Raw genomic sequence first — 112,580 nt, 5'->3', positions numbered from 1 at the left:
AGCACATGGTTGCCGCCCGCAAGCCCATTGCTGGACTGCAGCAAGCCCGAATGCGCCGGTGCGGCGTAATTGGTGCTGACAGCGTCGTAGGGCAGCCAGCAGGACGCGCCGGACAGGAGATCATCGGCCTGCAACCAGTTCTGCGCGCTGTCGAACAGCTGTTCCGGCGCCACAAAGCCGGCCAGGCCGGCCAGCGCGGCAACGGCTTCGTGCCGCGCCAGCATGCGCGCAGTCTCGCAGCGCAAGGGCAGCTTGATGTGCTCGGCATGCCAGCATTCAATCGCCTCCATCAGCGCCGACACCTTGGCACAGTCGGCGTCCAGCCCCTTGCCCTGCGCCGAGGACAGGCCGCGTGCATTGGGCCGCAACGCCGCCCAGACTGGCATGCCGATCACGTCGAGCCCGGTCAGATTGGCGAGTCGCGTGATGCCCAGCGGCCGCGCCAGCGGCCGCAAACGCGCCAGCGTCTCCTGCGGGCTGCAGCTTCGGTGCGTGCCGCGCTGATGTCCCTTGGGCTGGCTCCAATCCTGTCCAAACAGTCGCATGGTGAACTCCTCAACGGCCGCCGAGCGCGCAGGCCGGCGCCGGCATATCGACCAGTTCATGGGCATGTCCGTCGGCGCAACCGCAGGTCGGATCGCTGCCAAATCGCAAGGTTCGGAAGGCACCCGCCAGCGCGTCATAGCGCAGCGCGCGGCCGATCAGCGGCTCGCCGAGCCCCAGAATCAGTTTGATCGCCTCGGTCGCCTGCAACACGCCGATCACGCCAGGCAAAACGCCCAGCACGCCGGCCTCGGCGCAGGACGGTGCGAGCTCGGGCGGCGGCGGCTCCGGATGCAAGCAGCGATAGCAAGGCCCGCGCCCCGGATGGAAGACACTGACCTGGCCTTCGAAGCGAAACACCGAGCCATGGACCATGGGCTTGCGCTGCAGCACGCAGGCATCATTGAGCAAGTAGCGCGTGGCGAAGTTGTCCGAGCCGTCGACGACCAGGTCATAGCCCTCGAGCAGCTGCTGCGCATTGGCCGCGCTCAGGCGCTCGCAATGCTCGACGACATCGATGGCCGGGTTCAGGGCCAACAACGCGATGCGCGCGCTGGCCGTCTTGGCCATGCCGACGCGGTCCTGCGTGTGGAGAATCTGGCGCTGCAGATTTGACTCGTCGACCACATCGCTGTCGACCAGTCCGAGCCGGCCGATGCCGGCCGCGGCCAGGTAGAGCGCGGCCGGGCTGCCGAGTCCGCCGGCGCCGATGCACAGCACACGCGCCTCGCGCAGCTTCAGTTGGCCCGCTTCACCGACTTCGGGGATCGCGAGGTGGCGCAGATAGCGACGCCGCTCGGCCGCTGCCAGCGTCTGCGGCACGGCGATGGCGCCGCCCGCGTCCTTCCAGGCCTTGAGGCCTCCGTCCAGGCTGCTGACCCGGGTGTAGCCGAGCAAGCTCAATGCCTGGGCCGCGAACAGGGAACGCGAACCGCGCTCGCAGTAGACGACCAGGGGCGCATCGCGATCAGGCAATTCCGTCTCGACCTTGATTTCAAGGAAGCCGCGATCGATGTGGACCGCTCCCTGAAGATGACCCTGCGCCCATTCCTCGCTGCTGCGCACATCGAGCAGGCGCGGTGCGGGGCCGTCGGCCAGTTGCTGCTGCAGGGCCGCGACATCGAGCTGGGGCACGTTCTGCTGCAGATTGCGCAGCCAGTCCGGGTAGCTGATGCCGCCGGCAATGGCCGGCAGGATCTCGAGACGGTCGCGCTCGCCCAGCGGCGTCTGCAAACCGTCCAGGCCGCGCATGTCCTCGTCGTTGACGAACAGGTTGACGTAGCGGCGCAGGGCGCCCTGCCCGTCGAACAGTGCTTCGCGCAGGCCGGGACGACCTTCGACGAGGGCGAGCAAGGCCGACCGCACGTCGGCGCCGGCAACACTGAGTCGTGCCTGGCCCTCGACATGGCGGGCCAGCGGGGTGGGGATGTAGACAATCGCCATTTCAATCTCCGATCAGGGGCCGGTCGAACCAGCCATGGGGTGCAACGCCGTAGGCGCGGATCTCGGGTCCGCGGCCAATCGGCAGGCTCACGATCAGCTGCGCATAGCCGTCCCAGGGCGGACAGCCAGCCAGGTCGGCCGGGGACGGCCGCGCATCGCCGTCGGGGTGGCTGTGAAAGAAACCCTGGATCGCCTGGCCGCGGCGGCGTGCGCCCTGCCCGGCGCGCGCCAGATCGGCGGCGGCAATCTCGAAGCAGACGCCGGCGTCGCGGGCGCGATTGGGCAGCGCACACACGCTGTCGATAGACGCGTGCTCGCCAGCATCGGCCGGGGCGAGCAGCACGCCGCACACCTCGCGCGGATAGGCCTCGCGCGCAAGCGCCAGCAGCTGGCTCGACAGACCCGGCGCGAGGCGCAGGGGCTGAACGGTCTCAAGCATGAGCGGCCTCCGCAGCGGAGACAAAACGGCCTTTGTCGAGCGTGCGGCATTCGCCAGCGCGCTCGGCCGCGCGTGGATCGTGGGTGACCATCACGATGGTCTTGCCGAACTCCTCGTTGAGCAGCTGCAAGGTGTCGAGCACCTCGACCGAAGTCTGCCGGTCGAGGTTGCCGGTGGGCTCATCACAGACGATCAGCTCGCTGTCGGCCACGATTGCACGTGCGATGCCGACGCGCTGCTGCTGCCCGCCCGAGAGCTGCGCCGGCAGCCGCCGCTGGCAATGGGCGATGCCGACCAGCTGCAGCGCCAGATCGACGCGGCGCTGGCGCTCGGCGGCCGGCAGCCCGGTCAGCAGCAGGGGCAGCTCGACATTGCGCGCCACGCTCAGCATGGGCAGCAGGTTGTAGTGCTGAAACACGAAGCCAACATGGCGGGCGCGCCAGGCCGACAGCTGTGCCTCGCTGCAGCGGTCGATGCGCTGGTCGCCGAACCACAGCTCGCCGCTGTCGGGCCGGTCGACGCCGGCCAGCAGATTCAGCAAGGTGGTCTTGCCCGAGCCGGACGGGCCCATCACGGCGAGGAAGCTGCCACGCGCGATGTCCATGTCCAGACCATCAAAAATCTGCACGGCCTCGTGCTCGCGTCGGTAGGCCTTGCGCACGCCACGCAGGCGGAACAGAGCTTGATCATTCATGGGTGACTCCATGGCTGCTGTTTCAGAGAAAGGCGACCTTGACGGCCATATCGGGCAGGATCTGCGGATCGCGCGTGTCCAGGCGGATGCGCACCCGCACCGTCGCCTTGGCGCGGTCGGCGCTGGGCATGATGCGCAAGACCTGACCCTCCAGCCGCAAGCGCTGCGAATAGAGCTCGGCGGCGACACGCTGGCCCGGATGGACCTTGTGAATGTGCTGCTCGTTGACATCGACGACGATCTCAAGCGAGTCCATGTCGACGATGGTGAAGACGCCCGTGCGGGTGTAGCCACCGCCGGCGCTGCCGGGGGCGACGAACTCGCCGGTCTGGGCATTGCGCGCCTGCACGACGCCGTCGAAGGGCGCACGCACCAGCAGGTCCTCCAGCGCCTGCTGCAGGCGCTGGACCTGCAGTGCCGCCACCTGCTGCGCCGCACGCGCGCCGCCGAGCGCGGCCTGGGCCGTTTCGACCGCCGCCTGGGCGCTGCTCAGCCGCGCGGCGCTGCTGAACTGTTGCTCAAACAAGCCCTGCTCGCGTTGCAAGCTGCGCTGCACTTCGCGCAAAGCGGCTTCAGCGCTGTGGACATTGGCGGCCGCTGCGCCAAGCTGGGCCTGGCCCAGGGCAAAGTCGATGCGGGCCTGGCGGTCGTCGAGCCGAGCCAGCAGCTGGCCTCGCTGCACGCGTGCGCCCTCGTCGCTGAGCGTCTCGACCAGCTGACCCATGGTGCGCGGCGACACCGTGGCGACGCGAGCGGCGCTGATCGTTCCCGAGACTTCGAGCTTGATATCGCCGCCCAGCGGCGCCGCCACCGTTGCCGACGCGCTTGGCGCTGTGGGCGCGGCCAAAGGTGCGGCGGCCACGGCGGCCGGCACCAGGGCCGGCGCGCTGTCGCGCCAAGCCTGCAGGGCCAGGCCCGCAGCCGCCAAGAGCAGCAGGCTGCCGGAGGCCAGGGCCCAGCGCGGCACAGAGCGCGCGGACGCAGCCGGCGGCGTGCCGCCAAGGTTCTGGCCCAGTTGGCGCAGCAAGAGACGGCGCTCCTGCAGCCGGTCTTCGTGATCCTGAATCTGGCTCATGCGAGCGCTCCCTGTTTGATGTTGAGACTGCGCCAGGCGGGCACGGCGCCACCGAGCAGGCCGATCGCCAGCGCGAGGGCCAGGGCCTGCAGCGCGTTGCCGGCGTCGAGCTGCCATTCGTAGCGCATGCTGGTCATGCCGGCCGCCATGCCGGTGCCGTGCATGCCGTCGAACAGCAGCCAGCCCAGACCCAAGGCGAGCAGAGCGCCGGCCAGGGCCAGCAGCAGCGACTCGAACAGCACGCTGAAGAACACGGCCGGCGCGCCATAGCCGAGCTGATGCAAGGCGCGCAAGCTGCGGCGCCGCGCCTGCACGGCCATGGACATGGTCGTGAAGCAGCCGGCCACCGTGCCGATCGCCAGCACAGCGGACAAAGGCCAGGCCAGGTAGCCGATCAAGCGGCTCGTGCCCTCGGCCTGGCGCGCGAAGAACTCGCGCTCGGTCAGCGCGGTCAGCTGAAGCTCGGGGTCGGTGGCGAGCCGGGCGTTGAGCGCGTCGAGCGCGGCCGCCGTGTCGCTGCTGGGCAGCTGCACGCGCACCGACTGGAACTGGTTGTCACGGCCATAGCTGCCCTGCACCGCACCGAGTTCGGCCCAGAGCTCCCCCTCGAACACCGCGCCATCGAGTGCGAAATGGCCGACGACGGTCCAGTCGCGCCCCATCAGCCGCAGCGTCTCGCCGATCGCCACACCGCGCAGCTCCTCAGCGAGCCGGTGGCCGACGATCAGCTCGTTGCGGCCCGGCGCGAACAGGCGGCCGGCCACGAGGCGGAAACCCGGCCGCAGCTCCATCCCGGCGGCGGCCATGCCACGTAGATTGAGGCTCATGCGGCCGGCGTCCTGACGCGGCAGGCTGACGGTCAGCGCCAGTTCGGGCGACTGCCGGGCCGCCGTATCAATGCGCGCGATCGCCTCGATCTGCTCGCGGCTCAAGCGGCTGCCGGCCTCGGCCGTGGCCTCACGCGCCAGCACCAGCGCCACATCAGGCTGGCCGCGGCTGCTGAGCTGGCGCTCATAGCCGCTCGCCATGGCGAGAAAGGCCAGCAGCATCAGCACCGACAGCATCACGCAGCAGACGATCGCCGTGCTGCTCCAGGGGCTGTGGCGCACACTCGCGAGGCTGACCGGCGCGAGCGCGCGGCATTGGCGCAGCAGGTCGGTCCAGGTGGCTTGCTTCATGGGGGATCTCCTCAGGCCTGCTCGACGGTGAATGCCTCGACCGGGCGGATGCGCAGAGCCAGCAGCGCCGGCAGCGCGGTCGTGATCAGGGCCAGTAAGACGATCAGTCCGAGGCCCTGCAGCAGCACCGGCAGCGGCAAGAGCAGCTCGGGCAGAAATTGCGGCATGCGACTGGTCAGCTGCTGATTGGCCAGCGCCGACAGCGCCAGGCCGAGCAGTCCACCGAGCGCCAGCGGCGTGGCGGTCTGCAGCATCACCAGGCGCAGCACACGCGCCGGCCCATAGCCGAGCACCTTGAGCACGCCGATGTCACGTGTCGCCTGGCGCACGGCCAGCGCGGCCGTGCCCGAGATGACGATCACCAGCGAGACAAAGGCGGCGCCGATGATCAGCTGGATGGCTGCCGCGACATTGCCGAACTGGGCCAGGAACTCCAGCTGGAAGGCCTGGTCGGTGGTTGTCGAGGTCGGCGCCGTCGAGTTCAGAAAGTCAGCATCGATCTGCTGCGCCAGCGCCTGCAGGTCGGTGCCGGGCTTGGCCGTCACCATCAGCGTGCCGACGGTATCGCGCCACATCGGTCGCTGCGAATTGAGAAAGTCGTAATGGCCGATCAGGTAGTTGCGCGCACCATGCTCGTCGCTGCCACCGAAGATGCCGGCGACACGGAAGCGCCAGGCACGCTCGCCGGCCGGTGCCGGGTAGAGGATGCTGCCGAGCGGCACGATGTCGCCCACGGCCCAGCCGTACTTCTGAGCCAGGCCGCGACTGACCAGAATGCTGTCCTTCTGACTCAGGAAGGCCTGGCGCGCGGCCTCGTCAAGCAGCATCTCGGGATGCTGGCGCAGCCAGGCGGCCGGCTCGACCGCGAAAGCCGGCGGCATCTCACGCTCGCTGCGGTAGTAGGCGCCCAGCCAGGTCACATGGCCGACTGCATCGACGCCGGGCAGCGCCTGCACGCGCGCGGCATGAGCCAGGGGAAGTGACTCCATCAAGCCCGCCACATGCGACACCACCAGGCGCGCACCGGCCGGGTCGCGCGAGCCGCCCTCGAGCGAATGACGCAAGGCGCCCAGCACGCCGAAGACGAGGAAGGCCAGCGCCACGGTCAGCACCAGCATGAGGCTGCGCGCGCGCTGGCGCGGCAGCTGTTCCCAGGCCAAAAGCAGCTCGTTCACGACAGCAGCTCCGCGCCGGCGGCCGGTGCGAGCGCGCCAGCAGCAGCAGCAGCAGCAGCGGCGACCTGGCGCGCGAGCATCAATTCCTGGCCCGGCACCAGGCCCAGCCGGTTGTTGTGCATATGCATCTGCGAAGTCAGGATGCCGGTCAGGCTGGCCTGCAGCAGCTCGTGCCCGTCGATGACGCGGCCGTTGTAGGGGCAGATCAGCTGGCCCTCGGCGTGCAGCCGGCGCAGCCCGGCGACATGGCGCTGCAAGGCTTCGAGCAGACGCGCCGAGACGCTGTCCAGCTCGCCCGGAGCGGCGCCGAGGCTGACAAGCAGCTGCTCGGTCGGCACGGCCCGGACCGCGCTTTGGCCGAGCAGGTCCGCCAAGGCCCGCGTGCCGGCTGAGTAGGCCGCCCAGAACGTGGCGTAGTCGGCAAAGAAGCGGCGCGCGGCCCCCAGATCGTCGCCATGCAGAGCCCGCGCGTAGAGCGGCATCAGCTTGAGCGCTTGCGCCAGGCGCAAGGACAGTCGCGTCGCGCTCGCGCGCAAGAGAGCGCAGCTCAGCGTGCTGGTCTGCTCGAACATCTGCTCGGCCAGCACGAGCGCCTGCGGCCCGCCGTAGCGCTGGTACTCGGGCTCGTAGTCGACGACCCGCACCGTGCCCTCGTCAAACCATTCGAGCTTGGCGACGTCGACCGGCTGGCCGTCGAAGCCATGGGCACCGTAGAAAGACTCGCGCGTCGGCGGAGTCGGGGCGCGCCAGTCCGCGACGGCGCCGCGCACCTCGGCCAGCCATTGCTCGCGGCCCAAGGCGTCGAGACCGCGCACACGCACGCGCAGATGCGGGCCGCCATCCCAGTAGTTCAGATAGAACCAGCCGCCGATGCGGCCGGCCTCCTGCATCGCACGGACGCGCGGTTGCACCCACTCGCTGACGAAACGTGCGGCGAGCACGGGCTCGGACAGATGGATATGAAGCGCGTACCAGTCGGCGGCAACACGCGGGGCGTTCGATTCGTTCACAGCAGCTCCCATGAAAGATTGGTGCTGCGGTTGAGTCCGCAGAGCACCTGGTAAACCGGCAGGCCGGGCAGCGAGAGCCCGCGCTCGAGCACGGGCTCTCGCAACATGCGCATCGGCCGTGCGAACAAACCGAGCGAGGCCGCGGCCAGGCTCAGGTCCTGGGCCGCCGCGCCGGCAGCGAGATGCAGACGGCGCAGACCCGCTTCGCCATGGGCAGCGCGCGTGCGCACGGGGTCGACACAGAGGAAGAACGCCGCCTTGAACGGCGCCATCGACCAGCGCATGTCAGCGCGCGGCAGCGAGCGTTGCAGCAAGTCGTCGAGGCGGCCGGCCGGGGCCGGCAGCGGCTCGCCGGCCAGGTCATAAACGCCCGGCGCATCGGCATCGAGCCAGGCACAGACGGCGCTGAGCTCAGCCTCGCCGGCGACCCTGCCCCGGCGCGCCGTCAATGCGCGCCAGCGCGCCAGCAGCAAGGCACGGCTGCCGGTCGGCAGCGGACGCAACAAGGGCGCCATACCGACCGCATCGTTGCCCGAGTGGCGCGTGCGCATCAGTGCAAACAGATCGGCCGAGCCGGCCGAGACCGCTGCAGCTGCTGCGTCGGTCGCCAGTTCCGAGAACGGAACCGGCCCGGCATCGCCGGCCGGTGCGAACACCTCGCTCAGCGGCGCAAGACGTGGAAAGCGTTCCTCGAGGCCGGCACTCGGCCATTCGTCCGCGACGCGCAGCTCGCGCCGCGGCAGGCGCTCCAGGTCTTCGGCCACGCCGCCGGCGGCACCGCGCCAGCCATAGGCGCCGACTTCGTAGGCGCCGAGCACGGCCGCGCCGGGCAGCTCCGACTCCGGCAGCGCTGCGCCCTGCCAGCCCAGGGCCGAGCCCAGGTGCAAGAGCTGCGCCTGGGCCATGCCCGCCTCGAGCATGGTCGGGTAAGGTGCGAATTCGCCGTATTTGTCTGCCAGCGCCCAGAAGCGGGCGACACCGACCACGGCGAGCTCGTCGTCTCCGAGCGAAGCCTGCCAGGCGGGATGCAGGCCGAGGTCCTCAAGCGCATGGTGCTCGGGCAGATAGCGCCACAAGCGCGGCCCGCCGGCCGCCCGCGACAGCAGCATAAGCCGCAGCGGGTACTGGCAACGCGGCGAGGGCACGCCGCGATGCACACCGTAGACGTTCTGTGGCTCAAAGCGCAGCGGGCTGGCCAGGTGGCGCAGCAGCACCAGCAGGCGCTCGAGAGGCGTCGCCCGCACGGCCGCCACCGCGCCACCGGCCAGATGTTCACCGAGAGGAAGGGTCAGGCTCGGCCAGTCGGTGGCGAGCTCGGCAATCGAAGCCAGGCGCACACCGCGCAGCGGATGCAGCGCCGCCACGGCTTGGGGCGCGAGCCGGAACGCCGGAACCTCGAGCAGGTCAAGTCGGCGGTAGCTGCCGAGCATCCAGGCTTCACTGCTGTGCATGGTGGCGGCTCCGTCAGGGGAAGTTGTGGGGATCGGGATTCAGCTGGGCGGCCGTGAGCTCGGGCAGGCCCAGAGAACGTGCCGCGCCGTTGACACGATCGACGCTGACGCGGCGCGCCTGCTGGCCGAAGGTCACCGGGGTCAGGCCCGGCGCGATCACCTTGGCGCAGTCGAGGCCAAGCTCGGCGATGCCCTCATAGCCCTGGCGCACGACGAGCACATCCTTGGCGACTCGCAAAGTGGCGTCGACCAGGCGGCGCAGCTCCTCGCTCAGGTCCAGCTCGCTCGGCCGCGGCGGCAGCTCGCGCAGATCGACGGGCTCACCGCCGAACATAAAGCCCAGCTTGGCGAAGCTTTCGGGCGCGCTGTACATGATCACGTGGTCGTGCATTTCTTGCACCAGCTGCGGATCACGGCACAGCGACAGCGCCTTGTCGCGCAGCTTCGGCAGCGTGTGGCTGTAGACCGCCATCGCCGTTGTCACCTCGACGAGCGCGCCGAAAATCGCCTGCGTCCATTGCCCGGATGCGGCCGAGGCGCAGTAGCTCTTGACCGGCGCATCGGGACGCGGATCGACGATCATGGCCAGCGCCATGGGCAGGTCGATGTCGAGCCGCATGTCGAAGAGATGGACCTCATAGCCCTGCGCCGTTGAGCGCGCAAGCAGGGCCTGCACCTCGGCATCGCCGATCGATTCCAGCCGGATCGGCCGCGGGGTCAGACGCCCCCACCAGCGCGTCAGGTAGGCGTCGCGCTCGAGCGTCTCGTAGAGCCCATGCAGGATCGCTTCCTCGATGCAGCCGCCAAGCGCGCAGCCGCTCGAACTGTCGTAGACGAAGCGGTTGACCGGCCGGTCCTTGTGATGTGGCAGCCAGTAGTAGGCCAGCTGCTGCGGCATCAGCTTGCTGCGCTGCTCACGCAGCGAGAAGGCCCAGCACCAGTCGAATTCGAGCGCCGGGCTGTAAGGTTCCATCTCGAAGCCGGGCGCGTCATATTGCCAGGCCTCGTGCAAGACAAAGTCGAGCGGATTGACGACCTGCCCTGGGTGGCTGCGCTGCACCGCTTCGAAGGAACCGCGCACGACCGAGCGCTGCGCACGCGGGCTGTGGCCGCAGTAGCGTTCGAGCAGTTCCAGCATCGCGATCGTTTCCGACTTGGGCCGCGTCGCGGCACGGCCGAAGCCGCGCTCTATCGTGCTGCTGCCGCAGATCGGCATCTCGGCACCGAACATCGGCGACAAGGAGGACGTCAGGTCATGGAAGACGCGCTGGATCTGGCCGCTGCGGCGGTCGACGAAGCGCTCGCGCAGGGCCTCGCGCGACAAGCGCGGGTTGGCAATGCGGGCATCCTCGGCGCGCGCCTTGAGCCGCGGCTGCAGCTGCAGCTCGGCAGCCGCGGCGCTGTCGTCCGGCAACGCGGCGCAGACCCAGCATTCGGTATAGGGCGAGAAGCGGTGCTCGACGACCGTCAGCGCGTCCCAATCCAGGCGGCGGTAGCGGCCTGGGCGGCGGGTCGCGGTCGAAGCGATGCCCGCGGCCTCGAGCAGCCCGGCCAGCATGGCCTCGGCGATCGGCGGCCAGGGCGACTGGGCGAGCCGGCGAGCCGCGCCGGCCGGCGTGGTCGCCCAGTGGGTGGGCTCACGGTGGTTGTTGGCCGTCCAGACGCGCAGGCATTCCAGACAGCCTTCGTCGCGGCCGGGCAGCACCCAGGGGCCCAGGGTGACGCTACCCGGCTCGAAACCGAGCGTGTAGACGGCCGCACCGCGAGCGAGCAGGCGCTCTTGCCAGGCGACGGCCGCCTCGATGTGCAGCCAGTCGAAGGCGAGCACGACGGTGGCGTCCGCAGGCAGCGTGGCGGCCACGCTGGCATCGTTCCAGTCGAGCCGCGCACCAGCGGCCGGCAGCAGCGCCGCGATGCGTTCGAAGCCGGCCTCAGCACTGCCGTCGTGCAGCAAAAAAAGTGCGCCACTCATGCTTGCGACTCCAGCTCGACCAGGCCGAGGACCACACGCTCGGGCAGACCGCGCCAGCTCAGGCGCTGCCAGCGCGCCGGCGGTGGTGTCAGTGCCTCGCCATGCGACCAGGGCGGCAGCACGGCCTCGGTGACTGCGGTGTCGACGACCAGCGTCCCTTCTGCGCCGGTTTGCAAGCGGCTGCAGGCACTGCCCAGGGCCTCTCGAAGGGCCAGCAAGGGCGTGGCGGCGGCGGACTCGGCCAGCCATTCATGGCCGGCGCGAATCCACAGGCGCGCGGCCGCGAAGCCGGGGTGCCATTGCACCCGCACCGTGAGCGGCCGGTCGGTCAGGAAGCAGAGCAAGCGCTGCAGCAGATCGGCCGGGCCGTCGCCGGTCGGCAGCAGTGGCGCCTCGGCGCTGCGTGCGCCGGCCTGCCAGTGACTGGAGTCGAGCAGCGCGAGCGCCAGCGCCTGGCGGCGCCACTCGGCTTCGTCAAATGCGCAGACGAGCCGGTTCGCATGCTGCGGCTGGGCCTCGGCCGCGCGCTGCACAAGCACCTGGCCGAGCGCGCGTCGCCAGGCCTCGTTGGCGTCCAGGCCCCAGGCGACCAGGGCTTCGGCGCTGCGGGCGCGCAAGCGACAGGTCTCGTGATAGAGCGGCAGCTGCACCAGGGCCTCGTTTTCCACCGTCGCGAACGCGCCGCTCAGCGGATCGAACCAAGGCGCCAGCGCCAGGCGCAGGGCTTCGTCGGCACGGAGCGGGTCGGTAGCGGCGGCCGGCGTGGCCGGTTCGGCTGCGGCGGCGCCCTCAGGGCCAGCCGCCCAGTCCACCAGCGTTGCCGCGGCCGGCACCAGGGCATGGGCCTGCAATTCGAGATGGTCAGAGACGGCGAAAACGCGATGGCGCAGCGCGGCGTCACCGATGCTGAAGTGGCGGCGCAGCAGAGACTGCGCGGCCACGCTGCCGGCAATCGCCAGCGCGGCCGGGCTCGGTGCGGCGTCGGCACGCGGCTCGAGCGTGTCGAGCAGGTCAGCAAGCAGCGTCTGCGGCGCCGCGGCCTCGGACCATGCCAGGGTATGGCCGCGCAAGCGCACGGCGACGGCGGCGATCGCGTCGCCATCGAGGGCCGCCAGCTGTCCCTGCAGCGCTGCCTCACCGACCGCGTCGAGCTCGGCATCACTGACATGAAGAAGCAAGCCTGCAGCCGGTGCAAGAAGGCCTGCCGGCGCGATGACCGTGCTCGTGTCCGGCCAGGCGGCCGCCATGTGCTGCAGCTCCTCGGCGCCGACGCGCGAGGCGGCGCCCTCCAGCTGCAAGCTGATGCGGCCGATGCCAGTGGCCAGCAAGGCCTGTGCGGCCGCCTTCAGTGCATAGCCCTGGCCCCGCAGCACGGCGTGGGCCTGGCGCCACTGGGCGAGCCGCTCACGCCGGCCTTCGGCCGGCAGCTGGTCCTGCAGGTACTTGAGAAATTCGCGCACGCGCTCGCCGGCCGTCAGCTGGGCCAACCAGGCCTCGTCGGAGCTGTCGTCGATCAACATGCGATGCGTGCGCAGCGTGTCGACAAAGCCGTCGAACCAGGCCTGCAGACTCGCCGGCAGGCCGGCGCGGATCGCCGGCAATGCATGGCCGGCGTCCATCAGGGCCAACACGCGCTGGACCAGCGGGAAGATGCCGCGCCCTTTGAGTTCAAAGGCCATCGCACCGGCATCGAAGTGCACGCCCTGCTCGGTCGCGCGAAAGAACACTTGGTTGCGCAGGCGCTCGCGTGTACCTGCCGGCATCCCGGCGCTCGGGGCCGCGCTCGTGGCCGCGCTTGTAGTGGCAGACGGGGCGGCGATGTCCAGCGTCGTGCTCATGCCAGTTCCTCCTCGGTATGGCGCAGGCCGACGATCTCGCGCCAGCTGATGCCGCTGAGCCGCTCGGCGCTGTTCGCCACCAGATGGCACAGGCAGAACTTCTGGCTCGGCGAGACACCCAGCAGCGGCAGCAGGAAGTAAAAGAAATTGACCGTGTTGCGGTAGGCGATGAACTCCGGCGAGTTCTGCACCTTGAGGCCCTCGGACAGCTGGAACTGCACGCTGAGCTGGCTCGGCGTCGTCGTCTCGATGCGCTGGCGACTGCTGCCCGCAGGCAGGCCCTGCTGGACATCGCGGGCCAGGCGCGACAGCGTCTGGTCGGCCAGCAAGGCGTCGTAGTTGTCGCGCACGATGTTGCGGTGGCGCTCGGCCGTGGTCTGCAGCGTGCGTTGCCATTGCGCCAGCACGGCGCGCCATTCCGCGGCCAGCGGCAGGTCTTCGCTGCGGCCCTCGCGCACGCAAGCCAGCACCCCATCCAGGCGGGCGGCGAGGCGCTGGTCGAGCGCATCGAAGCGCTGGCGCAGGCGCTGGTCGCGGTCGTAGGCCGCGAAGCAGAACTCGGCATGCGAGCGGAAGGACACATAGCCACGGTCAAAGCCACCCGCGTCGTACGTCGTCGCCGCCATCCCGAGCATGGCCGCCAGCGTCAGGAAGAAGGAATCCGCGTCGCTGGTCTTGAGGGCCAGCAGGTCCAAGGTGGCTGGCAGGCTGTCGCAGAGGAAACGCTCCTTGGACTGCACGAGCTCCGCGAGCGGCAGCGCCCGGCTTTGCAGCGGTGGTGCCAAGGTCACGCTGTTGTTGGGCAAGAGCGGCAGGTAGGGGCCCGGCTCCAGCTCGGTCAGGCCGATCTGGCGCGACAGGGCCTCGTAGGCGACCGGGTCCAGTTCGATGAGGCTCGGGTGTGCGGCCAGCCAGGGTTCGAGGATGGCGCGCAGCGCCGGCAGCACCTGCTCATGCAACCGGGCCTCGGGGCAGCGGAACACCATATCGACATGGGAACCATGCTTCCAATGCGGTTGCAGCATCACATCGGCGATGCCGAAGTGGCCGCGCAGCAGCTCGACCCCGTCGCGCACCGGGCCGAGCAGCAGTGCGCGCTTGTCATCGTCGAAGTAAGCGATGCGCACGGCATGCCATTGACCGAGGCGCTGTTCGGCCTGCAGGCGCACAGGCACCGTGCTCAGCTCGAACTGCAGCTCGGCCACGTGGCGGCCGCCCTCCATCTCGACATGCTGGTCATCGAGGCGCGGCAGCACCTCCGACAGCGACAGCGGGAAGCGATTGCGCTTGAGCGCTCGCTGCATCAGGCGCACCAGGCGCGGGCTGTCGAGGTCGACATAGAGCGGCTTGATCGAGCGGAAGTCGAAGTCCTCCAAGCTGACATCGCTCGGTGCCGCGTCGCTGCCGCTGCCGACCAGCGGCAGCACACGCATGAAGAAGCGACGCGGAAGCTCGCGCTCGCGCTGCAGCGTCTGCATCGCTTCGAAGAAGGGCAGCGCATCGATCTCGGCGTCGGGCTGCAGATCGAGCGGCAGGATCCACTGGCGCCGCTCGACGACCACATCGCCCAGGCTCACGCGCGGCACGCGGGTGACCTGGCCGGCCTCGATCAGGCCCATCTTGACCATGGTGCCCAGGGTCAAGCTGGTCACACCCTCGGTCAGCGTCAGCGCCAGCACGCGGTGAATGCGCGGCAGCAGTGCGGGCATCAGAAAGCCCTGGTACCAGACGTCGAGGTCCTGACCCCGCTCGTTGCGGATGCGCACGCAATGCTCGGCGCGGTCGTAGACGAGGCGCATCTTGGCGATGTCGAGCTTGGTGCTTTCCTGCCAATTGGGCGCCGTCGGCGGAATGTAGAGCTCGTGGTCGGCCAGCTGCGGGTGGTAGTTGGCATTGAAGCCGAACACGCCCGCCAGCTCGGCGTAGTGACCCGAATCGCTGCCCTCGCGGAGGTAGTCGCGCACCTCGGCAAGGCTGGCCGGGTCGAGCACCTCCAGAAAGCGCGACATCAGCGCGCTGCGCCCGCCCAGGATCTGGTTCAGCACAAACTGCGTGCGCTCGCCCTTCAGTGCGAGCTGGCCGAGGAAGCACTGCGAGGTGCCGCGCTGGCGCACCGCCTCGGGCAGCAGGTCGACGATGCGGGCGAGCTCGGTGGCGTCCAGCTGGACGTCGGCGCGCTCGCGCAGCAGCGGCTCCAGATAGGCCTGGAAGGCGCTACGTGCCTTGCCATAGGCAGCGCTGACCGTCGAGCGCGGCGGCAGCTTGCTCGCGTCGATCTTGTGCATGGGCGCGCCGATGCCGTACACCTCATCGAAGGCATCGATGAAGGCCGGCACGTTGTCGCAGACACCGTCTTCGCCATGGCGCGCGACAAAGAAGTCGGCCATGCTGCAGCGGGCCTGCTGGGTGAAGCTCGTCAAAGGCGACAGCTGCATCAGCTGGCCCAACGCATCGGCGAAGGGCTCGATCACGGGCAGGCCCAGGCTCGGCGAGTCGGCGCCCAGGTAGCAGTTCTCGAAGAAGCTCGGGTGCTCCAGCGCCGCGTGGCGCTCCGCGCCGAGCGCATCGCGCAAGGTGGCGGCATGTTCGGCAATCGCTGCCGTCAGGGTGGCGCGTTGCGCAGGTGAGCCCTGGACAAAGGCCTTGAGTCCGCCGCGGATGCGTGCCATGGCCGCTCGGGCGGTCTCGCCGGCCTCGCCCTGCAGGCGCTGCAGCAAGCCATGGACCCATTCAAAGGCATCGGCCTGCGCATGGTCGTCGGTATCGGGCAGCAGCAGGTTCAGCTCGTACAGCCGCGCGACGAAGGCTTCGAGCGCCGCGCGCTCCAGCTTGGGCGAGAGCGCCTGCACGGCCGCGATCAGTTCGACCGCCGGCATCGAGGCCCAGCCACGTGCGGCGTAGACATGCTGGATGCAGCTGATGGCGCTGTTGACCTTGAGCTCGACCATGGACTCGCCGGTGCCCCAGGAGCGGCCTCCGGCCGTGTTGCCGGGGTTGATGCTGCGAAAACGCACGCGGCCGTCGGCGAACTGCGCGCTCTGGTTCAGGCTCAGCGGGAACAGCTGGCTGGCCAGGTCATAGTTGGCCAGCAGCGGCGCAACGATCTGCCGCAGCAGGGCGCCCTTGAAGCTGACGCGGCTGGACAGGCGCGGCGCAAAGTTCAGGTCCCAGCCGGTCTCGCGCGCCGACCAGCGGCCCACATGCATCACCGTGAAGGCCGACAGCGGGCTGGTCTTGGACGCGCAGCGGGCCAGATACTGGACAAAAGTTTCCTCGAGCTTGCGCCGCGGCTTGGCAGCCATGGTCGCGCCGGCGTCGGCGAGGCGCTCGAAGTTGCGATACAGCTCGGGCTGGGTGTAGCTGATCGCCTGCTGGAAGCGTGGCTGGGCCCACAGAGTCGGCAGGCGTTGGGCGCCGGCCGCCATCTCGCCTTCGAACACGGCCGCCGTCGAGGCCTCGAGTGCGGCGAGCTCGCGCAGCCCTTCGTTGTAGGCCGCCAGGTCAGCGCGCTCCGCATCGCCGAGCACAGCCTGCAGCAGCTCCGCCTGGTCCTCGCGCACTGCCTTCAGGTTGAAGACGGAACGCTTGGCGTTCAGCGCCGCGCGGCCGAGCGCCTTGTCGGTGCAGCCATGCACGACAGCCTCGAGCGGCGGCCGCAGCCGCTCCCCGAGCGTCTGCAGGCGCTCACCGAGGGCAGCACGCTCGGCGAGATGCCGGGCCGTGGCGCCGTCGGCCAGCTCGTTCAGCAGCGCCGCCGGCTCGCCGGCCACGCGCAGCACGTAGTTGGGATGCACAAGCAGCGGCCCGTGACTCGTTTGGAGTTTCATGGCTTTCATCGGATGTGACTGTGTTAGTCGAAGCGGGGCGTCGGCTTATTTGGCGGACCAGCGGAAGGTCTTGCGGGCGATCAGTGCGCAGCCGATGCCGAACAGCAGCAGCACAGCGGTCGGCTGGATGGCGGCGGCCGAGAACAGCTCCCCGACCCAGCACAAACGCAGCACCTCGACGGCATAGGTCATGGGCACCAGCTTGGACACCCATTGCGCGAAGGCCGGCAATTGTTCGAGCGGAATGCTCGCGCCCGACAAGAGCAGCATGGGCTGGAAGATCAGCATGCCGGCGTTGAACACCGCATTCGAGCTGCGGAAGAAGGAGCCGAGCATGAAGCCGAAGGAGAACAGCGAGAACGCGGTCAGCAGCATGCCGACGGCGAAGTCCAGCGCTGGGGCCGAGGGCACGCGATCGAACATCAGCCAGCCGATCACCAGCATCTGCACCAGGCCGAACAGGAACATCACGAAAGCGCGCGTGATGGACGAGAGCCAGACCACCGTCATGTCGAGCGGCGTCACCAGCAGGCGCCGGAAGAAGCCCATCTCCTTGTAGATGACCAGCATCGGCGCGACGCTCATCAGCGCCGTGTTGAGCAGGATCAGGCCGACGAAGCTGCTCGTGTACTGATCGTAGAAGCTGGCGCCATTGGGCCCATAGCTGGCCTGGCCGAACATCATGCCGAAGAAGGCGTACATGGCCGCCGGCATGACGAAGGTCAGCAGCATGGCGACACGTTCGCGGAAGATCAGATTGAAGTCGAACGCGATGTAGGCGCGTAGAGCGTGGGTCTGGTTCATGCGGCCTCCGGCAGCGCTTGGGTGGCGAAGTAGGCATACGCGTCGTCGAGCGTGCCCTGAGGGGATTCGGAGCGCGCGATGATCTGCTGCGGGCTGCCGGCCGCGACCAGCCGGCCGTGGGCAATCATCAGCACGTGGTCGGCCAGCGACTGCGCTTCATCCATGTAATGGGTCGTGAACAGCACCGTCTTGTTCTGGCTCCGCAGTTCACGGATCAGCGCCCAGAACTCGCGCCGCACGAGCGGATCGAGGCCGACGGTGGGCTCGTCGAGGATAACGAGCTCGGGGTCATTGATCAGCGCGAGCGCCAGCGCGACACGCTGACGCTGTCCGCCGGACAAGGCATCGATGCGCTTGTCGGCCATGCCGTCAAGCGCCATGCGCTTGAGCAACTGGGCGTGGTCCACGGAGCGCTCGAACAGGGCGGCGAAGAAACGCAGGTAGTCACCGACGCGCGCCTTGGCGAACAAGCGTGACTCTTGCAGTTGCACACCGATGCGCTGCACATGAGCGCGCGGGTTGGCGACGATGTCGTGGCCGAGCACACGAACGCTGCCGGCATCAGGTTGCCGCAGGCCCATGAGAATCTCGACGAGGCTGGATTTGCCGGCGCCGTTGGGGCCGATCAGCGCGATCGTCTGGCCGCGCTCGATGCGCAGATCGATGCCGCGCAGCGCTTGCGTCGTGCCGTAGGACTTGGTCACGCCGCGTACGTCGATGACGGGTTCGGACACAGTGCCGTGGGTCTTGGGGTCGCTCATGGGAATCCTTGGGCGTTATGAAAGGAACCGGAGATCCGGCACGTCCGGCGCGCCGGATGACAGCCTGCCCGCCCGAAAGCTGGGCAGCACTGTCGCCCGGTCCGGGACTTACTCGCTTACTTCTACGCCGCGGCTGCTGCTGCAGGTCGACGAGGAGCCGCAAGTCGAGGACGCGGTGGCGGAGCTGATGCCGCTGGAAGCGCCGGTTTCCGGCAAGGCCAGTGCGTCTTTCATGGTGACGACTTCCAGGCCTTCGATATCGAGGTTGCTCACGTCGATGTCGTCGAACTTGACGTCGTTGCTTTGTGCGGGGGTCATAGAATCTCCTAAGGGGTCAAGCCATCCACTACATGGACCGGCGCCGGATGGCGAAGCGCCAGTTCGGAAGATCGCTGGGTTCAGGCCGCGAGCGCGGTGAGACCGGATTCGGTCAGCGCGCTGGCCCAGGGGCTGGCCGTGGCGGGCAGTCGCCAGCCGGCCATGAGCGAGCCCGAGGACTCGCTGCGGAAGATCTGAATGTCGAGGGCGAACGCGGCGTCTGCGGCGTCGAAGCTCTGAGATTCGGTGGCGGTGTGGGTGTCGTTGCCTTGCATGGTTGCAGCTCCTGTCGATGGGATGCATGTTCGGCAAGGGCGCTCAAACGCGAAACTGTCAAAGCCTGCAATCGGTGCGGTGGCCACCTGTCAAAGTCTGCAAGTCCAAGATCTGGCCGCTGCTGCATTGAGGCACTGATGCGAGTGATTCGCGGCCCGACAAGGCGGGCTGGGTCGCCCAGAAAAGCCACCGGGTCTGCCACGCCCGCATGGGCGAACAGCGCGCATCTGCGGGTATTGCCGGTAGGGCCGGCCGCCCGCACCACTGGATACTGGTCCGCAGCATTTGCCGGGCTTACCCCCAGGCAAGTGCGAGCAGATCCAGGCTTAGGGCAAGACACTCCAGGCATGAACGCAACGCAACCGGCGACCGCCCCAGGCGCGGCCTCTCGCAAGACATCGCCCCGCCGCGCAGAAGCCGCGCGCGCCATCCAGTTCGACTCACACCAGGGCATCGAGCGCTATATCGCCGAGCTCAATGCCCGTGCGCCTATGGCGCATCGCGAGATCGCGTCCTGGGGTCGGGACCGGGCGCCGCGTCTGCAGTTGGAGCTGGTGCAAGCCCCCCGGCCCCAGGCCGAGAGCGCGGCGCCGCAGCTGTTCCTGACCGAATCACGCAACAGCTTTGTGCTCAATGTGCGCTCGCAGACCCGCCAGACGGCCGACAGCGACCATCTGCTGGTCGGCCTGGTGCTGTCCGGCTCCGTGCGCATGCAAATGAAGGCCGAGGGCGAATGCCTGGCGCGCGCAGGCGAAGGCCTGCTCTTCAACCCCACCGAGGTGGCGCAGGCCCAGTTCGCGGCCGACTCGCATTTCGTGGAAATCGCCCTGCCGCGCGAACCGCTGCTGCGCCTGAGCTCGACGCTGTGGACCGCAGCGGGCTCTGAGGCGCCGCCCTCGTTGCTGCGCCCCAAGCTCGCACCGGCGCTGGCGCAAAAGCTGCACTTCATGGCCCAGCAAGCCAGCGCCCTGCTGCAGCATGGCGATGAAACCTCGCCGCCGATCCTGATCGAGCGCTGGGTGGAAATGATGGGCCTGAGCTTGCTGCACGAACAAGCGATGGCCGCCCCGGGGCTCAAGTCCTGCCAGGGCCGGCCCGAGCCCATGATGCCGCGAAACCTGCGCCGTGCGCTGGACTACCTCGATGCCCATGCCCAGAGCGAGATCCTGTTGACGGACATTGCCGCAGCCGCCTGCGTCAGCGTCAGCAGCCTGCTGCGCCATTTCAACGAACACCTGGGCCTCACGCCCATGGCCTATTTGCGCCAGCTGCGCCTGGACCGCGCCCGCGCCGAGCTGCGCCAAGGCAAGGCCGGCCGCATCGGCGAGCTGGCGCAGCGCTGGGGTTTTCAGAGCGCCGGCAAGTTCAGCCAAGCCTATCTGCGCCGCTTTGGCGAGCGGCCGAGCGACAGCCGCTGACGCTGCGAAGTTCAGGCCCCTCACGGCGCTCCGAAGGGCCAATCCTTGGCCCGAAATCTCCAGGCTTGGCCCGCCATCGTCAATCTGCAGAGACCTGCGTCCAAACCCGCTGTCGCCGTCGAGGCGGCGCTGCTAAGGTGAAAACCGTCGCAGCCCATAACGCCGCACGATGGCGGCATTGGGCGCTCTTTCTTTTCATTCACCTTCCACGAGCACGCAGCAGAAAGAACCCCGCCGCATGAAGCCCCAACACAGCCGCAACTTCACTCGCACTCTCCTGATCCAGGCCCTGGCCTTGGGCGCCGCAGCCACCTTCGCCACCGGCGCCCACGCCGACGCGCCCAGCTACACCATCGTCGACCTCGGCGTCATCGGCAATGGCGAGTTCTCACAAGCCTTTGGCAACTCGCGCAACGGCAACTTTGTCGTCGGCCGTTCCTCCGACAGCCACGACCAGGCCTACCGCTGGAGCGCCCAGGGCGGCATGCAGGCGCTGGGCAATATCGACGGGCGCCAGTTCGCCACCGCCCACGGCGTCAACAATGCCGGCCTCACGGTCGGCGTGTCGGCCGCGACCTGGTTCGGCACCGCCCCCCTGCCCGTGATGTGGCACGCCAACGGCAGTGTCACTGCCCTGGCCCTGCCTGAGGGCTATGACTCGGGCGCCGCCTTTGCCGTCAATGCCTCGGGCCTGATCGCTGGTACTGCCACGTCTGCTGAGGGTGACCGCGCCGTGCTCTTCAACGCCGCCAATGGCAGCGGCAGCGTGATCAGCGCCACCACGACCAACGGCAGCTTCATGACCAATGCATTTGGCATCAACGACGCCGGCCTGGTGGTGGGCATCGGTACCGACCCCAGCGATCTCGCCCTCATCGTCGGCATGGTCTACAACAGCAACACCGGCGAGATGAGCAGCCTCGGCGCCCTGCCCGGCCACAACTCGGCCATCAACTTCGGCGTCAGCAACAATGGCTATGTGGTGGGCTCCAGCAGCATCTACAGCAGCGACGGCAGCCCCTTCATCTGGTCGGCCAGCCAAGGGATGAAAGCCATCAGCCTGCCCCCGAACACCTCCAATGGCTCGGGCAGCGGCGTCAACGACAAAGGCTGGGTGGTCGGCAACGCCGGCGGCGAGTTCTCCGTCCCATTCCTCTACGCCGACGGCGCCACCTACACCATCCAAAGCCTGCTGCCCGCCGGCAACGACTGGGACTTCAGCACCAACACCAGCGCCTCCGCCATGTCCATCGCCGACAACGGCAGCATCGTCGGCACGGCCGTCCATAACGGCCAAGTCCATGCCTACCAAATGACCCTGGTGTCCAGCGTGCCGGAGCCGAAGAGCTGGGTGCTGACTTTGGCGGGGCTGATGGGGGTGGGTGGGGTGGCGGCGAAGGGGCGGAAGGAGAAGGCGAAGCGCCTGGCAGCGGTTTGATCGCAGCCGCAGAGTCTGGCAAGTTGTGTTCTTGAGCTTGCTAGGCTCAGATGCCCTCTTCCGGCACCTCTTGCATCCAGGCCGGTATGTCTCGGTGGCCATGGAGCACGCGCCAGACATCAATGTGGTCGGAACGCTCCACGTAAAACACGAGGTAGGGGTACTTGCTCAGCGGCCAGCTACGCAGCCCCGGCACATTGAGTTCATGGGCATATCGAGGCGAGCCTGTCGCCGGATGGCGGCCGATGTGGTCAAAGGCCTTTTGCAGCGCGTCGATGAAGCCTGAGGCCGCCGCCTGGGCTTGCTCACCCAGGTAATACGCCAGTGCCTCGTCGATATCTTGAAGGGCCAGTTCGCGGGGCGCGACCGGCTTGAGCTTCACGATTTGCCGCGCCGTAGCTTGTTGGAACCCTTGGTCCCCGCTTGAACCCGCTCACGCAGCGCGTCGAAGAAAGCCTCATTCACCGGCGCACGAGGCTCCGACGCAGCGCCCGCCAACAACAAGCCCCGCAGCATCAGGCGATCTTGATCCTTGCGGATCAACTCGCGCACGTACTCGCTGCTGGTGCCGTAGCCACGTTGGCCGACCTGCTCGTCAACAAAATCCTTGAGCTGGTCGGGCAAAGAGATGTTCATGGTGCTCATGGGCGGAGCTTAGTGAGTTCGGCGGACTTTGGCAAATTTTGGCAAGAACTCACATTCAAACCGGCACACTCGATTCAACACCGCACCTGAACTTTGCTGCAAGACCTTCTGCAAGAGTCGCCAGGCAAAGGAAACAAGTCCGTACGAAAAATCAGTCAGTCCAGCGCGACCTATGGCGGCGAATCGCTTATGGAAACCCTAAAGCGATATGAATTTCAAGAATCCGGCGACGAGAAGGGCGCGAAGGAGCATCGCTGCGATTTCAAGCTAATTGATAAAACGCGCGGCACGGCGGCCGGCTACATCGCAAAGTACGTTGCGAAAAACATCGACTGCGAGCACGTCGGCGACGACCTCGAAGGCCGCCCAGCGACCGAAAGTGCCAAGCGTGTCGAAGCCTGGAGCAGTACATGGCGCATTCGGCAATTTCAACAGGTCGGAGGTCCGCCCGTGAGCGTATGGCGGGAGCTGCGACGCATCAAGCATCTTCCGGCCGACGCACCGTCACACCTTCAGCGCGCCCAACGCGCGGCCAACAAGCAGATTCAGAACGACGGCGACGAAACGGCAACCGTCGCATGGGATGCCTACTGCCGCGCCCAAGGCGGCGTCGCTTGCGGCCTCAGCGCTGCCATCAAGCTCACGACGCGCGAGACTGAGACGCTAGGTCGCTACGGCGATGCGACACAGCCGCGCGCCGCCGGAGTTGAAACCTGGGGGCACCATGACTTCGATGCAGACGGACTCGCGCAGCAACCAAGGCACTGGCAAATCGAGTCAGAGCGCCGCGTCTGGACGATTGAGCGCGCGGCCGTGCGCCGCCTGGACTGGAGGAGTTTTGATGCGGAGTCGGCGAAGCCGGCGCTGCCTCGGACTAGTGTCAATAACTGTACGAATCCTGCGTGTGAGGCCGCCCAGGCATGTGGTGCAGCCACACCATCTATACCGTGTGCGACACACGAGGGTGGCCGCCCTCGGTTCGTGAAAGATGCGAACTATGTCGAAGCAGTGAACCTTTGGACGCCGCGTGTACGCCGCGAGCCGAAGGCCGGTTGGGAACACAAGGTGCAACCCTTCTTGGATCACCTGGCCTACCTCGTGCCCGTTGAGCAAGAACGCACACGGCACATGCAATGGCTCGCGCACATCGAGCAGCGCCCCGCCGAGCTGCCGCACCATGGCTATCTGGAATACACACCCACGTTCGGCATTGGCCGGAGCTGGAAGGGGAAGTTGCTGGCGCAGGTGTGGCCGGGGGAGGTCGCGTTTGGCGTCGATGTTCAGGCGCTCTTCGAGAGCGAGTTCAACAGCGAGATTGCCGGCAAGCGACGGGTCATCCCCGAAGAAACGCACATCACGGTAATCCAAAGTGGGGGCGAGACGAAGTTCTGCTTGCTCTTGATCTGTACCTATCACTTGGTGGGGCGATCCCAGGACCAATCGACGAGCGTGTCGTCGCGTTGTCCAACTTGCTCCAGTCGCTTCCGATCCACGCTGGCTCGAAGAAGAACGATCGATTCCGCAACGCTGCCGGAGTCGCGTTCAAGCTTCAGAACATTCACCAGGTCGCCACCGGTAAAGGTCTGGATAACTACTCAGCAACAGACAAGGCGGTTTGGGTAGATTTCGGCAGCAAGCCCGAGTTGGTGCGCCATCTTGCTGCCCAGATCCGTGCTCTGGCTGACGACACGTACGTCGCCGTTGAGGCTGCGACCGTTGAGGACGACGAGGTCTTTGCGGAGGGTCGTGTTCTCACTGCTGCACACAAAGTCAGGGAGCGCAGTCCTGCACTTCGGCGCAAGGTGTTGACCGCACGGCGCGCGATTGGGCCGGTCGCCTGTGACTGTTGCGTCCGGCCGCCGCTCTCATCCGATCCAAGCATTGCTGAGTCGGAATTCGAGTGCCACCACAAGCTTCCGCTGGCTCAGACAACTTCGGGACGAAGCACATCCTGCACTCGAACGCGTCGAGCCTGGTCGATTGGCACGTCAGCGGCGAAGGCGAGAAGTCGCGTTTTGCATACGAGCCCGAAATCCTCGACCCGAACCTCGCGGCCGAGATCGGAAACATTGACCTATTCCTGGCGGGGCCGCCCTGCCAGGGCCACTCGAACCTCAACAACAAGACCCGCCGCGAAGACCCACGCAACCTGCTCTACGTCACGGCCGTGGCGTTGGGCGTGGGTCTGCGTGCGAAGTCCATCGTCATCGAGAACGTCCCCGAGGTCGTCAACGACAAAAGCGACGTGGTCAACATCGCCAAGGCGCTGTTGAAAGCGGCCGGCTATGCGTGGATCGACAGCGGCGTCTTGGCCGCCGACCACATGGGCGGAGCGCAGACCCGCAAGCGCTATTTCCTGGTAGCCTCGCGCGTCTCCGAGCCGGTGGCCGAGCTGTCGATCAAGGATGTGGCGAAGGGCTTGAAGCACGCCGCCCGTCCGCTGAGCTGGGCGATTGGCGACCTGCTCAGCGACCCGTCGCAGGAGCCGAAGACCGGGATCATGGACACGACCCCGATGCTGTCGGCCGACAACATGACGCGGATCCATCATCTCTTTGACAACGATCTCTACGATCTGCCCAACGAGGTGCGCCCAGACTGCCACAAGGACGGGCATACCTACCCGTCGGTCTATGGGCGGCTGTGGTGGGACAAGCCTTCTCAGACCATCACAACGGGCTTCTTGACGCCTGGCCGCGGTCGCTATGTCCATCCACTGCGGCCTCGAGTGATCACGCCACACGAGGCTGCTCGCATCCAGTCGTTCCCGGACACCTTCTCGTTTGTGGTCGACGCGGCCAACCCGCCTAGCCGCACAGGCCTTCAGAAGTGGATCGGCGATGCCGTGCCTCCGCTGCTCGGCTACGCCGCGACCTTGCCGCTAATGGTTCGGATGTAGCCCCCCCCCCTCGGGCATGGACACTCTCTCGCCCGAACGCCGGTCCGAGCTGATGAAGCGTGTGCGGCGTTCGGACACGAGCCCAGAGGTCCCGCTACGCAAGGCGCTCCACCGACTGGGCTTTCGATACCTCATCGGCGATAAGCGCCTTCCAGCCCCCCCCCAGATCTGGTTTTCCCAAAATACAAGGCCGCCGTGTTCGTACACGGCTGTTTTTGGCATGGCCACGACTGCAGGCAAGGCCGCACGCCGAGTACCAACGTGGGCTACTGGACGTCCAAAATTGAGGACAACCGCGCAAGTGACGCGCGCAAAGCGCAAGCGTTGCGCGACCTGGGGTGGCGAGTTTTCACCGTTTGGGAATGCGAGCTGAAGGCGAAATCACTGACAGCATCGGTCACCAACCTGTCTGCCGCATTGGCCAGGGCGCACTTCAAGCTCGCGAACTAACTCCGCCAGAGCGCCACCGAACCTACACGGGGTCCGATTCGGGGTCCGATCAGAACCGATTCCGCGCATCAATACGCACGTAAGCCATCGTCTTGAATGAAGAATTTTTGGTAGGCCGTGCAGGACTTGAACCTGCGACCAAAGGATTATGAGTCCTCTGCTCTAACCAACTGAGCTAACGGCCCCCGGGGACTTGCGACCCTTGGAGAACACGCCGGCATTGCACCGGCGAAGCCCACGATTGTATAGGTGGCGATGTAGATGAAGACTGGGCGCTGTGAATCGTGAGTCGTGAAACAGCCGGGCCTGCACTTGTTCACCCGTTCACCCTTTCACTCATTCACAGCGCACGCAGCGCCGCCCTCGCCCACTCCCTCACTTCTGCGACAACGCCTGACTCACCATCCTCGACGTGATGTCCACGATCTGGATCATGCGGTCGTAGGCCATGCGGGTGGGGCCGATGACGCCCAGGGTGCCGACGACCTGGCCGTTGACCTCGTAGGGCGAGGAGACGATGGACAGTTCTTCGAAGGGCACAACCTGGCTTTCGCCGCCGATGTAGATGCGCACGCCCTCGGCGCGGCTGGAGACATCGAGCAGGCGCATGAGCTGCGTCTTCTGCTCGAACATATCGAACAGGCGGCGCAGACTGCCCATATCGTTGGAGAAGTCTTGCACGGTGAGCAGATTACGCTCGCCGGAGATGATGACGCGCTCTTGCTCGTCGGCCATCGCCTCGGTGCCGGCCTGCACGGCCGCACTCATCAGGCCGGAGATTTCGCCGCGCAGCTGGTCCACTTCATTCTTGAGCCGCTCACGCACAGCCTCCAGGCTCAGGCCGGCATAGCTGGCGTTGAGGCGGTTGCTGGCCTCGGCCAGCTCGGACTGGCTGTGGTCTTGGGCGGTGAAGATGACGCGGTTCTGCACATCACCATCGGGCGAAACCATGATGACCAGCACCCGGCGTTCGCCCAGGCGCAGGAATTCGATGTGGTGGAAAACGCTGGGCTTGCGCGGCGCGGTGATCACGCCGACGAAATTGGACAGGCTGGACAGCAGGTGCGCAGCGCTGGCGATCACGCGCTGCGGCTGGTCGGGCTGGATCTGCGTCTCGATCGGCCGGTCGTCGGGCACCACCAGGCCGGGCTGGGCGGTCAGCATGGTGTCGACGAAAAGGCGGTAGCCGCGGGCAGTCGGGATGCGGCCAGCGCTGGTGTGGGGGCTGGCGATCAAGCCCAGCTCTTCCAGATCGGCCATCACATTGCGAATGGTAGCCGGGCTCAGCTCCAGACCGGAGGCTTTGGACAGCGTGCGGGAACCGACAGGTTGGCCGTCCGCGATATAGCGTTCGACCAGGGTTTTCAGAAGGGATTTGGATCGCTCGTCGAGCATGGCGCCATTGTAGGGACTGGCGCCGGCCTTCAGCGGACTGACATAGTGCTGTGGTGTAATTCTTCGCTATGGCCAAACGTTTCCAACATGTGGCAATCGTCGGCAAACACCAGGCCCGCGGCATTCGCCCGATTCTGGAGGAGATTGCCGATTTTCTGATGCGGCAAGGCCTCGATGTTTCCCTCGAAAGCGAGACCGCACTCAACACCGGCATGACGGCGTTTGAGTCCCTGACGACCGAGGAGTTGGGCACGCGCTGCGACCTGGCCATCGTCGTCGGCGGCGACGGCACCATGCTGGGCTTCGCCCGCGAGATGGCCCGCCATGGCACGCCCCTGGTCGGCATCAACCAGGGCCGCCTGGGCTTCATCACCGACATCTCGCTGGAAAAATTCCAGGAAGCGCTGGCGCCGATTCTGGACGGCGACTTCGAAACCGAGAAGCGCTCCATGCTGGAAGGCGCCGTCTGGCGCGACGGCGAAAGCATCTTTGAAGGCTTGGCCCTGAACGACGTGGTGGTCAGCCGCGGCGCCACCGCCAGCATGGTGGAGCTGCGCGTGGATGTGGGCGACGAGTTCGTGGCCAATATGCGGGCCGACGGCATCATCGTCGCCTCGCCCACCGGTTCTACCGCCTACGCGCTTTCGGCCGGCGGGCCCATCATGCACCCCAGCATCGGCGGCTGGCTGCTGGTGCCGATTGCTTCGCACACCTTGTCCAACCGACCCATCGTGCTGCCGGACACCGGCGAGGTGCGCATGGAGATCGTGGCCGGGCGCGACGCCAGCGTCAATTTCGATATGCAAAGCCTGGCCAGCCTGCTGCACGGCGACCGCATCACCGTGCGCCGCTCGGCCCACCAGGTCTGCTTCCTGCACCCCAAGGGCTGGAGCTATTACGCCACCCTGCGCCGCAAGCTGCGCTGGTACGAAGGGGTGAGCTGAACCATGTTGCGACGCCTGAGTCTGCGTGACTTCGTCATCGTGCCCGAGCTGGAGCTCGATTTCGGCGCCGGCTTCTCGGTGCTGACCGGCGAGACCGGGGCCGGCAAATCCATCTTGATCGACGCGCTGCAACTGGCCCTGGGCCAGCGCGGCGATGCCGGCGTGGTGCGCGAGGGCGCGGCGCGCGCCGAGATCTCGGCCGAGTTCGACTGCCCCGCCCATTTGACCGGCTGGCTGGACGAGGCCGGCTTTGAATCCGAAAGCGCCAGCCTGCTGCTGCGCCGTGTGATCGACAGCCAGGGCAAGAGCCGGGCCTGGATCAACGGCAGCGCCGCCACCATCAGCCAGCTGCGTGAGCTGGCCGACAGCCTGTTGGACATCCACGGCCAGCATGCCTGGCAAGGCCTGACCCGCCCGGCCTCGGTGCGCGCCCTGCTGGACAGTTATGCCGACTTGGACACCCGCCCCCTCGCCACTGCCTTCGCCGACTGGAAGCGCGCCAGCGAGGCGCTGGACGCCGCGCAGACGCGCCAGAGTGAGCTGCTCAGCGAGCGCGAGCGCCTGGCCTGGCAGATCGGCGAGATCGCCCGCCTGGCGCCCGGCGCCGATGAGTGGGAGGAGCTCAATGCCGAGCACCAGCGGCTTTCGCATGCGCAGTCCCTGCTCGACGCCGTGCGCGCCGCGCTGGAGCTGCTCAGCGAGGCCGAGGGCAGCACGGCCGAGTCGCTGACCGGCGAGGCGCTGGATCGGCTCGAGAACGTGCTCGACTACGACGCCCGCCTGGGCTCAGCCGTGGAAGCCCTGCGCGGCGCGCAGGCGCAGATCCAGGACGCCGGCCACAGCTTGAGCACCTATCTGCACGGCGCCGACAGCGAACCGGGCCGCATGGACGAGCTGGACGAGCGCGTCTCCGCCTGGTTGAACCTGGCTCGCCGCTACCGCCGCCCGCCGCAGGAGCTTCCAGCCCTGCATGCGCAGTGGAGCCAGGAGCTGGCCGCGCTGGACGCCGCCACCGACCTGGCCGCCCTGCAAACCAGCCTGGCCGCGGCCCGCAAGGCCTTTGATGCCGAGGCGCGCCGGGTCAGCGCCGCGCGCGCCCAAGCCGCTCCCGCCCTGGCCGGTGCCGTCACCGCCGCCATGCAGCTGCTGGGCATGAACGGCGGCCAGTTCGACATCGCCCTGCTGCCGCAAGAGCAGCCGCAGAGCTATGGCCTGGAGTCGGCCGAATTCCTGGTCGCCGGCCACGCCGGCAGCGCGCCGCGGCCGCTGGCCAAGGTGGCCTCGGGCGGCGAGCTCTCGCGCATCGCTCTGGCCATTGCCGTCACCACCTGCCAGAAGACCGGCACGGGCGTGAACGCGGGCGTGGGCACCTTGATCTTTGACGAAATCGACGCCGGCGTCGGCGGCGCCGTGGCTGAAACCGTGGGCCGGCTGATGAAGCAGCTGGGCCGCAGCAGCCAGGTGCTGGCCGTCACTCACCTGCCCCAAGTGGCCGCCTGTGCGGACCACCATCTGCTGGTGGCCAAGGCCTTGCGCGGCGGCCAGACCTGCAGCGATGTGCAGCCGGTGGTGGGCGAAGCGCGGGTGGCCGAGATTGCCCGCATGCTGGGTGGCGAGCGCTTGTCGTCCACCGCCCAGGCCCATGCCCAGGAAATGCTGGATCTGTCGGCCCTGGACGCTTCCGCATCCACACCTCCTTCCTCTTTATCTTCTTCTTCACTCACCTCCCCCGGCAGCAAGGCCAAGAAAGCACGATCATGACGACGACGACATCCCCCTACGATGCCGCCCAAGCCGAAGCCAGCACCGTGGTCCTGGTGACCGGCATGTCCGGCGGCGGCAAGTCGCTGGTCATGCATGCGCTGGAGGATGCTGAGTTTTTCTGCGTGGACAACCTGCCGGCCGAACTGCTGCTGGATTTCCTCAAACTGGAAGCGCAGCGCGGCGAGCGCCGCGTGGCGATCGCGGTCGATGTGCGCAGCGCCGGTTCACTGCCCCTGCTGCTGCCGCTGTTCAAGCAGCTGCGCGCCTCAGGCGTGGCCATCCGCTCAATCTTCCTGGACGCCAACACCGAGACACTGATGCGGCGCTTCTCCGAGACGCGCCGGCCGCACCCACTGCGCATCGACGAGACCAGCCAGTTTGGTGAGCTCGACGGTGCAGAGCCACACGCCCGTGGAGGCCAGGGCAGCTCGGACAATGGCCACCGCGCACTGCTGGAAGCGATCGAGCTGGAGCGCGAGATGCTCGCCGCCCTGCGCGTGGAATCCACCGTGTTGGACACCAGCCAGCTGCGCCCGGCCCAGCTGCGCGCCTGGGTGCGCGATCTGGTGCTGGCGCCCAGCAACAAGCTGACCCTGGTGTTTGAGTCCTTTGCCTTCAAGCATGGCGTGCCCAGCGATGCCGACTTTGTGTTCGATGTGCGCGTGCTGCCCAACCCCTATTACGACCGCGAACTGCGGCCGCTGACCGGGCGCGACAAGCCGGTGGCCGATTTCCTGCAGGCCCAGCCCGAGGTGCAAGTGATGTTCAAGCAGATCGGCGAGTTTCTGAACCGCTGGCTGCCCAACTTTGCCGCCGACCAACGCAGTTATCTGACGGTGGCCATCGGCTGCACCGGCGGCCAGCATCGCTCGGTCTATCTGGTTGAAACCTTGGCCCGCTTGTTCGGCAAGCATGGGCCGGTGCTCAAGCGGCACCGCGAGCTGGACGCGCGCTGAAGCCTAGCCCGGATGTTTCACGAGGGACGCGGGAACTGCATGCGTCCAGGCCGCAGCCAGTGGCGCCGAGACGGCCGCAGCCGATGCCCAGTGGCATCGGCGAGGAGTTGAGGCGTCAGAGGCAAGGTCTGGGCCGCGCAAGCACGCGTAGGCCCAGTGTCCAAGATGGATCGAAGGTCGAAGCGAGAGATCATCGTGCTCATCGGTGCTGCGGACCGACCAGGGCCGACCTCGTGAAACATCCGGGCTAGCGCTCAGCCCAGCAGCTTCTTCAGCGGCGCCGGCAGGCCGTAGCTGGCCAGCGCCTCACGCGCCACCCACTGCCCCTGCTGCCCGGCACGATGCGCCGCCTCGGGGCCGAGAACGGCACGACGCGGGTGCAGCACCCAGTCCAGATGGGTCAACGCATGCTCGATGCGCGGCAGCACATCGGGCGTGGCGCCCAAGGTTTGCGCATGGGACTGCAGCTGCGCCTCGTCTTCGAACAAGGGCAGGCTCCAGAGCCCGGCCCAGACGCCGGTGTCCGGCCGCTGCTGCAGCAAGACCTGACCCTCATGCTCCAGCCACAGCCACCAGTTCTCGCGCCGGCTGCGCTTGAGCTTGCGGGTCTTGATCGGGAACTGGGTGGGCTCGCCGGTCTTGCGGCCGGCGCACAGGCTCTCGGCCGGGCAGATCAGGCATTGCGGCGAGCGCGGCGTGCAGACGGTGGCGCCCAGATCCATCAAGCCCTGCGTGTAGGACTCGATGCCTTCAGCCGGCAGCAGGGCCTGTGCATGCTGCCAGAGCAGTTTTTCTTGCGCACTGCTGGCCAGGTCGCCCGGGAAGGCGAGCAGACGGCCCAGCACGCGTTTGACATTGCCGTCGAGGATGGCGATGCGCTCGCCGAAGCAGAAGGCCGCCACTGCCGCAGCGGTGGAACGGCCGATGCCGGGCAAGTCCTGCAGTTCGGCCGCCGTGGGCGGGAAACGCCCGTCGGGCCGCGCCGCCACGGCGCGTGCGCAGGCATGGAGATTGCGCGCGCGGCTGTAGTAGCCGAGGCCGGCCCAAAGCGCGAGCACCTCGTCCAACGAAGCAGCGCCCAGATCAGCCACGGTCGGGAAGCGCTCAAGAAAGCGCTGGTAATAGCCCAGCACTGTCGTCACCTGCGTCTGCTGCAACATGATCTCGGACAACCAGACGCGGTAGGGATCGCGGGTCTTCTGCCAGGGTAGCTCGTGCCGGCCATGGCGCTTTTGCCAAGCCACCAGGCGCTCGCCAAACTCCAGCGGCAGCGCGGCGCTGCCGCTGTCCTTGACCATCATCGCTTTTGACATTGGGAACAGAAAAAAGTGGAGCGTGCGCCCTGGACGATGCGGCGAATCGGCGTGCCGCAGACGAGGCAGGGCTGGCCTTCACGGCCATAGACCTGGGCCTGCATCTGGAAGCTGCCGGCCACACCGTGCGCGTCCTTGAAATCGCGCAAGGTCGTGCCACCGGCCTCCAGCGCCTGCGCCAGCACACCGCGCACGGCGGCGGCCAGGCGCGCGGCACGCGGGCGACTGAGCTTGTACGCCGCCAGGCGCGGGTCAATGCCGGCCAGGAACAGAGCCTCGCAAGCGTAGATATTGCCGGCGCCGACAACGATGTCGCCGGCCAGCAAGGCCTGCTTGACCGCCACACGCCGGCCGCTCAGGCCGGCATGCAGATGGGGGCCATCGAAGCGGGCATCAAAAGGCTCCAGCCCCAGGCCGGCCAGCAGCTTGGCAGCGGGGTCGGCCGTCAGGCCCGGTGACCAGACCACGGCGCCAAAGCGGCGCGGGTCGTTCAGGCGCAAGAGACCACGGTCGGTCTGCAAGTCAAAGTGATCATGCAAGCCGGCCGGCGCGCCCGGATCAGGGCTGAAGCCCAGGCTGCCCGACATGCCCAGATGCATCAGCAAACCTCCCGGGGCGAGCTGCGAACTCAGCGGTAACCACAAATATTTACCTCGCCGCGTGGTCGCGCCCACACGGGCACCGACCAGGCGCTGCGGCTCCAGGCCCAGTGGCCAGCGCAGCGGCTTGCCCAGGCGCACCGACTGCACCGTGGCTCCCTCAATGGCATCGGCAAAGCTGCGGCGGGTGACTTCGACTTCGGGGAGCTCGGGCATGGCGGCGATCATATCGGTGCAGAATGCCCTCAGCCCGAGCAAGCCAAGCCCGGGTCTTGTGATCACGCAGGAGCTTGTTGCATGCCCGAATCCTTACGCCGCCACCGCCCGAGCCCCAAGCTCAGGGCCCCAGTTCTTGCCCTCCTGGCGGCCGGCCTTTTCGGTGCGGGGGCCATGACGGCCAGCGCCGCCACCTCGCCCGAAGCGTCCAAGAGCGCGAGCGAGGCCAAGCCCAGCAACTCCGAACTCGACGCGCCTTTGTTCTACCAACTCCTGGTCGGTGAACTGGAGCTGAGCACCGGCCAAGCTGGTGTGGCTTACCAGGTGCTGCTTGACGCGGCACGCCGCACCAAGGACGAGGAGCTGTTCAAGCGCGTCGTCAACATCGCCCTGCAAGCGCGCGCGGGTGACCAAGCCCTGTCGGCCGCACGCGCCTGGCGCGAGAGCCTGCCGGCTTCGCTGCCGGCTCAGCAGATGACCATCCAACTGCTGGCCTTGCTGAATCGCCCGGCCGAAGCCGTGGAGCCGCTGCGTGCGCTGCTGGCATTGAACCCACCCGAGCAGCGCGGCTCCGTGCTGGCCGGCCTGCCTCGCCTGTTCCAGCGTGCCGCCGAACCTCAGCGGGTGCTGGCCAGCTTCGAGCCTCTGCTGCAAAGCGCCAGCCAGCAGCCAGAAACCCGGCTGGCGGCCCAGGTCGTGCTGGCCAGGCTGGCCATGGCAGCCGGCGACAAGGCGCGCGCGCTGAGCATCAGCCAGAACCTGGCGCGGCAATTCCCTGAGAGCGACGACAGCCTGCAACTGGCCCTGGAGCTCATGCCCGATCAGCCGGAAGCGGAGCGATTGATCGAAGCCCGCCTGAAAATTACCCCCGACGACCACAAGCTGCGCCTGGCCTATGGCCGCGCGCTGGCACGGGCCCAGCGACCCTCGGACGCTGCCCGCGAATTCCGGGCCGTGACCCTGAAGAACCCCGATCAGCTGACGGCCTGGTTCGCGCTGGGCACCTTGGAGCTGGAACTGCGCCAGCCCGAGGCGGCCGAATCAGCCCTGCTCGAATACCTGCGCCGCCTGGAAGCCAGCAGCGCCGAGGCCCAGGAAGAGCAGGCCGAGACCCACATGGAAGCGCGCCAGCAATCCTGGCTGATGCTGGCCCAGGCCGCCGAACAGCGCGGTGATCTGAAGGCGGCCGAAGCTTGGTTGATCAAGGTGGACAGTCCACAGCGGCGCTTCGAAGCCCAGTACCGCCGCGCTTCCTTGATGGCTCGCCAGGGCCGCCTGCCCGAAGCTCGCAAACTCCTGCAGGACTTGCCCGAGGACAGCCCCGAGGCCACCCGGGCCAAGCTGATGGCCGAATCGCAGCTGCTGCGCGACCGCCGTGAATGGCAGCTGGCCTACGAGGTGCTGGCCCGCGCCACGGCCCGCCTGCCCAATGAAACGGACCTGATCTACGAGCAATCGATGATGGCCGAGAAGCTGGGCCGCTTGGATGAGATGGAGACCTTGCTCAAGCGCGTGATCGCTCTCAAGGCCGACCACCACCATGCCTACAACGCGCTCGGCTATTCGCTGGCCGATCGCAATATCCGCCTGGAAGAAGCGCGCGGCCTGATCGCCAAGGCGCTGAGCCTGGTGCCCTCCGAGCCCTTCATCATGGACAGCATGGGCTGGGTCGAGTTCCGCCTGGGCAATAAGGAAGAAGCCCAGCGCCTGCTGCGCCTGGCCTTCGAGGCCCGCCCCGACGCCGAGATTGCCGCCCACCTGGGCGAGGTGCTCTGGGCCAGCGACAAGCAGGACGAAGCCCGCCGCGTCTGGGCCGAGGGCATGCGTCGTGACCCCAAGAACGAAGCATTGCTGGACACGCTCAAACGCCTGAAGGTCAAGCTGTGAGCCTGCGCCGCCTGGCGCCGGCATTGGCCGTCGCCGCATTGTTCCTGGGCGGCTGCGCCAGCTTGGCGCCGCAACAGGCGCCCGCCAGCTCCGTGTCGAGCGCAGCCGATGCAACGCGCATAACTGGACGACTCAGCGTGCAGACCACTGGCATCAACGGCCGGCCGAGCGGCGGCAATGTCAGTTTCGACCTCAGTGGCGGCCCCGCCGCCGGCCTGTTGGAGCTGAGCACGCCCCTGGGCAGCCTGGTGGCCCGCGCACGCTGGGACAGCGGCGAGGTCAGCCTGCGGACGCCCGAAGGCGAGCGCCGCTTCGACAACCTCGACGCGCTGACCCGCGAGATGCTGGGCGAGACCGTGCCGCTTGCTGCCCTGTTCGACTGGCTGCGTGGCCAGCCCTGGCCGCAGGCCACCCACGAAGCCTTGCCGGCCCCGCAGAGCGGCTTCGAGCAACTGGGCTGGCGTCTCGACTTGGCGCGCCGCGCCGAAGGTTTGATCGTTGCCAGCCGCAATGCCAGCCCGACCGTGATCCTGCGCGCGCGCCTGGACGCCAACTGAAGCGCCCGGCCTTTGTTTCTCGCCCCTTTCTGACCTTTGCCCGCCATGCAAGCGCTCTACGACGTTCCCGCCCCTGCCAAGCTCAACCTGTTCCTGCATGTGGTGGGCAAGCGGCCGGACGGCTATCACCTGCTGCAGTCCATCTTCGCCTTGATCGATTGGTCCGACACCCTGCACTTCGAGCGCCGTGGCGACGGCTTGCTGCAGCGCCATGACCAGGGCGACGCCCTGCCCGCCGACGACCTGTGCCTGCGCGCCGCTCGCGCGCTGCAGCAGCAAAGCGGCTGCACGCTGGGCGCGGACATCCATATCGAAAAGCGCTTGCCGGCCGGCGCCGGCATGGGCGGCGGATCGTCCGACGCCGCCTCGACCCTGCTCGCTTTGAACCGCCTCTGGGGCCTGAATTGGCCGCTGTCGCGCCTGCTGCCCCTGGGCCTGAGCCTGGGCGCCGATGTGCCGTTTTTCCTCGGCGGCAGCCATGCTTTCGTCGAAGGCATCGGTGAAATCCTGCATCCGATCGAGCTGCCGGAGATGAGCTTTGCCGTGGTGAAACCGGCCGCCAGCATCCCCACGCAGAAAATATTTTCGAGCCTCCTCTTGGCAAGATCAAATTCCGTGGCTATAGTAGCGGGCTTTCCTGCACACAACAGCAGCGACGACAAAACCAAGAAATTGGCGCTGTCTGAAGATGCTGGCGCCCTGACAAGCGCAGTGAGCTTGGACTCCGAAGGAGTGAAGAAACTCTTGAATGGCTTTGGTCGCAACGACCTGCAAAAGCCGGCCGAGGACTTCTGCCCCGAGGTGGTACAGGCACTCGAACTGCTGGAATCGCGATTCGGCAACAGCCGGATGACGGGTTCAGGCAGTGCGGTATTTGCAAGAGTCGACGCTTCCGAGTGCGCTCCAGAAAATACCCATGAGTACGGGAAAGACGGGATTGACTACCGTGAAAAAAATCAGCTGATTTCGGGTTTACCCACTCACTGGTCTGGTAGAATTTGCCGCAGTCTGAATCGCCACCCTTTGCAGGGTTGGACGAACAAAGACTGACACAAGTTATGGGGTGCTGCAGCTCTGCAGTGTCCTGTGTAGGGGAGTCGCCAAGTTGGTTAAGGCATCGGATTTTGATTCCGACATGCGAAGGTTCGAATCCTTCTTCCCCTGCCAAATTTCTTTCTCGTAGATACCCACCCGGACACGCTGGCTGGCCACGGGTCCTTGACCCAAAGGATGGCCCGTGCTGCTCAATACCGTCCTCTTCACCGGTAACGCCAATCCGGTGCTCTCCCAAGAAATCGCCACGCATCTGGGCCTCGAGCTCGGCAAGGCTGTGGTCGGTCGCTTCTCCGATGGTGAAGTCACGGTCGAGATCCAGCAAAACGTTCGCGCTCGCGACGTCTTCGTCATCCAGCCCACTTGCGCGCCGACGAACGAGAACCTGATGGAACTGCTGATCATGGTCGATGCCCTGAAGCGCGCCAGCGCTCGCCGCATCACCGCCGTGATCCCCTACTACGGTTACGCCCGCCAGGACCGCCGCCCCCGTTCGACCCGCGTGCCGATCTCGGCCAAGGTGGTGGCCAATTTGCTGGAAACCGTCGGTGTCGAGCGCGTCCTGACCATGGACTTGCACGCCGACCAGATCCAAGGCTTCTTCGACATCCCGGTTGACAACATCTACGCCTCGCCCGTGCTGCTGTCGGACCTGAAGGCCCGCAACTACAGCAATCTGGTGGTGGTCAGCCCTGACGTCGGCGGTGTGGTCCGCGCGCGCGCCCTGGCCAAGCAGCTGGGCTGCGATCTGGCCATCATCGACAAGCGCCGTCCGGCCGCCAATGTCTCGGAAGTGATGCACGTCATCGGTGAGATCGACGGCCGCAACTGCGTGATCATGGATGACATGATCGACACGGCAGGCACCCTGGTGAAGGCCGCTGAAGTGCTGAAGGACCGTGGCGCCAAGAGCGTGTTCGCCTACTGCACCCACCCCATTCTGTCGGGCCCCGCCATCGAGCGCATCTCCAAGTCGCACCTGGACGAAGTCGTCATCAGCAACACCATTCCGCTGAACGACGCCGCCAAGGCCTGCGGCAAGATCCGCCAGCTGTCGGTTGCCTTCCTGTTCGCCGAAACCATCCGCCGCATTTCGGACGGTGAGTCGGTCACCTCGCTGTTTAGCGAGCAGAACAACAATTTCTAAGCAAATTTTCGGGCGACGCAGCGTTCAGCCGCGGCGCCCGAATCACATGCAGTCGCAGTTCGGACTGCATTTCACTGAGCAGCCTGGTCGCGGGCGCTCAACACCATGAACACCGCTTGCGGTGTTCAGCCCTTTTGGAGTCACTATGAAATTCACCGCTTTTGAGCGCAATCTGCAGGGGACCGGAGCGAGCCGCCGCCTGCGCATTGCCGGCCGCGTTCCTGGTATCGTTTTCGGCGCTGGCGCTCCTGCCAACATCGAACTGGACCACAACGCCCTGTTCCACGCCCTGAAGAAGGAAGCCTTCCACAGCACCATCCTCGAGATGGAACTGAACGGCGCCGTCACGCAAGTTCTGCTGCGCGACTTCCAACTGCACCCCTACAAGCCGCAAGTCCTGCACTGCGACTTCCAGCGCGTGGACAGCAGCACCAAGATCACCAAGAAGATCCCGCTGCACTTCATCGGTGAAGACACTTCGCCTGCTGTGAAGACCGACCACTGCACGGTCAACCACATCATCACCGAGCTGCAGATCACCTGCCTGGCTCAGCAACTGCCCGCTTTCATCGAAGTGGACCTGAGCGGCCTGACCAAGGGTCACTCGGTGCACGTCAATGACCTGAAGATCCCCGCAGGTATCAAGGTCGTGACGCACGGCAAGCCGAACCCCGTGGTCGCCACGCCGGTGGAGCCCGTGGTTGAAGTCGTGGTGGCCGCAGCTGCCGCTCCGGCCGACGACGGCAAGAAGAAGAAGAAGAAGTAATTCTTCTTTTCTTCCCGCACTGCCCTGCCGATTTACCCTGCTCACGCGAGGCATCGGCATCAAGAAGAAGGCCCTGCTCTGCGGGGCCTTTTTTGTTTCATCTCAAGGCTTGAGGTCGGAGCCGCCACAGCTCCAAGACCGACAGCCACAAGGCCATAATCTTCCGCATGAGCATCCGACTCTTTGTTGGCCTGGGCAACCCGGGCGCCGAGTACGAAGACACGCGCCATAACGCCGGTTTCTGGTGGACCGATGCGCTGGCGCGCAAGCTGGGCACCACCCTGCAGCCCGAACGCAATTACTACGGCCTGTGCGCACGCGTGAACAACGCGCCCGGCAGCGACGGCCCGGTCTGGCTGCTGCAGCCCATGACCTATATGAACCTTTCGGGCAAGTCGGTGGCGGCGCTGGCCCGCTTCTTCAAGATCGAGCCCGAGCAGATCCTGGCGATTCACGACGAGCTCGATCTGCTGCCCGGAGAGATGAAGTTCAAGCAAGGCGGCGGCAACGGCGGCCACAACGGCTTGAAGGACATGCAGGCCCAGCTGGGCTCGGCCAATTTCTGGCGTCTGCGCCTGGGCATCGGTCACCCGGGCCACAAGGGCGAGGTGGCCGGCTATGTGCTGCGCAAGCCCCCGCTGTCGGAGCGCGAGCTGTTGCAGAACTGCATTGCCAAATCCATGGAGGCCGTGGAGCTGATGTTGAGCGGGCAGATGGACAAGGCCCTGGCCAAGATCCACGCCAAGCCGCCACGGCCCAAGCCGCCCAAGCCGGTCAACAAGCCAGACGCCGACACCGTGTCCAGCAATGCGCCCGCACCAACGGATCTGAAAGTGAGCTGATCATGCACAGCACCCCGCAGCCCCGCCCCTTCGGTCACCTCACCGCAGCGGCCCTGGCTGCGGTCCTGGCGCTGCCGCTCAGCGGCGTCGTCATGGCGCAGAGTCAGACACGCAGCACGACGATCTACCGCTGCGGCCCAGACGGGCGAGACCTGCGCGACGCCCCTTGCCCTGAGGCGGCTGACAAGGCGCCTCAATCCCTCAGCTTCGACCAGCCCAGTGCAGCCGACCGGCGCGCTGCCCAAGAACTCGCACAGCAGGACGCAAGGCGGGCCCGCGAGCTCGAAGTGCAGCGCCAGCAGCAAGAGGCCGAAGCCCGGCGCCGCGCGGCTCCTGCCATCGCCATCCATGGCCGAGGCCAGCCGCCCGCAGCCGCCGCCGCCCCCAGCAAGCAGGCACAGGCCCCGACGCCGCCCAAAACACCCAAAGACCCCAAGCCACCAAAGACACCCAAGGCGCCGAAGGTGACCCAGCCGGGCAAAGCCGCCAAGCCCGCCTCTGCAGCAAGCTAGAATCCCGCCGTTGGTGCTCGTGCAGGCATTCATGTCTGTGCAGTTAAACGGGAATCAGAAAGGCCGCGCTCCCACGGAGCCATGCCCAACCTGAGCTGTCCCCGCAACGGTAAGTGAACGAAGTTCGGTCGCGCCTTCCGGCGTGCGCTTGAACCTCAGCCTCTGTCAACAATCCACTGATGCCTGCCGGCATTGGGAAGGACACAGCAGGCCATGTTCACCAGCCCGGATACCGGCCAACAACGTGGTGCGCCGCGTGCCCTTGCCCGAACCGGGCTGGCGCCGCAGCACATCGTTCAACAGGCGCTCAGCGGGTGAGCTGGTGCCTGGCAGTCTTGCTTGTTTCTCGTTCACATGACCTCTTCTGTCCGGCCCCAGGCCCGCACTCAGGCGCGCGCGTCCCTGCCCGCTTCCATCCCCTCCTCCACGGTCCGCGCGCGTACGCTGCCCTTTGCCCTGGCCCTGATCGCAGTGGCCGTCCAGGGCGAAGCCCTGGCGCAGGGCCCTGGCCCGAACAAACTCGATTCGGTGGTGGTCACGGCCACCCGTTCGCCGATTCGCCTGAGCGAAGTCCTGGCTGACCTGACCGTGCTGAACCGCGCCGACATCGAGCGCCAGGCCTTCGGCGGCCTGGCCGATCTGCTGCGCAACAGCGGCTGCGTGGAGATGGTGCGCAATGGCGGCCCCGGCACCAGCACCTCGCTCTATCTGCGCGGCGCTGAAACCCGCCACACCGTGGTACTGGTGGACGGCGTGCGCGTCGATTCGCAGGCCAGCGGCGGCACGGCCTGGCAAGGCATCCCGCTGTCCCAGATTGAACGCGTGGAAGTGCTCAAGGGCCCGGCCAGCGCCATCTACGGCTCGGACGCCGTCGGCGGCGTGGTGCAGATCTTCACCCGCAAGGGCGGCCCGCGCCTGCAGGCCGAGTTGGGCGCCGGTCTGGGCAATCTGGGCACACGCAAGCTCGACGCCGGCCTCACCGGCAGCTCGGGCCTGCTGGACTTCGCCCTCAGCGCAGCGGGCGAACGCAGCGACGGCTTCAACAGCACCATCGACTCACCCAGCAGCTTCAGCTACATCGCCGACCGTGACGGCTGGAAGAACCACAACCTCAAGGCCCGTGTCGGCCTGCAGCTGAATCCGGCGCACCGTCTGGAAGCGCTGGCGCTCAGCAGCCACGCTGATGCTCAGTACGATGGTTCCAAGAGCACGCCCAACAACGACGACCACAGCATCCAGGACACCCGCGTTGCCCAGCTGAGCTGGAGCGCACAGTGGGTGCCGGCCCTGCAAACCCAGCTGAGCCTGGGCCAGTCGAACGAGCAGTACGAGACCAAACCCTCGATCTACCAGACCGAGACTCGGCTGCGCAATATCAGCCTCAACGGCAGCTACGAGATCAGCAAAGGTCAGCAGCTCAACTTCATCGTCGAGCGCCGCGAAGACCGTCTGGAGAATCCGAACCTGCTGACCGCAGACAAGATCGACAAGCGCCACCAGAATGCTTTGGCCCTGGGCTGGCTGTGGAGCCAGGACGCGCTGAGCCTGCAGCTGCATGGCCGCCATGACGACGACAGCCAGTTCGGTGGCGTCAACACCGGCACGGTCGCGGCCGGCTATGTGATCGCCCCGGGCCTGCGCCTGGTCAGCTCCATCGGCACCGCCTTCCGCGCGCCGACCTTGTTCCAGCGCGGCAGCATCTACGGCCCCGATCTGAGCAAGCCCGGCGTCAAGCCGCTCGATGCCGAACATGGTCGCAACTTCGAATTCGGACTGAAGTACGGCAATGAGCGCAGCGAGTTTTCGGTCACCGCCTACCGCAATCGCATCCGCGATCTGATCATCTACGGCGCGGCCGGCAGCTGCATCAACAAGGGCGGCTGCTACCAGAACGTGGCCTCGGCCCGTTTGCAAGGCCTGAGCCTGCAGGGCAGCACCGAGATCGCCGGTATTCGCCTCTCCAGCACCGTGGACCTGCAAGCTCCCAAGGACATGAGCACCAGCAAGCTGCTGGCCCGCCGTGCGCGCATGTATGGCACATTGCGTGCCGACACCACGGTGGCGAACTGGAAGTTGGGCGCGGCCGTGCAGAGCTCGGGTCAGCGCTATGACAACGCCGCCAACACCAAGCCGCTGGCGGGCTATGCCTTGCTCAACCTCGACGCCCAGTACAGCCTGACGCGCGAACTGCGCCTGCAGCTGAATCTGGACAATGCCTTCAACCGCAGCTACCAGACAGCAGGTGGCTACGCCCAGGCACCGCGCACGGTCTTCGTCGGGCTGCGCTACAGCCCGGCTGCGCTGTAAGGTCCACGCTGCCGGACGCAGGCCCATGACAGCGCAGCACCAGCTCATCGTCGGTGGCCAACGCAGCGGCAAGAGCCGCCACGCTGAAGAGCTGGCCCTGCGCTGGCAGGCGGCCTCGCCCGCCCATGAGGTCTGCGTGCTGGCCACGGCCTTGGCCTGGGACGAGGAGATGCGCCAGCGCATCGCCCGCCACCAGGCGGATCGCCCGGCCGGCTTTACCACGGTCGAGGTGCCAATGTCGCTGAGCCGGGCCCTGCGCGCCCAGAGCGCTCCGGGCCGGCTGCTGCTGGTGGACTGCCTGACCCTGTGGCTGACCAACTGGCTGATGCCCATGGACGGCCGGCCCGACCGCGCCGGCTGGGCCGCGGAACAGGCCGCGCTGCTCGACTGCCTGCCCGGTCTGGTTTCGCCGGTGATCTTCGTCTCCAACGAGGTCGGCTGGGGCATCTCGCCCTTGGGGCCTGAGGTGCGCGACTTCGTCGACGAATTGGGCCGACTCAACCAGGCCGTGGCACGCCGCTGTCAAGACCTGACCCTGATGGTCGCCGGTCAGGCCTGGACGCGGCCGGTCGAACAAGGAAGAAGTGGAGGAGAACCCGCATGAAGATCACGCAACCGCGCTTGCTGCCCGCTTTGCTACTGCTGCTACCGCTGCTTCTGCTATCGCTGATATCAGCCAGTGCCCAAGCCGCGCCGATCAAGCTCAGCGACGACGCCGGCAACACCTTGCAGCTCAGCGAACCGCCGCGCCGCATCATCAGCCTGCTGCCCTCCTTGACCGAGACCGTCTGCGCTCTGGGTGCCTGCGATCGCCTGGTCGGCGTGGACCGCTATTCCAACCACCCGGCCTCGGTGAACGCCCTGCCCAAGCTGGGCGGCCTCGATGACACACAGATCGAGACCATCGTCGCACTCAAGCCAGATGTGGTCATCCTGTCCGCATCCTCGCGGGTGCAGGACCGCCTGGCCAGCCTGGGCATCAAGCTGCTGGTGCTGGAGACACGCAGCCACGAGGATGTGCGCCGCGTGCTGGGCAAGATCGGCGAGCTGCTGGGCGTGGCGGAGCCGCAGAAGGTCTGGCAGCAGATCGACGCGGCCGTCCATCAGGCGGCGGCCAGCGTGCCGGCCTCGGTCAAAGGCCAGACCATTTACTACGAAATCGACAGTGCGCCCTACGCCGCTGGCGAGTCGTCCTTCATCGGCGAGACGCTGACGCGCTTGGGCGTGAAGAACATCGTCGGCAAGGAACTGGGGCCCTTCCCCAAGCTCAACCCCGAATTCATCGTACGGGCCGATCCGCAGATCATCATGGTGTCGCAGCGCAGCGGCGCCAGCCTGCCCGGCCGTCCGGGCTGGGCCGGTATCCGGGCCCTGCGCAACAAGCAGCTCTGCATCTTCCCCAAGGAGGAGACCGAGGTGATCAGCCGCCCCGGCCCGCGCATGGGCGAGGCCGCCGGATGGATGGCGCGCTGCCTGCGCAGCCTGGCGCCGGCAGCGAAGCCATGATGCTGATCCCGAGCCACCACAAGCCGCTGGTCCTGCTCTTGGCCCTGGCCCTGCTCAGCAGCCTGCTGGTGATGCTGGGTGTGGCGGTGGGCAGCACCGGTTTCAGCTGGAGCTGGCTGGACAGCAGCGAACCGGTGCAAGAGCAGATCCTCTGGCAGATCCGCCTGCCGCGCTCGATCGGTGCCTGGGTGGCCGGCGGCCTGCTGGGCTTGGCCGGCGCGGTGGCACAAGGCCTGTTCCGCAATGCCCTGGCCGACCCCTATTTGCTCGGCGCCTCCTCCGGCGCAGGCCTCGGTGTGGCCTTGCTGCTGGTGCTGGCCGGCACCTCGCCAGCGGCCGCCTCGCTGTGGCTGCGCATGGGCCTGACCGGCGCGGCTTTTCTGGGCGCTGTGGGCGCCGTGCTGCTGACTTTGATCCTGGCCCGTGGCGTCGAACAGACCATGCGCTTGCTGCTGGCCGGCGTCATCGTCGGCGTGGTCCTGGGCTCGGCGACCACGCTGATGATTCTGATGGCGCCCGACATCATGCGGCCCATGCAGGCCTTCGTCATGGGCTCGACTGGCTTTCTGGGCTGGAACAGCGTGCTCATCATGGCGCCGCTGCTGGCCGTCTGCCTGCTGACGGCCTTGGGCAGCAGCCGTGCGCTCGATGCCATGACGCTCGGTGAATCGACCGCCGCATCGCTGGGCGTGCGCTTGCCCACCATCCGCCTGATCCTGATTGCCGTGCTGGCCCTGGCCACCGGCGCGGCCGTGGCGCAAGCCGGGCTGATCGCCTTTGTCGGTCTGGTCGCGCCCCACCTGGTGCGCAGCCGGCTGCACTGCACCCACAGCTGGCTGCTCCTGCTCTCGGCCCTGACCGGCGGCGCCCTGCTGCTGGCGGCCGACATCCTGGCGCGCTGGCTGGTGGCGCCGCAAGAGCTTCCGGTCGGCGTGGTCACCACCGTGCTGGGCGGCGCCTACCTGCTCTGGCTGATGCATCGCAAACCCCTGCTGGAGAACCGGGCATGAAGTCAATAACGCCACATTCACCGGCACTCCAGACGCAAGTCCAAAGCCTGCAGCTGCAAGGGCAGACGATTCTTCATGAGCTGGGTCTGGCGCTGCAGCCGGGCCAATGGACCGCCATCGTCGGGCCCAACGGCGCCGGCAAGTCGACCTTGCTGCGCGCCATCGCAGGCCTGCTGCCGATGCAGGGCCAGTTGCAGTTGCTGGGCCGCGACTGGGCGGACTGGCCAGCCCGCGACCGCGCCCGCGCCCTGGCTTGGCTGGGTCAGAACGAAAGCAGCTCGGATGTGCTGACGGCCTACGAGGTGGTGATGCTGGGCCGCCTGCCTCACCAGGCCTGGCTGGCGCCGCCCAGCAGTGCTGACCATGCGGCCGTGCTGCAAGCCATGCAGCAGACCCAGAGCTGGGACTGGCGCGAACGCCCCTTGGGCCGCCTCTCGGGCGGCGAGCGCCAGCGCGTGTTGCTGGCTCGCGCGCTGGCGGTTCAGGCTCAGGTGTTGCTGATGGACGAACCGCTGGCCCATCTCGACCCGCCGCACCAGGCCGACTGGCTGGAACTGGTGCGCGGCCTGGCCGCCTCGGGCGTGGCCGTGGTCAGCGTCCTGCACGAGCTGAACATGGCCTTGCAAGCAGACAGCCTGGTCGTCATGCAGGCCGGCCGCATCCGCTGCCAGGGCTCGCCCGAGCGGGCCGACACCCGTGCGGCTCTGCAACAGGTCTTCGATGAACGACTGCATCTGGTCGAAGTGCAAGGTCAGTGGCTGGCCTTGCCGGCCGCGCCCTCGGCACGCCGGGCCACGACAGCCGCATCGGTCTCGCCCGCCAGCAATGTGCTGCCGCTGAAACGCAGCGCGGAATGAGCACAAGAAGCCGTTCGCCCATGCCAGCACGAGAACGTCTCTGCCCCGCCGTGCTGATCAGCGCCCCCTCCTCGGGTTCGGGCAAGACGAGCGTCACCGCGGCCATCGCCCGCTGGCACCGCCGCCAAGGCCAGCATGTGCGTGTGTTCAAGACCGGGCCGGACTACCTCGACCCCATGGTGCTGGAGCGCGCCAGCGGCCATCCGGTCTACCAACTGGATTTGTTCATGGGTGGCTTGACCCATTGCCGCGCCCTGCTGGCCCAAGCTGCGGCTGAAGCGGACCTGATCCTGGTCGAGGGTGTGATGGGCTTGTTCGACGGCGATCCCAGCAGCGCCGATCTGGCCGCCGCCTTCGGCCTGCCGGTGCTGGCCGTGATCGATGCCTCGGCCATGGCCCAGACCTTTGCCGCACTGGCCACCGGCTTGCAGCGCTACCGCAGCGACATCCAGCTCTGCGGCGTGGTGGCCAACCGCGTGGGCAGTCCCGGCCATGGCCAGATGGTGGCCCAAGGCCTGCCGGCCGATCTGCCCCTGGCCGCCGCCCTGCTGCGCAAGCCAGAGCTGAGTCTGCCCGAGCGCCACCTGGGCCTGGTCCAGGCCATGGAGCTGCCCGAGCTGGACAGCCAGCTGGACGCTTGGGGCCAGGCCTGGGGCGATGCCCTGCAGCCGGACTTCGAATGGCCACCGGTGCGCTTTGACCTGCAAGAACCGCTCTGGCCGGAGAACGAGGTAGCGCCGCAGGCCCTGGCCGGCCTCCGCATCGCCGTGGCACAGGACGCCTGCTTCTCCTTCATCTACCCGGCCAATCTCGACTGCCTGCGTGCGCTGGGCGCTGAGGTGATCAGCTTCTCGCCGCTGCAGGGGCAGGTCTTGCCGGACTGCGATGCGCTCTGGCTGCCCGGTGGCTACCCCGAGCTGCACGCGCCGGCACTGGCCGCCCACCCGAGCTTCTTCGCTTCGCTGCGCCAGCACCTGGCGAAGGCCAAACCCCTGCTGGCCGAATGTGGCGGCATGCTCTGTCTGCTGGACAGCCTGGCCGATGCCGAGGGCCAGGTGCATCCCATGGCCGGCCTGATGCCCGGGCAGGCACGCATGCAAAGGCGACTGGCCGCTCTGGGCCTGCAAGCCCTGGATTGGCCCGAGGGCCCGCTGCGCGGCCACAGTTTTCATCACTCGACGATGGACACCGCGCTGGCTCCAACAGCCATGGCCAGCAACCCCAATGCCAAGACCGGCAGCCGCACGGCCGAAGCCCTGTACGCACAAGGTTCGCTGCGCGCCAGCTATGTGCACCATTACTTCCCCTCCAACCCGGCGGCTGTGGCTGCCTTCTTCTCATCGGCCACCGGCCCACGCTGAGCATGGAAATCATTGCGCCCCCTGTTGACCGCGAACGCGTCATCCCCACGGCCGAGCGCCGCGGCCTGATCCTCGTCCACACCGGCGACGGCAAGGGCAAGAGCACGGCCGCCTTCGGCCTGGCCCTGCGCGCCCATGGCCGCGGCAAGGCGGTCAAGATCTACCAGTTCATGAAAGTGCCCAGCGCCCGCTTTGGCGAGCACCGCCTGTTCGAGCAGCTCGGTGTGCCCATCGAAGGCCTGGGCGATGGCTTCAGCTGGAAGAGTAAGGACCTGGAGCATAGTGCCCAGCTGGCCCGCGATGGCTGGGCGCGCGCCGCCGCAGCAATAGCCGCGGGCGAGCATTTCCTGGTCGTGCTGGACGAGATCATGTACCCGCTGCGCTACGGCTGGCTGCCGCTGGAGCCGGTGCTGCAAGCCCTGCGCGAACGGCCGGCCCATGTCCATGTGGTGCTGACCGGACGTAACGCGCCAGACGAGCTGATCGAACTGGCCGACACCGTGACCGAGATGACGCTGGTCAAGCACCACTTCAAGGCGGGTGTGCCGGCGCAAAGAGGCATCGAGGACTGAGGCAGGACCGAGGGCCAGCCCTGCGGCTGGACCGACGCCTGCCGAAGAGCGCCCCGCTTGCAAGCGGAGCGTCCAACCAGAAGGACAAAATGACCACCAACATGGCCTGGCTGCTGCCCCTGGCGTTTGCCTTCGCCCTGGCGATCGATCGCCTCTGCGGCGAGCCGCCGCTGTGGGCGCATCCGGTGGTGGCCATGGGCAAGTACCTGGGCCTGTTCACGGAAGTGCTGGCACGGCAGCCAGCGGGCCTGGCTTTTGTCGGCGGCGCCTTGGCCTGGTGCGTGGGCGCCGGGCTCTGCATCGCCCTGGCCATGCTGCTGGAAACGCAGCTGATCGCGCAGACCCAGGCCTGGCTCGGTGGGGCGCACCTGTTGCTGTGTGCGGCCCTGCTGGGTCTCTTGCTCAAGCCCTTGCTGGCCTGGCGCATGCTCCGCGAAGAGGTGGCGGCCGTCGAAGCGGCCCTGGCCGATTCGTTGCCGGCCGGGCGGGCGCGGCTGGCGCGATTGGTCAGCCGCGACACCACGCGCTTGAGCGAGGCCGAGGTGCGCGAGGCTGCGCTGGAGACCCTGGCCGAGAACCTCAATGACTCGGTGGTGGCGCCCCTGTTCTGGGCCATGATCGCCGGCCTGCCCGGCGCGGCGCTCTACCGTTTTGCCAACACGGCCGATGCCATGTGGGGCTACCACGACCGACGCGAATGGTCGGGCAAATGGGCGGCACGCGCCGACGACGCCCTGTCCTGGATTCCCGCCCGCCTGACGGCCCTGGGCCTGCTGCTCGGCCGGCCCAAACTGTGGCTGGCACTGTTCAGTCAGGCGCGCCGCACGCCCTCGCCCAACAGCGGTTGGCCCATGGCGGCCCTGGCCCTGCGCCTGGGCCTGAGCCTGGGCAAGCCCGGGGTCTACCGCCTCAACGAAGCAGGGCGCGCGCCGCAGTCCGGCGATCTGGCGCCAGCCCTGGGCCAGGCGCGCTGGAGCCTCATGCTCAACGCCGGCCTGCTGGCACTGAGCGCGGCCTGGCTGCGTGGCGGCTTGTCATGAGCGCCGCGGCCCCTTTCATCCCCGAGCATGGCGGCGCCGACAGCGGCCCGACGCCGCGTCATGATTTCTCCAGCAATGCCAGCCCTCTGGGACCGCCGCCGGCGCTCTGGCAGGCGGTGCTGGATGCCGACCGCAGCCGCTACCCCGACCCGCGGTACCGCGCCCTGAGCCAGCGCCTGGCTGCTGCGCACGGCCTGGAAGACGGCGAACGCGTGCTGCCGGCCTCGGGCGGGGCCGAGGCGATCCGGCGCCTGAGCCTGGCGACCCTGCGCGCCGGCCTGCGCCATGTCTGGCTGCCCAGCCCCGGCTTTGCCGACTACGAGGCCGCAGCCCTCGCTCTGGGTCTGCAGGTGCACCGTTATGCATCGAGCCAGGATTTGGTTCAGGGCCTGGGCCGGCAAGAAGACGGCTTGCCCTGCGCCGCACCGGCCCTGGTCTGGGTCTGCGACCCCTGCAACCCGACGGGCGCCAGCTTCAGCCTCGACGAGTGGATGGTGCTGGACCTGGCCTTGCAGGACAGCGATTCCATCCTGGCCGTGGACCAGGCGTACGAGCCCTTGCGCCTGGACGGCGCCTGCGCCCTGCCCGCCGACTTGGCCGAGCGCGCCTGGCGCCTGGTCTGCCCCAACAAGGCCTTGGGGCTTACGGGCGTGCGCGCGGCCTATCTGTTGGCACCCGCGGCCTGCCCGCTTCAAGCCCTGGCCCCGCAACTGGCGCCCAGCTGGGTGCTGGCCAGCGAGGGCTGCGCCCTGCTGCAGGCTTGGTGCCGGCCAGAGACCGAGCGCTATCTGAGCCAGGTCAGGGCCCAGCTGCGCGAATGGAGGCAGGATCAGCGTGCGCTGCTGGCCGAGCTGGGCTGGCAGCAAAGTGAGGCGAGCTGCAGCAATTTCTGGCTGACCCGGCCCACGCAGGACAGCGACAGCCTGCTGCGCGCGCTGCGCCAGCGCGGCATCAAGCTGCGCGATGCCCGCAGCTTCGGCCTGCCGGGCTGGCTGCGCGTCTCGACCCAGCCGCCCAGCGCCCAGGCCGCCCTGTACCAAGCGATCAAGGACCTCCCGCAATGACGCCCCAAAAAGAACAACAACAAAAAGCCGCCAAGGCGGTGATGGTGCTGGGCACCACCAGCGGCGCAGGCAAGAGCTGGCTGGCCACGGCCCTGTGCCGCTTCTACGCACGCCAGGGGCTCAAAGTTGCGCCCTACAAAGCCCAAAACATGAGCAACAACGCCCGGGTGGTGCCCGGCCTGAACGGTCGCCTGGGCGAGATCGGCAGCGCCCAGTACTTCCAGGCCCTGGCCGCGCGGCGCACGCCCGAGGTGCGCATGAACCCGGTGCTGCTCAAGCCGGAGGCGGACACGAAATCCCAGGTCATCGTGCTCGGCGAGGTGGACCCGGTGCTGAGCGAGTGGCCCTGGCGCGAGCGCAGCGAGCAGCTCTGGCTGCGCGCCCGGCCGCCCCTGCACGAGCTGATGGCCGAGAACGATGTGGTGGTGATCGAGGGCGCGGGCTCGCCGGCCGAGATCAATCTGCACAGCAGCGACTACGTGAACATGCGCACCGCGCTGGAGGTGAACGCCGCCTGCCTGCTGGTCACTGACATCGACCGCGGCGGCGCCTTTGCCCACCTCTACGGCACCCACCAACTGCTGCCCGCGCATGAAAGCGCGCTGATCCGAGGCTTTGTGCTGAACCGTTTCCGTGGCGATGCCAGCCTGCTGGCCCCGGGGCCGGAGCAGTTGCAGGCGCTGACCGGCGTGCCCACGATGGCGGTGTTGCCGATGTGGCGCGGCCACGGCCTGCCCGAGGAGGATGGTGTCTACGACGACCGCCCCACCGGCAGCGGTCAGGCGCGCCTGCGCATCGCCGTCATCGCCTACCCGCGCCTGTCCAATCTCGACGAGTTCCAGCCCCTGCGCAGCCTGCCCGGCGTGCGCCTGAGCTGGGCGCGCAGCCCGGCCGAGTTGGAGGGCGCGGACTGGATCATCCTGCCCGGTTCCAAGGCGGTGGCGGCCGATCTGGCCTGGCTGCGCGCGCAAGGCCTGGACCTGCCCATCGCCCAGCATGCCGCCGCCGGCCGGCCAGTGCTGGGCATTTGCGGCGGCCTGCAGATGCTGGGCGAAAGCCTGCTCGACCCGCATGGCCTGGACGGCAATGCGCCCGGTCTGGGCCTGCTGCCCCTGGTCACGCAGTTCGAACGCGACAAGCTTTTGCGCCCCTGCGATCTGCGCTTTGCCGAGCTCGAAGGGCCATGGGCCCCACTGAGCGGCGTGGCCGCCGGCGGCTACGAGATCCACCACGGCCGCACCGTCCAGCACCCCAGCCTGGCGCCGGCCCAGGTGGCCTTGCGCAACGAGGCGGGCGAGGCCATAGGCTGGCGCGAGGGCTCGGTGCTGGGTCTGTACGCCCACGGCCTGTTCGAGCAGGACAGCGTCTTGCGTGCCCTCTTCGGCCAAAGCCTGCCCGGCCTGGACTCGGTCTTCGAGGGCCTGGCCGACTACATCGAACAGCATTTCGAGCCCGGCGCCCTGATGGGCCTGCTCCAGAACCCGAGCGCCAAGCCATGAGCCGCCCCGAACGCATCGCCTGCCTGTCCACCGAGGCCGTGGACACGCTCTACCGCCTGGGTGCGCAAGCGCGCATCGCCGGCATCTCCGGCTACACCGTCTACCCGCCCGAGGCGCGCCAAGAGAAGCCCAAGATCAGCGGCTTCACCACCATGAAGCTGGAGAAGATTCAGGCCGTGCAGCCGGATCTGGTGATCGGTTTTTCGGATCTGCAAAAGCCGCTGCTGGCCGAATGCGAGGCCGCCGGCCTGGCCACGCTCAGTTTCGACCACCGCGATCTGGCCGGCATCCATGCCATGGTGCGCGCCCTCGGCGCCCTGGTCGGCCACGAGGCCCAGGCCGAGCAGCTCTGCGCCAGCCTGCAGGCCACGCAGGACGAGATCGCGGCCATCGGCCGCCAGCTGCCGCGCCGGCCGCGCGTCTGCTTCGAGGAATGGGACGAGCCGCTGATCATGGGCATCGGCTGGGTCAGCGAGATCATCGCGCTGGCCGGCGGCGAGGATGTGTTCGCCGACCGCGCCCGCGCCAGCCTGGCACGCGACCGCATCGTCAGCCCCGAGGAGGTGCTGGCCCGCCGGCCCGAGCTGATTCTGGGCAGCTGGTGCGGCAAGCGCTTCGTACCCGACAAGGTGCTGGCCCGGCCCGGCTTCGCCGCCCTGGGCGCACGCCTGATCGAAATCAAATCGGCCGACATCCTGGCCCCCGGGCCCACGGCCATCGAGCGTGGCGCCCGCCAGGTGCAGGCCGCCCTGCAATCCCTGTTTCAAGACACCGCAGAAAACCCATGACCATGGCCGAGCACCTGATCCCCGACATCGCCTCCCTGCAAGACCTGACCCTCGCCGCCGCTCTGCAGGCCCGCATCGATGGCAAGACCAAGCCCCTGGGTGCCTTGGGGCAGCTGGAAACGCTGATGCTGCGCCTGGGCTTGATCTTGGGCAGCGAGACGCCGCAGCTCAAGAACCCGCAGATGATGGTGTTCGCCGGCGACCACGGCCTGGCCCGCCGTGGCGTGTCCGCCTACCCCAGCGACGTGACCTGGCAGATGGTCGAGAACTTCCTGGCCGGTGGCGCCGCCATCAGCGTGCTGGCGCGCCAGCATGGCCTGGCATTGAGCGTGGTGGATGCCGGCGTGGCCCATGACTTTGCGCCGCGCGAGGGCTTGATCATCGCCAAGATTGCCCACGGCACGGAGGACGCTTCCGAGCGAACGGCCATGAGCATCGACCAATGCGCCACCGCCATCGCCGCCGGCAAGAACCTCTTGCGCAACAAGCCGGGCAATGCCCTGCTGCTGGGCGAGATGGGCATTGGCAACACCTCGAGTGCCGCCCTGCTGCTCGCCCGGCTCCAAGGCCTAGCGCTGGCCGACTGCACCGGCCGGGGGACAGGTCTTGACGATGCCGCCCTGGCGCGCAAGGTGGCGGTGCTGCAAGAAGTGCTGGACTTGCATGTGCAGGCCAGCACACCGCTGCAGGCTCTGGCAGCCTTTGGCGGCTTCGAGATCGCCATGATGGTGGGCGCGGTGCTGCAGGCGGCGCTGGAGCGCCGCGTCATCGTCGTCGATGGCTTCATCGCCAGCAGCGCGGTGCTGGTGGCCGCCCGCTTGCAGCCGGCCGTGCTGGAGCGTTGCATTTTTGCCCACCGCTCGAACGAGAGTGGCCACCGCCTGATGCTGGAAGCCTTGCAGGCCGAACCCCTGCTGGACCTGGGCCTGCGCCTGGGCGAGGGCTCGGGCGCGGCCCTGGCCTGGCCGCTGCTGGAATCCGCCTGCCGGATTCTGGAAGAAATGGCAAGCTTTGCCTCGGCTGGAGTCAGCGAACAGCGCTGATATCTGCAGCCAAAGTCCTGTTTACTTGGGGGCCGCTGTGGCCATAATCAGGCCAGCCACGCTGCACCAGGACACGCGCCATGACGGATTTGGTTTTTGCTGACGAGAGCCCCGAGCTGGATACCGACGGCAATGCCCCCAAGCCGCTGGAGCCCTGGGTGGTGATGATCGTGGATGACGATGTGGCGGTGCACCAGGTCACCCAGCTGGTCATGGCCGATTTCGAGTTCAGTGGCCGCCGCCTGCAGTTCCTGGATGCCTACAGCGGCGCCGAGGCGCGCGAACTGCTGCAGACCCGGCGCGACATCGCCCTGATCCTGCTCGATGTGGTGATGGAGTCCGAACACGCCGGCCTGGACCTGGCCCGCTACATTCGCGAGGAGCTGGACAACCACCATGTGCGCATCGTGCTGCGCACCGGCCAGCCCGGCCAGGCACCGGAAGAGCATGTCATCAAGAGCTATGACATCAACGACTACAAGGAAAAGACCGAGCTGACCAAGCGCAAGCTGATCACGGTTTTCTACGCCGCACTTCGCAGCTACCGCGACATCATGATCATCGAGCAGTCGCGCTTGGCCCTGCGCCGCTCGATCGACGCCATCACCCGCATCTACGACTCGCACAATCTGCGCCGCTTTGCCTCGGCCGTGCTGGAGCAGGCCGCGCATTTGCTCGGTTATGAAGCCCAGGGCTTGTGCGCGAGCCGTGTGGCAGCCTACGCGGCCTCGCACATCGAGGGTCGACTCAAGGTCCTGGCCGCTACCACCGAGTACTCGCGCCTGCTGGTGGACGAGGAAATCAGCAATTTGCCGGCCGAGGTGAAGTTGGCCCTGGACCGAGCGCTGGACGACCAGATCAGCTCCTTCGATGCACATCATTTTGTCGGTTACTACCGCAGCAGCAGTGGCAACGAAACCCTGCTCTACATGACCTTCTCCGAGCCAGTGGATGCTCAGTCGCGCGAGCTGCTCGAGATCTTCTGCGCCAATGTCGCCATCACCTACGAGGCCTTGTTGCTACGCGAGGAGATCCAGGACACCCAGCGCTCCACCGTCTACATCATCGGCGAGGCGGTCGAGCGCCGGTCCAAGGAAACCGGCGCCCATGTGCGCCGCGTCGGCGAGCTGGCCGCTTTGCTGGCTGAGCTCTCGGGCATGCGCAGCAGCGAAATCGAGTTCATGCGCCAGGCCGCGCCCCTGCATGATGTAGGAAAGATCGGCATCCCCGACCGCGTGCTCAACAAGCCGGGCAAACTCGACGCCGAAGAGTGGGAGGTGATGAAGACCCACTCGCGCATCGGCTTCGAGCTGCTCAGCAAATCGGACAAGCGCATCCTGCAGCTGGGCGCCATCATCGCCCACGAACACCACGAACGCTGGGACGGCCAGGGCTATCCACGCGGCTTGCTGGGTGAGCAGATCCACATCGCCGGCCGCATCGTCGCCCTGGCCGATGTGCTGGATGCCCTGGTGAGCCGCCGCTGCTACAAAGAAAGCTGGAAGTTCGACGAGGCATTGGGCTATGTTCAAGAGCAATCCGGCCTGCAGTTCGACCCTGATCTGGTAGCCAAGCTGATGGCCAATTTGCCGGCCGTCAAGGACATCTACGTCCGCTATCCGGATTCCTGAGGCCCGCCATGAGCAGCCTTATTTCCCCCGACATGAACGGCTCGGTTCCCGCAGACCCAGGCGAACCTCGGCAACAGGTGCAACAACTGCAGCAGGAGCTGCAATTGGCTACCGAACGCCTGCTGGAGCAGGAACAGCTGGCCGCGCTCGGCAACCTGGTCGCCGGCGTGGCGCATGAGATCAACACGCCGATCGGCATCGCCGTCACGGCCGCCTCAGGCATGGAGGAGTTTGCGCGCAGCCTGACGCGCAAACTCAGCGGCGACAAGGTCAGCCGCAGCGAGCTGCAGACCTTGGCCAGCCAGCTCGAAGACGGCGCCCGCCTGGTCAACAACAACCTGGCCCGAGCTGCCGAACTGATCAGCAATTTCAAGACCCTGGCGGTGGACCAGGCCAGCGCCGCTGAAATGCATGTGGACCTGAGCCCCTACCTGAGCGGCATCGTCAAGGCACACAACCCGGTGCTGCGCGCGGCCCAGACCCGCGCCGAGCTGGACACACCCGAGCATCTGCACGCCACCCTCGTGCCGGGCCAGTTCTCGCAAATCGTCTCCAACCTGATCACCAATGCGCTGACCCATGCGTTTCAGGATCAGCCCGAGGACCGACCGCGCCTGATCCGCGTCCGCCTGCACGGTCAAGGCGAGCGCCTGCATCTGCACTTCAGCGACAACGGACGCGGCGTGCCGCCCGAGGTGCGGGCGCGCATGTTCGAACCCTACTTCACCACCCGCCGCGGCAGCGGTGGCTCGGGCCTGGGCCTCTACATCGTGCATAAGCTGTGCGAGCAGATGGGCGGCCAGATCGTGGTGGACGAGGCCCACAATCCCGGCCTGGGTTTCCGCGTCGACCTGCCCCTCCGCGACTGAGCCCCCCCGATTCACGATTCACGATTCACGATTCACGATTCACGATTCACCCGTTCACCCGCTTTCCGCCCCCCGCCCCGCATGCCCTCTCCGCTCCACGAGCTTCGCCTGTTCTTCATCGCCCTGCAGTTTTTCACCCGCTGTCCCGTGCCCACTTGGGTCGGTTTTGAGCCAGCCTGGCTGCAGACCTGCGGACGCTACTTTCCAGCCGTGGGCCTGCTGGTCGGCGCCTGGGCTGCGGCGGTGCTGGGCGCGGCCCTGTGGCTGTGGCCGCCGATGGTGGCGGTGGGCTTGAGCATGGCGGCCAGCATCTGGCTGACCGGCGGCTTCCACGAAGACGGCTGGGCTGACAGCTGCGACGGCCTGGGCGGCGCGGTCAGCCGCGAGAAGGCCCTCACCATCATGAAGGACTCACGCATCGGCAGCTACGGCGCCCTGGGCCTGATCCTGATGCTGGGGCTGAAGGCCGCCAGCCTGCTGGCCCTGGTCGAGCACAGCCCTCTGCTGGGCCTGCTGGCCCTGATCTGGGCCCACAGCGCCTCGCGCCTGGCGCCGGTCTGGCTGATGCATGCCCTGCCCTATGCCGGGGACCCGGACCATGCCAAGGCCAAGCCTCTGGCCACCGAGGCCAGCCTGGGCGCGGTGCTCGCGGGCCTGCTCTGGCCCTTGGCCCTGGCCGGCGGCATGCTGATTCTTGTGCCGGGCCTGCTGCCGGCGCTCGGCGCCGCCAGCCTGGCCGGCCTGGGCCTGAGCTGGTGGATGCAGTCCATGCTGAAACGCCGCCTCGGCGGCTACACCGGGGACAACCTCGGCGCCACGCAGCAGCTGGTGGAGCTGGGTCTGCTGTTGGGTCTGTTGGCCGTGGTCCATGCCGGCTGAAGCCCAAGTCGCAGCCCAGGCCTGGGTCTGGCGCCACTCCAAGCCCGAGGGCGCGGCCGGCCGCTGCATTGGCGCCGGCACTGATTTGCCAGTGCACCGACGCCGCGCCAAGCGCCTGGCCCGGCGCATCCAGCGCTTCGCTCGCCGCCACCGCCTGCCGCATGTGGTGCGCAGCTCAGGCCTGCGGCGCTGCGCCGATGTGGGCCGCTGGCTGCGCCGCTGGGGTTGGCGGCATCACATCGATCAGGCTCTGGCCGAGATGGATTTCGGCCGCTGGGATGGCCGGCCCTGGAGCGAGTTGAGCGCCGCCGATTTCGAGCCCTGGATGCAGGACTTTGCTGGCCATGCGCCGGGCGGCGCGGAAACACTGAGGCAGCTGCTGGCGCGTGCCGCGGCCTGGCCGGTGCCGGCGGGTGGTTTGATCATCAGCCATGGTGGCTGGATGCTGGCGCGCCGGTGGATGGAGCAAGAAGGGCCAGAGAGAACTCCGAGCGCCGCCAATTGGCCAGCGCCCCCGCGCTACAGCGAATGCTGGGCGCTGAGGGCCGGCTCGGTCTGAATCAGGCCGCCGGCGTGGCCGAAACCGCGGTCAAGCGCAGGTACTTGCCCATCAAGGTTTCCTTGTCCTCGACATGGGCCGGATTGACCGGAATGCACGCGACCGGACACAGCTGCACGCACTGCGGCTCGTCGAAATGGCCCACGCACTCTGTGCACTTGTCGTGCGCGATCTGGTAGTACTCCTCGCCCATGGAGATGGCGTTGTTGGGGCACTCGGGCTCGCAGACATCGCAGTTGATGCATTCGTCGGTGATCATCAGCGCCATGGAATCAGCCCTCCTTCCGCGCTAAGCGCTCTTGCAAACGCGCCAGCACCAGCGGCGACACAAACTTGCTGACGTCGCCACCGAGTTGCGCGATCTCGCGCACAAAGGTGCCCGTGACGAATTGGTAGGCGTCCGAGGTGGACAGGAACACCGTCTCGACGCCGGGCATCAGGTGGCGGTTCATGCCGGCCATCTGGAACTCGTATTCAAAATCACTGTTGGAGCGCACACCGCGCACCACCGCCTGGCCGCCCTGCCCCAGCACAAACTCGCTGAGCAGGCCGCTGAAGGCAATCACCTCGACCTGCGGCAGCGGCCCAGCCAGTTCCCGCGCCATGGCCAGTCGTTCGTCCAGGCTGAACAAGGTGCGCTTGTGGTGAGCGGCCGCCACAGCCAGCACGACCCGGTCGAACATGCGGCAGGCGCGCTGCAGCAGGTCCTCATGGCCGAGGGTCAAGGGGTCGAAAGTGCCGGGGTAGACGGCGGTCAGCGAAGGTCGGCTCATGGAATCGGTCCGGCGGCGGGGCTGGACCATGGCGTTGGCGGGTAAGACCAGAATTATCCCTTGCGCCGAAAGACCTGGAAATGCACGGCCCCGGCCTTGCCCGAGCGCCAGACCTCGAGGCCCAGCTCTTCTGGCGCCACGATGGGTTCACCGGACTCCAGATAGACCAGGCCGTCGGGCACCAGCAGCGGCAGGGCCGCGCGCAGGGCCGGCAGGAACAAGTCCTGCTGAAACGGCGGGTCCAAGAGCACCAGCTCGAATCGGGCCGGCGCGCAACGCGCCATCCAGGCCAGGGCGTCGCTGCTCTCCACGCGCAGCATGTCGGCCTTGAGGCGAACTTTGCTGGCATTCAGGCTGCGTGCAAGTTCGGCGTCACGCTCCAGCAGCAGCACCTCGGTCGCACCGCGCGAGGCGGCCTCAAATCCCAGTGCGCCGCTGCCGGCAAAGGCATCGAGCACACGCCAGCCGTCGAGGTCCTGGCCCAGCCAGTTGAACAAGGTTTCACGCACCCGGTCGGGCGTTGGCCGCAGACCCGGCCGGTCGGCCACCGGCAGCTTGGAGCGTTTCCACTGGCCGCCGATGATGCGCACCTCGCGGGCCGCCATGCGCGGCGCGCCCTGCTTCTGGGGCCCAGCAGCGCCGGCCTTGGCCGCGACGCTGGAACGAGGCCGGCCGCCGCTCATTGCCGCACCGCAATGCCGCGCGCAGCCAGCAAGGCCTTGGCCTCGCCGACCGTGTGCTGGCCGTAATGGAAGATGCTGGCGGCCAGCACCGCATCGGCGCCGCCGATCGTGATGCCATCGGCCAGATCCTCCAGCGAACCGACGCCGCCCGAGGCGATCACCGGCACCGACACGGCATCGCTGACCGCGCGCGTGAGCGCCAGATCGAAGCCGCTCTTGGTGCCGTCGCGGTCCATGCTGGTCAGCAGGATTTCGCCGGCGCCAAACTCGGCCATCTGCTTGGCCCACTGCACCGTATCGAGGCCCACGTTCTTGCGCCCGCCATGGGTGTAGACATCCCAGCCCGGGCCGCGCGCATCGCCCTCGGCGCGGCGTTTGGCATCGATGGCCACGACGATGCACTGGGCACCGTACTTGTCAGACGCTTCGCGGATCAGCTCCGGGCGTGCCACGGCAGCGGAATTGAAGCTGACCTTGTCGGCGCCGGCATTGAGCAGGCGCCGCACATCGGCCACCTCGCGCACGCCGCCGCCCACCGTCAGCGGAATGAAGACCTGCGAGGCCACGGCCTCGATGATGTGCAGGATCAGGTCGCGGCCATCGCTGGTCGCGGTGATGTCGAGAAAGGTCAACTCATCGGCGCCCTGCTCGTTGTAGCGCGCCGCGATCTCCACCGGATCGCCCGCGTCACGCAGTTCGGTGAAGTTGATGCCCTTGACGACCCGCCCGGCGGTCACGTCCAGGCAGGGAATGATGCGTTTGGCCAGCATGACGAGCTTTCGCGAGAGAGAGAAAAGAAGTGAGGCGCAGACGGTGGTCTGATCAACTTGGAATTGGCAAGAATCGGCACGGAGCAGCCGTTGAAGGTTGAGCTTGTGCCGAGGGGCATCGAGCGAATGCTTCCGCTCATGTCCTCCGGCCTGTGCTGCGCACAGGCCTCCCCCTTTACTTCGCTTCAGCACTCACCCGACACCATTTCAGTGCGACCGCTCGGCGTTTTCGTCGAAGTAGCAAGGCCTTGCTGGATCGGGACGGCTGGGTGCTCTGCGAAGTGAAGTAAAGGAGGAGACCCCAGCCGTAGGCTGGGGTCGGGGGACATGAACGGAGCAGAGCGCCCAGTCGCCCCGATCAACAACCGACCCAAGGGCTGCTTCGTACCGTCAGCCGACGCAGACTCGTGCTTCAGCCCAAGGACAACTCGTCCGCGCGCGCTTGGCCTGCAGTGAAATCCAGATCGCCGGTGTAGATGGAGCGGCCGCAGATCACGCCTTCCACGCCTTCGCTTTCAACGGCACAGAGCGCTTCGATGTCCGCAATATTGGACAGACCGCCCGAGGCGATGACCGGAATGCTGAGCGCCTGCGCCAGCTTCACCGTCGCTTCGATATTGATGCCGGTCAGCATGCCGTCGCGGCCGATGTCGGTGTAGATCACGCCTTCCAGGCCATAGCCTTCGAACTTGCGTGCCAAGTCGATCACTTCGTGGCCGGTCAGTTTGCTCCAGCCATCGGTCGCCACCTTGCCGTCCTTGGCATCGAGGCCGACGATGATGTGGCCGCCAAAGGCCGTGGCCGCGTCCTGCAGGAAGCCGGGGTTCTTGACGGCGGCCGTGCCGATGATGATGTAGCTCAGGCCCGCATCGAGATAGCGCTCGATGGTGTCGAGGTCGCGGATGCCTCCGCCCAGCTGCACGGGAATCTCACCATTCACTTCGCGCAGGATGGCCTTGATCGCGGTTTCGTTGACCGGCTTGCCCGCGAAGGCGCCGTTCAAGTCGACCAGATGCAGGCGCCGCGCGCCGGCGTCAATCCAGCGCCGCGCCATGGCTGCCGGGTCTTCGCCGAAGGTGGTGGACTCGTTCATATCGCCTTGCTTGAGGCGCACACAACGACCGTCTTTCAGGTCAATAGCAGGAATCAGCAACATGGCCGAGGTCAGTGGTGAGGAAGTAGATGGGGTTGGAGGGAAGGACAGGAACGGGGATCAGAGCAGCCGGAAAAAGTGCCTGAGCAGACCGCGCATGCATACATGCAGTTCGATGTTGGCTAGGTCAGAAATGAGAAGAAGGCTCAGGGATTCCAGTGGAGGAAATTGCGGTACAGGGCGAGGCCCAGCGCAGCACTTTTTTCAGGGTGGAATTGGGTGGCAAAAATATTATCCCGGGCGACGGCGCAGGTAAAGCGCAGGCCGTAATCGGTCTCGCCGGCACTGTGGCGCACATCTAACGGCGCGGCATAGAAGCTGTGCACGAAGTAGAACCAGCTTTCATCGGGAATGCCAGCCCAGAGCGCATGCGGCTGCGCCTGACGCACCCGGTTCCAGCCCATCTGCGGCACCTTGTAGCGACTGCCATCGGGCTGAAGCTGACCTTCCAGCTGGAAGCGACGCACGCGGCCGGGGATCAAGCCCAGGCCCGGCGTGTCCTGCTCTTCGCTGTGATCCAGCAGCATCTGCATGCCCACGCAGACGCCCATCAGCGGCTTGCTGGCCGCGGCCTCAAGCACCGCCTGCTGCAGGCCGGAATCCTTCAGCTCGCGCATGCAATCGCGCATGGCGCCCTGCCCCGGCAGCACCACGCGCTCCGCAGCACGCACGGCCTCGGGCTCAGAGGTGATCACCACCTCCAACCCGGAGTCCTGCGCCACATGCAGCACGGCCTGCGAAACCGAGCGCAGATTGCCCATGCCGTAGTCGACAACCGCAACAGTCCGCTTCATGTCAAAGACTGCCCTTGGTCGAGGGGATCACGCCCAGCGAGCGCGGGTCCAGGGTCAGGGCCATGCGCAGCGCGCGGCCGAAGGCCTTGAAGATGGTTTCACACTGATGGTGGGCGTTATGCCCCTTGAGATTGTCCACATGCAGGGACACCAGGGCATGGTTGACGAAGCCCTGGAAGAACTCGAAGGCGAGCTGGGTGTCGAAAGCGCCAATCGAGCCGGCGGTAAATTTCACATCCATGGCCAGGCCGGGGCGGCCGGAGAAATCGACCACCACGCGCGACAGCGCCTCGTCCAGCGGCACATAGCTGTGGCCGTAGCGGGTTAGGCCCTTCTTGTCGCCGACCGCCTGGGCCACCGCCAGGCCCAGGGTGATGCCCACGTCTTCCACCGTGTGGTGGCCGTCGATGTGCAGGTCGCCCTTGGCTTCGATCTCCAGATCGATCAGGCCATGGCGGGCGATCTGGTCCAGCATGTGGTCGAAGAAGCCGATGCCGGTGTTCAGGCGCGCCTCGCCCGTGCCGTCGAGATTGACGCGCACGCGGATCTGCGTTTCCTTGGTGTTGCGGCTGACTTCGGCGATGCGCGCCGCGGGTGCGGGGCTCAGGACCAGATCGGTACTCATGATGCTCAGAGACTTTCTTTCAAGGCAGCCAGCATGGCTGTGTTTTCCTCGGCCGTGCCGATGGTGATGCGCAAGCAATTGGCCAGCAAGGAGTGGGCGCTGGACGCGTTCTTGATCAGCACGCCGCGCGCCTTCATGGCCGCGAAGGTGGCTGGCGCGTCCGCCACCCGTGCCAGCAGCATATTGCCCTGGCTGGGGAAGACCTGCACGCCAGGCAGGCTTTGCAGCGCCGCCAGGACCCGCTCGCGCTGGGCGCGCAGCTCGGCCGCCTGCGCGGCATACACCTCGGCATGCTCGAGCGCAAAAAGCCCGGCCTCGGCATTGAGCACGCCGATATTGAAGGGCGGGCGCAGTTTTTCGATCTGCGCGACCAGCTCGCTGCGGCCCATCAGGTAGCCGATGCGCACGCCGGCCAAGCCGAACTTGCTCATGGTGCGCATGACCAGCACATTCGGGTGGCGGCGCAGCCAGGCCATGGAGTCGGCGGCCGCAAAGGGCTGGTAGGCCTCGTCCATCACCACCAGACCGGGCGCGGCGGCGATGATCCGCTCGATCACGGCTGCGTCCCAGAGATTGCCGGTCGGGTTGTTCGGGTAGGCCAGGTAAATCAGCGCCGGCTGGTGCTGCGCAATCGCCGCCAGCATGGCCGGGCCGTCCAGCTCGAAGTCTTCCGCGCGCAGCGGCACGCCGACGAAGCCCAGACCCTGGTAACGGGCCGAATGCTCGTACATCACAAAGCTGGGCAGCGGCGTCATCACGCAGGCGCCGGGCTGGCTGACGGCCATGCTCAGCAAGGTGATGAGCTCGTCTGAGCCATTGCCGAGCACGATGTCGCAGCCCTCGGGCATGCCTGCGTGGGCGGCCAGGGCCAGGGCCAGCTCGCGGTTGCTTTCGGCCGGATAACGGTTGATCGCCACGGCACCGAGGCGGCGGCCCAGGGCCTCTTGCAGCTCGGCCGGCAGGCGGAACGGGTTCTCCATCACGTCCAGCTTGATCAGGCCGGCGCTGCTCTGCACCGGGTAGGCGCTCATCGCGCGCACATCGGGCCGGATGGCGGCCAGGGCCTGCTGCAAAAGATCGGCGGGGGCGTCGCTGGGGCAGTTCATGGTCGTCGTCATTGCAGGGCCTCGGGAGCCATCATCAAGGGGTTGAGGATCTGCACGCTGTCCAGTTGCAGCTCATGCTTGAGCTCCAGGCTGAGCAGGCGGCTGCAGCCCTGGGCTTTGGCGGCGGCCACGATCAGGGCGTCGGCATAGGGCAGACCGAAACGGCTTTCGATCGACCAGGCGCTTTCCACCGTGGCGTGGTCGATGGCCCAGGGTTGCCAGCGCTGGTAGCGCCGCACCTCGGCCCGCGCGTCGCCGTTGGGCATGGGCGGCTGGATGCGGGTGGTGACCAGACGGTAGAAATCGTTGAGCACTTGGGTGGACAGCCGGCCGCGGCGCTGCTGCCAGAGCAGGCGCAGCACGGCCATGGCCTGCTCGCGCGCCTCGGGCTGCGCACCGTCTTCGCTGAGGATGAGCACCGAGGTGTCGACGAACACCGGCTCGCGGGTGGCCAGCACGGCACTCATGCCGCGTCGCCACGCTGCGGATAGGCGGCGCCGTCCGAGGCCCAGCTGCGCTCGCGGTGCAGCCAGTCCTGCATGGCGCGCTCGTAGGCGTCGTCGTGGCGCATCTTCTCGGCCAGCATCTCGCCGACCAGACGCGAGACGCTGGTGTTGCGCCGCGCAGCCTCGAGCCGGGCCCATTCGGCGACGCTGTCTTCCATGGAGATGGTCACGTTCTTCACGGCCGCAGAGTAACACGAAGTTCGTGCAACACGAAGTTCGTGTCAAGTGGCGAAAGAAACCACTCCAGCGCCAGGGAAAACGGCCGACAAAGACTGAACGCTGAAACGGCGTGATGTTGGGCTGTTTAGGCAGGAGCCCGCGCTCTCGCGCAGGCCCTCTGCTCTTGCAAAGATCGGAACTCGCATGTCCTGGTTGAACTTGTCGGCATATTCCCTGCGCACCCGCTTCGCCTTGATGATTGGCGCCAATCTGCTGGCCACCGGCCTGCTGCTGGGTCAAGCGATCCGCAGCTTCGAACTCTTGCATGAAGACGCCGAGCGCAGCTTCGTGGCCAAGGATGTGGTGGCCGACATCCTGCCGCCGCCCATGTACCTGATCGAACTTCGCTTGGTGCTTTCACAAGCGGTCGAGCAGACCTTGAGCCCAGAACAGGCATTGGCCGAGCTTCAGCGCCTGCAGGGTGAGTACTTGGCCCGCCAGGACTACTGGACGAGCAAGCCGCCATATGGGCTAGAGAAGCAGCTGCTGGGTGAACAGCACCGCCTGGCGCTGAAGCTCATGGAGCATGCCCGCACCGAAGTCTTGGAACCCCTGCGTCGGCAGGATGCCGATGCCGCCCGCGGCGGACTGAAGAAGGCACATGCCATCTATCAGGAGCATCGACTGGCTGTGGATCAGACCGTCACGGTCAGCAACCAATTTGCGGCCGAAGCCATGGCCAGCTTCAGCCAAGCGCGCCGCCAAGGCTTCATCGGCATGCTTTTGGTCGGCGGGCTCGCTGCCCTGCTGCTGGGCAGCAGCCTGTGGAGCTTGCAGAAAGCCATCATGGACGCCTTGAACCAGGCCTCGACCGTGGCGCGCACCGTGGCCGAGGGCGATCTGCGCCAGCAAGAATTGGAAGAGCGCAGCAGCGCCAGCGATGCCGGCAACCGCAATGAGCTGCGCGGCCTGCGTGGCGACATCGCCAGAATGGTGCTCAAGCTGCGTGAACTGATCGCACGCGTGCAGCAAGGCGCCAGCCATATCGACAACAACTCGCGCAGCATTTCGCAAGCCAACGCCGAGCTCTCGGCCCGCGCTTTGCTGGAGGTGCACGATCTAGAGCAGGCCAGCGCCGCCCTGCAAGCCATGGATGCTCAAGCCAAGCTCGGAGCCAGCGCGGCCGCCGAGGCCAATGAGCGCTCGCAACAGGCGGCCGGCTTGGCGCGTCAGGGCAGTTCCGACATGCAGGCCGTGGTCGGAGCGATGGAAGAGATCGAGCAGAGCAGCCGCCGCATCGCCGACATCACCGGCGTGATCGACGGCATCGCCTTTCAGACCAATATCCTGGCCCTCAATGCCGCCGTGGAGGCGGCCCGCGCGGGCGAGGCCGGGCGCGGTTTTGCCGTGGTGGCCAGCGAGGTGCGCATGCTGGCCAAACGCAGCGCTGATGCCGCGCTCGAGATCAAGCGATTGATTGAGGGCAGCAGCACCCAGGTGGAGCGCGGCGCCGGCGCGGTACAGCACACGCGCAGCACCATCGATGCCATGGTCGACCAGGTGGCCGAGGTCAGCCGCCTGATCCAGGGCAGCAGCCACGAATTGCAGCAGCAACTGGGATCGATTGCCGGCCTGAAGGAGTTGCTGGACGGCATCGCCAGCCGCATCCGTGACAACAGCGAGATGGTGGACCGCACGGCCAGCGAGTCGGTCGAACTGCAGAGCGAAGGTGAGCAGCTGCATGAGGCCGCCAAGCGCTTCCAGCTTTGAGCTCGCTGGCCTAGATCGACGCGCCTGCCCTGGCTGACTCCATTCAGGGCTGCAACCAGAGCGCCTTGTTCTGCAAAGGCGTTTCGGGCGTCAGCAAAGGGTTGTGCAGTTCGATCACCCGGCGAGAGCCCAGGGCATGGCCGGCCAAGATGCTGCGGTGGTACTGCTGGAACAGCTGCTCAAAGCTGCCTTTGGCGATCATGCGCTGCAGACCTTGCTCGACCAGATGGGCCAGGCGCTGATTGCCGCGGCGTACAAAAAAGTAGATGGCGGCCGGATAGTGCAGCGCCAGATGGGGTTCCACCACAAAGCTGTCGGTATGGCTGCGCTGCTCCCAGTCGATCTCAAGCACCGAACGGGGAAAAGCCTGACCCCGGTTCAGCCGCAACATGCTGAACAAGGCATCAAAGGACGAACCGGTGACGACCTGAAGGCCATTGGCCCGCATGATCTCGGTGTCCGGCCAGTCGTGGCCCTGCACCATCACAAACTCAGCCAGATCGGCCAGGCTGCGCACCTCGCGCATGGCCTGCTCCTGGCCGCGCCGAACCAGGAACAAGCGCCAACCATACAGGCCCTTGAAGATGGGGATGCGTATGGGCAGCAAATCCTGCTCGCGCTGAGCGCTGCTCATGGTCCAGACGATGTCGATGCTGTCACGCTGGTGCTGCAGCTCCATCAAGGCACGGCTCTGCACTGTCACCAGACGCGAGGGCTGCAAATCGCAGGCCACGCCGCTGGCGGCCAGCGCCAGCTTGAGCAGTTGCAGCGGGTACCAGGTGCTGGGGTCGATCTCACGCATCGGCCGCGGATAGATCACCCGCAGCGGCGGCGCTGCCGCCCGCACCAGCAAAGGAGCGGACAAAGCGCTGAACAGAACTTGGCGGCGAGGCAGCAAGAACAAGGCCTTTGGCTCACAGGCGGCGATGGGCAGACGCTGCACTCTGCCACAAGCCGCTGACGGCAGGCTCGCTGGCTACTTGCGCAAGCGCAGCTCCGCCGCCCGCGCATGCCCTTGCAAGCCTTCGCCATAGGCCAGCTCGGCCGCGATCGGGCCCAGCTTTTGCGCACCGGCTTCGCTGACCTCGATCAGGCTGCTGCGCTTCTGGAAGTCGTAGACGCCCAAAGGTGAAGAGAAGCGCGCCGTGCCCGAGGTGGGCAGCACATGGTTGGGGCCGGCGCAGTAGTCGCCCAAGGATTCGCTGGTGTAGGCGCCCAGGAAGATGGCCCCGGCATGGCGCAGCAGCGGCTCCCAGCGATGCGGGTCGCGGCTGGACACTTCCAGATGCTCGGGCGCGATGCGGTTGCTGATCTCACAGGCCTCTTCCATCGAGCGCGTCTGGATCAGCGCGCCGCGGCCTTCCAGCGAGGCGCGGATGATGGCCTGGCGCGGCATGGTGGGCAGCAGGCGCTCGATCGCCTCGGCCACCTGGTCGATGTAGGCGGCATCGGGGCAGAGCAGGATGCTTTGCGCCAGCTCGTCATGCTCGGCCTGGCTGAACAAATCCATGGCCACCCAATCCGGCGGCGTGGAGCCATCGGCCAACACCAGGATCTCGCTGGGGCCGGCAATCATGTCGATGCCCACTTGACCGAAGACATGCTTCTTGGCGCTGGCCACATAGGCATTGCCGGGGCCGGTGATCTTGTCCACGCGCGGCACCGTGGCCGTGCCATAGGCCAGGGCCGCCACGGCCTGGGCGCCGCCCAGGGTGAAGGCTCGGTGCACACCGGCCACATAGGCTGCAGCCAGCACCAGCGGGTTCTTCTCGCCGCCGGGCGTGGGCACCACCATGATGATCTCGGGCACGCCGGCCACCTGGGCAGGGATGGCATTCATCAGCACGCTGCTCGGGTAGGCGGCCTTGCCACCGGGCACATAGATGCCCACGCGGTCCAGCGGCGTGACCTTCTGGCCCAGCAGGCTGCCGTCTTCGTCGCGGTAGCTCCAGCTTTCACCGCAGGCGGCCTTCTGGCGCTCGTGATAACTGCGCACCCGGGCGGCAGCGGCTTGCAGCGCGCTGCGTTGGGCCGGGCTGATGGCCTCGAAGGCGGCCTTCAGTTCCTCGCGGCTCAGCTCTAGCTCGGCCACGCTGGCGGCCTGCAGCCGGTCGAAACGGGCGGTGTACTCGAGCACGGCGGCATCACCACGCGCGCGCACATCGGCCAGGATCTCGGCCACCCGGCCCTCGATGGCGGCGTCGGCCTCGGCCGACCAGTGCAGCACGCGCTGGAACTCGGCTTCGAAATCGGCGCTGGCGGTGTTCAGTTGACGAAGTTGCAGGGACATGGCGTTCTCACTTCGGGATGGCAGAAGCAAAGGCGTCGATCATGCGACGCAGTGGCTCGCGCTTGAGCTTGAGCGCGGCCTGGTTGACCACCAGACGGGAGGAAATGTCCATGATCTGCTCGACCTCGACCAGGCGGTTGGCCTTGAGCGTGTTGCCGGTGGAGACCAGGTCGACGATGGCATCGGCCAGGCCGGTCAGCGGCGCCAGCTCCATGGAGCCGTAGAGCTTGATCAGGTCCACGTGCACGCCCTTGTCGGCGAAGTGCTGACGGGCAATTTCGGTGTACTTGGTGGCCACGCGGATGCGCGAGCCCTGCTTGACGGCGCGGGCGTAATCGAAGTCATCGCGCACCGCCACGCTCATGCGGCAGCGGGCGATGTTCAGATCCAGCGGCTGGTACATGCCGGCGGAGTTGCCTCCCAGGGCATGGTTGTGCTCGATCAGCACATCGCGGCCGGCCACGCCGAGATCGGCGCCGCCGTACTGCACGTAGGTGGGCACATCGCTGGCACGCACCAGCACCACCTGCACTTCTGGGCTGTTGGTGGCCAGGATCAGCTTGCGCGATTTCTCCGGATCCTCCAGCACGGTGATGCCAGCGGCCTGCAGCAGCGGCAGGGTTTCTTCGAAGATGCGGCCTTTGGAGAGTGCCAGGGTGATCATCATGGGCGTCGGTCCTTGGTGGGTCTGAATCTGGGGATTCAGCGGACGGCCGTGAGATTCACCTGGGTGGGGCGTCTCACCGCCACCCGCATCTCAATCCAGAAGATTTGTTGCGGATGCCGGTTCAGGCGTGATGGTGCTGCGATGCCGCCGCAGTGGCGGCATGCTCGGCCGGGGTGTGGGTCTTCATGGACAGCGCGTGGATCTGCTCGCGCATGCGCTCACCCAGTGCCGCGTACACGCGCTGGTGACGGCGGATGCGGCTCAGTCCCTCGAACTCCGAGGACACGATGGTGGCGAAGAAATGCCGCCCGTCGCCTTCGACGTGCAGGTGCTCGCAGGGCAGGCCTGCGGCGATGTATTGCTGGACTTCAGCGGGTGTTGGGTCGGCCATAAGCCCTCGATTCTAGTTTCAAGCGCAGCAGCGCAGTTTCAGGAGCGGATCTTGTAGCCGCGCCGCAGCAGTTCCAGCGCCACCGCAGCCACCAGACAGAAGCTGCCGCCCACCACCGCCAAGCTCAACCAAGGCGAGGCATCGCTGACGCCGAAGAAGCCGTGGCGGAAGCCATCGATCATGTAGAAAAACGGGTTCAGATGGCTGACGCCCTGCCAGAAAGCCGGCAGCGAGTTGACCGAATAGAACACGCCCGAGAGAAAGGTCATGGGCATGATGATGAAGTTCTGGAAGCCGGCCAGCTGATCGAACTTCTCGGCCCAGAGGCCGGCGATCAGGCCCAGCGTGCCCATCATGGCCGCGCCGAGCAAGGCGAACAGCACGATCCACAAGGGGTTGGCCACCCCGGGCGGCGCGAACCAGAAAGTCACCAACAGCACACCCGAGCCCACCGCCATGCCGCGCACCATGGAGGCGCCCACATAGGCCACAAACCAGGCCCAGTGCGAGAGCGGCGTCACCAGCAGGAACACCAAGTTGCCGGTCACCTTGCTCTGGATCAGGCTGGACGAAGAGTTGGCAAAGGCATTCTGCAAAACGCTCATCATCACCAGGCCCGGGATCAGGAAGCTGGTGTAACCCACCGTGCCGTAGACCTTGACGTGATCTTCCAGCACGTGGCCGAAGACCAGCAGGTAGAGCACGGCCGTCAGCACCGGCGCAGCCACGGTCTGAAAGCTGACCTTCCAAAAGCGCAGCACCTCTTTGTAGAACAGCGTGCCGGCGCCCTTCAATTGAATTCCACCGCCGCCACTCATGCCGCGCTCCCTTCTTGTTGCATGATTTCCAGGAACACGTCTTCGAGGTCGGCGCGGCCGATCTCCAAGTCTTCGATCGGGCATTGCGCCGCGCGCAGTGTGGCCAGCACGGTTTCGACTTCGGCCGCGTCATGGGCCTTGATCTGCACGATGCGGCCGGTGGTGCGGGCCTGCTCTTGCAGCGAGGCCGGCAGGGCAGCATCGGTCTTGAAGCGCAGCATGGTCGAGGCGCGACCTTTGAGCAGGTCCGAGGTGCGGTCCAGCGCCACGATGCGGCCGAGCTTGAGCATGGCCAGGCGGCCGCACAAGGCTTCGGCCTCTTCCAGGTAATGGGTGGTCAGCAGCACCGTGTGGCCTTCGCGGTTGAGGCGGGCAATGAACTGCCACAGGGTCTGGCGTAGCTCCACGTCAACGCCAGCGGTGGGCTCATCGAGCACGATTACCGGCGGCCGGTGCACGAGCGCCTGGGCCACCAGCACGCGCCGCTTCATGCCGCCGGAGAGCTGGCGCATGTTGGCGTGGGCCTTGTCGGCCAGGCCGAGGTTTTCCAGCAACTCGTCGATCCAGGCCTCGTTGTTGCGCACACCGAAATAGCCGCTCTGGATCTTGAGTGCCTCGCGCACGCTGAAGAAAGGGTCGAAGACCAGCTCCTGCGGCACGATGCCCAGGGCCTGGCGCGCCGCGGCGTAATCCGTCACCACGTCATGACCCATGACCTTGACGCTGCCACCGCTGGCCTGGGCCAGGCCGGCCAGGATGCTGATCAAGCTGGTCTTGCCGGCGCCGTTGGGGCCCAGCAGGCCGAAGAACTCGCCCTGTGCGATGTCAAAGGACACTCCGTCCAGAGCCCTGACCTGACCCCCACGGTAGGTTTTGGAGACGTTCTGAAATGAAATGGCGGGCACCGAGGGCCCGCCATTTGGAGAAGCTGAGGAAGCGGATGGCTGCATGGCCGACATTGTAGGAAGCAAGAACTGAATCCGCTGGCCCAGGGTTTTCAGCAGCCAGCTGCCCTCATTTGTAGTCAAACTCTAGAGCGCCCCCGCTGCTTGATGCCAGAATCAGCCAAAGCAGGAGACAACCTTTACATGGCCACAAAAAAGCCGCCACGCCGGACCGCCGAGCGCATTCTCGAAGTCACGCTGGACCTGTTCAACCGCTTTGGTGAGCCCAATGTCTCGACCACGCTGATTTCCGCCGAGTTGGGCATCAGCCCCGGCAACCTCTACTACCACTACCCGGCCAAGGACGAGCTGATCAATGCGCTCTTCAACCGCTATGAGCGGGAGCTGGGCGACTTGCTGGTGGCGGCTGAGAATGTGCGCAATGTCGAGGACGCCTGGCTGTTCTTCCACATGCTCTACGAGCTGATCTGGAAGCACCGTTTTCTCTACCGCGATCTGAACGATCTGCTGTCCAAGAACCGCCGCCTGGAGATGCATTTCCAGAACGTGCTGACGCAGAAGAACCAGGCCATGCGTGCGGTGCTGGCCGGCTTGCAAAAAGGCGGCGCGCTGGAGATGGCGCTGCGCGAGGCCGGGCCGACCGCCAACTCCATGGTCGTGCTGCTCAGCTACTGGCTCAGTTTCGAATATGTGCGCGACCCGCGCCACGCCCTGGAGCCCGAGCAGGCCGGTGCCGCCCTGATGCGCGGCGCCTTCCATGTGCTGAGCCTGCTGCTGCCTTACTTGGAGCCGGCCTCCAAGGATCACCTCTTCGCCCTTGCCAACCAGTACCAAACCTGAAGGACGCCGCACCATGGCCAAGTGGACCGCTTTCCCCCATGACAACAGCGCTTTCCAGTACAGCGCCGCCAGCCTGAAGAAGCAATGGGCCCGCCTGCATGCCGGCGACGCCGAACCCTGGCCCAAGGACGCGGCCGTGGTCGAGGCCTGGATTCACTTCCACGCCGGCGACTTCCAGAAGGCCTACGAGGCCGGCCTGGCTGCCGGTGGCGCGGGCCTGACCGTGGCCAACAAGGCCCAGGCCATCTACGCCAATTACCTGGAAAAGAAAGAGAAGACCAAGCTCGAGATGTTCCTGGAAGTGGCCGAGCGCGCCGACGCCCAGCAACAGGAAGAACCCAAGAACCCGGCCGCCTACTACTGGCAGGCCTATGCCATCGGCCGCTACGGCCAGGGCATCAGCGTGGCCAAGGCCCTGGCCCAAGGCCTGGGCAGCAAGGTCAAGAACGCGCTCGAGAAAACCATCGAGCTGGCCCCCAAGCATGCCGACGCCCACATCGCCCTGGGCGCCTTCCACGCCGAGGTGATCGACAAGGTCGGCAAGCTGCTGGGCAAGACCCAGGGCGCGGACACCGCCACCGGCCTGAAGATGTTTGAGGCCGCCATCAAGCTCAACCCCAGCAGCGCCATCGCCATGATCGAGCGCGCCAACGGCTTGGTGATGCTGGAGGGCGACAAGCGCATGAAGGAGGCCGAAAGCCTCTACGCCGATGCCGCGGCCTGCGAGCCCATGGACGCCATGGAGTTGCTCGATGTCGAGATGGCCCGCGAGGAACTGGAAGACTGAGTCAGAGACATGAATGCGGCGGTGAAGCGATTGAAAAGCGTGGAAAACCGCACGCTTTCAATTGGATGGTAAGCCGCCTCCCCCCGCACTCGCGGATGGATTTTCGCAGGCAGGCTGGCTAAGCTGTGACACCTGAGGCGGACACCTTCGAGCCAGCAGCTTGACCGGGCCCGCGGACTTCACCTCACCCCGACACGAAAAGGTTGACCCACCATGAAGCGCACCCTGATTGCCCTGATCCTCGCCCCCCTGGCCGCAGCCTCTTGGGCCCAGTCGCCCGAAGCCACCGCACTGCGCGTGGAATGCGCGTCCAAGTACCAGTCCAGCATCGAGCCGGCACAAGCCGCAGCCGAGTACCAATTCGTCTACCGCAAGGGCGAGTACCGCGGCGAGAAGCAAGCCGGCAAGACCATTGGCTGCACCGAGAAGCAGTACAACGCCTACTTGGCCAGCGTGGACCCGACCCGCGTCATGAACGCCTACCCGACCGCCGCCGGCCGTCCGAGCAGCATCAAGCCCAACATCAAGCCCAACCTGGCTGACCAAGTCAACAAGAAGTGATCGCAGCGCCCAGAGGGCGCTTGCGGTTCAGAAGGCGCGCAGTTCCCAAGGGCACTTGCGCGCTTTTTCTTTTGGTACACGATAGTGAGCAATCGGCACGAAGCGGAAATTCAAATGCAACCACGGAGGCACAGAGGCACAGAGCTAAAACCAATACAGCTTTGAATTTCTCTGTGCCTCCGTGCCTCTGTGGTTGCCTTTTGCATTCGGCTGCTATGTGCCGTTTCCGGTCCAACGAGCCGACCTACAAATCAGCACCCTCTTCGCCCCAAGGCAACATCAAGGCCAGGGTAAGCAGCTTGTCGAACTCCGGGGCGAATTGCTCGATGATGCCCTCGGGGTCCGGGCACAAAGTGCTGTCGGTGATCAGGCCGAATTGCACGCGGCCGGCATAGGTCAGGATGCTGACACCAACACCGATATCGCCCGACTGCGGCACCCAGAACATCACCCGCTCCACCGTCGAGCCGCAGAAGTGCAAGGCCTCGGCCGGGCCGGGCACATTGGTCATGACCGCCGTCGCCTTCTTGGCAAAGATGTTCAGCATCGCGTGCTGCACCGGCTTGATCAACAAGCCAGCCACCGACAACAGACCAAAGGCCAGCACCGGCTGGAAGCTGCCCTTCAAGTCCTGCATGCGCGAGCGCACGGCATAGAGGCGCTCGACCGGGTTCTCGATACCGATGGGCAGCACCAGCGGAACCAGGCCGAATCGGTTGCCCAGCTGGTAGGCCTTTTCCATCGGCCGCAGATTAACCGGCACCATGGCGCGGATCTCCTTGCCGGCCACGTCCTCGCCCTTGGCCTGCAAGTAACGCCCCATCGCACCGGCCACGCAGCTGAGCAACACATCGTTGATCGAGCAGTTCAGGGCCTTGCCCACCGCCTTGACGGCGTCCAAGGGCAGGCCCTCGTCCCAGGCCACACGCTTTTGCGTGCCAGGCTTGCCCTTGAGCCGGGTCGGCGAATCGTCGGACATCAGCGCAAAGGCCGCGACATCGCTGACCGCCTGATAACCCATGCGCGCCATGTCCATGGAGCTGTCGAGCGGGTGGTGCGGCTGCATCAAGGTGTCCACCGATTTGGCCATGCCGGCGCCGGCCACACGGATGGCCTTGATGGTCATGGCGCTGATGGGCTTGAGCAAGGCATCGGTCAACCAGTCCTGGTCGTCACGCGGCTGCTGCAAGCGCTTCGGCGGCGCCTTGCCGCCGTCGGTGATGGACAGCATCACGGCGATCAGGGCGATGCCGTCGCCGATGCAGTGGTGGATGCGTGCGACCAGGGCGCTCGTGCCATCGCCCATGTCCTCGATCAGCTGGAACTGCCAGAGCGGATGCGCCGGGTTCAGCGGCTCGGCGGCCAGCTCACCGACACGGCCCTTGAGGCAATCTTGCCGGCTCTGGCCGCGCAGTGGCAGCAACTCCTCGGCCTGCACATGGCGGGCGATGTCGAAATCGTCGTCCTCCATCCACTGCGCACCCATGGCGTCTTCCACCACCTTCTGGCGGAAGCGCCCGTACTGCAACAGCCGCGCCTCGACGCGCTCACGCAAGGCCGCCAGGCTGATGCCCGGCCGGATGATCCAGACCCCGACGATCATCATCAGGTTGGACTCCGTGTCCATTCGCAGCCAGGCGGTGTCGACCTTGGACATGCGTTCCGTCGCGTGGGCCAATGCAGTCTCCTTGAGGATTTAGAGTGTCTCGCCCAGACAATGCTGGGTAACATCGTCGGCGTCCATCCCGATTGTTACCAGTTCAGTCGGCACCCACAGCCATCTAGGAGACACCATGAGCCTGAAAGATCAATTCGAAGCCGCTGTTGCAGCCTCCAAGCAACTGCCCGAGCGCCCGGACAATATGACCTTGCTGAAGCTGTACGCCCTGTACAAGCAAGGCAGCAGCGGTGATGTCGACGGCAGCCGCCCCGGCTTCACCGACATGGTCGGCCGCGCCAAGTGGGACGCATGGAACGAGCTCAAGGGTCAGACCCAAGATGAGGCCATGCAAAGCTATATCGACCTGATCGAATCGCTGCAGTGATCGGAACTACGAGCCAGCCTCATGCTGGCTCGGTCTTGCGGGCCGGCTTCAAGCCGGCTTTTTCTTGCCCGCTGGTTTCTTGTCGGTAGCGCCTGCGGCCAGCAGTCCGTCGAGCTCTTTCTGGATCTCGCCTTCGATGGTGGACTTGAAGGCGCCCAGCAGCAGGCCCAGCTTGGCGTGCAGCTCGAAGTGATCGGCGGTGACGATCAACTCGCCCTTGACGCCGGAGCGGGTGAACTCGACGGTGTCGCTGGTCTTGCCTTCCAGCACCGTGCACTCCATGTCGAACTTTTCTTCGACCTGCTCGGCCCAGGCCCAGGCGATCTCGCGGGCACGCTTGAGCCCGAGGGCATGGTCACGGTGAATGCGGATGTCAGCCATGGTGTGTTCTCTCACTCTCCAGTGTTCTTGATGTCTTGCAGGCGCATTCTCCGCTGCGCCAGCGGCAGCTCGGCCAGGGATTTCACAGCAGCATAGAAACGCGGCCAGTCGCCGCCCTCGCGGTCCAGCAAAGCCTCGAACTGCGGCGCCAATTCGGTGTAGGCCGAGAGCAGGGCAAAGCTGGCATTGTTGGCGCGCGTGAACCAGCCGTCATAACCGCTGTCACCCCCCCAGGACTCAGCCTTCAGGCGCGCGTAGTCCACACGCAGCTCGGCCATCAGCTGCGCCTTGGCCGCGCGCTTGGCCTCATCGGTGAGCGGCTGCGAAAAAAGCGCCCCCAGCCGCGCGCGGTAGCCGCCAGTCAGGGTGCGGAACTGCTCGCGCCGCGCCTGGCGCTTCAGGTAGTTCTGGCCTTCGGCGCTGCCGCCCTGGGCCTGCAGCCAGGCCAGGGCACCACGCCGCTCGACAGCGGTGGCGAAGGACTCATTGAACTGCGTGTCGTCGGCCGCATAGGCCACCTGGTGCGAAAGCTCATGAAAGATCAGCCCGGCCAGCTCCGCTTCCGGGTAGCTCATGAAGGTGTTGAGCAGCGGGTCGCCGCCCAAGAGCCGGCTCCAGCCCAGGGTGGAGTAAGCCGGCACGCCGTAGACCATGACCTCCAGGCCTTGCGCGCGCAGCTCGGCGGCATAGGCCTCGGCCTCGGCCTGATTGAAGTAACCGCGATAACCGACGCAGCCCATGATGGGAAAGCACCAGGTCTTGAGCGTCAGGCTCAGCTCCGGCGTGGCCACCACATTCCAGACCGCGGCCGAGCGGCCCAGGTCGGCATAGCGGCGGTAGCTGTTGTTGTCGGGCAGGTGCAGCTGCTTCACGGCGAAGTCGCGCATGCGCTGGCTCTGCTGCAGGCGTTCGCGCAGGGCGGGCTTGAGCTCCGGGTCGGCCAGCCAGTCCTCCACCGGCTTGGCCGCCGCAACCAGGCGCAGGTGGCCGCCGACCGATTGGCCCAGATAGCCGATCTGCGCGCAGCCGCCCAGCGAGAGCGCCAAGCCGGCGCCCAGCGCACCGAAGGTCCACCAGCGCCAGCGCTTCAGCATCTCAGGCAGCGACCACGTCGACCAGGCAGTCATAAAAACTCGGAGCCCGGCCCAGATCGGTCAGGCGCTGATGCGTCACCTCGTTGACATTGCTGCCACCGGCGCCGAGCTTGCGCCACCACACGCCCAGGCCGTTGACCACCCCGGGCCGCGCGCGCGGGCTGATACGGGCACGGCAAAGATAACTGCCCCGGTCATTGAACACCCGGACCATGGCGCCGTCCTGCAGGCCGCGGGCCGCAGCGTCTTCAGCATGCAGCTCGACCAGGGGCTCGCCCTCGATGTCACGCAAGCTCTTGACGTTGACGAAGCTGGAGTTGAGGAAGTTGCGCGCCGGCGGCGAGATCATGGCCAGCGGGTAGCGCGCGGCCAGCTCGGGGCTGGAACGGCGGCTTTCGTAATTGGCCACAAAGTCCGCGCCGGCCGCTTGCGCCCGGCCGTTGGGCGTGGGGAAGCCACCCTCGGCAAACGGCGCCTCCTTGAGCGGCAGGCTTTGCCAGCCCTGGGCGCGCAAGGCCTCGAAATCGATCTCAGCGGTGAAGGCCTGGCGGGCCAGCTGCTCGTCGCTCTCGCGGAAGCACTCATCTTCGAAGCCCATGGCCGCGGCCAGCTCACGGAAGATCTGGGTGTTGGGCTTGGCCTCGCCGATGGGCGCAATCGCCGGCTCGTTGATCAATACATCGGTGTGGCCGTAGCTGGTGTGCACATCCAGATGTTCCAGCTGCGTGGTGGCCGGCAGCACATAGTCAGCCAGGTCGGCCGTGTCGGTCATGAAATGCTCCAGCACCACGGTGAACAAGTCCTCGCGCTGGAAGCCCTTCACCACCTTGGGCGACTCTGGCGCCACCGCCACCGGGTTGCTGTTGTAGACGATGAGCGCCTCGATCTTGGGGCCGAACTCGGGCGAAGCCTCGCGCAGCAGATCGTCGCCGATGGTGCTCATATTGATCACGCGCGGCTGGCGGCCGGCCAGCAGCTCGGGCCGCTCCAGCGCGGCCATGTTCTTGAAAGGCGCAAACCAGCCCGAGCTGGACAGCAGCAGGCCGCCAGCGCGCGAACGCCAAGCGCCGGTCAGGCAAGGCAGCAGGGCCACCAGGCGCACCGCATTGCCGCCGCCGCGCACGCGCTGCATGCCGTAGTTGAGGCGGATGGCCGCCGGTGATGTTTGCGCGTAGTCGCGCGCCAGGCCGCGCACCTCCTCGGCCGTGATGCCGCAGACCTCGGCCACCACTTCGGGCGGCCAATTCAGCGCGCGGGCCTTCAGCTCCTCCCATCCATCGACATGGCGGGCGATGTAGTCGTGGTCCAGCCAGTCATGAGCGATCAGCTCATGCATCAGGCCCAAGGCCAGGGCGCCGTCGGTGCCGGGCAGCAGGGCGATGTGCTGGTGGCATTTGTCGGCTGTCTCGGTCTTGCGCGGGTCGATGCAGATCAGCTTGGCGCCCTCGCGCTTGGCCTTGTTCGCGTAGGTCCAGAAATGCAGATTGGAGGCGATCGAGTTGCTGCCCCAGATCAGGATCAGGCGGCTCTCGGCGAAGTAAGGCAGGTGCATGCCGACCCGGTGGCCGTAGGTCGCATTCAGCGCCGCCGCGCCGGCCGAGGCGCAGATGGTGCGCTCCAGCTGCGAGGCGCCCAGCTTGTTGAAAAAGCGCGCCGACATGCCCTCGCCCTGCAGCAAGCCCATGGTGCCCGCGTAGCTGTAGGGCAGGATGGCCTGCGGGTCACGTGCGGCAATGGTCTTCAGCCGCGCCGAGATATCGGCCAGGGCCTCAGCCCAGCTGACCGGCTCAAAACGCGGCGCCTCGTCCTTGCGGCTGACCCGCTTGAGCGGCTGCAGCAGCCGCTCCTCGTGATACGTGCGCTCGGCATAGCGCGAGACCTTGGTGCACAGCGCCCCGTGGGTGCTCGGATGATCCGCCGCGCCCTGGATCTTGATCACCCGGCCCTGGTCGACCGTGATGCGCAAGGCGCAGGTATCAGGGCAGTCGTGCGGGCAGGCGCCCTTGACGATGTGGGGGGAAGAAGCTGAGGAGGGCGAAGGGCTGAGGTCGTGCATGGCGAGACTATTGCACAGCTGCCCGAAGAGCCGGGCACGCTGCGCACAAAGCCCCGGAGCACGACCACCCCGGGTGCAAGCTCAGTCCATGACCCCGCACATGCCCGTGTCGCAGCGCACGCGCAGCGGCGCGCAAGACATCTCGAAACTTTCCACATGGCCTTCACGCGCGACCAGACGTGCGCTCGGACGCACACCGCCGGCGCCACGGCAGCCACGTTCCATGGCCACCCGTTCGGCCTCGAATTCATAGCGGCTCGGCGCAAGCTTGCTGGCGGGTGCCAGAGGCTGGGCTGCGACCGGCACCGCTTTCTGAACTACGGGCGCAGACACGGGAGCCGCCGCTTGGGCCGGCGCTGGAGACGCCGCCGGCATCGTCACCGGCGCGGGTGCTGGCACAGGCGCAGCAACGGGGGCTGCCGGAGCCGATTTCTCGCTCGCCGGAGCAGCTGGAGCTGGAGCAGGAGCAGGAGCAGCAGCAGCAGCAGCAGCAGCAGCCACCCCCCGCATCAACGGGCTGTCCACCAAGCTGCTTTCGTTCACGCCGGCCCGGCCCGTGGCGGCGTCCACCGCGTGCAGGCGTGAGCCGGCGCTGAGCAGGCCCATCTTGACCTCTTGCCAGACGAAGCTGGGCTGGCCGATCTGGGTGCTGATGCGGAGCTGGTGGGTGTTTTCGCCCTTGGAGACGATTTCGTGTTCGCCCGGCGGCACATCGGCGATGACAAAGGTCTTGCCCTTGGTGGTGCCGGCCACCTGGCCGTCCACGCTGAGGTCCAGGCCGACCAGGGTGCCCAGGAATTCGTTGCGGTAGATATAAATGCGCGAGAGGCCGGCCGGCGCTTCGAAGCGCTTGACGGAGGCGTCTTCGCCGGCGGGCGCTTGCTTGACGCTGGCGCAACCGCCCAAGCCGAGCAGAACAGCGCCCGCGGCCAGGCTCAGCCAAGACTTGAGGGAGGAGCTGGAGGAGGAGGACGACGATGCCGGGCGAGATGTCATGAGCGTCAGCAGCCAAACGCTGCCCTGTTGCAATGAAGGCTGTGAGCATAGAAGCCCGGGGGCGCGGCAAACGAAAGAAAAGCCCGCCTTGTCCGCAAGACCCGCTTGGATGGGCGGCATGCACGCGGGTCCGCCCCGCGATGGATGCCCCGGTTTAGACTGGCGCCCTGCAGTCTTTCTGCCCCCTTCACCCACCCACCGGGCCGACCTGGCCACGCCGCCATGAAGTTCATCGACTCCATCCTGGCCGATGCGCCGCTGATCCAGCGCCTGCGCCGCGACATCCATGCCCACCCCGAGCTCTGCTTCCAGGAGCAGCGCACCTCGGACCTGATCGCCCAAACCCTGAGCGACTGGGGCATTCCGGTGCACCGCGGCCTGGGTACGACCGGGGTGGTGGGCATCGTCAAGAACGGCACGAGCGAGCGTGCCGTAGGCCTGCGCGCCGACATCGACGCCCTGCCGATGACGGAGCACAACACCTTCCCGCACGCCAGCACCCAGCCCGGCAAGATGCACGCCTGCGGCCATGACGGCCACACCGCCATGCTGCTGGCCGCAGCCAAGCATCTGGCCACGAACCGCAATTTCGACGGCACTGTCTACCTGGTCTTCCAGCCGGCGGAAGAAGGCGGCGGCGGTGCGCGCGAGATGATCAAGGACGGGCTGTTCAAGCTCTTCCCCATGGAGGCCATGTTCGGCGCGCACAACTGGCCGGGCATGCCGGCCGGCGCCTTTGCGCTCAAGACCGGGCCGGTGTTCGCCTCCAGCAATGAGTTCAAGATCACCCTGCGCGGCAAGGGCGCGCATGCGGCCATGCCGCATCTGGGCGTGGACCCGGTGCCGGCGGCCTGCCAGATGGTGCAGGCCTTCCAGACCATCATCAGCCGCAACAAGCGCCCGGCCGAGGCCGGCGTGATCTCGGTGACCATGATTCACGCGGGCGAGGCGACCAACGTCATCCCCGACTCCTGCGTGATCGAGGGCACGGTGCGCACATTCACCCTGGAACTGCTGGACCTGATCGAGCGGCGCATGGAAGAGATGGCGCAGGGCATCGCCAGCGCTTTCGAGGTCAGCTGCGAGTTCAAGTTCCGCCGCAACTACCCGCCCACCATCAATCACCCCGCCGAAACGGAGTTCGTGCGCCAGACGCTGAGCGCCATGGTCGGGCCTGAGAGCGTGCAGGAGTTCGAGCCCACCATGGGCGCCGAGGACTTCAGCTTCTTCCTGCAGGAAAAGCCGGGCTGCTATTTCCTGATCGGCAATGGCGACGGCAGCCACCGCGTCGGCGGCCATGGCATGGGCCCCTGCACCCTGCACAACCCCAGCTACGACTTCAATGACGATTTGATCCCCCTGGGCGGCTCCATGTGGGTGCAGCTGGCCGAGGCCTGGCTGAAGCAGCCGCGGCCCTGATGGACGGACGGGAGGACGCTGCCATGGCAGAGCACGCCGAAGCCTTTTTCGCGCAGAGCTATGCCGAGGCGCGCGCCAAGTTCCTGGCTGCGGCCGAGGCCGCCGGCCTCGATGTCGAAAGCCGCGCCCACCCGCTGCTGGGCCGCGAGGGCGAAGCCTTGGCCCTCGATGTGCTGCGCCAGGGCCCGGCGCGCGGCCGGGCCGAGCGCTTGCTCATCCTCAGCAGCGCTTGCCATGGCGTGGAGGGATTTGCCGGCTCGGGCATTCAATGCGGGCTGCTGGCGGACCCACAATGGTTGGCCGCTGTGCGCGCCAGCGGTGTCTGCGTGCTCTATCTGCACGGCCTGAACCCGCATGGTTTTTCCTGGTGGCGCCGGGTCACGCAGGAAGGCGTGGACCTGAACCGCAACTTCGTCGATTTCCACCAACGCCCCCTGCCCGCCAACCCGGGCTACGAGGAGCTGGCCAGCGCCCTGCTGCCCCGCCAGTGGCCGCCCAGCGCCGAGAACGAGGCGCGCTTGAGCGACTACATCGCCCGCCACGGCCGGGCCGCCTGGCAGCAAGCCGTCAGCGGCGGCCAGTACACGCAGGAGCTGGGCCTGTTCTACGGCGGCCACACGCCGACCTGGAGCCACATCACCCTGCGCCATGTGCTGGAAGAGCACCTGGTCGGCGTGCGTGAGCTGGCCTGGATCGACCTGCACACCGGCCTCGGGCCTTGCGGCCATGGCGAGCGCATCTACACGGGGCAGGACACAGGCGAAAGCCTGGCCCGCGCGCGCCAGTGGTGGGGCGCTGGGGTGACCTCGCTGAGCGAAGGCAACTCCAGCTCGGCGCCGCTGGTGGGCCTGATGTGGTCCATCGTCGAGCCGGTGTTCGCCCAGGTGGCGCCGGGCGCGCGCTACACCGGCATGGCACTGGAGTTCGGCACCGTGCCGCTGGACGAGATGATCCTGGCCCTGCGCGCCGACCATTGGCTGGAGGCCCACCCCGAGGCGCCGCCCGAGCAGGTGCTGGCCATCAAGCGCCAGATCCGCGACGCGTTTTACATCGACACCCCGGCCTGGAAAGCGCAGCTGCTGGCGCAGGCCAGCGAGGCGGCGCACCAGGCCCTGGCGGGGCTGAACTCCGGCTCGCCTCTTTCTTCTTCTCCGACTTGAGTTTTTCTCCCCATGAGCGACCACGCCACCCCAAGCCCCGCATCGGATCCCACACTGAGCGACGCCGAGATCGACGCCGCACGCCAGGAGACCCAGCACTGGCTGGAGAAGGCCGTGATCGGCCTCAACCTGTGCCCCTTTGCCAAGAGCGTGCATGTCAACAATCGCCTGCGTTATGTGGTCAGCCAGGCCGCAACGCCGGAAGACTTGCTGAAGGAGCTGGCCCGCGAGCTGCTGGCCCTGAACCGGGCCGACCCGGACGAAATCGAAACGACGGTGCTGATCCACCCGCGCGTGCTGACGGACTTCCTGGATTTCAACGATTTCCTCGGCGCCGCCGACGCCCTGGTCGAAGATCTGGAGCTGGACGGCCTCCTGCAAGTCGCCAGCTTCCACCCCGACTACCAGTTCGCCGGCACCGACATCGACGACATCAGCAACTACAGCAACCGCTCGCCCTACCCCACCCTGCACCTGCTGCGCGAGAGCAGCATTGAGCGCGCCACCGAGACCATGGCCGACACCGACGCCATCTACGAGGCGAATATGGCCACGCTGGAGAAGCTGGGCCTGGAGGGCTGGAAAGCACTGGGCTTGAAGGCCCGGAGCTGAAGCACCCAAGAGCAAAAAGCTGATCCACTCGCGAGTCCTTGCCGGGCTCGCCAAGGCCGACCGCGCGCCACTCAGGGTTTGGGCGTCGGCTCGCCGCCTGGGGCCAGCGTGCCCAGCCAGGCCGAGAAGGCCGCGTCAAGATCCTGCCCCCAGCTCCTGACCAGAGCCTGGTAACGCGGATAGTCCCCGGCGCGGGTGAAGCTCAGCATGTGATCCAGTCGCGGCCGCTCTTGTTCCAGCATGAAGCGTGCGGCCAGATAGCCCCAGCTGTAGACGCGCTCGTCGCCGCTGTTGCTGAGGTAGCCGGTGTCGAACAACTGACTCAGGCTGAAGGTCTTGCTCGCAGCCAGGCTCAGGGCGCGGGGGTGACGCTGGCCATGAGCGATGTACTCGGCCACGCCCTCCGTCCACCAGATCAGGTAGGGCGTCAGCGGCGCTGGCTTCGGGCAGTTCTCTGGGGCGTCGTGGGAGTCATGCAGATTGGCGCAGAAATCTCCGTAGAGATTGAAGCGCCCGTCCAGGTAGTGGACATACTCATGCCCCAGATTGCGCACGCTGCCATCTTTGCGCTGGTTGGCGACGAACTCCGCCTGATTGCCAGGCTGATCGGGCAGGCCTTCCAGATACATGCCGCCGTTGTTGGTGGGCATATTGAAATGCTGACCGGCATAACGCACAAAGTCATCGCCCGAGGCATAGATATTGGCTCGCAGGGAACGATTCTGGTCGTTCTTGATCGGCCGCCCTTCGGTGCCGAAGACGCGATGAAAGCGCGCTTCGATCTCGCTCAACTCCCGGCAAATTTCGCTTTCTTGCTGCGGGCTCAAAGCCTGGGAGCGCAGCTCCAAGCTGTCGCTGCAGCGGTGCTTGCGAGCCAACACTTGGTCCACCGGCGCCAGCGGCGGCGGTGGGGGTTCGGCGCTGAAAGCATGTAGGGCGGGCAACAGCCCGCAGGCCAGCACGCCCATGCAGTTCAAACGGGCGATTCGGCGCGAGTTGTCGCGCAGCAGTTCCTTGATTCTTGACATATCCGGCCTTCTTGGGAGGGGCACGATTCAGGGTGAATTTTTATAAATATATCTGAAATATTTCTCATGATGGCGCACAGGGACAGCGGCCAGTGCCAATGCGCCTGCCTTGGGCCAGCAAGGAGCTTCCCCATCGAAACCGCAGGCTGAGCCCGCTCACACCCGGACACGCTGAGAAAACCGCAGCCCCTGTCGTGAATGGCCTGGGGTGCCGAGGCCACTCGGGCAGCCCAGGGTGGACTGCAAAAAACGAGGCCGGCCCGGCCATGTCCGGATTTGACCGAAAGCGGGCCCGATCGGGCGCGACGCAGGCCCGCCACGGCGGCACAGTGGAGGCACTGAAACGCACACCTTCAACCCGGAGCCACCGCCCATGAAAACCGCCCTGCTGCTGATCGACGTCCAAGAATCCTTCCGCCAACGCCCCTACTGGAACACGGCCGAGCTGCCCGCTTTCCTCGCCGCCACCCGGCGCCTGATCGAAGGCGCTCAAGCCCAAGCCATGCCCATCGTGCGCGTCTTCCACAGCGACGGCCCCGAGACGGCCGACAACGCCTTCGCCTTGGCCTCGGGCCTAGTGCGGCCGCTGGAGGAACTGCCGGCCCTGCAGCCGGCGCTGGAAGTGATCAAGCACCGCCACAGCGCGCTGGCAGGCACGGGCCTGGCCATCTGGCTGCATCAAAACGGCATCCAGCGCCTGATCGTCAGCGGCATCCGCACCGAGCAATGCTGCGAGACCACCACCCGCCACGCCAGCGATGAAGGCTGGCAGGTCGACTACGTGACCGAGGCCACGCTGACCTTTGCCATGCAACACGCCAGCGGCGCCACGCTGAGCCCGGCCGAGATCAAGCTGCGCACCGAGACCGTGCTGCAGGACCGATTCGCCGAGATCTGCACGGTGGACCAGGCCCTGGCGCGTGCAGCTGCTGCTGCCGTCTCGGCCTGAGACCCAGATCCAGGCGCTAAGCTCGCACCATGTCCACAGCACTTGATGTCCTGATGTGGGTGCAGCCCGGCACCTTGCTGCTCGATCTGGCCGGGCCGGCCGAGGCCTTTCGACTGGCCAACCAGGCCCTGCGCCGGCGCCAGCAGCCCGAGGCCTTTCGGCTGCGCTTCATCGGCATGGAGGCCGAGTGCGCCAGCTCGGTCGGCCTGCAGCTCAGCGGCCTAGAGCCGCCGCCTGAAGCGCTCGCGCCGGGCAGCTGGCTGATCCTCTCCGGCTGCCGCAGCAAGGCGCCCGACGAGCCCGCGCCGAGCAGCGAACAACTGGCCCTGGAGCTGGACGGCGAGCGTTGGCTGGCCCGGCAGGGTCAGGTCTTGCTGCGCGAGGGCGGGCGCCTGGTCTGCATCTGCTCGGGCACCTTGCTGGCGGCGCGCGCCGGCCTGCTGGGGCGCGGCGTGCGCTGCACCAGCCACCATGAAATGCTCGACGAGCTGCGCCAGCTGGCACCTGAGGCCCAGGTGGTGGACAACCGCGTCTTCGTGCTCGACGGCCCCGAGGAGCAAATCGCCAGCAGCGCCGGCATCACCGCCGGCATCGACCTCAGCCTGCACCTGATCGCCCAACACTGCGGTGAAGCCCTGGCCGCCAGCGTGGCCCAGACCATGGTGGTCTACCTGCGCCGCAGCAGCAAAGACCCCGAACTCTCGCCCCTGCTGGCACACCGCCACCATCTGCATGCGGCCCTGCACCGAGTGCAAGACGCCATCTGCGCCGAGCCCGCGCAGGACTGGAGCCTGGACGCCATGGCGGCGCGCGCCCACGTGACACCGCGCCACCTGAGCCGTTTGTTCGCCGAACACGCCGGCATCAGCCCACTGAGCTATCTGCAAACCATACGGCTCGAGCGCGCCGAGCAAGCCCTGGCCCGCGGCGCCAGCCCCAGCGATGCGGCCCTGGCGGCCGGCTTCAGCTCAGACCAGCAGCTGCGCCGCACACGGCTGGCGCGTGCGGCGGCGAGTGCCAGGCCGCAGCACTGAACCAGCTGGGCTCGCCCTACATTTCCTTGAACAGCTGCAGATCGCTGCGGGTCCGGTTTCGAGCTGATCGGAACCGATTTGCCCGCCCGCTCAATGGACGCCGGGCAGCCAAGCAGCGATTTGATAAATGCTCATCTTCTGCACTTGATCCATCAGCACAAAACCCATCAGGCAGGCCGCCACCACACGCAGCAGCGTCCAGGGCCTGAAGCCAAGCCAGACCAGGTAATACGCGACGGAAATGAGCAACAACAAGAAGTCGGAAATGAAGCGCAGCTCTGCCGTGGGAATCTGAGCCCACTGGCCCAGCCCATTGACCAGAAAATCGATGAACAAGGCCATGGCAGATCCGTACAGGCCCACGGCCCAAGCCTCGGCGACGGTGAACCCACGCCGCGGGAAAAACAGGCGCATCAAGCCGGCCGAAGGCAGTGTGAAGACCAGCATCCAATAAGGCATGGACAAGCTGAGCCACAAATTGAGCTGCGCGAAAAGGGCGGCGCGAGCCGGAGACAGGCTGGCCCGGACCTGCTGCAACAAGGCGGCCCGATAGGCTTCGAGGTACACATCGCTGTAAAGATGGCTCAGCAAGACGCTGAGCGTGGCGATCGCCACCAAAAAAGGCAAGGGATGCGTGTAGCGGAGGCGCTGGCCTTGCAAGAAAGCCTTGAACACCAGGCCCGGCTGCCAACACATGGCCCCAAACGTGCGCTTGAAACTCTTCTCAACATGCAGCACTCGCTCGGTAAAGTCTTGCCACATACAAGGCAAGCTGAAAGGCAGACGCGGCGCCTTGATGCCGCATGCATGGCAGAACGGCCCTTGGAGCGGCGTTGCGCAGGAGCGGCAAGGCGGAAGACTCTCGGTCGATGTTGAGCCGTTTGAGGCGTCGTCAGGCATGAGTCAAGTCCGGGTCGGCTGCCGGAGCATTCTCGGCAGGCCGAACCATAGCATCCACATTCTGCTGAACGCCAGAACTTAAGCCTCGAGGATGAGCTGGGTTGTCAAGCAAGAACTGCATGTCGCCGCGGCTCAAGAGGAGCTGTTCTGCGCGGCTATTGAATGCACTTGAGGGCGAGTTCGCTGGTATTAGCAGGCTGCCAGTCAAACCGGGCAAAATATCCGCCGAGAATGTGAGTTATCTCAGCACCCGAAGCAGCCCTTCGTTTGGGCGGAGATCAGGCCACTTGAGGGCACGGCAGCATGCACATCCACAAGGCTCCGCCCCGGAAAACTGCCTGACTTTTGCGTCCGGCCTCATGGTGCGGTAAGCGGTGGCTTGAACTCCAGTGGCACCTTCACCAGGTGCATAGTGCCGGCGCAGCCGGCACGCTTCCGCAGCAACAATAAACAAAAATGCCGCTGGCGGAAAACCGGCAGCGGCGTCGAGGGCGGGCGCGGCCCGCCCATTCAAGCGAGCTTCAAGCCCGGCGGCGGCGTGCACCCACCAGGCCCAGGCCGGCCAGGGCCACCAGGGCCAGGCTGCTCGGTTCGGGCACGGTTCCGGGCGTCGGTGTGGGCGGCACATACGGGTCATTGTTGAAACTCAGGGACGACATGCTCGTCCAAGTAACATTGGGCTGGCTGAAGGTGTAGTACCCCCTTTTCTGCCACCCATCAGCATTGAAAAAAACATCATCCGTGTTGGCGTCCAGCCCTTGGGTAGCGCCGCCACTGAAAACAAAGTAGTCGTACCAAGGCGTCACCGCGACCTTCAACGTGGGCAAGGTGAAGTTGCTCAGGGTGGTGGTGAACTCGTGGATCGTCAGTGTGTAGGCGCTCGTGTCGCCGAACGGGGTCGATTTGGCGTCGTCATACTGCAGTTCGGCCTTCAAGGTGAATTGGGCCGACAGGAAATTGAAGTTCTTGGTGACCGGGGCGGCTTGGCTGCCGGTGGCCAGGCACAGGGCGGCCAGCAGGCCAGCGGATCGGGCGATGAAACTCTTGAACATGATTGCAGATGCTCCCTGAAAACTGGTTGAGGTAGAGATGGGGTGATCCCGTCGCCAAAAAGCAAAACTCATGCCAGCTACATGAACTTACTAAAATATATTTAGAGTCAACAACTTAGTTTGCAGTCTGGTTTCCCCTTGGGTTGCCTTGTGTAAAGAAATCCGGCGATTTTTGTGTTGCCATTCCTGTTTTGCCAGTCGGTACGCCCCGGCACATAAGGTCTGGTGCTTTGGCATGAATGCCGGCGGCAGGGCATCGGGGGGCAATGACAGAAAGCTGCCAAATGGGCGATAGCGCCGATGACAAGCGAATGCCCGCAATGGGCACGGAGCCGCCGGTGACTGAAGCTTGAAACAGGAATGGCAGCAGCGCCGGCGTCCGGCTGGCCTGGCTGACTCGCCCTACATTTCCTTGAACAGCGCAAGATAGCTGCGGCTCACCGGTAGGCGTTCGCTGCGCCCCTTCAGCTCGATGTCGGCCGTCTCGTTGTCACCGCGGGTGACGCGGCGGATCGAGCGCAGATTGACCACCACCGAGCGGTGCACCTGGGCGAATTGCTGCGGGTCGAGCTGTGGGAGCAAGTCCTTGAGCGGCATGCGGATCAAAGCCTCGGCCACCTGCCCTTCGTCGCGGTAGGCGACCAAGGTGTATTTGCTGTCGCTCTTCAGGTAGTCGATGTCGTCGACCGGGATCATGCGCAGCGAGGGGCCGACACTGGCGCGCACCCAGCGCAGCGTCTCGGGCTTGTGGTCGAGTTTGAGACGCTCGGCCAGCTGCGCCAGCAAGGTCTCCGAATGCACGGCCGGCTGGGCCTGCTGCAGGCGCGCCTTCAGGCGCTCCACCGTTTCGCTCAGGCGAGCTGCGGTGACCGGCTTGACCAGATAGTCGAGCACGCCATGCTGAAAGGCTTCCAAGGCATATTGGTCAAAAGCGGTGACGAAGACCAGGTGCGCGCGTTTGCCGATCTGGCGGGCCACTTCCACACCACTCAAGCCCGGCATGTGCACATCCAGAAAGCAGATCGTGGGTTGATGCTGCTCGAACAATTCGATCGCCTGCCGGCCATTGCGGGCCTGCGCGACGATTTGCAGCTCCGGCCAGACCGCGGCCAGGCGCGCCTCCAGGATTTCACGCAGGAGCGGTTCGTCGTCGGCGATCAGGGCGGTCGGAATCATGGCTTGGGCTCGCTGAATTCGATGGTCACTTCCACCCCATGCGGCGCCACCTCTCGCAGTTCCAGGCTGGCGCTACCTCCATAGGCCCAGAGCAGGCGTTCGCGCAGCGCCGCCAGGCCGGTGCCCAAGCCGCCGCCGGTGGCTTGCAAGCCCATGCCGGTATCGACCACGCGCAGGCGACAACGGCCGCTTTGCAGCAGCTCGGCATGCACGTCGATGCGGCCGCCCTCCTCGCTGGGGTCGATGCCATGCTGCACGGCGTTCTCCACCAGGGTCAACAAGGTCATTGGCGGGCAGCGCAGCAGATGCACACCCGGGCCGATGTGCAGCGCAAAGGCCAGCCGGTCCGGCATGCGCATCTGCATCAGCTCCAGATAGGCCCGCACCAGCTCCAGTTCCTGGCCCAGGGTGTTGGCCGAGCCGTCAAGGCGTGGCACGGCGGCCCGTAAATAGTCCGTTAGGCTTTGCAGCAACTGCGGGGCGCGCGGCGAACCGGCTTCCACCAGGGCCTGAACATTGGCCAGGGTATTGAACAAAAAATGCGGTTGCGCTTGAGCGGTGAGCAGTCGCATGCGAGCGTCGAGGGCCTGGCGGGCAAGCTCGCTGCGCTCCAACTCGAAGTCGTTGGCTTGTTCTTCCACTTTTGCCTCCCGTTGGCGCAAGAGGGCGGTCAGCGCGGTCCAAGGTGCCACCAGCATGCCAGAGAGGCTCATCAGCATGAAGCCAAAGAGGCGCTTCTCCTCCTTCCAGAAATCCGGTGCGCCCGCGTCGGTGCCGAGTTTGTAAAAGAGAAACACCGTGACCGGCACCACCAAGCCGACTGCCACCACCTGCAGCGCCCAGCGCGCCAGCCACTCCGGCAACCGGCGTGGCCATTGCTCAGTCAGACCGAAAGCCAGCAGCACAACCAAGCCGGTGCCGAACACCCGCATCGGCAAACGAAAGCTGAAGCTCGCGTATGTGAGGTTGAGCAGAAGAACCAGTAGGGTGCAGATGATGATGACGGTGCGCACGCGCCGCCAGCCGAACAGCGCCCGCCAATGGAAGGCCGGCGACAGCGGCGCTGCTTCGAAGGGGGTGGTGGGTGACATCACGGCAGAATACTCGAGTGAATGGCTGAAAGACTTGAGCGGCAATGGCGCGCGGCCGTCAGTGCCAGTGATCAGTGCCAGCGATCAGCGCCAGCGCTGCGCCGGCTTGCGAAAGTAGTGATGCGCGATATAGCGCCAGGGCAGCACCAGCGGCGTCAGCACCAGGCCCATCAGGCAGGCGAAGGCCGATTCCTGCACATTCGGCGTCATCGCCCCACCCAGCCACAGCGGGTACGCAATGAGCAGCAGCCAGATGCTCTTCCAGAGCAGTTCGAAAATCAGCAGCGGCAACATCTGCAAGGGGTAGCGCAAGCCCCAGACACAGAGGATGGCCAGGCCGATCAGCATCGCGCCCAACTCACCCCTGCGCTGCGCCCACAGATCGCTGTGCTGCAAGAGGCTCGGCCCCCAGCTGCTGGCCAGACCGACCGTGATCAGCAAGTAGAAGGCGCGCAACAGATTCAGGCGCCAGAGGGGGACGTCTTGATCGCTCATTTGTATTTCCTTCAGCTTCAGCCGAGCTTGGCCAGGCTCTTGCGAGCGTCTTCGACATTGGCCGGGTTGGCCCGCTTGTTGGCAATGAAACGCTCATAAGCTGCCTTGGCCTGCGCCTTGTCGCCCTTGGCCAGATAGGCATCACCGAGGCGGTGATCGATCGGGTACTCATCGGCGCCACTCAGGGTTTTGGCCCGCTCCAGGTAGCGAATCGCCTCGTCGGTTTGAGCCTGCGCGGCGTAGACCCGGCTCAGGCCATAGCTGCCACTGGCTTTGCTCGGCTGATCGCGGAGCAGGCCTTCATACAGACTCTTGGCCTTGGCCAAATCCTTGTTGTCCTTCAAATAGACCCGCGCCAACTGCATGGTGGCCTCGCGCACCTCGTCCAGCATGGCGCCATCCTTGCTCGGCTTGACGCCCAGCAACTCGCTCTCCATCTCGGCCCATTTCTTGTCTTCGGCGGCCATATGGACGCGGATGATGCGCGCCGTTTCGGGCTGGCTGCTGCGCACGGTGGCCTCCAACTCCTTGGCCTTGGACACGCTGCCGCCCATCATGCCCGGCACGGTCAGATAGAGCTTGGCCAATTGAACCCGGGCCGTGAAGCTGCTGGGGTCCAACTCCAGCGTGCGGATCCAGGACTCTTTCAAGCTACCCACATTGCGCATGGCCTTGGCCATGCCCATGCTGAGCATCTGCAAGCCGAGGTTCTGCGCCGAGGCCAGGTGGCACACCGCCATGTTCGGGTGCTGCTCAACGCACAGCTTGGCCTGCTTGGCGCCGGCCTCGAGGCGCTTGCCGTCGCCGGCGTCGCTGAAGCTCAAGGCCAAGGACAAAGCCGCGCTGGCCTCGGCATCGGCGGGATTGGTCTTCAGACGGGCCTGCGCCACTGGTTCCAGTTCGACAAACTTGCCGGCATCTTGCAGCGACTCCAGCTGCGCATCCTTGAAGACGGCGGCTTGGGCGCTGCCTATAGAGGCGGCCAGCGCCAGCGCCAGCATGGCTTTGTGAATCGAAGAGCTGTGGCGCACTGTAAGAAACTGAGTGTTCATGGTCGACTAAAGAGGGTGTGAGTGGCTGAACGCAGCAGGCCTTGGACCTTGCCTGCGCTGCTGAATTCGAGAAGGCAGGGCCATTGTGTTGAGCGCCCCGCCCGCCCAAACAGCCGCTCCGACGAGCCACGCGCTGCGGGTTTTCAGGCCCGCTGTGAGGGGATGAATGGCGCGGCCGGCCGATCGGTGGCCGCCGGCGCCGCTGGTCGCGACGGGGCGTCGCTCGTCCCTGCAAGGGCGCCGCCGATCCGGCATGGCTTGGCTGCGGCCCTGCCCTACAGGCACAGTCGGCCCCGTTGTTCCAAAGAAAGCCTTGTCATGAAGAGAGTTTTGCGTTTCCTGCTGCGAGGCTTCCTGGCCCTGACTGCGCTGCTGGCCGTGCTGGCTGGCCTGTTCGCCTACTTCCTCTACACGCCTGATCCCGAGCTGCCGCAGCTGTCGGGCAGCTTGGCCAAGGGATCTATCGAAGTGGCCGGCGTGAAGCGCAACTACAGGACCTATGTGCCCAAGGACCTGCCCAAGGGCGCGCCGCTGGTCTTGGTGATGCATGGCTCAGGCGAAGGCCCGGGCCAGATCCGCGTCGGCACCGGCTACGCTTTCGAGCGCCTGGCCGACCGGCATGGCTTTGCCCTTGTCTACCCCAAGGCCTTCGCGTCCGACTGGAACGACTGCAGCCGCATCGGTGACAAGGACTTGAACGGCGTCCGCGGCGACGATGTGGGTTACCTGGCCGCCCTGGTCGACAAACTGGTCGCTGAGCTGGCGCTCGACCCGTCGCGCGTGTTTGCGGCCGGCGTTTCCAACGGCGGCTCGATGGCGATGCGTTTGGCCTTGGAGCAACCGGGCCGCTACAAGGCAGTGGCCGCCGTGGTCGCAAATGTGCCGGCAGCTGAGAATTTCCAATGCCAGCCGGCGGCGCATGAAGCCACCTCGGTGATGATCATGAACGGCAGCGAGGACCCGCTGGTGCCCTATGCCGGCGGCGAGATCAGTCTGCTGGGCCTGTTCTACAAGGGCGGCCCCATCATTTCATCCCGAGCGTCAGCGCAGTACTTCGCCGATTGGGCCCATCTGGGCGGCGCGCCCCTCACCAGCGAGACGCTCGTCGCCGCCGGTGTTCGTGTCGAGCAGAACCGCTGGAGCCCGGCCAGCAATAGCAGCCGCGATGGCAAGGCCGAGGTGGAGCTGGTGAGCATTCATGGCGGCGGACATGGCTTGCCGCAGCCCTACTCCCAACGCCCGCGGCTCTTGGGGCCCTCCCCGATGGAGCCAAACGGCGCGGCCCTGATCTGGGCCTTCTTTGAGCGCCAGCCCAAGTAAAACAAGCCAGCAAGCAGCTAGCCTTGTACACCCAAATTCGGAGTTATTGAAACGTGGCCACCCTCTACATCAGCCCCGAGAGTTCCCCTCTGGCTCACGCCGCGGCCGCCGCGGTCTTGTATCTGCATATCGGCGCCGGCAGCGTCGGCATCATGTCCGGTGCAGCCGCCTTTGTGTTCCGCAAGGGCACGCCGCTGCACCGCCTGATCGGCAAAATCTTTGTCATCTCGATGCTGATCATGTCCGGCATCGGCGCCGTCGTCGCCCCCTTCCTGCCGACGCCCGAGCGCGCCTCGGTGATTGCTGGCATCTTGACCTTCTATCTGGTCTTGAGCTCGTGGATGGCCGTCAAGCGCAAACCTGGAGAACTTGGCAAGTTCGACCACGGCCTGTTGCTGACATCGTTGAGCATCACCGGCGCAGGCGCCTACTTCTTCTGGCTCGCCATGCAAAGCCCGCGCGGCATGCTGGACGGCCAGCCGGGCGCGGCGTTCCTCATGTTCGTGATCATCGGCAGCTTGGCCGCGGTGGGGGATCTGCGCCTGATCATCCAGCGCGGCGTCACGGGCGCCACCCGCCTGGCGCGCCATCTCTGGCGCATGACCGTCGCCTTGTTCATTGCCGCCAATTCACTCTTCCTGGGCCAGCCCCAGGTCTTCCCGAAGGCGGTGCAGAAGTCCGGCTGGTTGAATGTGCCGGCGCTGTTGATCCTGGCTTTGCTGCTGTACTGGCTCGGCCACGTGGCTTACGGTGCTTTCAAGCGTCGCAGGATGCATAGACCGAATCAGCTGCACGCCGGCTAGTTTCTGCGGCCAGGCTCAGGTCTGTCACGTTTGTATTTGGAGCGCCTCGCCACATGGGAATTCCGTCCCCGGTGCAGACCCAGCTCCGGATGAACAAGGGCGGGCCGGTACTCTTGCAGGACGGGCAGCCTTGATGTCTCGGTGCAAAGCCAGTGGCGCCAGATGGTGGCAGGCGCAGCACAAACTGTTGCGCCGCGCCTGCATCGCCCCGCAGGCAAGACCTGCCCCCTCAGAAGCCAAAGGCCCGGAAGCCAGCGGGCCCACGGGCGCTGCGGGCTGCAACTGACTTTCAACACCCCGCAGCCCGGGGGATGCCAGATTCGCACTCGCTAGGTACAAACCCGCCATCCAAATCTGTCCCTGGCAAGCAAAGGCATCCGTGATCAAGACTCAGACCCAGAACCGACTGGCCCTCGTTTCCCTGTTGTGCTGCAGCGCCCTGAGCGCGCAAGCCAGTGCCACCCTGGCCTTCGGCAGCAGCGCCGAGAACCAGGCGACCCAGCAGTTCGTCTACAGCTTCCCCGATGCTGTCAGCTCGGGCAACTTCAGCAGCCAGGGCCCGGTCACGGCCGTTGCTGGCGGCGTGAGTGCAAGCGTCAATGCCTGGGCCGACCCCAGCACAGGCATGTTCAAGTCCATCGCTCAGGTCAAGATGAGCGGCTTCACCGAGCAGACCAATATCGCCGACACCTACAGCCGGCTCGATGTGAACGACCTGCTGCGCTTTGAAGGCACGGGCAGCAGCGTGGCCGTCACCTGGACGCTGAGCTACGACACCGTGTTTGCCGGCCTGGGCTTTGAAGCCTTTGCGCGCGTGGGCGGCCTGTCGCACTTCATGCAAGCCAGCTCCTTCCGCAACCTGAGCCTGAGCTACGAGATCGCCAACCCCAGCTACGACCCCGGCGCCACCTGCACCGATTTCGGCAGCGACGGCATGTACTGCCCGCCGGAAACCCAGCAGTTCATCACCCATCAAGAGTTTCTCTCCAAAGAGCTGTTCCGAGAGGTGGCCCTCGGTGGCCCCAACGGCATCTACACCAATGGCGAGGAAGACAACGGCCGCTACACCGGCCAGCTCACGCTGTCGCTGCTGCTGCCCACGCAGACCGACATCCGCCTCAGCTACACCGCCTACAACGGCGTGCGCTGCTTCCACCTGGCCAACTGCGATCTGAGCAGTGACGCCTCGCATTCGGACTACCTGGGCCTGCAAGTCAGCCCCGGCGGCAGCTTCCATTCCGACAGCGGCTACCAGTATCTGGGCCTGGCCGCTGCCGTGCCCGAACCTTCGAGCGCCCTGCTCGCTTCCCTGGGCCTGGTCGGTCTGCTGGCCTGGCGTCGTCGCGAAAAACAGCAAGGCTGAAGGGCCAGGCCAACGCCAGAAGGTTGAACTGACTCAGCCCCGGCGTTCCTTGGGTATAGGGCTGCAAAAAACAGGACGCACATCCGAGGGTCAGGTTTTGCCTTGAGCCACAAGACCCGGCCTTCTGCACCTCTTGTCCTTCACTCGCCACAGATGGCAAATGCAAGATGGCCCCCCTGCGGCTCTGGCGCTCATGTCCCCTGGGCAAGCGGCTGCTAGCGGGTACGCAAATGGTGCTGAGCTGACCTTCGGGCGACCTATCCAGGACCCGCAGGGTTTGCTTGCTTTGCTTGTCGCTTGGGTTTGTGTGTAGGCGGGTAGGCCGAGTCTGGAACAGTGACTTCACTTGATGGAGGGTCAGGTCTTGCCTTTAAGTTCAAGGCCTGACCCTCACGCTCCTCAAGGTGGCTGCAAGGCGATCACGTACGAGAAGTCGTGATCACGGCCTGCGCCAGAAAAAAGCCCCGCCGATGCGGGGCTATTTTGATGCCTGAGGACGAGGGTCGCCCCCCCCCCGCAGCCGAGCTCAATGCGTGGAGGATCCCTTGGCCTTGCCCACGGCCTCGTCCGACATGGGCGAAGCCAGCAGACGACCCTTGGCATCGAGATGGAATTCGCCCAGTTCGATGTTGCCGCCGCCCTCGACCAAGCGGAAGGTGAGAGTCCTGGACGCCAGCTGCCGGCTTCCGAAGCCTGTCTGCACATCCACCTGCACCGTGGCGCCGCGGCTGAGTGTGGCCCTCTGGCTGCCGAAGTAGTGCGCAACAATCTTGTAGCGACCGGGCAGCGGAGACTTCAAGATGAACTCCTCAGGGCCGTAGCCGGCGGTGAAATCCCGCGAGAGGTGGCCGCCCTGGCGGGTGTCGCGGCGCATGAAAAAGGCTTCCTCGCCCAGCGGATCGATCACATGGAGATCGATGTCCGTGCTGTTCAAGTCCCAGCGCATGACCACCCGCAGACCCAGAGGCAGGGGCTTACGCAGCGAGTCGGGCAGAGTGGCGAAGCCGGCGCTGGGGCAGCGCTGCTGCAGGTCGTTGAGCTCGGCCAGACTGATCAGCCCGATCTCCGCGAAGCGATCCGGCCAGCCGGTGTCGATCACATGTTGCAGCGAGGCAGCGGCTTCCTCACAGCGGCCAGCCTGTCCCAGTGCCAGGCCGGCATCACGCCAGGACTGGGGCTCATCGGGGGCCAGGTCCCGTGCGCGCAGCAGCAGGTCCAGAGCCGGCACCGGCCGGCCCATGCCTTGCAGACGGTAGGCCACCAAACGCAGCGCCGAGGCCTCACGAGGCATCAAGGCCACGATGCTGCTGAGTACCTGCATGGCACGGGGTACATCACCCAGCGCCGCGAAGCGCTCGGCCACGTCGGCGTGAAAGGCGGGGCTGTCGGCATAGGCCTCGCGCAGGTCGGCAAGGCGCACGTCCAGCTCGGCCACGTTGCGAGCCTGTGCCAGTTCGGCGGCGTAGCGCTCCGTGTTCGCGACGGCGCGCAGAGTCAGCGCTGTATCGGGAGCAGCACGCTTGGCATTCTCCGTGGGAGGACGCGGCATCGCGGGGAGCGGCGGTGGCGACATTGCGGGCGCGGGCGCGGGCGCGGGTGGAGGTGCGGGTGCGGCTGCGCGTGCGGGCATCGGTTCCAGCGCCACTGCACGCGCAGGAAGTGGCATGGGCGCTGGCATCACCTGGACCTCGGGCGGGGCCATGATTGCCGGCGCCGGGGCGGGGCGCACAGCCGCAGCAGGCGGCGAGTTGCTGGATAGCGTGGCGATGGCCGGGGCGGGCGGTGCGGCGGCTGGACGGCCCGAACGTTCGAACTGGGCCTCCAGACGCTCGCGCTCCCGTGCCTGCTTCAGCTCCAAAGCCTCGAACTCGCGGCGGCGGCGCGCCTCTTCCCGAGCTTCCGACGCGAAGTCACGCGCCCACCAGTCAGCCCGCTGCGACCACTGGGCGGCAAGCTCCTTGCGCTGCACGGTGGTGCGGCGCTGGCGCTCCAATTCTCGGGCCTCGCGCCCGCGCAGCACAGCCTCGCGAATGGCCGGTGTCGAGGCGGGAGGCATCACACCATGGGTGATGTAGTCCTGCAACGTTTCTAGCACCAGCAGGCTGGTTTCCCGGTTCACCAGGCCCAACTGCTCGCCCAGGCGCGCGAGCTGGCTCTTGTTGCGCAGCGGTTCGGCCTCCAAGGTCTGGGTCCACCAGCTGCCGCACCAAAAGGCGGCCAGAGGCTCCGACGTCCAGGAATGCGCCTGCACCATGCGATCCCGGCGGCCCTGCGCGTCTTGGTGGCTGATCAGCAGTGTGGGCATGTCCCGCGAGGCCCCGTCCGCTGGCTGCACATGGCAAGCACGCAGCACGCCGTGGCGGGGGACGCGGCTCTCCGCGTGCCAAGCCGCCTGGTCCCAACGGCTGGCGATGCGGATGCCGGGTGTGAGCGTGAGCTGGCGGGCAAGCTCGTCGAGGCCAACCTGGTTCAGGTCCAACCACTGGCCGCCATCCTGCAGCAGGGTCTGAGCAACCGCCATATCGGCCACCTGCCGCGACACCAAGTGCACAGGCACGCCCGGCGCCTTCAGGGCCTCGCGGTGCGGCCAGCTGTGTCGCAGCTCGCTGAACATCAGCACCTGCTGGACGCCCGGCGTGGGGGACCAGCTCCCAAGGTTCAGTGCGCCTTCGGGCTTCAGTGCCAATAGAGTCTCGCGCAAGGCGGTCCAATCCCCATCGCGGACTTGGAACTGCATGCGCTGCGGGCCCAGACGCAGCACGCTGAGTGTCACGGCCACGCTGCGCCCCTGCAGGTAGCGCTCAAGCAGTTGAAGGTCTCGGGTGCGATCGCGCGGCGAGCGCTGCGAGGCGTCCCAAACGATCTCCAGTCGGGCCGGTGCGGGCAGGGCCTGCAGGCCGCCGTCCGCCGTCGGAACCTCCAGCCAGCGAAACTCGGTGCCGTCATGCAGGCGATAAGTGAATCCCGCAGGCTGCTCGGGCGCGGGGAGGCAGACCGTGCGAGGCGCGTCGCCGCTGCGCAGTGGCAGCGTGGCATTCCAGGCAGAACCCGCATCGCCCTTGACGGGCGACGGCCGCTGCTCGCCGAAGCTTTCGGGCACGAGCACAGGCTTCAAGCTGGTGCCCAGCGTTGCCACCACACTGCGGCCCTGGGGCACGGCATCTGCGGTCAGCGTGTGCTGCCAGCCGCAGTCACTGCGCTCGGCCAGGCGGGCCAGGTCGATGCGCAAGCGACGTTCGCCCAGCGCCGGGATGGGAAAGACGCGCAGGCGGTAGTCACTGTCGCTGTCACGCTCGACCAGGGCCGGGTCTACCTTGAGGGCGGTCTGCGTCTCGAAAGCCACCCGGGCCTGGACACGCTCCACCGGCACGGCATCACGCAACTCACCGGCAATATCCAGGGCATAGCCGCGCAGCCGCTCGCCGTCGGCCAAGGGCAGCAGCACCGTCGCTTCCATGGGCCGTGTCGACGGGTTGCGCAGGACCAGCTCGACACGCTGCTCGGCAAAGGGGCCCTGCAGCCGCCAGCCGATCTGGCGCAGCTCCATCTGCACCTGCGTATCAGCGCGGACCTTCCAGGGCGCGGCCTCGGCCAAGGGGGCGGCCAGTGCCAGCCAGGTCAGACTCAGGGCCAGATAGGCCGCCCGGTGCCAGGTCTTGCCTGGGCGATGTGAGCATGTCGGCATGCGTCCTCCTCAATGGTGCAGACCTCAACGCGAGAAGCCTGTCTGTGGTGGACTGTACTGGCAGGCAAAGTTCGGAGCGCAGCAGCGTCGCAACACGACATGGGTGCCGTTTGCCGACTTGCCGGGTGAGTTTCATTGCCCTGCGCAGAACGGGCCTTGCTGCATTCATTGCCGACCCGGGGCGGCCTGGATTCAAGCCGGACTCAGCTCATCGCCCAAGCCCGTGTGGGGCGTGGCCGTAGTGAGGGCCTATCCGCACGAAGCCGGCGCTTTCAAACAAGGTCGGAATTGAACCTGGGGCAGCTTTTCGAAACCACGGAACTGGAGGGCCAGAGCACGATTCGCCGCGTAACCGTGATGGAAGACAACAAGTGGAACAAATCGGCCAATCGGGGTCTGGGAAAGCAGCTGGACGATCCGGTCAATGTGCTGTTCGGCGTGCAGCTGGGCGGCGGCACCGACATCAACGGCGCGGTCGGCTACTGCCAGTCCATCTTCCGCGCGTCCCGCAACACCATCCTGGTGCTGATCTCGGACCTGTACGAGGGCGGGGTTGAAGAAGGCCTGTTGCGCCGCGCGGCCGAGCTGGTCGAGGCCGGGGTGCAGTTCATCACCCTGCTGGCTCTCAGCGACGAAGGCGCGCCCGCCTACGACCGCCGCCTGGCCGCCAAGCTGGCCGCTTTAGGCGTGCCGTCCTTTGCCTGCACGCCGGACGCCTTCCCAGGCCTGATGGCCGCCGCGATCCGGCGCGACGACGTGGCGGCCTGGGCGGCATCACAGGGCTTGGTGACGCAGGGGTCTTGAGGCTCTGAGAGGAATTAGCTGGGGTGATGCTGGGCACGAGCCTCCTGCTATGCGTCTTAAGGCCGACCAAGCCGCCTTCTACGCGAGTCCGGCCTAGCGCACGGGACCACGCGAGGCGTTTGATTGCATTAGGCAGCAGTACGGTCGTGGAGATCAGCCAAGACCGCGTCGAGGGGTTTCACAACCGAGCCATCACCCCACTGGATGGCAGACTGCCTGAGTCGGCTGAGCCAAGGCAGCTTTGCTTTCAAGCGAGGGCGGCTGCGCCTCGGTTCGCAGGAGGGTCGAGTGCACCTGCGAGCTACAGTCTGGTTGCGCGGCGCGACCAACGCCAACCACCTCACCCCCCGCCAGAACTCTCAAGTTCATTCCTCCGGGTACTGCATGCAACTACCAACCATTTCGCGCGGCGCCCACTGGCTGCGACTCCAACTGGCGGCGCTTTGCCTCACCAGCAGCATCACAGTCGCGATGGGCTACCAACTACCACCGCCCCCAAACTATGTCAGACCGCCAGCCAAACAGACTCTTGCGGTACAGCTCAAGTCAAATCTGAACGGTGCGGACTGGATCGATTACAAGCGGATGATGCCGGCCGACCGACAGTGGGTATTTGATCCCCCGTTGGTAGAGCGACTCAGGACAGCATCGGGGGAATGCGTGATCGTCATGCTGCACTTTTTTGATGACGGGAGCATGCGACCGACCGGTCAACTGTTGGACGAAACCTGCCTGTTCGCACTGACAGACTGGAAGGAGCTGCGCACAAACGGTACCGTGGCTGAGTTCAGCGCACATACCGCGCGTGGCACCGTGGAGGTGTGGATTTCGGCTCGCTGGGCGAATCCTCCGTCCCAAGGCTTGAACGATTTGATGCGAGCTGAATTGGCTGAACAGCCCCAACTGTCGCCGGTACAAGCGCAGCAGCAAGCGCGCCAACGCGAAATGCTGGTCAAGGCCATGAGCACAGATGCAGTAGACCGAGCGTGGCGTGCAGCAAGACGGGCACCGTAGTCAATCACTGTCACTGCCCTCGAAACTTTCACGGTGGCACTAGCCGCTTGAGTCTCAACTTCCCTTGCCTGCACGTCGGACGCCTTCCCCGGCCTGATGGCCGCCGCGATCCGGCGCGACGACGTGGCGGCCTGGGCGGCATCACAGGGCTTGGTGACGCAGGGGGCTTGAAGCTGACGCAGGCCAGCCCTGTCACCACCTTTTCACACCCCCCTGTCACGCTGCCGTCTTTCTTCTCATCGCCCGCGACATCGCAGCGAGCCCGCCCCATGCCACCTGGCTTTCACCGGCTGATCGCGGCCCAGTTCGCCTCGGCCCTGGCCGACAACGCCCTGCTCATCGTCACCATCGCCTTGCTGGTCGAACAGGGCTTTCCGGGCTGGTGGGCGCCGCTCTTGAAGTTTGGCTTCACGCTTTCTTATGTGCTGCTGGCGCCCTTCGTGGGGCCGCTGGCGGATGCCGTGCCCAAGGCGCGGCTGATGGCTTGGATGAACGGCGTGAAGATGGTCGGCGTGCTGGGCTTGCTGGCCGGCGTGCACCCGATGGCGGCCTTCACCTTGATCGGCTTTGGCGCGGCCGCCTACGCGCCGGCCAAGTACGGCCTGGTGACCGAGCTGGTGCCGGCGCAGGGCCTGGTGCAGGCCAATGGCTGGGTGGAGGTGTCGGTGGTGGGCGCGGCCCTGCTGGGCACAGTGCTGGGTGGGCTCTTGGTCAGCCCCTGGTTGCTGGGCTCGGGACTGTATGCCGCTGCACGTGAGAGTTTGGAATTTCTGGGCTTGGCGCAGGCCAGCGGCCTGAGCCTGTCCATCCTGGCGCTCATGCTGGTGTACGGAAGCGCCAGCTGGCTGAACCTGGGCGTGCCGGACAGCGGCGCGCGCTACCCGGCCTGCACGCTGAAGCTGATGCCTCTGCTGCGCGATTTCAGCGAAGCGAATATGAAGCTCTGGCGCGACGCCGAGGGCGGGCTGTCGCTGGCGGTGACCACCATCTTCTGGGGCTTTGGCGCCACGCTGCAGTTCGCCGTGCTGCGCTGGGCGGCCGATGCCCTGCAGCTGCCACTCAACCAGGCGGCGTACTTGCAAGCGGCCGTGGCCGTGGGCGTGGTGGGCGGGGCGGCGGCGGCCGGACGCTGGGTGCCACTGCGCGCGGCCCGCAAGATGCTGGGCTTTGGCGTGCTGCTGGGCCTGCTGGTGCCTGCCGTGGCGCTGGCACCGGGCCTGCCCTGGGCCCTGCCCTTGCTGGTGCTGGTCGGTGTGGTCGGTGGCTTGTTGGTGGTGCCCTTGAACGCGCTGCTGCAGCACCGCGGCTTTTGCCTGCTGACGGCCGGCCGCTCGATCGCCGTGCAAGGCTTCAACGAGAACGCCAGCGTGCTGGGCATGCTGGCTCTGTACGCCATCTTGCTGCGGCTGGACTTGCCCATCATCACGGTGATGAGCGGCTTCGGCCTCAGCATCGCGGCGACCATGGCCCTGCTCTGGCGGCGCGACGCTCGTCGGCATCGGGCCGCGCGGGCGAAAGAAGAAGACGCGCAGAACCTGCCGGACAGCGCCCTGCTCTGAGCAGGCCGCGCCGGTCAAAGCCCGATCAAACCGCCGGACGCTTGGTCTTGCCGACCAGGCCCGGGCTCAGGCTCACCGGCTGGGCCGCACGCAGCATCACGGTGTCGAGCACGCCTTCGAAGCGGGCGACGATGGTGGACCAGTCCAGCTCGGACGCGGTCAGGGCAGCGGCGGCGCCCATCTGGCGGCGCAGCGCGGGCTGGCCGGCCAGATGCGTGGCGGCGCGCACAAAGGCGGCCGTATCGTCCATGGGCGCCAGCACGCCGTTCTCGCCATTGCGAATCAGCTGGGCGGCGGCCGCGTAGTCAAAAGCCAGCACCGGCAGACCGCTGGCCATGGCCTCGGTGGTGACGTTGCCGAAGGTTTCGGTGAGGCTGGGAAAGAGGAAGAGGTCGCCAGAGGCGTAATGCGCGGCCAGGTCCTCGCCCTTGCGCTGACCGGCGAAGATGGCTTGCGGCCAGCGCGCCTGCAATTCCGCCTGCTGCGGGCCGCTGCCCACCACCACCAGGCGAGCCCGCGGCTGCACCTGCAGCACGGCCTCAAACGCCGCCGTCAAAGTGGCCAGATTCTTCTCGGGCGCGAGGCGGCCGACATAGACCACGACCAGGTCATCCTCGGCCACGCCCCACTCGGCGCGCAGTGCGGCGCTGCGCCGGCCGGGCGAGAACTGTTGAATGTCGACACCGCGTGACACCACCGTCAGCTGCTTGAAGCCACCGGCCTCGAGGTCGCGCTTGAGTGCCTCGGTCGGCACCATAGTGCACTGGGTGCGGTTATGGAATTTGCGCAGGTAGGCCATGATGGGCTTGTAGAGCCAACCAATGCCGTAGTGCCGGCTGTAGGCATGGAAATTGGTGCGGAAGTCAGAGCTGACCGGCAGCTTCAGGTGCACGGCCGCCTGCAGGGCCGACCAACCCAAGGCGCCCTCGGTGGCGATGTGCACCACATCGGGCCGGTGCACCGACCAGAGCTGCACCAGCGCTTTCTTGGACGGCACGCCCATGCGGAGATTGGGGTAGCGCGGAATCGGCAGGCCGCGCATCAGCACCTCGTGGAAACGCACCGTGCGCTCGGCCGCGTCGCTGGCGTCTTGGCGCGGGCGGATCAGCTGCACATCGTGGTTGCGACGGTGCAAGCCCTCGACGATGCGCGCCAAGGTCATCGCCACCCCATTGACCTCGGGCGGGTAGGTCTCGGTGACCACCGCAATCCGCAGGGACCGCTGGGCAGCGGGGTAGTTGTCGACAACGATGCTGTCCGCGCTGGGTGTGGGTTCCATGGCCGCATCTTGCCTAGGCCACATAACAGTTCAATGACAAGCCCGGCGTTCAGCCGCAAGGCCTGTGCTGACGAGCCGCAGCGCTCGGCCACGATGGTCACGCAGTTTTCATGCAGCGGCGTCACCATCGCGTCACGCAGGCCGAACCGGGCTGCGCTCGCTCCATTGTTTTGCCTTTCCTTTCGCCGGTTCCTTTCTTTCACCCTCACACAACCGAGGTGACGCGTGCGCCACAACATCTTCAAGAACCTCGCAGCCGAGCTGCGCGTGCAGCGCTGGGACGACCACCGCTACTACCACCACAGCCGCATCAACCAGAGCCTGCATCTGCTCAGCGCGATCTGTTTCGTCATTTCCTACGGTCTGCTCTTCGTTGACCCCGCCATGGCCGCCCTGCTGGCCTGGACCGTCTCCATGACCAGCCGCCAAGCCGGCCACTTCTTCTTCGAGCCGCGCGGCTACGACGAGGTCAACCAGGCCACCGACGAGCACAAGGAGGCGATCAAGATCGGCTACAACATCCGCCGCAAGATCGTGCTGCTGGCCGTCTGGGTGGCGCTGCCGGCCCTGCTCTGGCTGCAGCCCTCGGTGTTCGGCCTGATCGAGCCCGCCAGCGACTTCCGCGGCTTCCTGCATGACGTGGGCATCTCCTGGCTGTCGCTGGGTGTGGCCGGCCTGCTGTTCCGCGTGCTGCAACTCTGGCAGCAGCAAAGCTTGATGACCGGCCTGACCTGGGCCACCAAGATCATCACCGACCCCTTCCACGACATCTGGCTGTACCACAAGGCACCGCTCTACCTGCTGCGCGGCGAGCTGATCGACCCGATGGACCACGTCAAGCACGGCGGCTGAAGCGCCGAGCGAGAAGAAGCAGGGCGCCGCGAGGCGCCCTGTTTTTCAAGCCCTTGCCGCGAATCAGAAACGCTGCTGCAGCATCTCGCGCAAGACCGAGCGGCGGATGGACTTGTTGGTCAGCCCCTCGTCCTCCCACCACCAGCCATCGGCCTGCATGCATTTGCAGGCTTTGACGAAGCGCTGCAGCACGGCCTCGAAATCGGCATCGCTGTAGTTGAGGCTGAAGATCAGCCTTCCTGTGCCCACCCAACTCAGAGCCAGCCCTTGTTCACGCAGATAGAACTGCAGCATCCAGTTGTAGCGCGAGGGTTGGGTGTAGAACACCGTCCAGACGGATTGCAGCTGGGCGATCTGCACCGGCACATCGGCGACCTGCAGCGCTTCATTGAAATGCTGCGCGCGCTGTTCCCAGCGTTCGTCGGCCTGCGCGTAAATGGCCTTGACGGTGGGCGACTCCAGGCGGTCGAGGAAGGCACTCATGGCGCCCATCACATAGGGGTGGGCATTGAAGGTGCCGCGGGCAAAGCAGATGTCGGCCGGGCGCTGCTCGCGGAAGCGCTTCATCAGATCGCGCCGGCCGCAGACCACACCGACCGGCAGGCCGCCGCCCAGGGTCTTGCCATAGGTGACCATGTCGGCGCGCACGCCGAAATACTCCTGCGCGCCGCCCGGCGCCAGGCGGAAGCCCAGGAACACCTCGTCGAAGATCAGCACGATGCCGCGCTCGGTACAGACCTCGCGCAGAGCCTTGAGCCAAGTGGTGTAGGCCTCGCGGTCGAAACCAGCGCGGCGGCCGCTGTCCAGCAGGGAGGAATCACCTGGCGCGCCCTTGTTCGGGTGCAGGGCCTGCAGCGGATTGACCAACACGCAGGCGATGTCGCGACGCGTGCGCAGCACTTGCAGGCTGCGCGGGTCCAGGTCTTCCAGGGTGTAGGTCTCGCGCGGCGGCAGCGGGTTGCCGGGACCGGGCTGCACATCCTCCCACCAGCCGTGGTAAGCGCCACAGAAGCGCACCAGATGCTTGCGGCCGGTGTGATAACGGGCCAGGCGCACGGCCTGCATCACCGCCTCGGTGCCCGACATATGGAAGGACACCTCGTCGAGCTTGGAGATGGCCTTGAGCCGCTCGACGTTGTCGGCCACGCAGGGGTGGTAGGCGCCCAGCACCGGCCCGAGCTTGTGGGTCAGGGCGATGCCCTCGTCCACGCAGTCGCGGTAGAAGTCGTAGCCGAAGACATTGACGCCGTAGGAGCCGGTCAGGTCGTAGAAGCGGTTGCCGTCCAGGTCCTCCACCATCACGCCGCCCGAGGCCTGCAGAAAGCTGCCGCTCTTCAGGTGCTCGCGCAGATAGGGGCTGTACTGGAAGGGCACGCGGTAGCTGCCGGTGAACTGCAGGTCGGAGATGCCTTCCCGGGCCCGCGCCGTCATGGCAATGCTTTTCTCAAAACGATCCGAGTACACCGCGCACAGGCGCTGAAAGCCGGCGCGGCGCTGCGCGGCCACGGCCGGCGGCGCCTCGTCGGAGGCAAAGAAACGCGCCTCGTCGTAGGCGTAGCCGGGAATCCAGCCGGCCAGGCGCTTGGCCATGCGCGAGTGCCCGGCCAGCGAACGGTGCTTGGCCCGCGACAGCTCCAGTCGCTGCTTGGCCTTGGGCAAGGTCCAGGCCAGCGCGGCCAGGGCCAGCGCCGAGAGAGCAAAAGTTTCATTCATTCCACATGCCTACCTGGTTGTCGCCGCCTGCTTGGCAGCGCTCTTTGTTGCGCAGACCTCTTATCTAACAGCCCGAATTGACAAGCTCATGAAAACCTCCGCCTGGCGCCAAACCCTGCAGCGCAGCCTGCAGCAGGAAGACCTCAACTTCCTGCTCACCAACCGCATCCCACGCATCGCCCTGACCCGCTTCATGGGCTGGTTCAGCCAGCTGCGCCATCCGCTGCTGGCGCGCGCCTCGATCGCCGTCTGGCGCCTGTTCACCGACCTGGATCTGAGCGACGCCAAGCAGCAGCGCTTTGCCAGCCTGCACGACTGCTTCACCCGCGAGTTGCGCGAGGGCGCACGCACGGTCGACCCGCGGCCCGAAGTGCTCAGCAGCCCCTGCGACGCCATCGTCGGAGCCTGCGGCCGGGTCGAGGCCGGCCAGGTCTTCCAGGCCAAAGGGTTTCCGTATGCACTGCACGATCTCTTCGGCCCGACGCAGGACACGAGCGCCTTCGAAGGCGGGCTCTTCATCACCCTGCGCCTGACCTCGGCCATGTACCACCGCTTCCATGCGCCGGCCGACTGCCGCGTCGAGCATGTCACCCACATCGCCGGCGACACCTGGAACGTCAACCCGATTGCACTCAAGCGGGTCGAGCGCCTGTTCTGCCGCAACGAGCGCGCCGTGTTGCGCTGCCGCCTGGCTGACGCTCAGGCCACGCCGATCGCCCTGGTGCCCGTGGCCGCCATCCTGGTGGCCAGCCTGCGCCTGCATTTCCTCGATCTGCTGCTCCATGTCGGCTATCGCGGCGCCAACGAACTGCCCTGCCGGGCAGAGTTCCGAAAAGGTCAGGAAATGGGCTGGTTCCAACATGGCTCGACCATCCTGGTCTTCGTGCCACCGGGCTTTGCGCTCTGCGAGGGCATTGCCACAGGCCAGCGCCTGCGCATGGGACAGGCACTGTTGCGACGCCAGCTCTGAGGCCGCGCCAGGCTGCGCGCCAGCCGCACAGGCGCGCTCGATGACCCTGATTCGGGGACGAACCACGAACGCTGTGCGCTCAGCGCCCCGAGACTCAGGCCATGACGTGACTTCCTCCATGTGCCGAAAGTCCCATGGGCGTCAGCATCAGGCGATTTCGCTGCATTTCCGGCGCCAGACGCAAGGCGCGAAAGTCATGGCGAGTCAAAACAAGGGCGACGCATGGAGCCCGAGATTCGCTATCCGCCCGGATTCAGCGTCACTACACGAATCACGCTTCAGCTACAGGAAGTTTGTCGCATGGGTCTGACAAGGAATGACCCGCAAGGGCTTGCCAAACACCACTCCTAGACTCGTCGCAGACCGTCGCCCGGCCACACGCCCGCCACCCCGGGGCCGTGCCGTACCGGCGACGTTGTTGGACACCCACCCAAACAGGAGTTTGCACCCCATGTTGAAACAACACCCGAAGTTCAGCGCCGTCGGCGCTGCCGTCCTTTTGGCTGTGGCCGCCTCGGCTCAAGCCCAAGCCCCGGCCCAGATGGAGCGCGTGGAAGTCACAGGTTCCTCAATCAAACGCGTGGACTCGGAGTCCGCCCTGCCAGTGACCATCGTCACCAAGGAAGAAATTCGCCGCAGTGGCGTGGCCAGCACCGAAGCCCTCTTGGCTTCGATCGCCTCCATCGCCTCCGCCGGCGCCTTGAATACCTCGGCAGGCGCCGGCAGTTCGACCTACGGCTTGTCCTCCGTGTCGCTGCGCGGCCTGGGCTCTGACCGCACCCTGGTCCTGGTGAACGGCCGCCGCGTGGCGCCCTTCGCCGGTGGCGGTGGCACCACGGTCAACGTGGCCTCCATCCCCCTAGCCGCCATCGAACGCGTGGAAGTGCTGAAGGACGGCGCTTCGGGTGTGTACGGCTCGGACGCCGTGGCCGGTGTGATCAACTTCATCCTGAACAAGAGCATGACCGGTGTGGAGCTCAGCGCCACGGCCGGCTCGCCGACCGCTTCGGGTGGCGGCAAGAACAACCGCGCCAGCATCGTGGCCGGCTACGGCGACCTGGAGAAGGACCGCTTCAACATCACCGCCTCGGCCAGCCTGGAAAAAGAAAGCGCCCTGTTCGGACGTGATCGCGACTTCGCCAAGACCGGCAATATCGACCCCTTCATCGTCTCGGGTGCGACCGGCCACGGCAATATCGAAGGCCCCTACACGCCCGGCAAGGTGGTGAATGGCAAATGGGTCGAAGGCACCGCCGGCAAGGATTTCCTGGGCGGCTCTGGCTACGGCAACCCCTTGGCACAGGCCGACAAGTGCGCCGACGTTCGGATGTTCAAGAACCCGACAGTCAATGGCACCTCCAAGATGCCTTACTGCGCCTATGACTCGGCACCGTTCGTGGGCTTGGTTCCCAAGCGTGACCTGAGCACCCTGAGCGCTAACCTGACCGTCAAGCTGAACGACAAGGCCGAGCTGTTCGGCGACCTGCTGTACAGCCAAAGCAAGGTGCAACAACAGTTCCAACCCAGCCCGGTCCGCAACGGCTTCCTGGTCAGCGACGAAGAGTTCGCTAAGCAGGGTGTTGACCCCGTCATGCTGCTGCGCCCCAGCAACCCCAATTACAAAATCGCCGCCGACTACCTGACCAAGAACGGTTTCGGTTCGCTGGTGGGCCAGCCCTTGGGCGTGACCGCGCGCGTCTATGACTTCGGCGACCGCACCGAACTGTCCACGGCCGACCAAAGCCGTTACGTGTTGGGCGTGCGCGGCGAATACGCCGGCCACGACTACGAACTGGCTGCATCGCACAACGAAGGCAAGACGCGCGGCAAGGTGACCGATGGCTACTTCTCCCAAGTGGCCTTCGTCAAGGCCGTGAACGCCGAGAACAGCGACTACAACCCCTTCTCGCTGACCCAGTCGGACGCTTTCCGCAAGTCCATTGAAGGCGCCAAGTACATCGGTGACACCACCACCTTCAAGTCCAAGGTCGATGTCGTGGAAGCCAAGGTCTCGGGCGATCTGCTGGCACTGCCAGCCGGTTCGCTGATGTATGCCGCTGGCGCTCAACTGCGCAAGGAAGGCTACTCCAAGTCGCCGTCGGCCGCCATGTTCAGCGGCGACATCGCCGGCCTGGGTGGCGCGACCAAGCCCCTGGACAAGAGCCGCAATGTGAAGGCCGTGTTCGCCGAGTTCAACGCGCCCATCATCAAGACCCTGGAAGCTGGCCTGGCTCTGCGTCATGACCGCTACAACGACGCAGGCTCGACTACCAACTACAAGGCCAATGTGCGCTTCCAGCCTTCCAAGGAGCTGATGCTGCGCGCCTCGGCAGGTTCGGGCTTCCGTGCGCCCACCCTGGTGGACCTGTGGGACCCGCAAGTTCTGGGCACCAGCGCCCAGTTCGACGATCCAGGCACCGGCGAAAAGAAGCTTCAGGTCAACGCCCTGACCGGTGGCAACCCCTTGCTGAAGCCGGAAAAGTCGACCCAGTCGAGCTTCGGCATCGTGATCTCGCCAGTCAAGGACATGACGCTGTCGGCTGATGTCTTCCGGGTCAAGCTGAAGGACATTCTGTCGCTGGCTTCGGTGCAAGAAATTGTCTCGGGTTTCCGCAAGGGTGACACCTCATACGCCGGCTTGGTCCAGCTCAATCCTTCGGGCTCGATCAAGCAAGTGAACGTCGTGCAGACCAACACCGGCAATGCCAACGTGCAAGGCGTGGATCTGGAAGCCAACTACCGTCTGCGCTTTGAAAGCAGCCGCCTGGACCTGGGCTTCAACGGCACCTACATGGACAAGTTCGACCAGATGAGCCCGGGCGGCGTGATGTCGCACAAGGTTGGCACCATCGTCGACCAGGCGGGCAACCCCGTGCTCGGCGCGGACCAAGGCGGTGTGGTGCTGCGCTGGAAGCACAGCCTGCAAGCGACCTACACCATGGGCGCATGGGCCGGCACCGTGGTGCAGGACTACGCCAGCGGCTACGAAGCCGGCCACGACCTGAACGACGAGCCGCACTTCATGCCCAGCCTGGCCCTGTACAACGCCAGCGTCAGCTACACCGGCTTCAAGAACCTGCGCCTGACTGTGGGCGCACGCAATCTGTTCGACAAGAAGCCTGCCGTGTTCACGCCTGCCTCGAACCAGTTCCAGAATGGCTATGACGTGTCGCAGTACGATCCGCGCGGTCGCTTCGTCTACTTCACCGCCGGCTACAAGTTCTGAGAGTCAGGCCAGGCACCGCAGTACTGAAGGCCCCGCAAGGGGCCTTTTTTGTGGTCAAAACAAATACGGCTCAGCGCTCAGGCCGCCGCGCCTGGGCCCTCAGGCTCAAGGGCCTTCATGCATTGCCAAAACCACTGCTGCGCCTCACTGTGCTTAGCTTCCAGATCGACCAAATCTCGCACAAAAGCCAACGCCTCAATGCGGGCGCAGACCTCGGGCGGCAGATCGCGCGCCAGATAGCGCAGGCCGAAACCGCGCCGCTGCGGGCAATGCAGCAGGCGCAGCGCCTCGACCAGGGGCTGCAAGGTCATGCGCTGGTAGAACTGCAGGCCCTCGACGGCCCGGCCGCGCAAGCGCTCCTTGGTCGGGATGTGCTGGAACATGGCAAAGGAAGCGCGCAGACCCGGCAATCGCGCGCTCGCCTGGGCGCGATCCAGCACCGGATCGAGATGCCGCTCACCGAGCAAGCCGGCGCGGTCCAGCCAAGTCTGCCCATGGCCGTGCAACTCCACCTCGCGGAACAGCAGCGGGTCGCTGCACTTGAGCAGGACCAGATCGACCACCAGAAACTCCGAGCAGCCCTGCAGTCGGTAGAAACGCTGCTGATAGCCCTGGGTGGCCGGCACCTCGTAGGCCAAATCCATGGGTGAGAGCTGCGCCAGCCCGGCCTCGACCGCCGCGAACACGGCCGCGACGGCCTCATCGTCAACCACCAGCACCGCATCGATGTCGGACCACTGATCGCGGTAGCTGAAAGCCGCGCTGCCGCCTTCCCAAGCGGCCTGCACCGCCGGCAGGGTTTCGACGATCTGCCGCAGGGCGGCCAGCAAGACGGGGCGGGTGATGACGGTGTTCATGGAGCCAGCCTAGCCGCAAGCGCTCGCCTTGGGGCGCCGGGCAGTGCTGATCCGCACGCCCAGCGCACGGGCTTGGGGCCACGACGGCTTTGCTGCGCCCCGCCCTCTTGAAAGCCGGGAAGCCGCCCCTATAATCCTTTCTGCTAGCACTCACCCTAATCGAGTGCTAACGACCCCAGAAGCCCGGCCCGCCGAGCTTTGTCGGTCACGGTTTTTCCCCATGAGGGGGTGGACGGCGCGGCCGATCACCCCTGAACAAGCCCCGAAAATCTCAAGGAGATGTGATGAAACTGCGTCCTCTGCACGATCGCGTGATCGTTAAGCGCCTCGAACAAGAAACCAAGACCGCTTCGGGCATCGTCATCCCTGACGCCGCTGCTGAAAAGCCGGATCAAGGCGAAGTGCTGGCCGTCGGCGCCGGCAAGCGCAATGACCGTGGCGATCTGATCGCCCTGAACGTCAAGGTCGGTGACCGCGTTCTGTTCGGCAAGTATTCGGGCCAGACCGTCAAGGTTGATGGCGACGAACTGCTGGTGATGCGCGAAGAGGATTTGTTTGCTGTTGTCGAGAAGTAATTTTTCTTCTCTCGACCCGCAACAAGTTCTAGACCTTTTCTAAGAATCCGGAGAAATACACATGGCAGCAAAAGACGTGATCTTTGGCGGCGAAGCTCGTGCTCGCATGGTTGAAGGCGTGAACATCCTGGCCAATGCGGTCAAGGTGACCCTGGGCCCCAAGGGCCGTAATGTGGTGCTCGAGCGCTCTTACGGCGCCCCCACCGTGACCAAGGACGGTGTGTCCGTGGCCAAGGAAATCGAGCTGAAGGACAAGCTGCAGAACATGGGCGCGCAGATGGTCAAGGAAGTTGCTTCCAAGACCAGCGACAACGCCGGTGACGGCACCACCACCGCCACCGTGCTGGCCCAAGCCATCGTGCGCGAAGGCATGAAGTACGTGGCCGCCGGCATGAACCCGATGGACCTGAAGCGCGGCATCGACAAGGCGGTCACCGCCCTGGTCGCCGAGCTGAAGAAGGCCTCGAAGGCCACCACCACCTCCAAGGAAATCGCACAAGTCGGCACGATCTCGGCCAACAGCGATGTGGAAGTGGGCCGCATCATCGCCGAAGCGATGGACAAGGTCGGCAAGGAAGGCGTGATCACCGTCGAAGACGGCAAGAGCCTGGACAGCGAACTCGACGTCGTCGAAGGCATGCAGTTCGACCGCGGCTACCTGTCGCCCTACTTCATCAACAACCCCGAGAAGCAAGCCGCGCTGCTGGACAACCCCTTCGTCCTGCTGTTCGACAAGAAGATCTCGAACATCCGCGACCTGCTGCCCACGCTGGAGCAAGTGGCCAAGGCCGGCCGTCCGCTGCTGATCATCGCTGAAGAAGTCGAAGGCGAAGCGCTGGCGACTCTGGTGGTCAACACCATCCGCGGCATCCTGAAGGTTGTGGCCGTCAAGGCGCCTGGCTTCGGCGACCGCCGCAAGGCCATGCTGGAAGACATCGCCATCCTGACCGGCGGCAAGGTCATCGCCGAAGAAGTCGGCCTGACCCTGGAGAAGGTCACCCTGGCCGATCTGGGCCAAGCCAAGCGCGTCGAAGTGGGCAAGGAAAACACCACCATCATCGACGGCGCCGGTGCTGCTGCCGACATCGAAGCTCGCGTCAAGCAAGTGCGCATCCAGATCGAAGAAGCGTCCAGCGACTACGACCGTGAAAAGCTGCAAGAGCGCGTGGCCAAGCTGGCCGGCGGTGTTGCCGTGATCAAGGTCGGCGCTGCCACCGAAGTCGAGATGAAGGAAAAGAAGGCCCGCGTGGAAGACGCCCTGCACGCCACGCGCGCTGCGGTGGAAGAAGGCATCGTGGCCGGTGGTGGCGTGGCCCTGCTGCGCGCCAAGCAAGCGGCTGGCGCCATCAAGGGCGACAACGCTGACCAAGACGCCGGCATCAAGCTGGTGCTCAAGGCCATCGAAGCTCCCCTGCGCGAAATCGTCTACAACGCCGGTGGCGAAGCCTCCGTGGTCGTGGCCGCTGTGCTGGCTGGTTCGGGCAACTACGGCTTCAATGCCGCCAACGACACCTATGGCGACATGATCGAAATGGGCATCCTGGACCCGACCAAGGTGACCCGCACCGCACTGCAGAACGCCGCTTCGGTGTCCTCGCTGATGCTGACGACCGAGTGCATGGTCGCCGAATCGCCGAAGGAAGAAGCAGCCGGCGGCGGCATGCCTGGTGGCATGGGCGGCATGGGCGGTATGGGCGATATGGGCATGTAATGCCCGGCCCGGCAGGCCCTCGGGTCTGCCACGCCAAGCAAGCCAGAAAGGGCGCCGCAAGGCGCCCTTTTTTCGTTCCTTGACCCGTCCTGCCCAGCGTTGACACATTTGTACCTGAGAG

General features: G+C 66.3%; 104 protein-coding genes, 2 tRNA genes, 2 pseudogenes and 1 riboswitch (1 of these 109 running past the window's edge). Of the genes and pseudogenes, 54 read left to right on the top strand and 54 right to left on the bottom strand.

Annotated features, from left to right (window positions below; translation table 11 throughout):
* From LNV23_RS20105 to LNV23_RS20030, 16 genes are all read right to left on the bottom strand, one after another.
* A protein-coding gene (locus LNV23_RS20105) for a YcaO-like family protein (protein ID WP_263564621.1) crosses the window boundary here: on the bottom strand, positions 1-545 show its start. Its footprint begins 727 nt before the window's first position; only the first 545 of its 1,272 coding nucleotides appear in the window; its start codon is at positions 543-545; its stop codon lies beyond the left edge, outside the window.
* 10 nt (positions 546-555) lie between these two features.
* Entirely contained in the window at positions 556-1,986 is a 1,431-nt protein-coding gene (moeB, locus tag LNV23_RS20100) for a molybdopterin-synthase adenylyltransferase MoeB (RefSeq protein ID WP_263564620.1), read from the bottom strand.
* 1 nt (position 1,987) lies between these two features.
* Positions 1,988-2,425 carry a M67 family metallopeptidase gene (locus LNV23_RS20095; RefSeq protein ID WP_263564619.1) on the bottom strand — a complete coding sequence of 146 codons (438 nt, stop codon included), beginning with the start codon at positions 2,423-2,425 and terminating at the stop codon, positions 1,988-1,990.
* Entirely contained in the window at positions 2,418-3,119 is a 702-nt protein-coding gene (locus LNV23_RS20090; RefSeq protein ID WP_263564618.1) for an ABC transporter ATP-binding protein, read from the bottom strand. The genes LNV23_RS20095 and LNV23_RS20090 overlap by 8 nt, the downstream gene beginning before the upstream one ends.
* A 22-nt stretch (positions 3,120-3,141) precedes the next feature.
* The gene (locus tag LNV23_RS20085; RefSeq protein ID WP_263564617.1) at positions 3,142-4,194 is read right to left on the bottom strand and encodes an efflux RND transporter periplasmic adaptor subunit; all 1,053 of its coding nucleotides are present in this window, start codon (positions 4,192-4,194) and stop codon (positions 3,142-3,144) included.
* Positions 4,191-5,372, bottom strand: coding sequence for an ABC transporter permease (locus LNV23_RS20080; RefSeq protein WP_263564616.1), 1,182 nt, complete (start codon positions 5,370-5,372; stop codon positions 4,191-4,193). The genes LNV23_RS20085 and LNV23_RS20080 overlap by 4 nt, the downstream gene beginning before the upstream one ends.
* An 11-nt stretch (positions 5,373-5,383) precedes the next feature.
* Positions 5,384-6,547: an ABC transporter permease gene (locus tag LNV23_RS20075; RefSeq protein WP_263564615.1), complete on the bottom strand. Its 1,164-nt coding sequence runs from the start codon at positions 6,545-6,547 to the stop codon at positions 5,384-5,386.
* Positions 6,544-7,569: a lantibiotic dehydratase C-terminal domain-containing protein gene (locus tag LNV23_RS20070; protein ID WP_263564614.1), complete on the bottom strand. Its 1,026-nt coding sequence runs from the start codon at positions 7,567-7,569 to the stop codon at positions 6,544-6,546. Before LNV23_RS20070 ends, LNV23_RS20075 begins: the two co-directional genes overlap by 4 nt.
* Complete coding sequence (locus LNV23_RS20065) at positions 7,554-9,008, bottom strand: nitroreductase family protein (protein ID WP_263564613.1); 1,455 nt, start codon at positions 9,006-9,008, stop codon at positions 7,554-7,556. Before LNV23_RS20065 ends, LNV23_RS20070 begins: the two co-directional genes overlap by 16 nt.
* Positions 9,009-9,021: 13 nt before the next feature.
* On the bottom strand, positions 9,022-10,980 hold the full coding sequence (locus tag LNV23_RS20060; RefSeq protein WP_263564612.1) for a TOMM precursor leader peptide-binding protein: 1,959 nt from the start codon (positions 10,978-10,980) through the stop codon (positions 9,022-9,024).
* Positions 10,977-12,818 (bottom strand): hypothetical protein, encoded by a 1,842-nt coding sequence (locus LNV23_RS20055; RefSeq protein ID WP_263564611.1) that lies wholly within the window; start codon positions 12,816-12,818, stop codon positions 10,977-10,979. Before LNV23_RS20055 ends, LNV23_RS20060 begins: the two co-directional genes overlap by 4 nt.
* Positions 12,815-16,645 (bottom strand): lantibiotic dehydratase, encoded by a 3,831-nt coding sequence (locus LNV23_RS20050; protein WP_263564610.1) that lies wholly within the window; start codon positions 16,643-16,645, stop codon positions 12,815-12,817. The genes LNV23_RS20055 and LNV23_RS20050 overlap by 4 nt, the downstream gene beginning before the upstream one ends.
* Before the next feature lie 45 nt (positions 16,646-16,690).
* Positions 16,691-17,449: an ABC transporter permease gene (locus LNV23_RS20045; protein ID WP_263564609.1), complete on the bottom strand. Its 759-nt coding sequence runs from the start codon at positions 17,447-17,449 to the stop codon at positions 16,691-16,693.
* On the bottom strand, positions 17,446-18,210 hold the full coding sequence (locus LNV23_RS20040; protein ID WP_263564608.1) for an ABC transporter ATP-binding protein: 765 nt from the start codon (positions 18,208-18,210) through the stop codon (positions 17,446-17,448). The genes LNV23_RS20045 and LNV23_RS20040 overlap by 4 nt, the downstream gene beginning before the upstream one ends.
* Positions 18,211-18,318: 108 nt before the next feature.
* Positions 18,319-18,528, bottom strand: a complete 210-nt coding sequence (locus tag LNV23_RS20035) for a thiazolylpeptide-type bacteriocin (RefSeq protein ID WP_263564607.1) — start codon at positions 18,526-18,528, stop codon at positions 18,319-18,321.
* Positions 18,529-18,608: 80 nt separating this feature from the next.
* The gene (locus LNV23_RS20030) at positions 18,609-18,803 is read right to left on the bottom strand and encodes a hypothetical protein (RefSeq protein WP_263564606.1); all 195 of its coding nucleotides are present in this window, start codon (positions 18,801-18,803) and stop codon (positions 18,609-18,611) included.
* A gap of 348 nt (positions 18,804-19,151) precedes the next feature.
* Between LNV23_RS20030 and LNV23_RS20025 the strand changes: the two genes are divergently transcribed.
* A complete protein-coding gene (locus LNV23_RS20025; RefSeq protein WP_263564605.1) occupies positions 19,152-20,222 on the top strand; it encodes a helix-turn-helix transcriptional regulator in 1,071 nt (356 codons plus the stop codon).
* Between the two features lie 238 nt (positions 20,223-20,460).
* Positions 20,461-21,660: a DUF3466 family protein gene (locus tag LNV23_RS20020; RefSeq protein ID WP_263564604.1), complete on the top strand. Its 1,200-nt coding sequence runs from the start codon at positions 20,461-20,463 to the stop codon at positions 21,658-21,660.
* A gap of 46 nt (positions 21,661-21,706) precedes the next feature.
* Here the strand turns inward: LNV23_RS20020 and LNV23_RS20015 are convergent, their stop codons facing one another.
* Both LNV23_RS20015 and LNV23_RS20010 read right to left on the bottom strand, forming a co-directional pair.
* The gene (locus tag LNV23_RS20015; protein WP_263564603.1) at positions 21,707-22,042 is read right to left on the bottom strand and encodes a type II toxin-antitoxin system RelE/ParE family toxin; all 336 of its coding nucleotides are present in this window, start codon (positions 22,040-22,042) and stop codon (positions 21,707-21,709) included.
* Complete coding sequence (locus LNV23_RS20010) at positions 22,039-22,305, bottom strand: ribbon-helix-helix domain-containing protein (protein WP_263564602.1); 267 nt, start codon at positions 22,303-22,305, stop codon at positions 22,039-22,041. Before LNV23_RS20010 ends, LNV23_RS20015 begins: the two co-directional genes overlap by 4 nt.
* A gap of 93 nt (positions 22,306-22,398) precedes the next feature.
* Here LNV23_RS20010 and LNV23_RS20005 point away from each other — a divergent pair, with 93 nt between their 5' ends.
* From LNV23_RS20005 to LNV23_RS24115, 4 genes and pseudogenes are all read left to right on the top strand, one after another.
* Positions 22,399-23,928 carry a replication endonuclease gene (locus tag LNV23_RS20005; RefSeq protein WP_263564601.1) on the top strand — a complete coding sequence of 510 codons (1,530 nt, stop codon included), beginning with the start codon at positions 22,399-22,401 and terminating at the stop codon, positions 23,926-23,928.
* A gap of 277 nt (positions 23,929-24,205) precedes the next feature.
* A complete protein-coding gene (locus LNV23_RS20000; protein WP_263564600.1) occupies positions 24,206-25,204 on the top strand; it encodes a DNA cytosine methyltransferase in 999 nt (332 codons plus the stop codon).
* A gap of 16 nt (positions 25,205-25,220) precedes the next feature.
* A pseudogene (locus tag LNV23_RS24120) lies at positions 25,221-25,370 on the top strand (very short patch repair endonuclease); the annotation flags it as partial.
* 2 nt (positions 25,371-25,372) lie between these two features.
* Positions 25,373-25,654 carry a hypothetical protein gene (locus LNV23_RS24115; protein WP_505191017.1) on the top strand — a complete coding sequence of 94 codons (282 nt, stop codon included), beginning with the start codon at positions 25,373-25,375 and terminating at the stop codon, positions 25,652-25,654.
* Between the two features lie 108 nt (positions 25,655-25,762).
* On the opposite strand, the gene LNV23_RS19995 is transcribed toward LNV23_RS24115, so the two are convergent.
* Together LNV23_RS19995 and hrcA are read right to left on the bottom strand one after the other, a co-directional pair.
* Positions 25,763-25,839, bottom strand: a tRNA-Ile gene (locus LNV23_RS19995).
* A gap of 190 nt (positions 25,840-26,029) precedes the next feature.
* Positions 26,030-27,049 carry a heat-inducible transcriptional repressor HrcA gene (gene hrcA, locus LNV23_RS19990; RefSeq protein ID WP_263516888.1) on the bottom strand — a complete coding sequence of 340 codons (1,020 nt, stop codon included), beginning with the start codon at positions 27,047-27,049 and terminating at the stop codon, positions 26,030-26,032.
* Positions 27,050-27,117: 68 nt separating this feature from the next.
* Between hrcA and LNV23_RS19985 the strand changes: the two genes are divergently transcribed.
* From LNV23_RS19985 to rapZ, 3 genes are read left to right on the top strand one after another with little or no spacing between them, the layout of a single operon-like run.
* Positions 27,118-27,993 carry an NAD kinase gene (locus LNV23_RS19985; RefSeq protein WP_263516887.1) on the top strand — a complete coding sequence of 292 codons (876 nt, stop codon included), beginning with the start codon at positions 27,118-27,120 and terminating at the stop codon, positions 27,991-27,993.
* Positions 27,994-27,996: 3 nt separating this feature from the next.
* Positions 27,997-29,754: a DNA repair protein RecN gene (gene recN, locus LNV23_RS19980; protein ID WP_263564599.1), complete on the top strand. Its 1,758-nt coding sequence runs from the start codon at positions 27,997-27,999 to the stop codon at positions 29,752-29,754.
* Complete coding sequence (gene rapZ, locus LNV23_RS19975) at positions 29,751-30,713, top strand: RNase adapter RapZ (RefSeq protein WP_263564598.1); 963 nt, start codon at positions 29,751-29,753, stop codon at positions 30,711-30,713. Before recN ends, rapZ begins: the two co-directional genes overlap by 4 nt.
* A 254-nt stretch (positions 30,714-30,967) precedes the next feature.
* Here rapZ and mutY read toward each other — a convergent pair whose 3' ends face one another.
* Both mutY and mutM read right to left on the bottom strand, forming a co-directional pair.
* Entirely contained in the window at positions 30,968-32,026 is a 1,059-nt protein-coding gene (gene mutY / locus LNV23_RS19970) for an A/G-specific adenine glycosylase (protein WP_411910605.1), read from the bottom strand.
* Positions 32,011-32,841 (bottom strand): bifunctional DNA-formamidopyrimidine glycosylase/DNA-(apurinic or apyrimidinic site) lyase, encoded by an 831-nt coding sequence (gene mutM, locus LNV23_RS19965; protein WP_263564597.1) that lies wholly within the window; start codon positions 32,839-32,841, stop codon positions 32,011-32,013. The genes mutY and mutM overlap by 16 nt, the downstream gene beginning before the upstream one ends.
* Before the next feature lie 174 nt (positions 32,842-33,015).
* Here mutM and LNV23_RS19960 point away from each other — a divergent pair, with 174 nt between their 5' ends.
* The 24 genes from LNV23_RS19960 to LNV23_RS19845 all read left to right on the top strand — a co-directional run bounded on the left by LNV23_RS19960 (position 33,016) and on the right by LNV23_RS19845 (position 56,590).
* Positions 33,016-34,728 carry a tetratricopeptide repeat protein gene (locus tag LNV23_RS19960; protein ID WP_263564596.1) on the top strand — a complete coding sequence of 571 codons (1,713 nt, stop codon included), beginning with the start codon at positions 33,016-33,018 and terminating at the stop codon, positions 34,726-34,728.
* Positions 34,725-35,285, top strand: coding sequence for a lipoprotein insertase outer membrane protein LolB (locus LNV23_RS19955; RefSeq protein ID WP_263564595.1), 561 nt, complete (start codon positions 34,725-34,727; stop codon positions 35,283-35,285). The genes LNV23_RS19960 and LNV23_RS19955 overlap by 4 nt, the downstream gene beginning before the upstream one ends.
* A gap of 45 nt (positions 35,286-35,330) precedes the next feature.
* Positions 35,331-36,335: a 4-(cytidine 5'-diphospho)-2-C-methyl-D-erythritol kinase gene (gene ispE / locus LNV23_RS19950; protein ID WP_263564594.1), complete on the top strand. Its 1,005-nt coding sequence runs from the start codon at positions 35,331-35,333 to the stop codon at positions 36,333-36,335.
* 40 nt (positions 36,336-36,375) lie between these two features.
* Positions 36,376-36,452 (top strand) — tRNA-Gln (locus LNV23_RS19945).
* Positions 36,453-36,522: 70 nt separating this feature from the next.
* Entirely contained in the window at positions 36,523-37,485 is a 963-nt protein-coding gene (locus tag LNV23_RS19940; protein ID WP_124448124.1) for a ribose-phosphate pyrophosphokinase, read from the top strand.
* 145 nt (positions 37,486-37,630) lie between these two features.
* Positions 37,631-38,251, top strand: coding sequence for a 50S ribosomal protein L25/general stress protein Ctc (locus LNV23_RS19935; RefSeq protein WP_263516880.1), 621 nt, complete (start codon positions 37,631-37,633; stop codon positions 38,249-38,251).
* Between the two features lie 167 nt (positions 38,252-38,418).
* A complete protein-coding gene (gene pth / locus LNV23_RS19930; RefSeq protein WP_263564593.1) occupies positions 38,419-39,093 on the top strand; it encodes an aminoacyl-tRNA hydrolase in 675 nt (224 codons plus the stop codon).
* Between the two features lie 2 nt (positions 39,094-39,095).
* Positions 39,096-39,605 (top strand): hypothetical protein, encoded by a 510-nt coding sequence (locus tag LNV23_RS19925; protein ID WP_263564592.1) that lies wholly within the window; start codon positions 39,096-39,098, stop codon positions 39,603-39,605.
* Positions 39,600-39,860, top strand: a riboswitch (cobalamin riboswitch). Its footprint overlaps the gene before it by 6 nt.
* Before the next feature lie 99 nt (positions 39,861-39,959).
* The gene (locus LNV23_RS19920; RefSeq protein WP_263564591.1) at positions 39,960-41,912 is read left to right on the top strand and encodes a TonB-dependent receptor plug domain-containing protein; all 1,953 of its coding nucleotides are present in this window, start codon (positions 39,960-39,962) and stop codon (positions 41,910-41,912) included.
* A gap of 25 nt (positions 41,913-41,937) precedes the next feature.
* On the top strand, positions 41,938-42,516 hold the full coding sequence (cobU, locus tag LNV23_RS19915; RefSeq protein WP_263564590.1) for a bifunctional adenosylcobinamide kinase/adenosylcobinamide-phosphate guanylyltransferase: 579 nt from the start codon (positions 41,938-41,940) through the stop codon (positions 42,514-42,516).
* A complete protein-coding gene (locus LNV23_RS19910) occupies positions 42,513-43,418 on the top strand; it encodes an ABC transporter substrate-binding protein (RefSeq protein WP_263564589.1) in 906 nt (301 codons plus the stop codon). The genes cobU and LNV23_RS19910 overlap by 4 nt, the downstream gene beginning before the upstream one ends.
* Positions 43,418-44,428 (top strand): FecCD family ABC transporter permease, encoded by a 1,011-nt coding sequence (locus tag LNV23_RS19905; RefSeq protein WP_263564670.1) that lies wholly within the window; start codon positions 43,418-43,420, stop codon positions 44,426-44,428. The genes LNV23_RS19910 and LNV23_RS19905 overlap by 1 nt, the downstream gene beginning before the upstream one ends.
* Positions 44,425-45,285 (top strand): ABC transporter ATP-binding protein, encoded by an 861-nt coding sequence (locus LNV23_RS19900; RefSeq protein ID WP_263516873.1) that lies wholly within the window; start codon positions 44,425-44,427, stop codon positions 45,283-45,285. The genes LNV23_RS19905 and LNV23_RS19900 overlap by 4 nt, the downstream gene beginning before the upstream one ends.
* A 20-nt stretch (positions 45,286-45,305) precedes the next feature.
* Positions 45,306-46,646 carry a cobyrinic acid a,c-diamide synthase CobB gene (locus LNV23_RS19895; RefSeq protein WP_263564588.1) on the top strand — a complete coding sequence of 447 codons (1,341 nt, stop codon included), beginning with the start codon at positions 45,306-45,308 and terminating at the stop codon, positions 46,644-46,646.
* 2 nt (positions 46,647-46,648) lie between these two features.
* Entirely contained in the window at positions 46,649-47,218 is a 570-nt protein-coding gene (gene cobO / locus LNV23_RS19890) for a cob(I)yrinic acid a,c-diamide adenosyltransferase (RefSeq protein ID WP_263564587.1), read from the top strand.
* 89 nt (positions 47,219-47,307) lie between these two features.
* The gene (gene cbiB / locus LNV23_RS19885; RefSeq protein WP_263564586.1) at positions 47,308-48,258 is read left to right on the top strand and encodes an adenosylcobinamide-phosphate synthase CbiB; all 951 of its coding nucleotides are present in this window, start codon (positions 47,308-47,310) and stop codon (positions 48,256-48,258) included.
* Positions 48,255-49,322: a pyridoxal phosphate-dependent aminotransferase gene (locus LNV23_RS19880; RefSeq protein ID WP_263564585.1), complete on the top strand. Its 1,068-nt coding sequence runs from the start codon at positions 48,255-48,257 to the stop codon at positions 49,320-49,322. Before cbiB ends, LNV23_RS19880 begins: the two co-directional genes overlap by 4 nt.
* Positions 49,319-50,821, top strand: a complete 1,503-nt coding sequence (locus LNV23_RS19875; protein WP_263564584.1) for a cobyric acid synthase — start codon at positions 49,319-49,321, stop codon at positions 50,819-50,821. Before LNV23_RS19880 ends, LNV23_RS19875 begins: the two co-directional genes overlap by 4 nt.
* Positions 50,818-51,609 carry an ABC transporter substrate-binding protein gene (locus LNV23_RS19870; protein ID WP_263564583.1) on the top strand — a complete coding sequence of 264 codons (792 nt, stop codon included), beginning with the start codon at positions 50,818-50,820 and terminating at the stop codon, positions 51,607-51,609. The genes LNV23_RS19875 and LNV23_RS19870 overlap by 4 nt, the downstream gene beginning before the upstream one ends.
* Before the next feature lie 2 nt (positions 51,610-51,611).
* Positions 51,612-52,652: a nicotinate-nucleotide--dimethylbenzimidazole phosphoribosyltransferase gene (cobT, locus tag LNV23_RS19865; protein ID WP_411910604.1), complete on the top strand. Its 1,041-nt coding sequence runs from the start codon at positions 51,612-51,614 to the stop codon at positions 52,650-52,652.
* 80 nt (positions 52,653-52,732) lie between these two features.
* On the top strand, positions 52,733-54,283 hold the full coding sequence (locus tag LNV23_RS19860; protein WP_263564581.1) for a DUF3369 domain-containing protein: 1,551 nt from the start codon (positions 52,733-52,735) through the stop codon (positions 54,281-54,283).
* 8 nt (positions 54,284-54,291) lie between these two features.
* Entirely contained in the window at positions 54,292-55,152 is an 861-nt protein-coding gene (locus LNV23_RS19855; RefSeq protein WP_263564580.1) for a sensor histidine kinase, read from the top strand.
* Positions 55,153-55,233: 81 nt separating this feature from the next.
* Positions 55,234-56,031 (top strand): adenosylcobinamide-GDP ribazoletransferase, encoded by a 798-nt coding sequence (locus tag LNV23_RS19850; RefSeq protein ID WP_263564579.1) that lies wholly within the window; start codon positions 55,234-55,236, stop codon positions 56,029-56,031.
* Positions 56,021-56,590, top strand: a complete 570-nt coding sequence (locus LNV23_RS19845; protein WP_263564578.1) for a histidine phosphatase family protein — start codon at positions 56,021-56,023, stop codon at positions 56,588-56,590. Before LNV23_RS19850 ends, LNV23_RS19845 begins: the two co-directional genes overlap by 11 nt.
* A gap of 1 nt (position 56,591) precedes the next feature.
* Here the strand turns inward: LNV23_RS19845 and LNV23_RS19840 are convergent, their stop codons facing one another.
* From LNV23_RS19840 to LNV23_RS19795, 10 genes are all read right to left on the bottom strand, one after another.
* The gene (locus tag LNV23_RS19840) at positions 56,592-56,858 is read right to left on the bottom strand and encodes a YfhL family 4Fe-4S dicluster ferredoxin (protein ID WP_263564577.1); all 267 of its coding nucleotides are present in this window, start codon (positions 56,856-56,858) and stop codon (positions 56,592-56,594) included.
* A gap of 4 nt (positions 56,859-56,862) precedes the next feature.
* Positions 56,863-57,363: a pantetheine-phosphate adenylyltransferase gene (gene coaD, locus LNV23_RS19835; protein WP_263564576.1), complete on the bottom strand. Its 501-nt coding sequence runs from the start codon at positions 57,361-57,363 to the stop codon at positions 56,863-56,865.
* A gap of 53 nt (positions 57,364-57,416) precedes the next feature.
* Positions 57,417-58,046: a 16S rRNA (guanine(966)-N(2))-methyltransferase RsmD gene (rsmD, locus tag LNV23_RS19830; RefSeq protein ID WP_411910603.1), complete on the bottom strand. Its 630-nt coding sequence runs from the start codon at positions 58,044-58,046 to the stop codon at positions 57,417-57,419.
* Positions 58,043-58,816, bottom strand: coding sequence for an imidazole glycerol phosphate synthase subunit HisF (gene hisF, locus LNV23_RS19825; protein ID WP_263564575.1), 774 nt, complete (start codon positions 58,814-58,816; stop codon positions 58,043-58,045). Before hisF ends, rsmD begins: the two co-directional genes overlap by 4 nt.
* Before the next feature lie 412 nt (positions 58,817-59,228).
* On the bottom strand, positions 59,229-59,972 hold the full coding sequence (gene hisA / locus LNV23_RS19820; RefSeq protein ID WP_263516859.1) for a 1-(5-phosphoribosyl)-5-[(5-phosphoribosylamino)methylideneamino]imidazole-4-carboxamide isomerase: 744 nt from the start codon (positions 59,970-59,972) through the stop codon (positions 59,229-59,231).
* A gap of 143 nt (positions 59,973-60,115) precedes the next feature.
* The gene (hisH, locus tag LNV23_RS19815; protein ID WP_263564574.1) at positions 60,116-60,763 is read right to left on the bottom strand and encodes an imidazole glycerol phosphate synthase subunit HisH; all 648 of its coding nucleotides are present in this window, start codon (positions 60,761-60,763) and stop codon (positions 60,116-60,118) included.
* A 1-nt stretch (position 60,764) separates the two neighbouring features.
* Positions 60,765-61,388, bottom strand: a complete 624-nt coding sequence (hisB, locus tag LNV23_RS19810; protein WP_263564573.1) for an imidazoleglycerol-phosphate dehydratase HisB — start codon at positions 61,386-61,388, stop codon at positions 60,765-60,767.
* Between the two features lie 5 nt (positions 61,389-61,393).
* Positions 61,394-62,494, bottom strand: coding sequence for a histidinol-phosphate transaminase (hisC, locus tag LNV23_RS19805; RefSeq protein WP_263564572.1), 1,101 nt, complete (start codon positions 62,492-62,494; stop codon positions 61,394-61,396).
* An 8-nt stretch (positions 62,495-62,502) separates the two neighbouring features.
* On the bottom strand, positions 62,503-62,961 hold the full coding sequence (locus LNV23_RS19800; protein WP_263564571.1) for a PIN domain-containing protein: 459 nt from the start codon (positions 62,959-62,961) through the stop codon (positions 62,503-62,505).
* Positions 62,958-63,179, bottom strand: a complete 222-nt coding sequence (locus LNV23_RS19795; RefSeq protein WP_171827544.1) for a CopG family transcriptional regulator — start codon at positions 63,177-63,179, stop codon at positions 62,958-62,960. Before LNV23_RS19795 ends, LNV23_RS19800 begins: the two co-directional genes overlap by 4 nt.
* A 184-nt stretch (positions 63,180-63,363) precedes the next feature.
* On the opposite strand from LNV23_RS19795, the gene LNV23_RS24005 reads away from it, so the two are divergent.
* Positions 63,364-64,929: a methyl-accepting chemotaxis protein gene (locus tag LNV23_RS24005; RefSeq protein ID WP_318023258.1), complete on the top strand. Its 1,566-nt coding sequence runs from the start codon at positions 63,364-63,366 to the stop codon at positions 64,927-64,929.
* Between the two features lie 43 nt (positions 64,930-64,972).
* On the opposite strand, the gene LNV23_RS19785 is transcribed toward LNV23_RS24005, so the two are convergent.
* The 6 genes from LNV23_RS19785 to LNV23_RS19760 all read right to left on the bottom strand — a co-directional run bounded on the left by LNV23_RS19785 (position 64,973) and on the right by LNV23_RS19760 (position 70,000).
* Positions 64,973-65,833, bottom strand: coding sequence for a substrate-binding periplasmic protein (locus LNV23_RS19785; protein WP_263564570.1), 861 nt, complete (start codon positions 65,831-65,833; stop codon positions 64,973-64,975).
* A gap of 72 nt (positions 65,834-65,905) precedes the next feature.
* Positions 65,906-67,219: a histidinol dehydrogenase gene (gene hisD, locus LNV23_RS19780; RefSeq protein WP_263564569.1), complete on the bottom strand. Its 1,314-nt coding sequence runs from the start codon at positions 67,217-67,219 to the stop codon at positions 65,906-65,908.
* Between the two features lie 7 nt (positions 67,220-67,226).
* Complete coding sequence (gene hisG, locus LNV23_RS19775) at positions 67,227-67,883, bottom strand: ATP phosphoribosyltransferase (protein WP_263517160.1); 657 nt, start codon at positions 67,881-67,883, stop codon at positions 67,227-67,229.
* A gap of 124 nt (positions 67,884-68,007) precedes the next feature.
* Positions 68,008-68,277: a BolA family protein gene (locus tag LNV23_RS19770; protein ID WP_263516852.1), complete on the bottom strand. Its 270-nt coding sequence runs from the start codon at positions 68,275-68,277 to the stop codon at positions 68,008-68,010.
* Between the two features lie 38 nt (positions 68,278-68,315).
* Positions 68,316-69,095 carry an ABC transporter permease gene (locus LNV23_RS19765; RefSeq protein WP_263564568.1) on the bottom strand — a complete coding sequence of 260 codons (780 nt, stop codon included), beginning with the start codon at positions 69,093-69,095 and terminating at the stop codon, positions 68,316-68,318.
* Entirely contained in the window at positions 69,092-70,000 is a 909-nt protein-coding gene (locus LNV23_RS19760) for an ABC transporter ATP-binding protein (RefSeq protein WP_263564667.1), read from the bottom strand. Before LNV23_RS19760 ends, LNV23_RS19765 begins: the two co-directional genes overlap by 4 nt.
* Before the next feature lie 183 nt (positions 70,001-70,183).
* Here LNV23_RS19760 and LNV23_RS19755 point away from each other — a divergent pair, with 183 nt between their 5' ends.
* The 3 genes from LNV23_RS19755 (at position 70,184) to LNV23_RS19745 (ending at position 72,188) form a co-directional block, all read left to right on the top strand.
* Entirely contained in the window at positions 70,184-70,840 is a 657-nt protein-coding gene (locus LNV23_RS19755; RefSeq protein ID WP_102768003.1) for a TetR/AcrR family transcriptional regulator, read from the top strand.
* A gap of 13 nt (positions 70,841-70,853) precedes the next feature.
* Positions 70,854-71,627, top strand: coding sequence for a tetratricopeptide repeat protein (locus LNV23_RS19750; protein ID WP_263564567.1), 774 nt, complete (start codon positions 70,854-70,856; stop codon positions 71,625-71,627).
* Between the two features lie 213 nt (positions 71,628-71,840).
* Positions 71,841-72,188: a hypothetical protein gene (locus LNV23_RS19745; RefSeq protein ID WP_263564566.1), complete on the top strand. Its 348-nt coding sequence runs from the start codon at positions 71,841-71,843 to the stop codon at positions 72,186-72,188.
* A gap of 244 nt (positions 72,189-72,432) precedes the next feature.
* Here LNV23_RS19745 and LNV23_RS19740 read toward each other — a convergent pair whose 3' ends face one another.
* Complete coding sequence (locus tag LNV23_RS19740; protein WP_263564666.1) at positions 72,433-73,845, bottom strand: wax ester/triacylglycerol synthase family O-acyltransferase; 1,413 nt, start codon at positions 73,843-73,845, stop codon at positions 72,433-72,435.
* Between the two features lie 136 nt (positions 73,846-73,981).
* Between LNV23_RS19740 and LNV23_RS19735 the strand changes: the two genes are divergently transcribed.
* On the top strand, positions 73,982-74,233 hold the full coding sequence (locus LNV23_RS19735) for an acyl-CoA-binding protein (protein WP_263564565.1): 252 nt from the start codon (positions 73,982-73,984) through the stop codon (positions 74,231-74,233).
* Positions 74,234-74,281: 48 nt separating this feature from the next.
* Here the strand turns inward: LNV23_RS19735 and LNV23_RS19730 are convergent, their stop codons facing one another.
* The 4 genes from LNV23_RS19730 to LNV23_RS19715 all read right to left on the bottom strand — a co-directional run bounded on the left by LNV23_RS19730 (position 74,282) and on the right by LNV23_RS19715 (position 78,760).
* Complete coding sequence (locus LNV23_RS19730; RefSeq protein WP_263564564.1) at positions 74,282-74,614, bottom strand: polyhydroxyalkanoic acid system family protein; 333 nt, start codon at positions 74,612-74,614, stop codon at positions 74,282-74,284.
* An 11-nt stretch (positions 74,615-74,625) separates the two neighbouring features.
* A complete protein-coding gene (locus tag LNV23_RS19725; RefSeq protein ID WP_263564563.1) occupies positions 74,626-75,708 on the bottom strand; it encodes an aminopeptidase in 1,083 nt (360 codons plus the stop codon).
* A 1-nt stretch (position 75,709) separates the two neighbouring features.
* A complete protein-coding gene (locus tag LNV23_RS19720) occupies positions 75,710-77,764 on the bottom strand; it encodes a molybdopterin-containing oxidoreductase family protein (protein ID WP_263564562.1) in 2,055 nt (684 codons plus the stop codon).
* A gap of 81 nt (positions 77,765-77,845) precedes the next feature.
* Positions 77,846-78,760 carry a DUF2846 domain-containing protein gene (locus LNV23_RS19715; protein ID WP_263564561.1) on the bottom strand — a complete coding sequence of 305 codons (915 nt, stop codon included), beginning with the start codon at positions 78,758-78,760 and terminating at the stop codon, positions 77,846-77,848.
* Positions 78,761-78,982: 222 nt separating this feature from the next.
* On the opposite strand from LNV23_RS19715, the gene LNV23_RS19710 reads away from it, so the two are divergent.
* The 3 genes from LNV23_RS19710 to LNV23_RS19700 are packed head-to-tail and all read left to right on the top strand — an operon-like array spanning position 78,983 to position 81,951.
* Positions 78,983-80,179: a M20 aminoacylase family protein gene (locus tag LNV23_RS19710; protein ID WP_263564560.1), complete on the top strand. Its 1,197-nt coding sequence runs from the start codon at positions 78,983-78,985 to the stop codon at positions 80,177-80,179.
* Between the two features lie 23 nt (positions 80,180-80,202).
* The gene (locus LNV23_RS19705; protein ID WP_263564559.1) at positions 80,203-81,339 is read left to right on the top strand and encodes a M14 family metallopeptidase; all 1,137 of its coding nucleotides are present in this window, start codon (positions 80,203-80,205) and stop codon (positions 81,337-81,339) included.
* A gap of 12 nt (positions 81,340-81,351) precedes the next feature.
* Entirely contained in the window at positions 81,352-81,951 is a 600-nt protein-coding gene (locus LNV23_RS19700; protein WP_263564558.1) for a DUF1415 domain-containing protein, read from the top strand.
* Positions 81,952-82,022: 71 nt separating this feature from the next.
* Here the strand turns inward: LNV23_RS19700 and LNV23_RS19695 are convergent, their stop codons facing one another.
* Complete coding sequence (locus LNV23_RS19695) at positions 82,023-82,979, bottom strand: collagenase (protein WP_263564557.1); 957 nt, start codon at positions 82,977-82,979, stop codon at positions 82,023-82,025.
* A 373-nt stretch (positions 82,980-83,352) separates the two neighbouring features.
* Between LNV23_RS19695 and LNV23_RS19690 the strand changes: the two genes are divergently transcribed.
* Positions 83,353-83,928 carry a cysteine hydrolase family protein gene (locus LNV23_RS19690; RefSeq protein ID WP_263564556.1) on the top strand — a complete coding sequence of 192 codons (576 nt, stop codon included), beginning with the start codon at positions 83,353-83,355 and terminating at the stop codon, positions 83,926-83,928.
* Between the two features lie 29 nt (positions 83,929-83,957).
* Positions 83,958-84,962, top strand: a complete 1,005-nt coding sequence (locus LNV23_RS19685) for a GlxA family transcriptional regulator (protein WP_263564555.1) — start codon at positions 83,958-83,960, stop codon at positions 84,960-84,962.
* 90 nt (positions 84,963-85,052) lie between these two features.
* Here LNV23_RS19685 and LNV23_RS19680 read toward each other — a convergent pair whose 3' ends face one another.
* The 6 genes from LNV23_RS19680 to LNV23_RS19655 all read right to left on the bottom strand — a co-directional run bounded on the left by LNV23_RS19680 (position 85,053) and on the right by LNV23_RS19655 (position 90,728).
* A complete protein-coding gene (locus tag LNV23_RS19680) occupies positions 85,053-85,724 on the bottom strand; it encodes a DUF3667 domain-containing protein (protein ID WP_263564554.1) in 672 nt (223 codons plus the stop codon).
* Between the two features lie 659 nt (positions 85,725-86,383).
* The gene (locus LNV23_RS19675) at positions 86,384-86,914 is read right to left on the bottom strand and encodes a PEP-CTERM sorting domain-containing protein (RefSeq protein WP_263564553.1); all 531 of its coding nucleotides are present in this window, start codon (positions 86,912-86,914) and stop codon (positions 86,384-86,386) included.
* A 402-nt stretch (positions 86,915-87,316) separates the two neighbouring features.
* Positions 87,317-88,090 (bottom strand): LytR/AlgR family response regulator transcription factor, encoded by a 774-nt coding sequence (locus tag LNV23_RS19670; protein WP_263564552.1) that lies wholly within the window; start codon positions 88,088-88,090, stop codon positions 87,317-87,319.
* Positions 88,087-89,181 carry a sensor histidine kinase gene (locus LNV23_RS19665; RefSeq protein ID WP_263564551.1) on the bottom strand — a complete coding sequence of 365 codons (1,095 nt, stop codon included), beginning with the start codon at positions 89,179-89,181 and terminating at the stop codon, positions 88,087-88,089. The genes LNV23_RS19670 and LNV23_RS19665 overlap by 4 nt, the downstream gene beginning before the upstream one ends.
* A gap of 84 nt (positions 89,182-89,265) precedes the next feature.
* Entirely contained in the window at positions 89,266-89,676 is a 411-nt protein-coding gene (locus LNV23_RS19660; RefSeq protein ID WP_263564550.1) for a hypothetical protein, read from the bottom strand.
* 17 nt (positions 89,677-89,693) lie between these two features.
* Positions 89,694-90,728 carry a tetratricopeptide repeat protein gene (locus LNV23_RS19655; RefSeq protein WP_263564549.1) on the bottom strand — a complete coding sequence of 345 codons (1,035 nt, stop codon included), beginning with the start codon at positions 90,726-90,728 and terminating at the stop codon, positions 89,694-89,696.
* A 318-nt stretch (positions 90,729-91,046) separates the two neighbouring features.
* On the opposite strand from LNV23_RS19655, the gene LNV23_RS19650 reads away from it, so the two are divergent.
* The 3 genes from LNV23_RS19650 (at position 91,047) to LNV23_RS19640 (ending at position 94,214) form a co-directional block, all read left to right on the top strand.
* Entirely contained in the window at positions 91,047-92,048 is a 1,002-nt protein-coding gene (locus tag LNV23_RS19650; RefSeq protein ID WP_263564548.1) for a CE1 family esterase, read from the top strand.
* Between the two features lie 53 nt (positions 92,049-92,101).
* Positions 92,102-92,851 (top strand): DUF2306 domain-containing protein, encoded by a 750-nt coding sequence (locus tag LNV23_RS19645; protein WP_263564547.1) that lies wholly within the window; start codon positions 92,102-92,104, stop codon positions 92,849-92,851.
* 379 nt (positions 92,852-93,230) lie between these two features.
* Positions 93,231-94,214: a PEP-CTERM sorting domain-containing protein gene (locus LNV23_RS19640; protein WP_263564546.1), complete on the top strand. Its 984-nt coding sequence runs from the start codon at positions 93,231-93,233 to the stop codon at positions 94,212-94,214.
* Positions 94,215-94,740: 526 nt separating this feature from the next.
* Here the strand turns inward: LNV23_RS19640 and LNV23_RS19635 are convergent.
* On the bottom strand, positions 94,741-97,899 hold the full coding sequence (locus tag LNV23_RS19635; RefSeq protein WP_263564545.1) for a DUF2135 domain-containing protein: 3,159 nt from the start codon (positions 97,897-97,899) through the stop codon (positions 94,741-94,743).
* A gap of 396 nt (positions 97,900-98,295) precedes the next feature.
* Here LNV23_RS19635 and LNV23_RS19630 point away from each other — a divergent pair.
* The 3 genes and pseudogenes from LNV23_RS19630 to lplT all read left to right on the top strand — a co-directional run.
* Positions 98,296-98,703, top strand: a pseudogene (locus LNV23_RS19630) (VWA domain-containing protein); the annotation flags it as partial.
* A 384-nt stretch (positions 98,704-99,087) separates the two neighbouring features.
* A complete protein-coding gene (locus tag LNV23_RS19625) occupies positions 99,088-99,717 on the top strand; it encodes a hypothetical protein (protein WP_263564544.1) in 630 nt (209 codons plus the stop codon).
* 269 nt (positions 99,718-99,986) lie between these two features.
* Positions 99,987-101,276 carry a lysophospholipid transporter LplT gene (lplT, locus tag LNV23_RS19620; RefSeq protein ID WP_263564543.1) on the top strand — a complete coding sequence of 430 codons (1,290 nt, stop codon included), beginning with the start codon at positions 99,987-99,989 and terminating at the stop codon, positions 101,274-101,276.
* Between the two features lie 25 nt (positions 101,277-101,301).
* Here lplT and LNV23_RS19615 read toward each other — a convergent pair whose 3' ends face one another.
* Entirely contained in the window at positions 101,302-102,555 is a 1,254-nt protein-coding gene (locus tag LNV23_RS19615; protein WP_263516826.1) for a glycosyltransferase family 4 protein, read from the bottom strand.
* Between the two features lie 225 nt (positions 102,556-102,780).
* Between LNV23_RS19615 and LNV23_RS19610 the strand changes: the two genes are divergently transcribed.
* On the top strand, positions 102,781-103,407 hold the full coding sequence (locus tag LNV23_RS19610; protein WP_263564542.1) for a hypothetical protein: 627 nt from the start codon (positions 102,781-102,783) through the stop codon (positions 103,405-103,407).
* 63 nt (positions 103,408-103,470) lie between these two features.
* Here the strand turns inward: LNV23_RS19610 and LNV23_RS19605 are convergent, their stop codons facing one another.
* Positions 103,471-105,120, bottom strand: a complete 1,650-nt coding sequence (locus LNV23_RS19605; RefSeq protein ID WP_263564541.1) for an aminotransferase class III-fold pyridoxal phosphate-dependent enzyme — start codon at positions 105,118-105,120, stop codon at positions 103,471-103,473.
* Positions 105,121-105,208: 88 nt separating this feature from the next.
* Here LNV23_RS19605 and asd point away from each other — a divergent pair, with 88 nt between their 5' ends.
* On the top strand, positions 105,209-106,090 hold the full coding sequence (gene asd, locus LNV23_RS19600; protein WP_263564540.1) for an archaetidylserine decarboxylase: 882 nt from the start codon (positions 105,209-105,211) through the stop codon (positions 106,088-106,090).
* A gap of 451 nt (positions 106,091-106,541) precedes the next feature.
* The gene (locus LNV23_RS19595; protein WP_263564539.1) at positions 106,542-109,316 is read left to right on the top strand and encodes a TonB-dependent receptor; all 2,775 of its coding nucleotides are present in this window, start codon (positions 106,542-106,544) and stop codon (positions 109,314-109,316) included.
* A gap of 77 nt (positions 109,317-109,393) precedes the next feature.
* Here LNV23_RS19595 and LNV23_RS19590 read toward each other — a convergent pair whose 3' ends face one another.
* Complete coding sequence (locus LNV23_RS19590; protein WP_263564538.1) at positions 109,394-110,173, bottom strand: hypothetical protein; 780 nt, start codon at positions 110,171-110,173, stop codon at positions 109,394-109,396.
* A gap of 284 nt (positions 110,174-110,457) precedes the next feature.
* Between LNV23_RS19590 and groES the strand changes: the two genes are divergently transcribed.
* Positions 110,458-110,748, top strand: coding sequence for a co-chaperone GroES (gene groES / locus LNV23_RS19585; protein ID WP_133700865.1), 291 nt, complete (start codon positions 110,458-110,460; stop codon positions 110,746-110,748).
* 61 nt (positions 110,749-110,809) lie between these two features.
* A complete protein-coding gene (groL, locus tag LNV23_RS19580) occupies positions 110,810-112,459 on the top strand; it encodes a chaperonin GroEL (protein WP_263516819.1) in 1,650 nt (549 codons plus the stop codon).
* Positions 112,460-112,580: the final 121 nt, after the last annotated feature.

Source organism: Kinneretia sp. DJ1R-11, from assembly GCF_025717595.1.
GTDB lineage: Bacteria > Pseudomonadota > Gammaproteobacteria > Burkholderiales > Burkholderiaceae_C > Paucibacter_A.
The sequence above is the reverse complement of the archived record's forward strand: the minus strand, read 5'-3'. Positions and strand labels throughout refer to the sequence as shown.

Bases quoted from the DNA above. Each gene is read 5' to 3' on its own strand.
- moeB (WP_263564620.1), bottom strand. From the start codon at position 1,986: ATGGCGATTGTCTACATCCCCACCCCGCTGGCCCGCCATGTCGAGGGC.
- LNV23_RS20095 (WP_263564619.1), bottom strand. From the start codon at position 2,425: ATGCTTGAGACCGTTCAGCCCCTGCGCCTCGCGCCGGGTCTGTCGAGC.
- LNV23_RS20090 (WP_263564618.1), bottom strand. From the start codon at position 3,119: ATGAATGATCAAGCTCTGTTCCGCCTGCGTGGCGTGCGCAAGGCCTAC.
- LNV23_RS20085 (WP_263564617.1), bottom strand. From the start codon at position 4,194: ATGAGCCAGATTCAGGATCACGAAGACCGGCTGCAGGAGCGCCGTCTC.
- LNV23_RS20080 (WP_263564616.1), bottom strand. From the start codon at position 5,372: ATGAAGCAAGCCACCTGGACCGACCTGCTGCGCCAATGCCGCGCGCTC.
- LNV23_RS20070 (WP_263564614.1), bottom strand. From the start codon at position 7,569: ATGGGAGCTGCTGTGAACGAATCGAACGCCCCGCGTGTTGCCGCCGAC.
- LNV23_RS20065 (WP_263564613.1), bottom strand. From the start codon at position 9,008: ATGCACAGCAGTGAAGCCTGGATGCTCGGCAGCTACCGCCGACTTGAC.
- LNV23_RS20060 (WP_263564612.1), bottom strand. From the start codon at position 10,980: ATGAGTGGCGCACTTTTTTTGCTGCACGACGGCAGTGCTGAGGCCGGC.
- LNV23_RS20055 (WP_263564611.1), bottom strand. From the start codon at position 12,818: ATGAGCACGACGCTGGACATCGCCGCCCCGTCTGCCACTACAAGCGCG.
- LNV23_RS20050 (WP_263564610.1), bottom strand. From the start codon at position 16,645: ATGAAACTCCAAACGAGTCACGGGCCGCTGCTTGTGCATCCCAACTAC.
- LNV23_RS20045 (WP_263564609.1), bottom strand. From the start codon at position 17,449: ATGAACCAGACCCACGCTCTACGCGCCTACATCGCGTTCGACTTCAAT.
- LNV23_RS20040 (WP_263564608.1), bottom strand. From the start codon at position 18,210: ATGAGCGACCCCAAGACCCACGGCACTGTGTCCGAACCCGTCATCGAC.
- LNV23_RS20035 (WP_263564607.1), bottom strand. From the start codon at position 18,528: ATGACCCCCGCACAAAGCAACGACGTCAAGTTCGACGACATCGACGTG.
- LNV23_RS20030 (WP_263564606.1), bottom strand. From the start codon at position 18,803: ATGCAAGGCAACGACACCCACACCGCCACCGAATCTCAGAGCTTCGAC.
- LNV23_RS20025 (WP_263564605.1), top strand. From the start codon at position 19,152: ATGAACGCAACGCAACCGGCGACCGCCCCAGGCGCGGCCTCTCGCAAG.
- LNV23_RS20020 (WP_263564604.1), top strand. From the start codon at position 20,461: ATGAAGCCCCAACACAGCCGCAACTTCACTCGCACTCTCCTGATCCAG.
- LNV23_RS20010 (WP_263564602.1), bottom strand. From the start codon at position 22,305: ATGAGCACCATGAACATCTCTTTGCCCGACCAGCTCAAGGATTTTGTT.
- hrcA (WP_263516888.1), bottom strand. From the start codon at position 27,049: ATGCTCGACGAGCGATCCAAATCCCTTCTGAAAACCCTGGTCGAACGC.
- LNV23_RS19985 (WP_263516887.1), top strand. From the start codon at position 27,118: ATGGCCAAACGTTTCCAACATGTGGCAATCGTCGGCAAACACCAGGCC.
- recN (WP_263564599.1), top strand. From the start codon at position 27,997: ATGTTGCGACGCCTGAGTCTGCGTGACTTCGTCATCGTGCCCGAGCTG.
- rapZ (WP_263564598.1), top strand. From the start codon at position 29,751: ATGACGACGACGACATCCCCCTACGATGCCGCCCAAGCCGAAGCCAGC.
- mutY (WP_411910605.1), bottom strand. From the start codon at position 32,026: ATGTCAAAAGCGATGATGGTCAAGGACAGCGGCAGCGCCGCGCTGCCG.
- mutM (WP_263564597.1), bottom strand. From the start codon at position 32,841: ATGCCCGAGCTCCCCGAAGTCGAAGTCACCCGCCGCAGCTTTGCCGAT.
- LNV23_RS19960 (WP_263564596.1), top strand. From the start codon at position 33,016: ATGACGGCCAGCGCCGCCACCTCGCCCGAAGCGTCCAAGAGCGCGAGC.
- ispE (WP_263564594.1), top strand. From the start codon at position 35,331: ATGCAAGCGCTCTACGACGTTCCCGCCCCTGCCAAGCTCAACCTGTTC.
- LNV23_RS19935 (WP_263516880.1), top strand. From the start codon at position 37,631: ATGAAATTCACCGCTTTTGAGCGCAATCTGCAGGGGACCGGAGCGAGC.
- pth (WP_263564593.1), top strand. From the start codon at position 38,419: ATGAGCATCCGACTCTTTGTTGGCCTGGGCAACCCGGGCGCCGAGTAC.
- LNV23_RS19925 (WP_263564592.1), top strand. From the start codon at position 39,096: ATGCACAGCACCCCGCAGCCCCGCCCCTTCGGTCACCTCACCGCAGCG.
- LNV23_RS19920 (WP_263564591.1), top strand. From the start codon at position 39,960: ATGACCTCTTCTGTCCGGCCCCAGGCCCGCACTCAGGCGCGCGCGTCC.
- cobU (WP_263564590.1), top strand. From the start codon at position 41,938: ATGACAGCGCAGCACCAGCTCATCGTCGGTGGCCAACGCAGCGGCAAG.
- LNV23_RS19910 (WP_263564589.1), top strand. From the start codon at position 42,513: ATGAAGATCACGCAACCGCGCTTGCTGCCCGCTTTGCTACTGCTGCTA.
- LNV23_RS19905 (WP_263564670.1), top strand. From the start codon at position 43,418: ATGCTGATCCCGAGCCACCACAAGCCGCTGGTCCTGCTCTTGGCCCTG.
- LNV23_RS19900 (WP_263516873.1), top strand. From the start codon at position 44,425: ATGAAGTCAATAACGCCACATTCACCGGCACTCCAGACGCAAGTCCAA.
- LNV23_RS19895 (WP_263564588.1), top strand. From the start codon at position 45,306: ATGCCAGCACGAGAACGTCTCTGCCCCGCCGTGCTGATCAGCGCCCCC.
- cobO (WP_263564587.1), top strand. From the start codon at position 46,649: ATGGAAATCATTGCGCCCCCTGTTGACCGCGAACGCGTCATCCCCACG.
- cbiB (WP_263564586.1), top strand. From the start codon at position 47,308: ATGACCACCAACATGGCCTGGCTGCTGCCCCTGGCGTTTGCCTTCGCC.
- LNV23_RS19880 (WP_263564585.1), top strand. From the start codon at position 48,255: ATGAGCGCCGCGGCCCCTTTCATCCCCGAGCATGGCGGCGCCGACAGC.
- LNV23_RS19875 (WP_263564584.1), top strand. From the start codon at position 49,319: ATGACGCCCCAAAAAGAACAACAACAAAAAGCCGCCAAGGCGGTGATG.
- LNV23_RS19870 (WP_263564583.1), top strand. From the start codon at position 50,818: ATGAGCCGCCCCGAACGCATCGCCTGCCTGTCCACCGAGGCCGTGGAC.
- cobT (WP_411910604.1), top strand. From the start codon at position 51,612: ATGGCCGAGCACCTGATCCCCGACATCGCCTCCCTGCAAGACCTGACC.
- LNV23_RS19860 (WP_263564581.1), top strand. From the start codon at position 52,733: ATGACGGATTTGGTTTTTGCTGACGAGAGCCCCGAGCTGGATACCGAC.
- LNV23_RS19855 (WP_263564580.1), top strand. From the start codon at position 54,292: ATGAGCAGCCTTATTTCCCCCGACATGAACGGCTCGGTTCCCGCAGAC.
- LNV23_RS19850 (WP_263564579.1), top strand. From the start codon at position 55,234: ATGCCCTCTCCGCTCCACGAGCTTCGCCTGTTCTTCATCGCCCTGCAG.
- LNV23_RS19845 (WP_263564578.1), top strand. From the start codon at position 56,021: ATGCCGGCTGAAGCCCAAGTCGCAGCCCAGGCCTGGGTCTGGCGCCAC.
- LNV23_RS19840 (WP_263564577.1), bottom strand. From the start codon at position 56,858: ATGGCGCTGATGATCACCGACGAATGCATCAACTGCGATGTCTGCGAG.
- coaD (WP_263564576.1), bottom strand. From the start codon at position 57,363: ATGAGCCGACCTTCGCTGACCGCCGTCTACCCCGGCACTTTCGACCCC.
- rsmD (WP_411910603.1), bottom strand. From the start codon at position 58,046: ATGAGCGGCGGCCGGCCTCGTTCCAGCGTCGCGGCCAAGGCCGGCGCT.
- hisF (WP_263564575.1), bottom strand. From the start codon at position 58,816: ATGCTGGCCAAACGCATCATTCCCTGCCTGGACGTGACCGCCGGGCGG.
- hisA (WP_263516859.1), bottom strand. From the start codon at position 59,972: ATGTTGCTGATTCCTGCTATTGACCTGAAAGACGGTCGTTGTGTGCGC.
- hisH (WP_263564574.1), bottom strand. From the start codon at position 60,763: ATGAAGCGGACTGTTGCGGTTGTCGACTACGGCATGGGCAATCTGCGC.
- hisB (WP_263564573.1), bottom strand. From the start codon at position 61,388: ATGAGTACCGATCTGGTCCTGAGCCCCGCACCCGCGGCGCGCATCGCC.
- hisC (WP_263564572.1), bottom strand. From the start codon at position 62,494: ATGAACTGCCCCAGCGACGCCCCCGCCGATCTTTTGCAGCAGGCCCTG.
- LNV23_RS19800 (WP_263564571.1), bottom strand. From the start codon at position 62,961: ATGAGTGCCGTGCTGGCCACCCGCGAGCCGGTGTTCGTCGACACCTCG.
- LNV23_RS24005 (WP_318023258.1), top strand. From the start codon at position 63,364: ATGTCCTGGTTGAACTTGTCGGCATATTCCCTGCGCACCCGCTTCGCC.
- hisD (WP_263564569.1), bottom strand. From the start codon at position 67,219: ATGTCCCTGCAACTTCGTCAACTGAACACCGCCAGCGCCGATTTCGAA.
- hisG (WP_263517160.1), bottom strand. From the start codon at position 67,883: ATGATCACCCTGGCACTCTCCAAAGGCCGCATCTTCGAAGAAACCCTG.
- LNV23_RS19770 (WP_263516852.1), bottom strand. From the start codon at position 68,277: ATGGCCGACCCAACACCCGCTGAAGTCCAGCAATACATCGCCGCAGGC.
- LNV23_RS19765 (WP_263564568.1), bottom strand. From the start codon at position 69,095: ATGAGTGGCGGCGGTGGAATTCAATTGAAGGGCGCCGGCACGCTGTTC.
- LNV23_RS19755 (WP_102768003.1), top strand. From the start codon at position 70,184: ATGGCCACAAAAAAGCCGCCACGCCGGACCGCCGAGCGCATTCTCGAA.
- LNV23_RS19750 (WP_263564567.1), top strand. From the start codon at position 70,854: ATGGCCAAGTGGACCGCTTTCCCCCATGACAACAGCGCTTTCCAGTAC.
- LNV23_RS19745 (WP_263564566.1), top strand. From the start codon at position 71,841: ATGAAGCGCACCCTGATTGCCCTGATCCTCGCCCCCCTGGCCGCAGCC.
- LNV23_RS19740 (WP_263564666.1), bottom strand. From the start codon at position 73,845: ATGTCCAAGGTCGACACCGCCTGGCTGCGAATGGACACGGAGTCCAAC.
- LNV23_RS19735 (WP_263564565.1), top strand. From the start codon at position 73,982: ATGAGCCTGAAAGATCAATTCGAAGCCGCTGTTGCAGCCTCCAAGCAA.
- LNV23_RS19730 (WP_263564564.1), bottom strand. From the start codon at position 74,614: ATGGCTGACATCCGCATTCACCGTGACCATGCCCTCGGGCTCAAGCGT.
- LNV23_RS19725 (WP_263564563.1), bottom strand. From the start codon at position 75,708: ATGCTGAAGCGCTGGCGCTGGTGGACCTTCGGTGCGCTGGGCGCCGGC.
- LNV23_RS19720 (WP_263564562.1), bottom strand. From the start codon at position 77,764: ATGCACGACCTCAGCCCTTCGCCCTCCTCAGCTTCTTCCCCCCACATC.
- LNV23_RS19715 (WP_263564561.1), bottom strand. From the start codon at position 78,760: ATGACATCTCGCCCGGCATCGTCGTCCTCCTCCTCCAGCTCCTCCCTC.
- LNV23_RS19710 (WP_263564560.1), top strand. From the start codon at position 78,983: ATGAAGTTCATCGACTCCATCCTGGCCGATGCGCCGCTGATCCAGCGC.
- LNV23_RS19705 (WP_263564559.1), top strand. From the start codon at position 80,203: ATGGCAGAGCACGCCGAAGCCTTTTTCGCGCAGAGCTATGCCGAGGCG.
- LNV23_RS19700 (WP_263564558.1), top strand. From the start codon at position 81,352: ATGAGCGACCACGCCACCCCAAGCCCCGCATCGGATCCCACACTGAGC.
- LNV23_RS19695 (WP_263564557.1), bottom strand. From the start codon at position 82,979: ATGTCAAGAATCAAGGAACTGCTGCGCGACAACTCGCGCCGAATCGCC.
- LNV23_RS19690 (WP_263564556.1), top strand. From the start codon at position 83,353: ATGAAAACCGCCCTGCTGCTGATCGACGTCCAAGAATCCTTCCGCCAA.
- LNV23_RS19685 (WP_263564555.1), top strand. From the start codon at position 83,958: ATGTCCACAGCACTTGATGTCCTGATGTGGGTGCAGCCCGGCACCTTG.
- LNV23_RS19680 (WP_263564554.1), bottom strand. From the start codon at position 85,724: ATGTGGCAAGACTTTACCGAGCGAGTGCTGCATGTTGAGAAGAGTTTC.
- LNV23_RS19675 (WP_263564553.1), bottom strand. From the start codon at position 86,914: ATGTTCAAGAGTTTCATCGCCCGATCCGCTGGCCTGCTGGCCGCCCTG.
- LNV23_RS19670 (WP_263564552.1), bottom strand. From the start codon at position 88,090: ATGATTCCGACCGCCCTGATCGCCGACGACGAACCGCTCCTGCGTGAA.
- LNV23_RS19665 (WP_263564551.1), bottom strand. From the start codon at position 89,181: ATGTCACCCACCACCCCCTTCGAAGCAGCGCCGCTGTCGCCGGCCTTC.
- LNV23_RS19660 (WP_263564550.1), bottom strand. From the start codon at position 89,676: ATGAGCGATCAAGACGTCCCCCTCTGGCGCCTGAATCTGTTGCGCGCC.
- LNV23_RS19655 (WP_263564549.1), bottom strand. From the start codon at position 90,728: ATGAACACTCAGTTTCTTACAGTGCGCCACAGCTCTTCGATTCACAAA.
- LNV23_RS19650 (WP_263564548.1), top strand. From the start codon at position 91,047: ATGAAGAGAGTTTTGCGTTTCCTGCTGCGAGGCTTCCTGGCCCTGACT.
- LNV23_RS19635 (WP_263564545.1), bottom strand. From the start codon at position 97,899: ATGCCGACATGCTCACATCGCCCAGGCAAGACCTGGCACCGGGCGGCC.
- LNV23_RS19625 (WP_263564544.1), top strand. From the start codon at position 99,088: ATGCAACTACCAACCATTTCGCGCGGCGCCCACTGGCTGCGACTCCAA.
- lplT (WP_263564543.1), top strand. From the start codon at position 99,987: ATGCCACCTGGCTTTCACCGGCTGATCGCGGCCCAGTTCGCCTCGGCC.
- LNV23_RS19615 (WP_263516826.1), bottom strand. From the start codon at position 102,555: ATGGAACCCACACCCAGCGCGGACAGCATCGTTGTCGACAACTACCCC.
- LNV23_RS19605 (WP_263564541.1), bottom strand. From the start codon at position 105,120: ATGAATGAAACTTTTGCTCTCTCGGCGCTGGCCCTGGCCGCGCTGGCC.
- asd (WP_263564540.1), top strand. From the start codon at position 105,209: ATGAAAACCTCCGCCTGGCGCCAAACCCTGCAGCGCAGCCTGCAGCAG.
- LNV23_RS19595 (WP_263564539.1), top strand. From the start codon at position 106,542: ATGTTGAAACAACACCCGAAGTTCAGCGCCGTCGGCGCTGCCGTCCTT.
- LNV23_RS19590 (WP_263564538.1), bottom strand. From the start codon at position 110,173: ATGAACACCGTCATCACCCGCCCCGTCTTGCTGGCCGCCCTGCGGCAG.
- groES (WP_133700865.1), top strand. From the start codon at position 110,458: ATGAAACTGCGTCCTCTGCACGATCGCGTGATCGTTAAGCGCCTCGAA.
- groL (WP_263516819.1), top strand. From the start codon at position 110,810: ATGGCAGCAAAAGACGTGATCTTTGGCGGCGAAGCTCGTGCTCGCATG.